We start from the raw sequence: 113381 nt of genomic DNA, 5'->3' as shown, positions 1-113381 counted from the left end.
GCGCGACCGCGATCGTCACCGGCACGGCGTTGCCGTCGGGCACGGCGTCCACGGCGGCCTGCACCGTCGGGTAGGCGGCCGGTACATCGAGGGTCACACCGAGCCGCTGCTGCGGACCGGAGAACTTCTTCACCAAGGCGGGGACGGCGGCGGCCGGATCCAGCCGGTAGTCGTAGAAGTCCCGCGGGTCGAATGCGGCGCCCCACTCGTCGGTCCGCCCGCTCGTCTTCCTCAGGATCGATCCCCGCTCCACCAACTCCGCGGTGGCATCGGCCTGGTAGGGGTGCTGGACCCTGTCGTAGTAGCCGTTCTCGATGACCATCCTGGTGCGGCCCCGGGACCAGTTCCCGTAGGTCCACACCGGGTCGCCGTCGGCCACCTGTGCGGAGACGTAGTTGTTGTAGAGGTGCGCGTAGGCGCAGTTGTCCGCCGAGGGATTGCGCTGCTTCGTGCCGGTGAACCAGTTGTGGTCGATGGTGACCTGGGTCTGGACGTTGGGCGTCCAGCCGATGCCGAAGGCCTTGTTGTGGTTGCTGAACTGGTTGTAGGAGACGGTGAGGTACTGGCTGTCCTTGCGGATGTCGAGCAGGCCGTCGCCCATGTGGGTGAAGCGGTTGTGGTCGATCCAGACGTGGTGGACGGCGTCCATCTGGATGGCGTCGAAGTCGGTGGTCTTGCCGTCCCAGTCGCCCTCGACGTAGGAGTCGCGGATCGTCAGGTTGCGGATGATGACGTTGTGCGTGCCGGGGTTCAGGCGCAGCTCACCGTGGACGATCTCGCCGGTGTCGCCGACACCGATGATCGTCTTGTTCGACGCCACGACGATGTCCGAGCCGAAGGGCTGGACGGCGACCGTCCCCGCCACCCGGATGACGTACGGCTCCTCGGCGGCCGCGTACTTCGCCAGTGAGGCCTGGTCGGTGACCGTGACGACCTTGCCGCCGGCCCCGCCCGTGGTGCCTCCCGCCAGTGAGGCGAAGCCGTGGGCCTGGTCGGCCCAGCGGGCGGCCGCCGGTGTGGTGGTCGCGGCGCGGGGTTCGGCGGCCCTCGCCTCACCGGTCGCGCCCAGTCCCAGGGCGGCGACCAGGCCGGCTACGGCGGCCCAGGCGACACTTGGTCTGGGTAAGCGCTTGCTACGGAGGTGCGTCATTGCGGCTCCCAACAGGCGTGAGGGGCGTACATGCGGTGGGTTACAGGTCGGTGATCCGGAACTGGGTGAACGTGGCGGCGCCCGCGTGCCCCGGCCCGACGGGCGCGAGAGCGAAGAGGCCGAGCAGGGCGCCGACCCAGCGCCAGGGGGTGGCGGCGAAGACCGGGCCCGACGGCCGGAAGCCGAAGCCGTCGCCGACGTCGGCGGAGAAACGGCAGCGTGCCCCCGCGTCGATCTCGATCCGCAGCCGGGCCCGGCCCTCCGGGGCGAGCCGGGGGTGGGCGGCGTCGCGTTCGGCGTCCGCGACGGCCTCGGCGAACCGGTGCACGAGGTGGACGGTGCCGTCCGTGCCGCGCTGGAGTCCGATCCACCCGAACGCGTCCCCCAGCACGGCGAGTCCGGCGCGGGCCCCCGGTTCCTCACTGTGCAGGCGCAGCCCCGCCTCGACGGCGGACGGGGCGCCCGGCAGCCGCTGGGTCAGCACGTGGGGCAGTCTCCGCAGATCCTGGGTGTTCGCCGAGCGGACGCAGGTCAGTCGCAGTCCGTCGCCGGAGTGCTGGGTGGCCCAGCCGTCCCGTGGGTTGGCCGTCCACTGCCACTGGCGTCCGAACCGTCCGCCGGGGAAGTCGTCGTCGGTGGCGGGCGCGGCGGGCGGCTGCGGCGGCAGGGCGGGGCGGCGGTGTTCTGCGACGGGGGCGCCGTCGTCCCCGAGCACCGGCCATCCGTCCGGACCCCAGCGCATCGGCTGGAGGTGCACGACCCGGCCGTGGGCACCGCGCTGCTGGAAGTGCAGGAACCAGTCCTCGCCGGACGGGGTGCGCACCCAGCCGCCCTGGTGGGGGCCGTTGACGTCGGTGCCCCTCTGCTCCAGGACGATCCGCTCCTCGTAGGGCCCGAAGAAGCCGCGTGAGCGGAAGGCGCCCTGCCAGCCGGTCTCGACACCGCCGGCGGGGGCGAAGATCCAGAACCAGCCGTCGTGGCGGTAGACCTTGGGGCCTTCGAGGGTGAACCAGCCGGGTACGCGGTCGCCGTCGACGATCACCTTGCCCTCGTCGAGGAGGCCGGTGCCATCGGGGCGCATGCGGTGGCCGGTGAGGCGGTTCTTCACGCCCGACCGGGACTTGGCCCAGGCGTGGACCAGATAGGCCTCGCCGGTCTCGTCGTCCCACAGGGGGCAGGGGTCGATCAGGCCCTTGCCGGCCTTCAGCAGGTGCGGCCGGGTCCAGGGGCCCCTGATCTGCGGTGCGTTGACCTGGAAGACGCCCTGGTCGGGGTCGCCCCAGAAGATCCAGAAGCGTTCGTCGTGATACCGGAGGGACGGGGCCCAGACGCCGCAGTCGTGCCGGGGCGTGGCGAACTCCCCGGCCGGCTCCAGGTGGTCGAGGGCATGGCCGACCAGGGTCCAGTTGACGAGATCCCGGGAGTGCAGCAGCGGCAGGCCCGGGGCGCGGCCGAAGCTGGAGGCGGTCAGGTAGAAGTCGTCGCCGACCCTGATGACGTCCGGGTCGGACCAGTCGGCGTTCAGGATCGGATTGCGGTAGGTCCCGGAGGTCACGGGCTCACCGCCTTGCGGGCGAGGGCCGCCGCGGCGTCCCGGTCGAGGCGGCCGTCGGCTACGACGGTGACCACCCGGCGCACCACGGTCCCGCCGGGCGGGAGGGGTATCCGCTCGTCGTGGGCCAGGGAGGAGCCGACGCCCGGGTACTCCTCGGTGCGCACGAACCACGGGTCGCGCCGGGTCTGTTCGGTGGCGCCGGCGAAGACCAGCGTCCAGGCGCCGCCCCGCAGGGCGAGCCAGTCGGCGGGCCGGCCGTGGACCTTCTCCTCCCCGTCGGCTCCGGCCGTGAAGACCTCCGGCGCAGAGGACTCCTTGCGGGCTCGCCAGAAGAAGCCGCCGTAGGCCGCGCCCGGGCGTCCGTTGGTCGCGGGGCTGCCGATCGACAGCGGGCCGCCGGTGACGTTGGTGAGGGAGAACGTGAGGTCCAGCGCCCAGGCCCGGTCGGTGAGCGCGGTGGCCGCGACGGTACGGCGTTCGCGCAGGAGTTCGCCGCCCGCGGCCACCCAGCGCAGCTCCTCGACGAAGCCGTCCGGATCGCGCAGCTGGAAGGCGACATGCCGCTGCGAGCCGTGGTTGTCGAGCTCGGTGGGGCCCTGGTCGCGGACGTAGGTGCGCCCGCCCCAGAAGTTGAACCCCTCGACGTCGGGAACGGCGACACCGACGCCGAGGTGGTGTGCGTGGTCGGCCGGGGCCAGTTCGGTCACGGCCGTGCCGGACAGGGTGGTGACGGGGTGCAGGTAGGGGCGCGGGGAGAGCCGGGACGGCAGTTCGGGCCGGGTGACGTACCGGCCGACCGGCCGGCCCGCGACGCGCAGGACCGCCATGCCGTTGCTGGTCATCGGGTGCTCACCTCGTTCGACGGGGGCGCCCAGGGGGCGCCCAGCTCGGAGTAGAGGGAGAGGGTGTCGGCGGCGGCCGCGACGAGTCCGTCGATGCCGGGCACGACACGGCGGTTCTCCCCGGGGACGCGGTGCCAGGCGGTATCCGGCAGGGGCGCCGGGTCGGGTGCGGTGCGGATGGCCTCGACGACCCGCATGAAGGCGCCGGTCTCGTCCGGCGGGACGAGCAGGTCGGCGCCGGTGGTGAGGTGGTCGACGAGGTTCTCCAGCAGGTCGGTGCGGCCGTGCTCGGACTCCTGCGGGCCGTGTCCCACGCGCTGGAGCAGCACGCGGTCCTGCTTGTACCAGAAGGTGATCCGGCCGCTGCTGCCGTGCACGAGCACATACGGCTCGTCCGCCTCCTCGGCGCACAGGGTCGCGGCGACCGTGACCGGGTGGCCCTGCGCGGTGGTGATCCGGACGCAGGAGGTGTCGTCGGACTCGATGGCGTTGGCGCGCAGCAGTTCGGTCTCGATGCCGGTGACGTCCTCGGCGCGGGTGCTGCCGCCCAGGGCGAGGGCGGTGGCGACGGCGTGGGCGAGGGGGTTGGTCAGCGCCCCGTCGATCACGTCGACGCCGTTCAGCCGCCGCTTGCCCGCCCAGGGCGCCCGGCGGAAGTAGTCCTCGTCGCGTACCCAGGCACCGGCCCCGCCGAGGCCGACCAGCTCTCCGATCGCGCCCTCGGCGACCATCTCGCGGACGGCGGGCAGGGCGTGCGAGCCCAGCGACTGGAAACCGATCTGGCAGGCGACCCCTGCCGCGGCGACCCCGTCGGCCATCCGGCGGAACTCGGCGTAGGAGGGGGCGGGCGGCTTCTCCAGGAGGAGGTGCACACCGCGTTCGCCCGCCGTGAGGGCGAGGTCGGTGTGGGTCGGGATGGGGGTGCAGATCACGGCGATCCGCGCACCGGTGGAGTCCAGCAGGGCGCCGAAGTCGGCGGACTGCTCGGGCGTACCGAGGCCGCCGAGCTCCTCCTCGGTCAGCGGCGTCAGCTCGCAGACGCCGACGAGCCGCACAAGGCCCCGCTTCTGGAGCCGGCGGATGTTCTCTACGTGCCAGCGGCCGTGCCCCCTGGCACCGGCGAGGACGACGGGCAGTGGTGTGTTCATGGTGTCGATCATGCGGCCGGTCACCGGACCCTCCCCGCACCCGCGCCGCGGGCCACCGCCCTGTCGGCTGCGGCGGCGCTGTCGATCCGCCCGTGCAGGGCGGGCGTCCAGCCGACGTCGGCCGTCAGATCGCGCTCACTGCCCGAGTTGTAGGCGTTGTGGATGGCGAGCAGGTCGACCGGGAAGCCGTTGAAGAGCGTGCCGCTCTGGTGCAGCGCGCTGCCGTTCCAGCTCTTGACCAGGTCGGCGACCTCCACGTGCCCGGGGGCGTGGAAGGCGTTGTTCTCGGCGTAGATCTTCGACTCGGTGGAGACGCCGAGGGAGTAGCGCTGGCCGTCCTCGGTGATCTCGTAGCGGTTGTTGTAGACGTGCACCTGGCCGAAGCGGACCCGCGGGGCGCGCTGGACGACGGACTCGAACGCGTTGTGGTGCAGGGTGACGCGGAGTTTGCCGCGGTCGCCGGTGGCGGTGTCGCCGTTGCCGATGAGCATCGCCTTGTCATGGCCGGTAAAGCGGCTCCAGGAGACGGTGACCAGGTCGGAGCCTCCTGTGATGTCCAGCAGGCCGTCGTGGCGCAGGTAGTTGCGGGCGAAGTACGTGGGTTCCTTCGCGTCGGGGTGGCCCTTGTCGCTGAGGGTCACGTGGTCCACCCACACATGGCCGGCTCCCGCGAGCCAGATGTTGTCGTAGGCCGTCTTCCAGTCGCCGAGGCCGCCGGTGTTCGGCTGCCAGACGGGGAAGCAGTCGTAGGCGTCGCGCACATCGAGGTTGCGGATGATCACGTTGTCCGCGTTCCGCACCTGGAGGCTCGCGCCCTTCAGGACGGCGGAGTCGCCGAGCCCGACGATCGTGGTGTTGGAGCCGACGGGCAGCACGATCCGCTCGGCCTGCCGGGCGGCCGAGGCCTGGCGGGCCTCCTCCTGGGGGCCGCTGGGCTTGGCGGATCCCCAGGTGCGGGGGTCGTAGGCGGCGAGGTACTTCCTCAGGGCGTAGCCGCCGGTGGCGTAGTCGTCGCAGTCCAGCCGGCCGCCGTCGTCGTCGGTGTTGGCGTCGACGGTCCCGGCGACCTTGATGATCTTCGGGGTGTCGCTGCCGCCGTCGAGGGCCCGGACCAGTCCGGCCCGGTCGGTGACCGTGAAGACGTGGGCGGGGTCGGCCGCCGCGCCTCCGGTGGTGCCCGCCCCCTCGGCGGCCCAGCCGTCGTTCGCCGGAAGGGTGTCGCGGCCGATGTCCCGGGCCTCGGCGTGCGCGGGCACGCAGAGCACCCCCAGCAGCCCGGCCGCGACGACCAGATGTCTGCCCCTCATCCCTTCACCGCCCCCGCGCTGAACCCGGTGATCAGCCACTTCTGGATGAAGGCGAACACGATCACGACCGGCACGGCCGCGATGATGCCGCCCGCGGCGAGCGCGCCCAGGTCGACGCTGTCGGCACTCATCAGGCTGTTCAGGCCGACGGGGATCGTCTGCTTGTCCTGGTTGTTCAGGAACATCAGGGCGAACAGGAAGTGGTTCCAGGAGTGGACGAAGGCGAAGGAGCCGACGGCGATCAGGCCGGGCCGCAGCAACGGCAGCACCACGATCCGGAAGGCCGTCATACGGTTGCAGCCGTCGACCCAGGCCGCCTCCTCCAGGGAGTACGGCACGTTCTTGATGAAGTTGCTGATCAGGATCATCGACAGCGGCAGCTGGAAGACCGTCTCGGCGAGGATGACGCTGCCCAGGGAGTTGATCATCTGCAGTTCGGCGAAGATCTCGAACAGCGGCACCAGCAGCAGCGCGCCCGGCACGAACTGGGAGCACAGCAGGGCCAGCATGAACGCCCGCTTGACCTTGAAGTCGAACCGGGCGAGGGCGTAGCCGCCGGCCAGCGCGACGAGCGTCGTCATGAGCAGGGTGGCGACACCGACGAGCACGCTGTTGGTGAAGTAGGTGCCGAAGTCGCGGTCCGTCCAGACCTTCTCGAAGTGGTCGAAGGTCATCGGCCAGGGCACGAGCGAGGTCGAGCCGGCCGGGCGCAGCGAGAAGAGCAGGATCCAGTAGAAGGGGATGAGGGTGAAGATCAGGTAGATGCCCAGGGGGAGGTAGATCTGCCAGCGGGGTGCCTCGTCCCAGGCGCGCTTGCCTTTGGCGGGGCGCGGGGGTTCGGGGGTGGCGGGCACGGCGGCGGGCACGGTCTTGGTGGCTTCCTTGACGCTCACTTGCTCTCGCCTCCGAACTTGCTCAGGCGCAGGTAGACCATCGAGCAGAAGAGCAGGATCACGAACGCCACCGTGGTCAGGGCCGACGCGTAGCCGAAGTTGTGGGCGTCGACGGATGTGTTGGCGATGTACAGCGGCAGCGTGGTCGTCTCGCCCGCGGGGCCGCCGCCGGTCAGCGTGTACAGCAGGTCGACGTTGTTGAACTCCCAGACCGCGCGCAGCAGCGTGGACAGGATGATGGCGTCCTTCAGGTGCGGCAGCGTGATGTGCCAGAACTGCTTGATGCGGCTGGCGCCGTCGACCTCGGCGGCCTCGTAGAGGTCCTTCGAGACGGACTGGAGGTCGGCGAGGATGAGGATCGCGAAGAACGGCACGCCGCGCCACAGGTCGGCCACGACCGCCGCCGGGAACACGGTCGAGGTGTCCGACAGCCAGCTGGTGCCGTAGGAGCCGATGCCCATGTCCGCGAGGTAACGGGTGATGCCCGTCTGGGAGTTGTAGAGCAGCACCCAGATCGCGGAGGTCAGCACGCCGGAGACGGCCCACGGGGAGAAGACCAGGGCGCGTCCGAGGCCCCGGCCCACGAACGTCTGGTTGACGATCAGGGCCAGCGCGAGGCCGAACAGCAGCTGGAGGCCGACCTCGACGACGACCCACTTGGCGCTGAAGACCAGGGTGTCCCAGAAGACGGGGTCCTCGGTGAAGGCGTGGACGAAGTTGTCGAAGCCCGCGTAGCCGTTCCGCCAGGGTTTGGTGGGGTTGTAGTTCTGCAGGCTGTAGTAGAAGACGCTGATGACCGGGTAGGCGATGAACCCCAGCATGAGCAGGGCGGCCGGCGCGATCAGCAGGTACGGGAGCCTGCGCGGCGTGGCGGAGGCCCGGCGCCGCCGGGGTGGCGCGGGCGGTTTCGCCACGGCTGCGGCTTGGGCCATGACTGGGTCTCCGATCTCGGTACAGTCGTACGGGAAGCGCTTTCTCGCTGCGCGTGCTTGCCACTTGAGGTTGCGTGGCGGGTGCGGGTGCGTTGTGGCTTGTCGCGCAGTTCCCCGCGCCCCTTCAGGTGGGTTCAGTCACCCTGCGTAAGGGTCTGGGACCTTGCCTTGCCTGGCCAGGAACTCGAAGTCGCAGCCTGTGTCCGCCTGGGTGATCTGGTCGTTGTAGAGAGCGCCGTAGCCTCGCTCGTAGCGGGTGGGCCGGGGCGTCCATTCCTTACGGCGGGCCTCCAACTCCTCCTCAGCAACGTTGAGTTGGAGAGTGCGGGCCGTTACGTCCAGGGTGATCGAGTCGCCGGTGCGGACCAGGGCGAGCGGGCCGCCCACGTACGACTCGGGGGCCACGTGCAGCACGCACGCGCCGTAACTCGTGCCGCTCATCCGGGCGTCCGAGATCCGGACCATGTCCCGCACGCCCTGCTTGAGCAGGTGGTCGGGGATGGGGAGCATGCCGTACTCGGGCATCCCCGGGCCGCCCTTGGGGCCGGCGCCGCGCAGCACGAGCACATGGTCGGCGGTGATGCCGAGAGCCGGGTCGTCGATGGTGCGCTGCATGGTCTTGTAGTCGTCGAAGACGACGGCGGGCCCGGTGTGTTTGAGCAGGTGCCGCTCGGCGGCGATGTGCTTGATGACCGCGCCGTCCGGGCAGAGGTTGCCGCGCAGCACGGCGACTCCGCCCTCGGCGGCGACCGGGTTCTCGCGGGTGCGGATGACGTCGTCGTCATGGACGACGGCGCCCTCGATCTGCTCTCCTAGGGTTCCGTTGACGGTGGGCCGGTCCGGGTGCAGCAGGTCGGCGATCCGAGAGAGGAAGGCGGGCAGACCGCCGGCGAAGTAGAAGTCCTCCATGAGGTGGGTCTGTCCGCCGGGCCGGACGTTGGCGAGCACCGGCACGGTGCGGGCGATGCGGTCGAAGTCGTCGAGGGTGAGTTCGACCCCGCAGCGTCCCGCCATCGCGATCAGGTGGATGACGGCGTTGGTGGAGCCGCCGAGCCCGAGCACCGTGGTGACGGCGTCCTCGAAGGCCTCGCGGGTGAGGATCCGGGACGGCTTGAGCGCGGTCCAGGCGAGCTCCACGGCACGGCGCCCGGAGGCGGCGGCCATCCGTTCGTGCCCTGAGTCGACGGCCGGGATCGAGGAGGCGCCCGGCAGCGTCATACCGAGGGCCTCCGCCGCCGCGGTCATGGTCGACGCGGTCCCCATGGTCATGCAGTGACCCGGTGACCGGGCCAGCCCGCCCTGCAGTTCCCGCAGTTCGCAGTCGGTGAGGTTGCCGGCGCGGTGCTCGTCCCAGTACTTCCACATGTCGGTGCCGGACCCGAGGGTCTCCCCGCGCCAGTGGCCGGGCAGCATCGGCCCCGCGGGCACGAAGAGGGACGGCACATCGGCGGAGGCCGCGCCCATGAGCAGCGCCGGCGTCGACTTGTCGCAGCCGCCCAGCAGCACCGCCGCGTCGATCGGGTACGACCGCAGTAACTCCTCCGTCTCCATCGCGAGCAGGTTGCGGTAGAGCATCGGGGTCGGCTTCTGATACGTCTCGGAGAGCGTGGCGACCGGGAACTCCAGCGGGAAACCGCCGGCCTGCCACACCCCCCGCTTGACCGCTTCGGCGCGCTCGCGCAGATGGACATGGCAGGGGTTGATGTCGGACCAGGTGTTCAGGACGGCGATCACCGGGCGGCCCCGGTACTCCTCCGCCTCGTAACCGAGCTGGCGCATCCGGGCGTTGTGCGACCAGGTGCGCAACTGCCCCTCGACGCCGTACCACTGGTGGCTCCGGAGCTCCTCGGGACGCAGTCTGCCGGTCATATCGACCACCCCGCGGCGATCGCGGCGACCTCGGCGCGCTCGCTCTCGGGCAGCGCCCTGCTCGGGGGGCGGACCTCGCGGCGGCAGAGCCCGAGGGAGGCGAGGGCCTCCTTGACGACGGTGACGTTGTCGGCGGAGCCGTTCGCGGCACGCAGCTCCTCGAAGCGGCGGATCTGCTCCCAGACCTTCATGGCGGCCTGGTAGTCGCCGGAGCGCAGCGCCTCGATCATGTTCAGGGAGACGGCCGGGGCGACGTTCACCAGCCCGGAGGTGAAGCCGGTGGCTCCGGCGGAGAAATAGGAGGGGGCGTACGGCTCGGCGAGCCCGGCCACCCACACGAACCGCTCCAGACCCGCGTCCCGGGCGAACGCGGCGAACCTGGCCGCGTCGGGCACGGCGTACTTCACGCCGATGACGTTCGGGCAGGCGTCGGCGAGCTCGGCGAGCCGGACACCGGTGAGCTGCGCGTTGCGGATGTACGGCACGACGCCCAGCTCGGGCACGGCCTCGGCGACGGCGCGGTGGTAGTCGACCCAGCCGGCCTGCGAGACGTAGGGGTGGACGGGCTGGTGGACCATCACCATCTGCGCGCCGAGCTCCCGGGCGTGCCGGGCGGAGGCGACGGCGGTCGGGACGTCGTGTCCCACTCCGGCCAGCACGACGGCCCGCTCACCGGCCTCGTCGATCGTCAGCTCCGTGACGAGACGGCGCTCTTCGGGGGTCAGGGCGTAGAACTCGCCGGTGTTGCCGTTCGGGGTGAGGGTCGTGATGCCGCCGTCGAGCAGGCGGCGCAGCAGGGCCCGGTGGGTGTCCTGGGCGACGGAGCCGTCCTCGGCGAACGGGGTCACCGGGATCGCCACCACGTCGGCCAGGGCCGCCCGCTGGGTCTCGAACGCCACGCTGCTCATTGCTGACCCTCCTGTTCCAGTCCGGCCTCGGGGAAAGCGCGCTGCACGAAGGACGCGATGTGGGCGTGCAGGGCACGCGCCGCGCCGTCGGCGTCGCCGTCGAGGGCGAGCCGCAGGATCTCCCGGTGCTCGCCGGCCTCCCGTTCCCAGGAGGGCGAGGCGGCCCAGGCGACCGCGGAGACCAGGGCGGCCTGGTCGCGGACCTCGTCGAGCATCCGCCCGAGCAGCGGGTTGCCGCACGGCAGGTACAGGGCCCGGTGGAACTCCCGGTTGGCGAGGGAGCGTTCGGCGGTGTCGGTGGCGGCGTCGGCCCTGGTCAGCGCCTCACGGGCGATGTCCAGGGAGGCCCCGCGCTGCACGGCCCGCCGCAGCGCCTCGGGCTCCAGCAGCAGCCGTACGTCGTAGACCTCGCGCGCCATGTCCGCGTCCACCAGGCGCACGGTGACGCCCTTGTACTGGCTCATCACGACCAGCCCGGTGCCGGCGAGGGTCTTGAGCGCCTCGCGCACCGGGGTCTTCGACACCCCGAACTGCGCGGCGAGCTCGGTCTCGACCAGCGCCTGCCCGGGCGTCAGCTGCCCGGTGAGGATGCGGTGTTTGATCCCCTCCAGCACGTACTGCGTGCGGGAGGGGATCGGCGTGGGCACAGAGGTCATGCGCGCCTCTCGGATCTTCGCGTCCCGGTGGGTCGCGTAGCGGATCTCGCGTATCGCGTCTCATATATGACATACGAAGTGCGACGCGATGACGGTAGGAGGGCGCGTGGGGTTCGTCAATGCTTTCGGCAAAGAAACAGCAATCGCTTTCTACGGCTTGCCGGTCCACGCCGGGTCCCGGCCGCTCAGTCCCACCGCGCGGTCCAGCAGGGGCGCGTCCGCGTCGAGGGTGACGATCGGGCCGAAGATGGCGTCGCGCTGGGGGTCGTCGGCGGAAGCGGCGAGGAACGCGTGGCAGGCGCGGAGCGCGGCCGGGTCGGGGTGGTAGGACTGCCCCGTGGCGCGGGCCAGGTCCCAGCCGTGGATCACCAGTTCGTCGACGGCGACCAGGCCCGCGATCTCACCCGGCAGGTCGACGCCCCCGGCCCGGGTCATGCCGGTCCAGGCGGCCGGGTCGCGCCAGGCCCCGGCCAGTTCGTCGAGGACCTCGGGCAGTTCCCCGCGCCAGCCGGGCGCGAGGTCGGGGAGCGCGGAGCCCGGGCTGGTGTCGGTCGTGGTGCCGAGGTCCTTGCGTGCGGCGTCACGGAAGGCGGCGGACAGTCCCGCCAGGTGGCCGAGCAGGTGGCGCACGGCGTACTCGGGGCAGGGGGTCGGGTCGGCCAGCTGATCGTCGCCGACGCCGGCCACGAGCTGCGCCAGGGCCTTGGTCTGGGCTCCGAGGTCGAGGGTCGTACCGGTCGTGTCGGTCATGCGCGCTCCTCCGGAGTGTGGTCCTGAGGAGTGGACCGGCGCCGTCCGCGAAACTCATCGCCCACCGGGACCCGCGTCCACCGCCAGGCCCCCTCCCCTGCCCGCCGCGACCGGGTTCTAGGGCACCTGCCCGATCCGCTCTCTGGGTCCTTAGTCGCACGATGACCAGGCATGAAGACCAAGACGACCTGGCCCCTCGTGCGCGTCCTGCGTGACCGCGACGCCGGGCTCTGCCTCTCCGGCGTGCTGGTCTCCGGCTTCGGCACCTCGGCCCTGTGGCTGGCGTCCGGCGTGTGGGTCAAGGACCTGACCGGCTCGGACGGCCTGGCCGCGCTGTGCATGCTCGCCATGTGGCTGCCGACCCTGGCCGGACCGCTGCTGGGCACCCTCGCCGACCGTGGCCGCCGCAAACCGCTGCTGACGGGCGTGAACCTGCTGCTCGCCGCCCTGCTGCTCACCCTCCTGAGCGTCGACGGCCCGGGCAGCCTGTGGCTGCTGTACGCGGTGCTGTTCGTGTACGGCGCGGCGGGCGTCGTCCACGACGCGGCCGAGTCGGCGCTGGTGGCGACCGCGATCGGGCCGTCGCTGCTCGGTGACTTCAACGGTCTGCGCATGACCGCCGACGAGGGCATGAAGCTCCTGGCCCCGCTGGCGGGGGCGGGCCTCTGCGCGGCGTACGGCGGCGCGAGCGTCGCCCTCCTGGACGCGGCGACGTTCGTGCTGGCCGCGGGGCTGTACGCGCTGCTGCGGGTGCGGGAGGTCAGGCCCGCGCCGCCCGCCGGCACCGGTCGGCAGCGGACCGCAGAGGGCGTCCGGCACCTGTGGGCGCACCCGGTGCTGCGCCCCCTGGTCCTGGCGGGCGGCGCCACGATGCTGTGCGCCGGCCTGAACGGGGCGATGCTGTACGCCGTGGTCGACGGCCTCGGGCACTCCCCCGCGTACACCGGCGTGCTGTACGCCGCGCAGGGCGCCGGTTCGGTCGCGGCCGGTCTGCTCTGCGGCCCCGCCCTGCGCCGGCTGGGGGCGCGGCGCTTCGCGGCGTCCGGCATCGCCCTGCTGGCTGTCGCGGTGGCGCTTCGGGTGGTGCCGTCCGACCCGGTGGCACTGGTGTGCAGCGCGGCGATCGGCATGGGGCTGCCCGCGGTGCTGATCGCCGCACTGACGTCCGTGCAGCGTGAGACGCCCGGTGCGCTGCTGGGCCGGGTCACGGCCACGGCCCGCACCGCGGTGTACGCGCCGAACGTGGTCGGGCTGGCCGCCGGAGCGGCCCTGGTCGAACTGGTGAGCCACCGGCTGGTGCTGGTGGCCCTGGGCTTGGCGCTGCTGGTGACGGCCGTCGCGCTGGGTCAGAGCCCGGCGAGGGCGGAGCGGACGGCCGCCAGATCGTCGTCGGACGCCAGCCCGGCGTGATACAGCCGCAGTTCGGTGGCGCCCAGCCGGCGTGCCTCGGCGGCGTCGGCGGCGATGGTGGCGGGGCTGCCGCCCATCCCCGAGACGACGGGGAAGTTGGCGGCGACGACGGCGCCCTCGCGGCCCTGGCGCGCGAACGGCGTCAGGGTGCCGGTGCCACCGGCGCACGGCACGACCACACCGTCCGCCACGGACAGGATGTGCGCCGGGTCGACCCCGGGGTTGGCGCCGACGTGGTACGAAACGGGATCCGCGTGCAGCAGCACCTGGAAGCCGTCGGGAGCGGCCGCCCGGACCGCCGCGACGGCCTGCTCCTGGAGGGTGCGGGCGGTTTCGTCGCGGTACGCGCGCGTGGTGGTGGCGAGCGTCTCGCCGAGGAGCTTCTCGATGCCCGCCCAGCCGCCGTCCGAGGGCGCCCCCTGCCAGACCGGCTCCAGCGCGGTCCGTACGGCGGCCGCCAGCTCGTCGGCGTCCAGGCCGTGCCGGCCGTAGCCCTCGCGGCAGGACGGGCAGAAGCACAGCGCCATCAGGTACTGTCCGGCCTCCCCGAGGCCGACGCCGCCGGTCTTGTCGTGGGCGTGCAGATGCTCCAGGCCGTACCAGCCGAGGGACTCCAGCTCCGTGCCGCTCGCCCCGGGCCGCACGGCCGCCTCGGCCGCCAGATCGATGAGGTACGCGCGCGTGGGGGGCTGCGCGATGCACGGCGCCCAGGGATAGCGGTCGCCGTAGGCGTTGACGACCGAGGTGCCGGGGTGTTCGGCGCCGAGGCGGGAGTTGTGCGCGAGGACGACCCAGGTGTGCACCTCGAGACCCGCCCCGGCGAGGGCGGTGGCGGCCTCGCCGAAGGCGTCCCCGGGGGCCCAGGCTCCGGCCGCGTAGGGGCGCAGCTCGCGCCCGGCCCAGCGGTCGTCCGCCGGGTACAGCACGGCGGCGTGCTCGGCGGTGACGATGCGGTGGCGCGGGTGGCGGGGCGTCAGGGCGCGGGTGGAGTGGTAGGCGGCGGCGAGCGTCACCTGCTCCACACCGAGCGCGGCGATCCGCGCGGGTGCCTCCAAGTCCCCGTTGACGTCCCAGGGGTAGACGAATGTCGACGCCTTCACTTGGTCTCCTCCAGCAGCGCGTAGCCGCGCTCGATCACGTCGGCGAGCTGCTTCACATGATCCTCGCTCGGCTCGTGCAGCGGTGGCCGCACCTCCCCGACGTCCAGGCCGCGCAGCCGTACACCGGCCTTGACCAGCGCGACCGCGTAGCCGCGGCCCTGGGCGCGCAGTTCGACGAACGGGCGGTAGAAGCCGTCCAGCAGCTTCTCCACCACGGCGTCGTCGCCGGTCCTGAGGGCCTGGTGGAAGGCGAGGGCGATCTCCGGCGCGAAGCAGAACACGGCGGAGGAGTAGAGCGTGACGCCGAGGGCGCGGTAGGCGAGCTGGGTCTGCTCGGCGGTCGGCAGGCCGTTGAAGTAGAGGAACTCGCCCGGTGCCTCCGAGCGGACGGCGCTGACGACGCGCTGCATGAGGTCGAGGTCGCCGAGCCCGTCCTTGAGGCCGATGATCCCGTCCGTGCGGGCGAGCCGGACGACCGTCCCGGGGGTGAAGACGGCGTTGTCGCGCTGGTAGACGATGACCGGCAGGGCGGTCGCGGCGGCCACCTCGCGGTAGTGCCGCAGCAGCCCCTCCTGCCCGGCGACGACGAGGTACGGCGGCATGGCGAGCAGCCCGTCCGCCCCGGCGGCCTCGGCGAGGCGGGCGTAGCGCACGGCGAGCGCGGTGCCGTACCCGGCGCCGGCGACGACCGGCACCCGCCCGTCGGCGGCTTCGACGGCGGCCCGTACGCAGGCTTCGAACTCCTCGGGCGTCAGGGCGTGGAACTCGCCGGTGCCGCAGCAGGCGAACACGGCGGCGGCTCCGGCCTCCACCCCGCGCCGGACGTGGGTGCGGAAGGTGTCGAGGTCCACGGAGCCGTCGGGGCCGTAGGCGGTGACCGGGAAGAACAGCGGCCCGCTGGGGACGTCGAGTCGAGCGGCGAGAGGGGCTGGCGTCACAAGCTCTCCCGGTTCCATATTCATGATTGGCGTCTATATTTCTGAACGAGTCCACGCTAAGGCGCCCCCTTGGCGCCGGTCAAGCGCGCGCACCCGCGACGCACCTGCGGATTCATCCCCTCCGCGGCATACTTGACGGGCTCCGCCCCGGATCCCTAGCGTGTCCACACATATGAATGCCGTGCGCTCATGTGCATGCTTGGCGATCAGCACGGTTGGCGATCAAGGAGATCCGAGGATGCCCGCTCCCCGCACCGTCCTGCTCACCGGCGCCGCCGGCGGCCTCGGCACCCTGATGCGGGACCTGCTCCCGGCCTACGGCTACGACCTGCGCCTGCTCGACCTGCGCCCGATCGAGGGCGAGCCGGACGCGATCACCGCCGACCTCGCCGACCGGGACGCGGTGCGCGAGGCGGTCCGGGGCGTCGACGCGATCCTCCACCTCGCGGGCATCTCCCTGGAAGCCCCCTTCGAGAAGATCCTCAGGGCGAACATCGAGGGCACCTACCACCTGTACGAGGCCGCCCGCGAGGAGGGCGTCGGCCGGATCGTCTTCGCCTCCTCCAACCACGCCGTCGGCTACACACCCCGCCCGCAGGGCGACGACCCCCTGATCCCGATCGACACCCCCCGCCGCCCGGACACCTTCTACGGCCTGTCCAAGTGCTTCGGCGAGGACCTCGCACAGCTCTACTGGGACAAGCACGGCCTGGAGACCGTCTCGGTACGGATCGGCTCCTGCTTCCCCGAGCCGACCAGCGTCCGCATGCTCTCGGTGTGGATGAGCCCCGCCGACGGCGCCCGCCTCTTCCACGCGGCCCTGACGGCCGACCAAGTCGGCCACACCGTCGTCCACGGCTCCTCCGCCAACACCCGGCTGTGGTGGGACCTCGGCACCGCCCGCGCGCTCGGCTACGAGCCGCAGGACGACTCCGAGCCGTACGCAGAGAAGCTCATCGCCGAGCAGGGCGAGCTGCGGGACGGCAACGAGGCCCACGCCTACCTGGGCGGCCAGTTCGTGACGGACCCGCCGATCTGGCCGTACTGACCGGAAACAGTCGCCACCAAGGCGGGCGGGCAGAGAACGGGCCCGCCCGCAGGCATGTCCGGGCACGTACCGTGCCCTGGTCGTAGGCGCGGCAGCGCCACGCCCAGGGGCGCGGGGAACTGCGCGACCAGCCACGACGAACCCGCGGCCGCCACGTCACCGCACCACCCGAGCTCATGGGCCCGTCCCGCCCGAACGGGCATACGCGGGCAGCATCGGGCCCGGATCAGGCCTGGTCACCGCACCCCACCCCCTGTAGAACTTCCCCATGGCCCGACCGAGGGCCCGAACGGGCAGCGCGGCAGGAAGGCGGGTGACGGCCATGAACAGGACCGCGGAAGAACGGCAGCGCGAGATCGTGCTGGCCGCACGCCGGGACGGGGCCGTCGACGTCACCGCCCTCGCCACCGAACTGGGCGTGGCCAAGGAGACCGTACGGCGGGATCTGCGCGTCCTGGAGGACCACGGCCTGCTCCGCCGCACCCATGGCGGCGCCTACCCCGTGGAGAGCGCCGGCTTCGAGACCACGCTCGCCTTCCGCGCCACCAGCCACGTCCCGGAGAAGCGCCGGGTCGCGGCGGCCGCGGCCGACCTGCTCGGCGACGCCGAGACCGTCTTCGTCGACGAGGGCTACACCCCGCAGCTCATCGCCGAGGCGCTCCCCCGGAACCGGCCGCTGACCGTGGTCACCGCGTCCCTGCCGGTCGCCGGCGCCCTCGCCGAGGCCGAGCACGTCTCCGTCCTGCTGCTCGGCGGCCGGGTGCGGCGCGGCACCCTCGCCACCGTCGACCACTGGACGACGAAGATGCTCTCCGGCTTCGTCCTCGACCTGGCGTTCATCGGCGCCAACGGCATCTCCCGCGAGCACGGCCTCACCACCCCCGACCCGGCCGTCAGCGAGGTCAAGGCACAGGCGATCCGGGCCGCCCGGCGCGTGGTCTTCGCAGGCGTGCACACCAAGTTCGGAGCGGTCAGCTTCTGCCGGTTCGCCGAGGTCGGCGCGCTGGAGACGATCGTGACGAGCACCCTGCTCCCGGCCGCCGAGGCCCACCGCCACTCGCTGCTCGGTCCGCAGGTCCTCCGCGTCTGACCCACCCCCCTCGCCTCCCACCAGGCGCGACCGCGCCCTGGCATGCCCCTTATCTCCCCATACCTCCCAGGAGCGATCCATGCGAACCCAGAGCCGACGACGGCCACCGCGAGCCCCGCTCGCCCTGGCCGCCGCAGGGACGCTGCTCGCCCCGCTGCTGTCCGGCTGCTGGGTCGGCGCGGGCGGGGCCGGCTCCGGCGGCGACGCCATCAACGTCCTGATGGTCAACAACCCCCAGATGGTCGAGCTGCAGAAACTGACCCGCGCCCACTTCACCGAGGAGACGGGCATCGAGGTCAACTTCACGGTCCTGCCCGAGAACGACGTCCGCGACAAGATCAGCCAGGACTTCGCCAACCAGGCCGGCCAGTACGACGTCGCCACGCTGTCCAACTACGAGATACCGATCTACGCCCGCAACGGCTGGCTGCACGAGATGAACGGCTACGTGGCGAAGGACCCGGCCTACGACGAGCAGGACGTGCTCAAGCCGATGCGCCAGTCCCTCACCGCGGACGACGGCAAGCTCTACGGCCAGCCCTTCTACGGCGAGTCGTCGTTCCTGATGTACCGCAAGGACGTGTTCGAGAAGAAGGGCCTGACGATGCCCGCGCACCCCACCTGGCGGCAGGTGGCGGACCTCGCGGCCAAGGCCGACGGCGCCGAGCCCGGCATGAAGGGCATCTGCCTGCGCGGCCTGCCCGGCTGGGGCGAGGTGATGGCCCCCCTCACCACGGTCGTCAACACCTTCGGCGGCACCTGGTTCGACAAGGACTGGAAGGCACGGCTCGACTCCCCCGCCTTCGAGAAGGCGACGAAGTTCTACGTCGATCTGGTGCGCACGCACGGCGAGTCCGGCGCCGCCCAGTCCGGCTTCGCCGAGTGCCTCAACAACATGACCCAGGGCAAGGTCGCCATGTGGTACGACGCCACCTCCGCGGCCGGCTCCCTGGAGGCGGCCAAGTCCCCGGTCAAGGGCAGGATCGGCTACGCCCCCGCCCCCGTCGAGAAGACCGAGTCCTCCGGCTGGCTCTACACCTGGGCCTGGGGCATCCAGAAGGCCTCCCGCAACCCGGACGACGCCTGGAAGTTCGTCTCCTGGGCGTCCGGCAAGGGCTACGAGCAGCTGGTCGGCGACCGGGTCGGCTGGTCCGACGTCCCCGCCGGCAAGCGGGCATCGACGTACGCCAACGCCGCCTACCGCAAGGAGGCCGGTGCCTTCCAGGAGATGACCAAGGAGGCCATCGAGAAGGCGCGGCCGAACGATCCCGGCGTCCAGCCGCGGCCCGCGCCCGGCATCCAGTTCGTCGGCATCCCCGAGTTCACCGACCTCGGCACCAAGGTCTCCCAGGAGATCAGCGCGGCCATCGCCGGACGCCAGTCCGTCGAGTCGGCCCTGAAGAAGTCACAGGCGCTCGCCGAGAAGATCTCCGAGGAGTACGAGGGACGATGACCGCCACGACCACGGCCCCCGTGGCCTCTCCCGGGATACCCGCCCCGGCCCGCCGCCCCTCCGCCCGGCTGCGCGACTGGGCCACCCGGGCCCCGCTGCTCCCCGCCCTGATCTTCATGGTCGTCGTCACCCAACTGCCCTTCGTGGCGACGCTGGTGATCTCCTTCTTCGACTGGAACTCGCTCTATCCGGACGCCCGGCACTTCACCGGCCTCGACAACTACCGGGAGGTCCTCACCGACGCGGACCTGCGCCACTCGGTGTGGACGACCGTCCTGCTGACGGTGGCGGTGGTGCTGGCCAGTCTGGTGCTGGGACTAGCCCTCGCCCTGCTGCTGGACCGGAGGTTCCGCGGCCGGGGCATCGTACGGACGCTGCTGATCGCTCCGTTCCTGGTGGTACCGGTGGCAGCGGCCCTGCTCTGGAAGCATGTGCTCTACAACCCTGAATACGGCCTGCTCAATGGGTTGTTGCACTACGTGGGTGGCCCCCAGCCCGACTGGATCTCCACCACCCCGCTGCTCGCCGTCGAGGCGGCCCTCGTCTGGCAGTGGACACCGTTCATGATGCTGATCCTGCTCGCGGGCCTGCAGAGCCGCGACCACGAGCAGGTCGAGGCGGCCCGGGTCGACGGCGCGAGCGACTGGCAGATCTTCGTCCACCTGACCCTTCCGCATCTGCGCCGCTACCTCGAACTGGGCGCCCTGCTGGGCTCGATCTACATCGTCCAGAACTTCGACGCGGTCTTCACGATCACGTCCGGCGGCCTCGGCACCGCCAACCTCCCCTACACCGTCTACCAGAGCTTCTACCAGGCCCACGAGAACGGCCTCGCCTCGGCCGCGGGCGTCCTGGTGGTCATCGGCTCGATCGTCATCGCCACCTTCGCCCTGCGCGTGGTGTCGTCCCTGTTCCGCGAGGAGGTGTCCCGCGCATGAGCGTCGTACGCCGTAACGGCCTGGGCCTGCTGGCCTGGCTGGCCGGGATCGTGTTCTTCCTGCCCATCGCGTGGATGGCGCTGACGTCGTTCCACTCGGAGTCCGACGCCGCGACCAACCCGCCGTCCTTCGCCGCCGCCCTGACACTGGACGGCTACCGCGAGTTCTTCGGCACGGGCGGCGGCGCGAGCCCCTGGCCGGCCCTGATCAACTCCACGGTCGCGTCCGTGGCCTCGACGCTGCTGGTCCTGCTGCTGGCCTTCCCCGCGGCGTACGCGCTCTCGATCAACCGCGTCCGCAAGTGGACGGACGTCCTGTTCTTCTTCCTCTCCACCAAGATGCTGCCGGCCGTGGCGGGTCTCCTCCCGGTCTACCTCTTCGCCAGGAACGCCGGGATGCTCGACAACATCTGGCTGCTGGTCGTCCTCTACACGTCCATGAACCTGCCGATCGCGGTGTGGATGATGCAGTCCTTCCTCGCCGAGATCCCGGTGGCGGTGATCGAGGCGGCGAAGGTGGACGGGGCCCGCTTGCCCACGATCCTCGCGCGCGTGGTCGCCCCGATCTCCCTCCCGGGTATCGCCGCGACGGCGCTGATCTGCTTCATCTTCAGCTGGAACGAGCTGCTGTTCGCCCGGGTGCTCACGGGTGTGGTCGCCGAGACCGCCCCCGTCTTCCTGACCGGCTTCATCACCAGCCAGGGCCTGTTCCTGGCGAAGGTGTGCGCCGCGTCGCTCGTCATCTCCCTGCCGGTGCTCGCCGCGGGGTTCGCCGCCCAGGACAAGCTGGTCCAGGGCCTGTCGTTGGGAGCCGTGAAATGAAGGCCGCCGTCATCGAGTCCGTGGGCAAGGCCGTCGTCGCCGAGATCCCGGACCCGACGCCAGGGCCGCGCGAGGTCGTCGTCGAGGTCGCCGCCTGCGGGCTGTGCGGAACCGACCTGCACATCCTGCAGGGCGAGTTCGCCCCGAAGCTCCCGATCGTGCCCGGGCACGAGTTCGCCGGCGAGGTCGTCGGGGTCGGCACACAGGTCACGGAGGTGGCGGTGGGCGACCGGGTCGCCGTCGACCCGTCCCTTTACTGCTACGAATGCCGCTACTGCCGCACCGGCCACAACAACCTCTGCGAGCGCTGGGCGGCGATCGGCGTGACGACGGCCGGCGGGGCGGCGCAGTACGCGCTCGCCCCGGTGGCGAACTGCGTGAAGCTGCCCGAACACGTCCGCACCGAGGACGCGGCGCTCGTGGAGCCGTTGTCCTGCGCGGTGCGCGGCTACGACGTGCTCCGCTCCCGCCTCGGCGCGCACGTGCTGGTCTACGGCTCCGGCACCATGGGCCTGATGATGCTGGAGCTGGCCAAGCGCACGGGCGCGGCGAGCGTGGACGTCGTCGACGTGAACCCGGCCCGGCTGGAGACGGCCCGCCGCCTCGGTGTCTCGGCGTCGGCGGCGACCCCCGACGAACTGGACCGCCCGCAGGGCTGGGACCTGGTCGTCGACGCCACGGGCAACGCGGCGGCGATCCAGGACGGGCTGGACCGGGTGGCGAAGGCGGGCACGTTCCTGCAGTTCGGCGTGGCCGACTACGCCACCCGCGTGACGATCGACCCGTACCGTATCTACAACCAGGAGATCACCATCACGGGTTCCATGGCGGTGCTGCACAGCTTCGAGCGGGCGGCGGAACTCTTCGCGGGCGGTGTTCTCGACCCGGAGGTCTTCATCAGCGACCGCATCCCGCTGGAGCGGTACCCGCAGGCGCTGGAACAGTTCGCGGCGGGGGTCGGCCGGAAGATCGTGGTCGTGCCGTAGGCCCCCGGGGCGGGGCGGGGGGCGGACGAAATTCGGTGGGGCGTCCGCCCCCGCCCCCCTACGCTCACGGCATGCCACGACCTCACGGATTCACCTACGAGCAGCACGCGGGCGGAAGCGTCCGCATCAGCCACCACGGCCACCCCGCCACCACCCTGAACGGCCCCCGGGCCGCGCGGTTCCTCGCCGAGGTCGAGGCCTCCGACCCCCAGCTGGTCATGGCCCGCTGGACCGGCAACTACAAGCGCGGCAACGAACGCACCGCCCGGGCCCACCCCCGCAATCGCCGGTGACCCGATTGGCCTGAGGTAAGGGAACGGCAAAACCGCCTCGCTCGTTCACCCGGCATGACAGCTATGACCCCCGGCTCGAACATCCCCCTGTCCGCCGCCCGCGTGACGGTGGACGTCGCCGCCCCGGTGCGGCTCGACGTATCGGGCCTGCTGCTCACCGCCGACGGCAAGGTGCGCTCCGACGACGACTTCATCTTCTACAACCAGCCGTCGGGCCAGGGTGTGACATACCGCTCGGGCGGCGGCAGCGCGCCCGACGCGATCGTGGTCGACACGACGGCCCTCCCGCCCGGCATCGAGAAGATCGTCGTCACGGCCAGCCCGGACGCCGCGGGCCAGACGTTCCAGGGCATCGAGCCGACGGCCACGATCCGCAACGCGGACGACGGCTCCGTCCTGGCCTCGTTCACGCCGCCGCAGCTCGGCAGCGAAACAGCCCTGGTGATCGTGGAGGTGTACCAGCGCAACGGCCAGTGGAAGGCCCGCGCCGTCGGCCAGGGATACGCCAACGGCCTCGCCGGCATCGCCACGGACTTCGGGGTCACGGTGGAGGAGCCGGCCGCCGCCGCCCCGCCCCAGCCGGTGACGCCGCCGCCGCCGGCCCCGGTGCAGCCGCCCGTGGCCCCGCCGGTCGCCGCCCCCACCACTCCCCCGGCCCCGGCCACGCCTCCCCCGCCCGCGCCCGGCGCCGGGAAGATCAACCTCGACAAGGGCCGTGTCAGCCTCCAGAAGAACCAGACGGTCTCCCTGATCAAGGGCGGCCGCCCTCTGCTCTCCCAGGTCAGGATGGGCCTCGGCTGGGAGCCGGCGTACCGCGGCAAGGACATCGACCTCGACGCCTCGGTCATCGCCTACGGGCCGCAGCGCAACCACATCGACAGCTGCTACTTCGGCAAGCTCCAGATCGTGGGCGGCGCCATCCGGCACTCCGGCGACAACCTCACGGGCGAGGGCGGCGGTGACGACGAGACGATCATGGTCGACCTCGGCCGCCTGCCGCAGGAGGTCACCGGCCTCGTCTTCACGGTGAACTCCTTCTCCGGCCAGAAGTTCACGGAGGTCGCCAAGGCCTACTGCCGTCTCCTGGACGGCACGACCGGTGAGGAACTGGTCCGCTTCGACCTCACCAGCGCCGAACCGCAGACGGGCGTGCTGATGGCCAAGCTGATCCGCCAGTTCTCCGGCGAGTGGGAGATGACGGCCCTGGGTGACTTCGTGAAGTCCCGCACGGTCAGGGGCATGGTGAAGCCGGCGGCACAGGCCCTGTAACCCACCGCACCGGCCTCCGTGGACGCCCCCCTCACCAGGGGGCGTCCGGCTCACCGCATCAGCGGCGCCTTGCCTCCAGCCCCTCCAGCAGCAGCGTCAGGTAACGCCGGAGGTGCCGGCCCTCCCCGTCCGCCAGTTCCGACGCCGTCGCCATCCCGTGCGCCAGCCGCAGCACATCGACCGGCTCGACGTCCGCCCGGAGTGTGCCCGCTTCCTGCGCCGCCCGGACCAGCCGCCCGGCCGCGACCTTGACCGCGTCGCCGCACGCCGTGGTCACACGGGAGCCCGAGTCCGTGACGGCCGGTCCCAGCAGCGCCTTCAGCCCCCGCATCCGGATCATCCCGGCGCCCAGCTCGTACAGCCACTCCGTCAGCGCCTCGCCCGGCGGCAGTTCGGCCGCGAGCACGCCGGCCCGGGCCGCGATCGCCTCGATCCGGTCCAGATAGGCGGCCTCCAGCAGCGCCTGCCGGGTCGGGAAGTGCCGGTACAGCGTGCCCGAACCGACCCCGGCCCGCTTGGCGATGTCGTCGAGGGACGCACCCTCCCCGTGCTCGGCGAACGCCTCCACGGCGACCGTCAGCAACCGCTCGTAGTTGCGCCGGGCATCCGCCCGCATGGGCCTGACCTGCGCCACGCGACCACTCCTCATCACCGGGGCTCTCTGCGCACCTTACCGAGAACGGCCCGGTCCCCCTGCCGGCCGGAGGCCCCGCGAGACGGGCACCGCGTCCGCCCCGGACGCGCCACCGCGACACCGGAACGTACCGGAGAAGGGGCGCCACCACACGCCCACGCCCGTCCGGCGGGGCCGCTCCACCCGGCGGCGGGACGACCGGGACGTCAGGCGGATTCGCGCACCACGAGTTCGGGTGTCACCCACGCGTCCGCACCGCGCAGCGGCTCCTCGCCCGCGCGCAGCCGGGCCACCTGTTCCACGGCGAGCCGCCCGAGTCGCCGCTTGTCGATGTGCAGGGTGGTCAGGGCGGGGTCCACCAGCTCGCCCAGGGAAAGACCGTCGAAGCCCAGCACGGCCAGGTCGGCCGGAACGCTCCGGCCACGGCGGCTGGCGGTGCGCATCGCCCCGATCGCGATCAGGTCGTTGAAGCCGAACACGGCGGTGATCTCGGGCCGCGCGGTCAGCAACCGCTCCATGCCCGACTCGCCGCCCGCCACGCTGTGTTCGGGACACACCACGACCCACCCCTCGTCGACGGGCAGTCCGAGCCGCCGCGCCTGCTCCAGGAAGGCCTGTCTGCGGGGGCTCGGGCCGTGCACGCCGTCCAGCATGCCGATCCTGCGGTGTCCCGCGTGGAACAGATGGCCCATGCCCTGCTCGACACCGGTGGCGGCGTCGATGCCCACGGCCGCGAACCGGGTCTGCTGCGGGCCGCGCTCCAGCAGCACCAGCGGTACGCCCCCGAGGTGCCGGGCGAGGACGTCGTCCGGGTCCCTGAAGTACCCCACGACCGCGTCCGCCTGGTGGGAGAGCACGTCCAGCGCCTCCCGCTCCCGGGCCTCGTCGATCCGGGAGTCCCACACGACGACCTGCCAGCCGCGCCGCTCGGCCGCCTCCAGCACCCCGGCGGCCACTTCGGGGAAGAAGGGGTTGCGCAGGTCGGGGATGACCAGGCCGGCCGTCACCGCGCCCTTCTGGACGAGTCCGCGCGCGAACCGGCTCGGCCGGTAGTCCAGGAGCCGCGCCGCCTCCAGGACCCGCTCCTTGGTGCCGGGGTCGATCTCACCCTTGTCGTTGACCGCCCGGGAGACCGTCTGGCGTGACACCCCGGCCAGGCGGGCGACGTCGTGGATCGTGGCCCGGCGCCGGGCACCGTCGGGCCGCTCCGCACTCGGCTCCGCACGCTGATTGTCCGTCCGCACGCTCAGCACTGTATCCGGCACCGCGGCCGACCCGGCAGGGGCAGCCGGACGCGTGCCGGCCCTCATGGACGACGCACGGCCCGGCCCGAGAGGGACGACGCAGGGGCAGCCGGACGGGTGCCCGCCCCATGGGCGACGCTCCCACCGGCCGGCACCCGCGTACGGCGAGAAGGGGCCGTGTCGGGGGGTGTCGGCCCGCAGCGGTTGGCGCGTCAACGCACAGTCAGTCGGTAAGGGGGTCCATCGCGCCGTTCCGAGGACGGACACCCCCCGGCGCGGCCCCGACCCACCACCCGGCGACAGCGCCGCGACCCACCGCCCGCAGCCGGCCGATCACCCCGGCCCGACACCCACCACCCCCGGCAACCCCCGTCAGTCACCCAGCTCGGTGAACAGCGTCAGCTGAAGAGCACCCGGCGCTTCGAGCCGGGAGTTCAGGGAGTTCCACGGGGTGCGCGTCGGCTCGGCGACGACCTCCGCTCCGGCGGCGGCCAGCTTCGCCGTCGTGGCGGCGGAGTCGTCCACCTCGAAGGCGACCCGGATGTGCCCCGCGACCCTCCGCCCCACCTCGACGTCGTCGATGAACGCCGCGTGGTTCGGGTCGGTCAGCTCCAGGGTGGCCCGCCCCGCCTCCAGGATCGTGACCCGCCCGTCCTCCGAGGCGAAGGCCCCCCGCTCGGGCAGACCCAGCACGTCCCGGTAGAAGTGCAGCGCGGCGTCGTAGTCCTCCGCGGTGACCACGAGGCGGAGTTCGCGAACGGCTGGCTCGTCGGACATGACTGCTCCTCAACGGGTGTCGTTTGAGCACGACAACCCGACACCAGCCCGGATGATTCCGGGGCCGGCCGGACGGAGGTCAGAACAGCGCGCTGTACGCGTTCAGCGCCGGCTGCCCGCCCAGGTGGGCGTAGAGCACCACGCTGTCGCGGCCGATCTCGCCGCTCGACACGAGGTCGACCATCCCGGCCATCGACTTGCCCTCGTAGACGGGGTCGGTGACCATCCCCTCCGTACGGGCCGCGAGCCGCATCGCCGCCAGGGTGGGTTCGTCGGGGATGCCGTAGACGCCCGCGTGGTACCGCTCGTCGAGTTCGACGTCCGCCTCGGTCAACTCCCGCCGGACGCCGATCAGCCGCCCGGTGCCGTGCGCGATCCGGGCGATCTGGCTGCGGGTCGCGGCCGGTTTCGCCGAGGCGTCGATGCCGAGCACGCGCCGGGGCCGCCCGCCCGCCTCCTCCAGTGCGGCGAACCCGGCGACCATGCCGGCCTGGGTCGACCCGGTCACCGAGCACACCACGACGGTGTCGAAGAAGACGCCCAGCTGCCGCTCCTGCTCGGCGACCTCGTACGCCCACCCGGCGAATCCGAGCCCGCCCAGCGGGTGGTCGGAGGCGCCGGCCGGGATGGCGTACGGCTTCCCTCCGGCCTCCTCGACCTCCCTGAGCGCCTGCTCCCAGCTCTCCTTGAAGCCGATGCCGAAGCCGGCCCGCACCAGCCGCACATCGGCCCCGGCGAGCCGGCTGATCAGGATGTTGCCGACCTTGTCGTACACCGCGTCGGGCCAGTCCACCCAACTCTCCTGGACCAGGACACACTTAAGCCCGGCCCGGGCGGCGACGGCCGCGACCTGGCGGGTGTGGTTGGACTGCACGCCACCGATCGACACGAGGGTGTCGCAACCCTGGGCGAGGGCGTCGGCGACCAGGTACTCCAGTTTGCGGGTCTTGTTGCCGCCGTAGGCGACACCGGAGTTGCAGTCCTCGCGCTTGGCCCACAGGGACGCGCCGCCGAGGTGCGCGGTGAGCCGCTCCAGACGGTGGACGGGCGAGGGCCCGAAGAGCAGGGGGTAACGCTCGTACGACGAAAGGGACATGGGTCGTCCTCCCTGGTGGGGGTCGGTCTCAGTCGGCGAGCTCCTCGAGCCCCCGCCAGATCTCCGCCGTGACGAGGAGTGCCGCGGCCGTGTCACCGGCCGCGCAGGCCTCGATCAACCGCTCGTGCAGACCGGCGGAGCGGCAGCTGCCGCCTTCTCCGAAGCGGCGCCGCTCCAGGCGGCGGATGAGCGGCGTGTAGCGGGCGACGGTCGCGGCGGCGGCACGGTTGCCGCTCACCCGGACGAGGACGTCGTGCAGTTCGTCGTCGGCCCGCAGGGCCCCGTCCACGTCCCCGGAACCCACGGCGGCGGCGAACCGTTCGTTGGCGGCCCGCATCGCCGTGATGTCCGCGACGCCCAGCCGGGGCACGGCCACCCGTGTCACCAGCTCGTGCAGGGCGCCGACCACGGCGGCGGCGTCCCGCACGTCGGCGGTCACCAGCGGGGTCACCCGGGTGTAGCTCTGCGGCTTGCTCTCCAGCAGCCCGTCGTCCACCAGCCGGGAGAACGCCTCCCGCACCGGCGCCCGGGACAGCCCCAGCCGCTCCGCGAGGTCGGCGTCCCGCACCACCGCGCCGGGCTCGATCTCCCCGGCCACGATGGCGTCCCGGATCGCCGCGTACGCCCGGTCCCTGAGCAGGGTCCGGGGCACGGGCCGGATGGCTTCCATAAACTGAAATGTTAGATGTCAGCACCGGGTGCCACAAGGGTGCGCACAGGACCGTGGCCCGCACTCCCCACGCGGTGCGGGCCACAGCCCCCTCAGGCCACCGAGCCGCCTCGGGCCACCCAGGGCCAGTCGGCGTCCCGGGAGGCCTCGATCAGCGGAACCATCCGGAAAGCGGCGTCCGAGAGCCCTCCGAACGTGTGCCGGTTACCCCTGCCCGACGGACCGTGGCCCGCCCGGTATCCCGCGAGGTTCCAGGTGTAGACCGGCACGGCGGCCGGGATCTGCTCGGTCGGGCCGCCCCGGTGGTGGTGCGTGTACTGCTCGTCGGTGACGATCAGCACCCGGTCGTGCTTCGTGTAGTGCCGGCGCACCGCCTCCGTGGTGTCGGTGCCGCCCAGGTCGCCGAAGCGGTCGAGGACCTTCAGCACCGACTCGCCCGGGCGGAACGGCACACGGTTGCTCGTCGAGCCGAACTCGACCAGGTCCGCGCTCTCGGCCCGCAGGGCCAGCGCCGTACCGAAGATCGCCGCCGCGTCGGCCCGGTTGAGCTCAGAGCGGTCGGACAGCGCCGACCAGAACATCGAGCCCGAGCGGTCGACGAGCACCAGCGTCCGGCCGGGTAGCGCCGGCACGTTGGCCAGCGAGTGGCCGAGTGCCCGCTCCAGCGCGTACGACCAGCGCAGCGACGGCGCGTGCCGGTACGCGGCGAGGTAGCGGAAGGGGAACTGCCGCGAGCGCGCGACCTCCGCCGGGTCGCTGATCCGCGCGGCGACCCGCTCGGCCACCTCGTCCGAGACGCCGGCCTCGTCGAAGTTCCGCAGGTTCCGCACGAGCGCCATGGTGCCCATGGACGGGATCACGGCCTCCCAGGCCGCCTTGTCCATCGGCCCCTGCAGCCAGCCCGCCAGCGCCTCCCAGGTCATCCCGGCCCCGGTGAGCCGCTCGGCGCCGCCCTCGGCGGTCACGACCGCACGCCGTTCCCCGACGGGCAGCGCCATGAGCTCGCGGTGCGCGGTGAGGACGCGGTCCGACGCGGGCGGCACGGCGGTGTCCGGGTGGTGCCGGCGGTCCAGGGCGTAGCGGAACAGCTCGCCCTGCCACGGCTTGTCCGGGTCCGGGACCGCGTGCACGAGGTTGAGGATGTCGCCGAAACGGTAGCCCTGGGAGGCGGTGTCGTACTTCAGCAGCGCCTTGCCGTGATAGAGGCGACGCACGGCGTCGGCGATGCCGCGCTTGACCGGCTTCGGCACGTTGCGGCCGTACATCGCGGTCCAGTACGCGAGCAGTTCGCCGGGCTCGTCGGGCCGCTGCAGGACGGAGGCGACGACCTGCCGGTTGGACGGGCCGTCGGTGGCGCCCGCGTCCAGGCGAGCCTTGACGTACTCGGCGGCGCCGACGACCGAGGCGGTGCGCAGGTTGCCCGCGCCGCGCAGCCAGCCGAGCAGGCCGGCCGTCCACTCCGGGTCGGTGACGGCGAGTTCGCGTACGAGCCGCTGGAACCGGTCGTCGCGGTCGTCGCCGGTCTCGTAGAAGGTCTGCTGGGAGACGAAGTGGGAGAGGGCGAGCAACAAGAGCTCGGAGCGGGCGTCCCGCTCATGGCCCAGGCCACCCTCGTACGTCCGCAGTACACGCCCCGTGGACGTCACGCGCGAGACGGGACGCGCACGTGCTGCCTTGGCATTGAATCGCGCCATGGTGAATTCCCCCGAATTCATTCGCATTCGGAGGAGACGCTGCATGCGGGAAAAGAGGTGGGTGCCCGAGGACAGAAGTCGGCGACGGACTAATTCAGATGCTCTACCCATTGAGCTACAGCGACCCGAAGTCGCTGACGGGACTCGAACCCGCAACCGTCCGATCCAGGAAGTAACCGTTGCCTTCGCACCGGGCACCCACCACATGCCGCGCCTCCCGAGATCAAGTCGGCGGCGGCGTCGGATTCTTTGGAAGAGAAGTAGCCGCTGCCATCGCACCGGGAGGTGCGTGACGTTGTGATCTCACTGTAGGAGGCGCAACTCGGGAATGGCGACCGAATTTATGACCGCTTCTGGCGCTTCCAGGGACCGGTGATGGCGAGCATGATGCCCGGTGTCTGGATGTTGGCGTAGAGGGTCCGGCCGTCGGGCGAGAAGGTGACGCCGGTGAACTCACTGTATTCCGGCTCCTCTTCGGTGCCGATGTTCAGCTCGTTGCGGGCGATCGGGTAGGTGCGTCCGCTGTCGGTGGCGCCGAACAGGTGCTGCACGCCTTCGCCGTCCTCGGCGATGACGAGGCCGCCGTACGGGGAGACGGTGATGTTGTCGGGGCCGTCGAACGCGCCGTCCTTCGAGGGGTCGGGGTTCACGCCGAGCAGGACCTTCAGCGTCAGGGTGCGGCGCTTGGGGTCGTAGAACCAGACCTGGCCGTCGTGCTGGACGGGGCTCTCCTCACGGGCGTAGGAGGAGACGATGTAGGCGCCGCCGTCGCCCCACCACATGCCCTCCAGCTTGCGGGCGCGGGTGACCTGGCCGTCCGTGAACTGCTTGCGCACCGGGGTGGTGCGGGCGTCGCGGTCGGGGACGTCGACCCAGTCGACGCCGTAGACCGTGCCGGTCCTCGTGGCGCGGGACAGGTCGTCGACGAACGTGCCGCCGGAGTCGAAGCACCTGGGCGCCTGGAGGACACCGGCGTCGTCGGCGAGCCCGCGGAACTTCCCGTGGCCGTACTCGAAGCCCTTGGGCGGGGTCCAGCGGAAGAGGAGGCCGTTGGGTCCTGAGGCGTCCTCGGTGAGGTAGGCGTGGCCGCGCCTGGGGTCGATGACGACGGCCTCGTGGTCGTAGCGGCCGAAGAACTTCAGCGGCTTGGGGGCGCGGTTGGCGCGCCGGTCGCAGGGGTCGACCTCGAAGACGTAGCCGTGGTCCTTGGTCATGCCGTTGACGCCGGCCTTGTCGGAGTTCTCCTCGCAGGTGAGCCAGGTGTCCCAGGGGGTGCGGCCGCCGGCGCAGTTGGTGGAGGTGCCGGCGATGCCCACCCACTCGGCGACGCGTCCGTCGGGGCGCACCTCGACGACCGTGCAGCCGCCGGAAGCGGCCGGGTCGTAGACGAGGCCCTCGGTGAGCGGCACCGGGTGCTCCCAGTTGGCGCGCGGGCCCTTCAGCTCGTGGTTGTTGACGAGCAGGGTGGTGCCGCGGGGGCCGTCGAAGGTGGCGGTGCCGTCGTGGTTGGACGGGGTGAACTCGCCGGACTCCAGCCGGGTCCTGCCGCTGTAAGTGATGATCTTGTACGTGAATCCGGCGGGCAGGGCCAGGATGCCCTCGGGGTCCGGGACGAGCGGCCCGTAGCCGACGCCGTGCCGGGCGTCCGCCGCCCCGTCCCCCGCGCTGACGCTGTCGTCGGACGCGAGGGCGTTGGGCGCGGTGGCGAGGGCGCCGACACTGCCCGCCAGCGCGACACCGGCACCGGTGATCGCGGAGTTCCTGGCGAAGTCCCTACGGGTGAGCGACATGGTGTCTCCTGTGACGGTGAGAATGCCGTGGGAGGTGGCGGACCTCGTTCGGCGAAACCGTCCCGCTCATCCATGAACGCCGGTTGAACACACCCTGGGGGCGCGGGGAACTGCGCGACAAGCCGAGACGGCGCCGCACTCACAAAAGCGGATCAGCCACCCTGCTGCGACCGAGCCTTGAACGCGGCCTTCCGCGCTTCCTTCGCCACCTTCTTGTCGGGATGCAACCGCCCCATCGCCTCCAGCACATCGGCGGTCGCCGGATGATCGACCCGCCACACGGCCTCGAAGAACCCGCCGTGCTGCCGCGCGAGCCCTTCCACCAGCGCCCGCAGCTCCTCGGAGTTCCCCTCCGCGGCCAGCTGCGCGGCCACCGTGTCGATGGTCAGCCAGTACACCATCGCCTCGGACGGCGCGGGCACGTCCACCGCTCCGTGCTCGGTCAGCCACACCCGGGCGAGCCCGCCCAGCTCGGCGTCGTCGAGCACCTCCCGCAAGGCGGGCTCGGCCGAGGCGCCGACGAGTGAGAGGGCCTGCTGACACCGCAACCGCCGCAGCGGCGCCCCGACGTCGGAGCCCCGGGCCGCCGCCAGCAACTCCCGTGCCGCGGCCGGCACTTCCCGCCGCTGAAGCCACTGCTCGGTCTCGGCCTGCGCGGCACCGGGCGGGAACCCGGCCGTGCCGTCGAGCAGCGCGTCGGCCCCCTTGTCGGCGAGGTCCCCGACGGCCGGCGCCTCGAACCCGGCCTCCAGCAGCCGCGCACGCATGCCGTACAGCCCGAGCGGGGTGAGCCGGACCATGCCGTACCGGGAGACATCGGTGTCGTCGACGGGCGCCGCGGGCTCCTCGTCGGCGTCGGCCATGAGCGCCTCGTCCACGGGCTGGTAGGCGACGAATCCCACCGGCTCCAGCATCCGGAACTGGTCGTCCAGCCGCATCATCGCGTCGGACACCTGCTCCAGGACGTCGTTGGTGGGCTCTCCCATGTCGCTGGGCACGATCACCGAGGCGGCCAGCGCCGGCAGCGGCACCGGGGCACCTTGGGGCGCGTCCTCGCCGGCGGTCAGCAGATAGAGGTTGCCGAGTACGCCGTCGAGGAACTCTGCCTCGCCCTCGGGGTCCCAGTCGAGGGCGGAGAGGTCGACCTCGCCGTCCTCGTCCACGAGCCCGTCCAGGTCGGGCACGCTCGCGTCGGCGAGCACGGTCTCCAGGGCGGCGAGCCACACGGCGAGCACGTCCTGCGGTGAGCCGCCGGTGAGCCGGGCCAGGTCCGCACCGGCGGTCACGGTGCCCTGCTCCTCGTCGACGACCTCGACGAGCCCGGCGTCGACGGCGACCCGCCACGCCTCGCCGGCGTCGGCCGCGGCGTCCTCCCCGCTCAGCCCGAGCGCCTCCGCGGCCGCGGGCAGCTGCTCGTCGACGAGCCCTCCCCCGGCCTCGACGCGGGTGTCCGGCCCGGCCCAGCGGGCGAGCCGGGCGGCCCGGGACAGCAACGGCGTGGACAGCGCGTCGCGCGCCAGCTCCGCCTCGGGGTGCAGCCGCACCGGCGGCAGGGGGGAGCGGTCTGACATCGGCTGTTTCTCCTAGCGCGCCTCAGGTGACTCAACCGCTCAGCCTAGACGGATTTCCACCCATGCCGCCCACTTCATCTCCCCGTCAGCCGCCGTACATGGCCGAAACCTTGACAAGTGCCGTGGCCAGGCTGGAGATTGACGCGCGTAGAAGTCGGCGGACACTTGTTCACCGGGCCGGCCCCACCGGGCCCACCCGTCCGCCCGCGGTCTACGCGCGTCACCGCATCCGCCCCACCGGTAGCGGCAGTCCAGCCTTTCCACCCGTCTCCGCCCTCGTCCCGGCGCCCTGTCACGTCCCCGGAGGGAATCCCGTTGCCGAGCAAGTCGTCCGCGCGTCTCGCCGCGCTCACCGTCGCCGCCGCGTGTTCCGCGGCATCCACGATCGTCCTCACCAGCCCCGCGTACGCGGAGTCGGTCCGCATTCACGACATCCAGGGCAGCACCCGGATGTCCCCGTACGCCGGGAAGCAGGTCACGGACGTGGCCGGAATCGTCACCGGCATCCGGACCTACGGCTCGTCGCGCGGCTTCTGGATCCAGGACCCGGCCCCGGACGCCGACCCGGCGACCAGCGAGGGCGTCTTCGTCTTCACCAGCTCCGTCCCGAAGGGGGTCGCCGTCGGTGACTCCGTCACGGTCGGCGGCACGGTCACGGAGTACGTCCCCGGCGGAGCGACCTCCGGCAACCAGTCGGTCACGGAGATCACCAAGCCGACGACCACGGTCGTCTCCAGCGGCAACGCGCTGCCCGCCGCCACGGCGATCACCGCACGCTCGGTCCCCGGCGCCTACGCGCCCGCCGGCGACACCGCCGCGGGCGGTTCGGTCAACGCGCTCCCCCTCCAGCCGGCGAAGTACGCCCTCGACTACTACGAGGCGCTGGAGGGCATGTCCGTCCGGGTCGCCGACACCCGCGTCGTCGGTGCCACCGACCCGTACACCGAGCTCTGGGTGACGGTGAAGCCTCACGAGAACCGCAACCGCCACGGTGGGACGGTCTACGGCTCCTACGACGACCAGAACACCGGCCGCCTCCAGATCCAGTCCCTCGGCGCGACGGCGGACTTCCCGAAGGCCAACGTGGGCGACACGCTGACCGGCACCACCGCGGGCCCCCTGGACTACAACCAGTTCGGCGGCTACACGCTGGTCGCGAGCGAGCTGGGCACACCGAAGAGCGCGGGCCTGGAACGCGAGACGACCCGCAAGCAGCGCTCCTCCGAGCTCGCGGTCGCCACGTACAACGTCGAGAACCTCGACCCGGCCGACGACACCTTCGCCGCCCACGCCGCCGCGATCGTGAGCAACCTGAAGTCGCCCGACATCGTGTCCTTGGAGGAGATTCAGGACAACAACGGCGCGAAGAACGACGGCACGGTCGCCGCCGACCAGACGCTGACCAAGCTGATCGACGCGATCGTCGCGGCCGGCGGCCCGAAGTACGACTGGCGCGCGATCGACCCGGCCGACGGTGCCGACGGCGGTGAGCCGGGCGGCAACATCCGCCAGGCGTTCCTGTTCAACCCCGAGCGCGTCTCCTTCGCGGACCGCGCGGGCGGCGACGCCACGACCGCCACCGGCGTGACGAAGATCCGCGGCAAGGCGCACCTGACGCTCAGCCCGGGCCGTATCGCCCCCGCCGACGAGGCCTGGAAGAGCAGCCGCAAGCCGCTGGCCGGCGAGTTCGTCTTCCGGGGCCGCTCGGTCTTCGTGATCGCCAATCACTTCAACTCCAAGGGCGGCGACCAGGGTCTGACCTCCCAGTACCAGCCGCCGTCGCGCAGCTCCGAGACGCAGCGCCACCGGCAGGCGACCCTGGTGAACGCCTTCGTCAAGGACATCCTCGACACGCAGAAGAACGCGGACGTCATCGCGCTGGGCGACATCAACGACTTCGAGTTCTCCCAGACCGCGAAGCTCCTGGAGGGCCGCGGCGAACTCTGGTCGGCGATCAAGTCGCTGCCGCGCAGCGAGCGTTACTCGTACGTCTACCAGGGCAACAGCCAGGTCCTCGACCAGATCCTGATCAGTCCGTCGATCCGCCGGGACTGCGACTTCGAGTACGACAGCGTGCACGTCAACGCGGAGTTCAACGACCAGATCAGCGACCACGACCCGCAGGTTCTGCGTTTCCGCCCGTGACACCACGCGAACAGGGGCCGGCCGGGCGAAACGCCCGGCCGGCCCCACTGCGCTCCCGGTCCACGGGGCTACATTCGCGCGACCTCACGGATGTCCTGAACCTGCGGTTGCGAGGGCGTGTCGGCCGCTGAACGCGGCTCGGCGGCACGGCGGCCCCAGGTGGTGCCGGCCAGCACGAGGACGGCCCCGAGGTACCCGAGGGCGCCCGGGCGGTCACCGCCGAGCGCGACGCCGATGACGGCGGCCCAGAGGGGCTCGGTGCCCTGGAGGAGGCTGACGCGCGAGGGGGAGCTTCGCCGCACCGCCCAGAGCTGGACGAAGAAGGCGAACAGGGTGCACATGAGGGACAGGTAGAGCAGGTTGGCCCACTCGGCCCCGGTGAAGGACGCGGCCAGCTCCCAGGGCGGGGTCCCACCGAGCGGGGACAGGACCGCGAAGGCCACGACGGCGGTGCCGAGCTGGACGAAGGTGAGCGTGGCGTCGTCGGTGTCGCGCACGGCCGGGAGGCGGTGGGTGACCAGCACGTTGGCCGTGCGGGCGAGGGCGGCCAGCAGGATGAGCAGGTCGCCGAGGGACGGCGTGGTGAAGCCGGTGCCCTGGGTGAGCAGGGCGACACCGAGCACGGACAGCGCCGCCGCGGCCAGGAAGGAACGGCTGGGCGGGGTGCGGGTGAGGGCGGCCTCGGCCAGCGGGGTGAAGATCATGGTGAGGCTGATGATCAGCCCGGCGTTGGTGGCCGAGGTGTGGACGACGCCGTAGGTCTCCAGCAGGAAGACGGCGGTGAGGATCAGCCCGAGGATGCCGCCGCCGCGCAGTTCACGTGCCGTCAGCCGCCGTAGCCCGCGCCGGGCCACCAGGCCGAGGAGCGGGATGGCGATGAGGAAGCGCAGCAGGAGCAGCGGGATGACGGAGTCCGCGTGGGTGATGTCCTTGGTGGCCAGGTAACTGGAGCCCCACACGATGGCGACGAGCAGGACGGGGCCGTCGCTCAGCCAGGCCCTGCGGGGGCCGGTTCGGGTGACGGGGGGCGCGGTAGGCATGGGAACCCTCCGGGGTGAACCTGCCCCGGCCGCCGGTAGGGGCGGCGGGGGCTGGTGGTGATGCGGGTCAGCGGGTGGTGTAGGCCATCACCAGGACGTCGCGGTGGGCGGGTTCCGTGGCATCGACGGGGCGGACCGGGGTGACCGAGTGCAGGGTGCGGCGGTCGTCTCCGAGCAGCAGGTCGCCGGGCTCGGAGAGGGTGGTCGTCAGCAGGTGGGTTCCGTCGTCGGAGTGGACGGAGCTCTCACCGCCCGTGACGTTGTGCCGGTCGATGAGCAGGGAGGTGATGAAGGTGACGCCGTCGCGGTGGCGGCCCTCGGGGGCGGGCCGGCCGGCCTCGGCCCCGGCCGTGATGCGGTACGGGTGGAGCTTGATGTTCCAGTGCCGGGTGCCGTCGACGGCGCTGAAGACCCTGCCCAGGGCGACCAGGAGGGTGCGCAGGAGCGGGTCCCCGGTGAACGCCGCGGTCAACGGTTCGAAGAGCCGGTCCACCCCGCCGTTGAGCGGATTGACCTCGCTCTCCTGCCGGTACGGCTCGTGCGGGAGCAGGGTGAGTTCGCCGGTACCGGGGTCCAGGTCGTACTGGCCGTAGCGGCGGTAGCGGTAGGTGCCGCCGTCCGCCATGTGAGTGTCGAGGGCGAGGTCGTCCCAGTTGCGGGCCAAGCGTGTCCAGTCGGCCTTGACGGCACCGAGCAGGCGGGTGAGTTCGGCTGCGGGGAGCAGGTGTCCGCCGGGGCCGGACAGTGCCGTGATGGCGGCTTCCGCTTCGGGGGAGAGCGTGATGTTGCCGGTCATGGGTGTCCTTCCGAGGGTCAGGCCAGGGCGGGCTGGGGCGCGACGTGTGCGGCGGCCTCCAGGGCGATGGAGTGCTCCTCCCACCGCTCGCGGTCACGCAGGTAACGCGGTCGCGGGGCGGTGATCGCACGTGTCTCGGCACCGCCGACGCGGAGCTCCCACGTGACCCGACCGGTCGTCCGCCGGGCACAGATGCCGATGAACTGCTGGGCAGCGGTGCGCAGTTCACCGAACCAGCGGCCCTCCAGCGCCTCGCGCACCCAGACCTGCTCCAGGTGCTGCTTCTCCCGGATGAGCTCGGCGTCCAGGCAGGCCGACTCGACGTGCCGGTAGGAACGCAGCAGCAGCCACGCGGCCGGCATCTCGCGGATCTCCAGGACCTTCTCGCCGTGGTCGAGGTGCTCCAGTCCGGAGTAGCGACCGAGTCCGTATGCCCCGACGCGCCGGTTCAGTTCGGCTGTCAGGTCGACCAGGGGCAGGCGTTCGCCGTCGACGGTGACGGGGAGGCCTGCTTCGAAGCCCACCGAGACGGTACCGGGGGCCGCGTGGGGGTCCAGTGCGCTCCAGCGGTACATGCCCTCGGGCACGGCGTGGTTCTCGGGGTCGTCGAGGATGCCGGACTCGAACTCCCGGCACCACAGGTTCGAGTCCCCGCTGACCGCCCGTCCGGAGAGCAGGTCGACCCCGGCACTTCGCAGGGCCGCGTGCTTGGCGTCGCGGTCGACGGGTTCGAGGTCGTACGGACTGCCGTACAGACCCGGGTAGTCGAGCAGGCGCAGTGCGCCATTGAGGCGGCGCAGGGTGTTCTGCGATCGGTTCGCGGTGTGGATGACCGCCTGGGCGCCCAGATCACCGGCGAGTTCGACGGCGGCCTGCGCGATCAGAGGGCGGCTCAGGGTCGAGCTGACCGGGTGGATGCCCAGGTAGACGGCCTGCGCGGCGATCGCCGGAGCGACGAAGGACGCTGCGAACTCCTGCTTGCGGTCCAGAATGTGCAGCGTTACGTCGAGGGCGTCGGCGATCTGCTGTTTGTAGGCACTGGACTCGTCCTCGCCGAGGTCGACACTGACCGCGTGAATGTCCGTCAGGCCGAGCTGACGCAGCCTCAGCAGCAGGTAGGAGATGTCCAGTCCGCCGCTGAACAGCGTCACCACCGGACGGGAGGGGTCGAGGAGGCCTTCGATCTGCCGGAAGGAGCGGATGGGAGGCGTATGCATGAGGTCCTCCAGTGACATCGGAGGGGAACGGGACCTGTCGCACACCGCAGCCACCCCGTTGTGACTGAAGCACCCGGAGATCGCCTCCGGGTAGGTGGACACTACAAGCAGTAAGCCGTCCACACCCCGGTGACGGAGATCATCAAGGACCTCACAAGGCGTTAAGACCATGTAAACGAGCAGGTCAGACCGGTCTTGACTCGGGTGGCCGGCAAACTTTTGCCGCACTCTCCGGTCTCATCATGCGAGAGAATCACGCACCTCGAAGCGACGACGAGCGAGGCAATCCCCGCCTGTCTCACGACAGTTGACACGCCGCTGCCGACACACCCGCGGGCCCTTCCTCCCGCCCACCCGCACCGCACGGGCCACCGCAGACGAAAGCCCGGTCCCGACCGCCGGAGGCAGGTCGGGACCGGGCAGGCGGGGCAGGCCGCTCAGCGATGCCCGTGTGTATGCCTCCACCGCAACACCCCGACCGCCACCACGGCCCCCGCCGCACCGGCCACCAGCACCGGCTTCGGATGCCGCATCCCCGCCTGCACGACGGTCCGCACCGGACGAGGCCCCGCATGCGTCGCCCGATCGTGCACGGTGTGCCCCGCCTGCGCGGCACTGCTGCGCAACTGCACCGTCATCGCCCCGGCCTTGTCCCGCAGATCAGCGGCGCGCGCCAGCGCACGCCCCTTCACATCCGCCTTCCCGGCCAACTCCTCCACCGTGTTGCCGAGTTCGGTACGGGTCCGCTCGATCTGCCGCCGCAGCTCATCGGGGCCCTTCGCCCCGCCCGTCGCGTCCGTCATCGATGCGCCCTCTCCTTGATCTCCTCCACGTCCGCCCTGACGCTGCCGAGCGCCTGCTCGGGCGTGGGCGGCGTGGCCTTCCGCAGCTGCGCCCGCCCCGTCGCCGCCAGCACGGCCGCGATCACGAACAACACCCCGGTCACGATCAGCGCCGCGGCCCACACGGGCAGCACCAGCGACAGCGCGGCGACCCCCGCACCGGACAGTACGAGCAGCCCGGCGTACGCGACCGCGCCCGCCGCCCCGAGCAGCCCGCCGCCGCGCCCCGCACGTCGCCCCTTCTCCGCGAGCTCCTCCTTGGCGAGCGCCACTTCCTGCCGCATGAGCGTGGAGAGCTGCTCCGTGGCCTGCCCGACGAGCTCACCCACGGAACGGCGCTCGTCGTGCACGGCCCGGTGATCCATGGTCCCGGTCACGGTGCCTCCTCTCGACGTCAGGAACACCCGGGTACCCGGACCACCCCGCCGCTACCCAGCCGACTCCTGGCCCGTCGGCCAGGCGACACCTTCACCACCGGCCCCATTTTGAAGCAATACTTAGAAATATCTGGTAGTAAAATTAAGTGGAGCTACACGAATGCCCAGCCGAGACTACCCTCATGACCACACCGCCACCCCTGGGCCGCACGCTCTGCGCCATGATCACCCCCTTCACCCCGTCCGGCGCCCTGGACCTCGACGGCGCCCAGCGCCTCGCCACCCACCTGGTGGCGAACGGCTGCGACGGCCTGGTCCTCTCGGGCACGACGGGCGAGTCCCCCACCACCACGGACGCCGAGAAGTCCGACCTCGTCCGAGCCGTCCGCGAGGCGGTCGGCGACCGCGCGAAGGTCATCACGGGCATCGGCACCCCCGACACCCGGCACACCACCGAACTGGCCCGGGAGGCCGAGAAGGCGGGCGCGGACGGCCTGCTGGTGGTGTCGCCGTACTACAGCAGACCCCCGCAGGACGCGATCGAGGCCCACTTCCGGGAGATCGCGGACGCCTGCGCACTCCCGCTCATGGTCTACGACATCCCCGTCCGCACCGGCACCCGCATCGAACCGGAGACCATCCTCCGCCTGGCCGAGCACCCCCGGATCGTCGCGGTGAAGGACTGCTCCCAGGACTTCCTGGGCGCCCAGAAGGTGCTGGCCCGCACCGACCTGGCGTACTACGCGGGCTGCGACGAACACAACCTCGCGCTGTACGCCGTGGGCGGCACGGGATACGTCAGCACGGTCGCGAACGTGATCCCGAACCATCTGCGGGCCGTCCTGGACGCGTTCGACGCGGGTGACACGGCCCGGGCGGCCCGCCTCCAGCAGCTGGCCACTGGCCTCATCGAGGCGATCATGTGGGCTGGCCTGCCGGGCACCGTCACGGCGAAGGCGCTCCTGAACGCCCTGGCCCTCCCGGCAGGTCCGGTCCGCGGCCCCCTTCAGCCGGCCGACCGCAGGACGGCCGACGCACTGCTCTCACTCCACGACGACCTGATCAGCATCAGCGCATGATCACCGCTCCGCGAACACCGGCTCCCAACGCCCCTTGGTGTTGTCCTTGGGCGACCGGAAGTCGCTGAGCGGGGTGGTCTTCCCGCCGCCGATGGTCACCAGGACCAGCCGCTGGTGGTACTCGTTCCCGTCCTGCCCGATGTCCCAGGCGACGAGCGAGTTCCCGTCCGCCCAGGCCAGCAACTGCTGCCCGCGCACCTCACGCTGCCTGCCGGTGCGGGCGTCGAGGACATAGGATGACGTCTTCCACTTCCTCCCCGCGAACTGACCGGCCACGAGCCGCCCGTCGGGCGACACCCCCGCCTCGACGAACCAGTCCCGGTACCGTTCCCCGGCCGGCGCGGGAGCCTCCTTGCCGGTGAAGTCATAGAACTTCTTGCCGGGTTCCGTGGGCATCCCGGACCAGACGAGACGGCCGTCGCGGGTGAACGCGAAATCCTGCCGGGAGTTGAGGAACTCATCGGGGTTGTGCGCGCCCCCGCCGAGCTCAACCCCGGCCCAGGAGCTGCTCCCGGAGGCCACGTCGATGACATGGAAACCGGTCCGGTCCGACTCCATGAACGGGGCGTCCCAGCCCTCCGACCCCTCGGTCTTCACCCGGCGGTCGGGATTCTCGCGGTACGCCGTCGCGACGAGTTTCCTGCCGTCGGCGGAGAACTCCACCCCCGCCACCGGCCGGTCCACCGGGATCCACCGCTTGATCTGCCCGCTCGCCAGATCGAGCAGCCCGATCCGCGGCACGGGCAGCTTCCGCTCCAGAACCGCGGCGGTCCGCAGCCCGGGGGCGACCGCGACGTACGACCACCGGTCGTCCTTCGCGTACTTCTTCGTGCCGGGGTTCAGCAGCCAGTACGTACGCTCCGAGACGGCCCGGTCGGCGGACTGCTCGACGTTCCTGGTCGTGTAGTACGCGGCGAGCGCGACCCGCCCGGCCGCGATCAGGTCACGCGGCGGCGACTGGTCCGGGTGGGCGGTGATGCCGGTCTGCGTCACCCCGCCCGAGGGGCGTACGTCCCGCTTGCCGGAGTCCAGCACCGGTACGGCCACGGCGACGGCCACCACCGCGGCGGCCGCGGCCGCCGCGGTCGCGAGCCGGCGGCCGCGGCGGCGCCGGCGGACGCCGAGCACCCGGTCGGCGAAGCCGGGGGCGGCGGGCGGCTGCCCGTCGGCCTGGTCACGCAGTGCGTCACGCACGAGTTCGTCGACATTCACTGACGCACCTCCACGGGCGAGTAGTCAGGGGCGGGCCGCTGTTCGGCGGCGGCCGGCCCGAGCGCGGCCAGCTCGGGTGCGAGGGCACGCAGCCGGGCGAGGGAACGGTGGGTGGCGGACCGTACGGTGCCGACGGAGCAGCCCAGGATGCGGGCCACCTCGCTCTCGGGCAGGTCCTCGAAGTAGCGGAGCACGAGCACGGTGCGCTGCCGCGCGGTCAGCCGGGCGAGCGCCCCGCGCATCACCAGGCGCAGTTCGGCGGCGCCGGAGGCGTCCGGGGCGGTGCCGGTCTCCGGGGGTTCGGCGACGGTCAGTTCGCGCCTCGGCCACTTCAGCCGCCAGCGGCTGACCTGCTGCCGGTAGAGGACCTGCCGTACGTAGGCCTCGGGTTCGTCGATGCGGTGCCAGCGGCCAGCCGCCTTGATCAGCGCGTTCTGGAGCAGGTCCTCGCCCGCGTGCCGGTCGCCGCCGCTCAGCAGGACGGCGGTCTTCAGCAGCGCGGACGACCGGTTCGCCACGAATTCCCGGAAACTCTCCTGCGCTTCGGCATCCATCGTCACCTTCGCTCTCCCCCGGGGCGGACCCGGTGTCCGCCCCCCGTACTCCCTGTGACGCGTGCGGGCGTGCCCCGCTATGCCACCCGCGGGGCACGAAAACGGGACGGCCCGTACCGCGGTGTCACCTGCGGTACGGGCCGTCCCGTCTGCTCTGCCCGGTCAGTTCCAGGCGTACCCGTCACCGAACAGCAGCGTGTGCTCCAGCACGTCCTCCGCCGGGTCGTCGATCTGACCGGTGTTGACGTTGATCAGACCGACCCGGTGGCCGTTGTGCGAGCCGTTGTTGGTCTCGTCGGCGTGCGCGGCCCCCGCCGGCAGCCAGCACACCGCCAGCACCGCGACCACCCCGGTCAGCCCGCGCACCACGGCCCGCCCCCGCTCGTTCCTCATGCCCCGGTCCTCGTTTCGTCGTTTCGGCGTCTGATCGGACACTGCGTCCACCCGTTCATCTGCCGAAACCACCGCGAGGTCACGCAGGGTCATCCGTACGGGATCGTACTGGGGCCGTCAGTTGTGGCTGTTCTGAATCATGGCAGGTCAGACGATCAACCCGCCTCAAGGGCCGTTTCGGGGCCGTCATCGGCGCTCTCTTGGTCCCGGAAGACGCGCGGAACCGGTGCAGCCATTGGCGCCGGGCATTGACGAACAGCGGCGAGGCCGTGACGGGCGGACCGTCCGGGCTCTTCCACGGCAGGGTGACCTCCACCGGCTGGTGCTTGGTGATGTGGGCCGCCAGCGCGAAGGAGCGTGCATGCGCGCGAAGGTAGGAAAACCCTCCGTGGCTAAGGCCGGTCGGCTCCACGACTTTAGGCAGCCAATTTGGCGCGAACCTCGAAGATCATGGCCCAAGATCGGGCACTAACGGGCAGGCTCACAAACCTGCCCGATCCGCTGGCTAGCATAATGGGCCATGATCACTCGCGCCAAATCAGCTCCAGCTCAAAGCCGCTACACCCGACCTCCTGTGATCGCAAAAGATACTCTAAGCCTCCGTCAGGAGGCGCTGCGGCCCCGACATCGGAAGTAGTGCCGCAAAGGGATCAATGATCTCCTTTACTTCCTCAGGATATTCCTGAGCCCAGAGGGAAATGAAAGCGCTTCGAACGATCGTCTCAGCAATAAGACCCAGCTTGGCACCGATCTGCGCAAACAAAAGATGCGCATCCCGATTCGTGTTGGCCACTTCTTTCACTGCGCGAACCACGTCGGATTGACGCTCCACGGGAAGATGAATGGCGTTGGCGATTTTCGCCGCCAGTTCCTCCAGGCGATCATATACGCGATTGAACACGTAAAGTTCCGGGGTCGTTCCCGGCAACTTGAAGATCATGGATTGTTCATCCGCCGACTGCTCTGCGTCTCCATCGATATAGCAAACGCTCGCCGTATCGATCGTTGGATCCGCTTTCCGATTATTGTGAATTTTAGTTGCCGTACCAGAGCCAGATAGCGGCTCAACCGTCACGGCTTCAAGCTCGACATTTCCGTAATATCGGAGGCAGGTCTCAACCCAGTCCTTAGCGAATTCGTCTTCCACGAAAACGATGAGACTTGATTCGACATGCCCAGTAATGGCACGCAGCGAAGAAATTCTCAGCTTGCCCTGCTCCACGTAACCGTCCAGGGCGGCCCAGATCGCAATATCTGGGAGTGGCTCCAGCGCATAGTCGGAGTGTGTCGTAAAGATCGCCTGAGCGCGCTTTCTCTCCGCCACGTCAATCAGATACTCGACCATACGCTTCGTTGCGAGAGGGTGAAGACCGTTCTCGATTTCTTCAACGAGGATCAGGCAGCCATTTGGAGCAGCTTCGATCTCAGAAATCATTCGAATAACACTCGACTCCCCAGCACCGAAGTGGAATTCTGAGAAAGTTTCACCACCTTCGGTCGACCCAGCCAGAAGTGAAATGCGACCGCGGGCGTCAACCGTCATCTCGTTGAATTTTCGAACATCCTTGCCGAGAACCTTTCGCACGGCTTCAGCTACATCCGCGGAGAGCGGAGAAACCTGATCGGAGTCAACCTGGAAATTATTCGCGATGCAGCGCCGCAGCTCGGATCGCTCGTTCGCCGGGACTGTCCTACTGACACCAAAGATCAGGCATTCGCGATCAAAGAATTCGTCGCGCTTCCACCTCTCCGACCGAAAGGATGCCGTCCTCTGCACCTCGCCGACCGGGCGGATCTTTTTGTCGATGATCTCATATTCGATCATCCAGTTAGCCATAGAATCATACTTACCGCTTTTCGCGAAGAAGCGGCGTGGCTTCACGTTGCGATACGCGCATGCAGCTGCACCGAGGACTGTAGTTTTGCCACCACCGTTTGGTCCCACAATTGCCGTTACCGGAAAATCAAAGGAAACCACCGCGTCGAATATACCCCGAACACGTCGCAGCGTGATTCGCGGCAGATATTTATCGTAGTTCCTTCTTGAGACTTTATCCGTAAGCGATCGGATGACACTTTCACGAATCTCAGACTTCCCAGACTGCTGCCCCATTGTTACCTGCATCCCGTTTGACCTAGATACAGCTGCTTTCGAGCTGCGATTTAACGGTATCAGCCTCTTTGCATACGCCGCAGGCATCTTTGGAAGGTCGTCTCTCCCGCCAACATACGAGCGCCCTCCCCGGCCGTCCTCGGGCCGTGGAAGGGCGCTCAGTGATGACGAACGTCGACAGCTACCGACAGCTCAACAGCAGGTCAGGACGTTGATCGATGAGACGGCCGCAGGTCACGGCCGCTCGTGATCAGTTGTGGCTGTGCAGGATCTCGTTCAGACCGCCCCACACCGCGTTGTTCGGCCGGGCCTCGACCGTGCCGGTGACCGAGTTGCGGCGGAAGAGGATGTTGGAGGCGCCGGACAGCTCGCGGGCCTTGACGATCTGGCCGTCGGGCATGGTGATGCGGGTGCCGGCGGTGACGTAGAGGCCGGCCTCGACCACGCACTCGTCGCCGAGGGCGATGCCCACGCCCGCCTCGGCGCCGATCAGGCAACGCTCGCCGATGGAGATGATGACGTTGCCGCCGCCGGAGAGGGTGCCCATGGTGGAGGCGCCGCCGCCGATGTCCGAGCCGTCGCCGATCACGACACCGGCGGAAATGCGGCCTTCGACCATCGACGTGCCGAGCGTGCCGGCGTTGAAGTTGACGAAGCCCTCGTGCATGACCGTGGTGCCCTCGGCGAGGTGCGCGCCGAGGCGGACCCGGTCGGCGTCGGCGATCCGGACGCCCTTGGGGGCCACGTAGTCCGTCATACGCGGGAACTTGTCGACGGAGGTCACCTGCAGGTGCAGGCCCTCGGCGCGGGCGTTCAGCCGGACCTTCTCGAGTTCGTCGACGGCGACCGGGCCGAGCGAGGTCCACGCGACGTTGGCGAGGAAGCCGAAGATGCCGTCCAGGCTCTGGCCGTGCGGCTTGACCAGACGGTGGGAGAGCAGGTGCAGGCGCAGGTAGGCGTCGTGCGCGTCGATCGGCTTCTCGTCGAGCGAGGCGATGACCGTGCGGACCGCGACCACCTCGACGCCCCGGCGGGCGTCCGGGCCGATCGCCGCGGTCGCGCCGCCGCCGAGCAGCTCCGCGGCGCGGTCGGCGGACAGCCGCTCGGTGCCGGACGGGCCGGGCTGGTCGGCCAGCTCGGGGGCGGGGAACCAGGTGTCGAGAACGGTGCCGTCGGCGGCGATCGTGGCGAGGCCGGCGGCCACGGCGCCGGTGGTGCGAGGAGCAGTCGTGTCGGTCATGAGGGCAACCTAACCGGCGGACGCCGATCGATGCGAACCGGTGCGAGGGCGTCTCACGGGACGGGCGGTATCCGCGCGGCGAAGACGTCCCTCAGCAGCACCGACGGCCCCCGTGGACGCCCTCCCCGCCGGCCTCACCCGGGGCTCGGCAGCGCCCGAGCAAGCACCACGACGCGACCTCCCCACGGACGACCTCCGCCACCCCTCCCGCCGACCCCTACCCCGGGCCCGGCAGCACCCCCGCAAGCACCCGTCCACGACGCGACCTCCCCACGGACGACCTCCGCCACCCCTCCCGCCGACCCCTACCCCGGGCCCGGCAGCACCCGCGCAAGCACCCGTCCTCCGACGCGACCTCCCCACGGGCGACCCGCCCGCCCCTACCCGCCGCCTCGCCCCCGGGCTCCGGCCAGCACCCGCGCCAGCACCTCCTGGGCGTACTCCTCGTCGTAGGGCACCCCCGTCAGCAGGACCTGGAGACAGATGCCGTCGACGACCGCCACCAGGGCCCGGGCCGTCGCCGGGTCGGTGCGGCGGGACAGCACCTCGGCTACGCCCGCCGCCCACTCGGCGGCGACGGGCCGCAGGGCGGGCCGGCGCAGGGCGGCCAGGTACAGCTCGTACTCCAGCTCCACGCCGGTCCGGTCGCCCGCGAGCCACTCCCCCATCCAGGCGGCGAGCTCGGCGGCCAGATCGGTGCGGGGGTCCTCCAGGCCGCCGCGCGAGGCGATCACCTTGGCGAAGCCCTCGTTGGCCTGCCGCAACGCGGCGACCAGCAGCTCGTCGAGGGTCGTGAAGTGGTACGTCGTCGAGCCGAGCGGCACATCGGCCTCGGCGGCCGCACTGCGGTGGCTCAGCCCGGCGATCCCCTTCGCCCCGACGACCCGGATCGCCGCGTCGATGATCCGCTGCCGCCGCTCGGGGTCGTGGCGCCGGGCCATCAGTGGGCCCCGCCCAGGTTCAGCACCACGACCCCGGCGATGATCAGCGCGATCCCGGCGGCCTTGGCGACGGTCATCCCCTCTCCCAGGAACGCGAACCCGATCGTGGCGATGGCGGCGGTGCCGACCCCCGCCCAGATCGCGTAGGCCGTGCCGACCGAGACGGTCTTGAGGGTCTGCGCGAGCAACGCGAAGGAGACCACGTATCCGGCGACCGTGAGCAGCGAGGGCCCGAGCCTGCTGAAGCCGTCGCTGTACTTCATGGCGGTGGTCGCACCGACTTCGGCGGCTATGGCCCCGGCCAGCAGCAGATATCCCATATGTACGAGCGTACACAACCATCTGTACACCCGTACACAACGGAGCTTTGATCACGGGGAGAATCCACTCTCGCAACAGAGGGAAACCGCTCTCACGAAACGAGTCACAGGCGCCCCAGGCGTCCACTACGGTGTCACCGATCACACACAGGGCCACCACAACTGCGCCGCCGTCAAGGGTGCCCCGCCGGAGGAACAGCGCATGGCAGAAGACAAGTCCCGGCCGCCACAGGACCGCCCCTGGGAGAGCGGCTGGGCCCCGGACACCACCCGGGCACCGGGGACGCGACGGCTCTGGCTGGCGGGTGCCCTGGCCCTCGCGACGATCACGGCGTGCGCCACGGCCATCACCGTGCTGAACAGCGAGGCCGAGGAGGCCGAATCCCGCGCGGCGGAGCCGACCACGCTCAGCAGCTCGGCTCCGGGCGGCCTGATCTCCTTCGCGACCCCCTCCGGGTCCGGCACACCCGAGCCCGGCGCGGACCGCCGTCAGCCGTCCCCCTCTCCCACCCCCACCACCAGCGCTCCCACGGCCACCCCGAGCCCGAAGCCCGAGAAGAAGGCCCCGAAGCCGCCGAAGGCGTCGCCCACCCCTTCGAAGCACCCGAAGCCCCCGGCCTCCACCGGCATATCCATACGCTCGGTCAACTTCCGCGACCGTTACTGGCGGGTCAGCGACGGCTATGTGCGGCTGGACCAGATCGGGTCAGGCTCCGGGCAGCGCGAGGACGCCACCTTCCAGCGGGTCGCCGGCCTCTCCGACTCCTCTTGCTACTCCTTCACCACCGCGGACGGCCGCTACCTGCGCCACCGCAGCTTCGTCCTGGTCGCGAACAGCAACGACGGCTCGTCCCTCTTCCGCCAGGACGCCACGTTCTGCCCCCGCGTCTGGTCCCGCTCGGGAACGCTCTCGCTGGAGTCGGTCAACTACCCGGGCCGCTTCCTGCGCCACCGCAACTTCCAGCTCCGCCTGGACCCCTTCGAGAACAGTCACCAGTTCTATTCGGACGCGTCGTTCCAGGTCGTGTCCGGACTGGACTGAGAACGCGACGGAGGGCGGCACCCGAACAGGGTGCCGCCCTCCGTCGCGTCGATGGACCTCAGACGTTGAAGCCGAGAGCCCGAAGCTGCTCGCGCCCGTCGTCCGTGATCTTGTCGGGGCCCCACGGGGGCATCCAGACCCAGTTGATGCGCAGCTCGCTCACGAGGCCGTCCGTGGCGGACTTCGCCTGGTCCTCGATGACGTCCGTCAGCGGACAGGCCGCCGACGTCAGGGTCATGTCGAGCGTCGCGATGTTCGCGTCGTCGATGTGGATGCCGTAGATCAGGCCGAGGTTGACGACATCGATGCCCAGTTCGGGGTCGACGACGTCGTACAGCGCCTCACGGACCTCTTCCTCCGAGGCCGGCTTCATCTCAACGGTCTCGCTCATGCCGTCGTCTCCTTCTCGGCGTCGGCTCCGCCCAGCACCTGGGCCGTCGCGTCCTTCCAGGCCATCCAGCTCAGCAGGGCGCACTTCACCCGGGCCGGGTACTTGGACACCCCGGCGAACGCGACCGCGTCCTCCAGGATGTCCTCCATCGCGTCGTCGGGTTCGAGCTTCCCCTTGGACTGCATCAGCTCCAGGAAGGTCTCCTGGATCTTCCGCGCGTCGGAGAGGTCCTTGCCGACGAGGAGGTCGTTCAGTACGGACGCACTCGCCTGGCTGATCGAACAGCCCTGGCCTTCGTACGAGACGTCCTCGATCGTGGTGCCGTCGTACTTCACGCGCAGCGTGATCTCGTCACCGCACGTCGGGTTGACGTGGTGCACCTCGGCGTCGCCATCCCGCAAGCCCCGCCCGTGCGGGTTCTTGTAGTGGTCCAGGATGACTTCCTGGTACATGGAGTCCAGTTTCATGCGAGCGCTCGCCAACCCCTCAGCCGAAGAAGTTCCGTACGTGCTCCAGGCCGTCGACCAGTGCGTCGATCTCGGCCGGCGTGGAGTACAGATAGAACGACGCTCGCGTGGTCGCAGGAATTCCGTAGCGCAGGCACACCGGCCGCGCGCAGTGGTGGCCGACCCTCACCGCTATGCCCTGCTCGTCGAGCACCTGACCCACGTCGTGCGGGTGGATGTCCCCGAGGGTGAAGGAGATCGCCGCGCCGCGTTCCTCGGCCGTGGTCGGGCCGATGATGCGCAGGTCGGGCACCTCGAGCAGCCGCTTCACGGCGTACTCGGTGAGGGCGTGCTCGTGGGCGAGGATCTTGTCCATGCCGATCGAGTTGAGGTAGTCGATCGCCGCGCCGAGGCCGACCGCCTGGGCGATCGGGGGCGTGCCCGCCTCGAACTTGTGGGGCGCCGGGGCGTAGGTCGAGGAGTGCATCGACACCGTCTCGATCATCTCGCCGCCGCCGAGGAACGGAGGCAGGTCCTCCAGCAGCTCCTGGCGGCCCCAGAGGACGCCGATGCCGGTCGGGCCGCACATCTTGTGGCCGGTGAAGGCGACGAAGTCGGCCTGCAGGGCCTGTACGTCCAGCGGCATGTGCGGGGCTGCCTGGGAGGCGTCGACGCAGACCAGGGCACCGACCTCCTGGGCGCGGCGCACGATCGCCTCGACGGGGTTCTGGGTGCCGAGGATGTTGGAGACCAGCACGAAGGAGACGATCTTCGTCTTCTCGGTGATGACCTCGTCGATGTTCGACAGGTCCAGGCGGCCGTCGTCGGTCAGGCCGAACCACTTCAGCTTCGCGCCCGTGCGCTGCGCGAGCAGCTGCCACGGCACGATGTTGGAGTGGTGCTCCATCTCCGTGATGACGATCTCGGTCTCGGAGTCCACGCGGTAGGGCTCGTCGGCCCAGCCCAGCATGTTCGCCACGAGGTTGAGGGACTCGGAGGCGTTCTTGGTGAAGATCACCTCGTCGCGGCTCGGCGCGTTGACGAACTCCGCGACCTTGTCGCGCGCGCCTTCGTACAGCGCCGTGGCCTCCTCGGCGAGCACATGCACACCGCGGTGGACGTTGGCGTTGTAGCGCTCGTAGTACTCGCTCAGGGCGTCCAGCACCTGGCGCGGCTTCTGGCTCGTCGCCGCGTTGTCCAGGTACACGAGCTTCCGGCCGTCGTGGACCTGACGGTCCAGGATGGGGAAGTCCTTGCGGATCGCCTCGGTGTCGAGGAGGCCCGGCAGCTGTGTCACGCGGATGCGCCACCCTTCGTGTATGCCTCGTACCCCTCGTTCTCCAGCTTGTCGGCGAGCTCGGCGCCGCCGGACTCGACGATCCGGCCGCCGGAGAAGACGTGCACGTGGTCGGGCTTGATGTAGCGCAGGATGCGCGTGTAGTGCGTGATCAGCAGGGTGCCGACCTCGCCCGTCTCGCGGACGCGGTTCACGCCCTCGGACACGACGCGCAGGGCGTCGACGTCGAGGCCGGAGTCGGTCTCGTCGAGGATCGCCATCTTCGGCTTGAGGAGCTCCAGCTGGAGGATCTCGTGGCGCTTCTTCTCACCGCCGGAGAAGCCCTCGTTGACGTTGCGCTCGGCGAAGGACGGGTCCATGTTGAGGCGCTCCATGGCCTCCTTGACCTCCTTCACCCAGGTGCGCAGCTTGGGGGCCTCGCCGCGGATGGCGGTGGCGGACGTGCGCAGGAAGTTCGACACGGAGACACCCGGCACCTCGACCGGGTACTGCATCGCGAGGAACAGGCCGGCGCGGGCGCGCTCGTCGACGGACATCTCCAGGACGTCCTCGCCGTCGAGGGTGACGGTGCCGCCGGTGATCGTGTACTTCGGGTGACCCGCGAGGGAGTAGGCGAGGGTCGACTTGCCGGAGCCGTTGGGGCCCATGATGGCGTGCGTCTCGCCCTGCTTCACGGTGAGGTCGACGCCCTTGAGGATCTCCTTCGTGGCGTTGTCGGCCTCGACGGTGACGTGCAGGTCTCGGATTTCAAGCGTTGCCATGGGTGCCTCAGGACTCCTGGGTGAGGGAGACGAGCACGTCGTCCCCTTCGATCTTTACGGGGTATACGGGGACGGGGCGCGTCGCCGGTAGGGCGTCGGGCTTGCCGGAACGGAGGTCGAAACGCGAGCCGTGCAGCCAGCACTCGATGTGGCAGTCGTCGACCTCGCCCTCGGCCAGGGAGACGTTCGCGTGCGAGCAGATGTCGTGGATCGCGAACACCTCGCCCTCGGTCTGCACGATGGACAGGGGCGTGCCGTCGAGTTCCACCCGTTTCGGGGTGTCCTCCTCCAGCTCGCCCAGTCCGCAGGCGCGTACGAAGGTCATGCGACCGCCGCCTCCAGCTCCTCCTCGATCTTGGCGATCAGGCGCTCCTCGATGTCGGGGAGGCCGATCTGCTGGACCAGCTCGGCGAAGAAGCCGCGGACCACGAGGCGCCGGGCCTCGTGCTCCGGGATGCCGCGGGCCATGAGGTAGAAGAGCTGCTCGTCGTCGAAGCGGCCGGTCGCCGAGGCGTGGCCGGCGCCGACGATCTCGCCGGTCTCGATCTCGAGGTTCGGTACGGAGTCCACGCGCGCCCCGTCCGTGAGGACCAGGTTGCGGTTCATCTCGTACGTATCCGTGCCCTCGGCCTTGGCCTCGATGAGCACGTCACCGATCCACACCGCGTGCGCGTTCTCGCCCTGGAGCGCGCCCTTGTAGACGACGTTGGACTTGCAGTGCGGGACGTTGTGGTCGACCAGGAGGCGGTGCTCCTGGTGCTGGCCCTGGTCGGTGAAGTACAGGCCGAACAGCTCGGCCTCGCCGCCGGGGCCGGCGTACTGCACGCGCGGGTGCAGGCGGACGACGTCGCCGCCGAAGGTGACGACGACCGACTTGAAGGAGGCGTCGCGGCCGATGAGCGCGTTGTGCTGGGCGACGTGGACGGCCTTCTCGTCCCAGTCCTGGACGGAGACGACGGTGAGCTTGGCGCCGTCGCCCAGGAGGTAGTCGACGTTGGCGGCGAGCACCGCGTCACCGGTGTGGTCGATGACCACGACGGCCTCGGCGAAGGCGCCCAGCTCGATCACCTGGTGGCCGAAGGCGGTGCCACCCTCGCCGTGCACCGCGATGCGGATGGGCTCGGTGAGGACGGTCTCCTTGGGGACGGTCACGACCGAGGCCTTCTCGAACGCCGAGTAGGCCTGGGCGGCGACGCGGTCCACCGGGGTGCCGGCCTTGCCGAGCCGGGCGTCGTCGCGGCCGACGGCCTCGACGGTGACGCCCTCGGGGGCCTGGACGTCGACCTTCACGCCGTTTCCGTTGGCGACGGCGGTGCCGTCGTGCAGGCCGCGCAGGCGCTCCAGCGGGGTGAACCGCCACTCCTCCTCACGGCCGTGCGGGACGGGGAAGTCCGCCACGTCGAAGGAGGGGGGCGCGCTCATGCGGGTGGCGACGGTCGACTCCGCGGCGACCGCGATCGAGCCGGCGGTGGTGGAGCCCACCGGGATGTTCTGGGCCTCAGCCATGGCTGTCGTAGTGCTCGCTTTCTTACGGGAGGGGCTTGATGGGACGGCGGTCGGGGCGTCAGCCGACCGCGCCCTCCATCTGCAGCTCGATCAGCCGGTTGAGCTCCAGCGCGTACTCCATGGGGAGCTCCTTGGCGATGGGCTCGACGAAGCCGCGCACGATCATCGCCATGGCCTCGTCCTCGCTCAGGCCGCGGCTCATGAGGTAGAAGAGCTGGTCCTCGGAGACCTTGGAGACGGTCGCCTCGTGGCCCATGGACACGTCGTCCTCGCGGACGTCCACGTAGGGGTAGGTGTCCGAGCGGGAGATGGTGTCCACCAGCAGCGCGTCGCACAGGACGTTCGACTTGGAGCCCGGGGCACCCTCGCCGATCTCGATGAGACCGCGGTAGGAGGTGCGGCCGCCGCCTCGCGCCACCGACTTGGAGACGATGTTGGAGGAGGTGTTCGGGGCCATGTGGACCATCTTGGCGCCGGCGTCCTGGTGCTGGCCCTCGCCCGCGAAGGCGATGGACAGGGTCTCGCCCTTGGCGTGCTCGCCCATCAGGTAGACGGCCGGGTACTTCATCGTCACCTTGGAGCCGATGTTGCCGTCGACCCACTCCATGGTCGCGCCCTCGTAGGCGACGGCACGCTTGGTGACCAGGTTGTAGACGTTGTTCGACCAGTTCTGGATGGTCGTGTAGCGGCAGCGGGCGTTCTTCTTGACGATGATCTCGACGACCGCGGAGTGCAGCGAGTCCGACTTGTAGATCGGGGCGGTGCAGCCCTCGACGTAGTGCACGTAGGCACCCTCGTCGACGATGATCAGGGTCCGCTCGAACTGGCCCATGTTCTCCGTGTTGATGCGGAAGTAGGCCTGGAGCGGGATCTCCACGTGGACGCCCGGCGGCACGTAGATGAACGAGCCGCCCGACCACACGGCGGAGTTCAGCGACGCGAACTTGTTGTCACCGACGGGGATGACGGTCCCGAAGTACTCCTTGAAGAGCTCCGGGTGCTCCTTCAGCGCGGTGTCGGTGTCGAGGAAGATGACGCCCTGCTCCTCCAGGTCCTCGCGGATCTGGTGGTAGACGACCTCGGACTCGTACTGCGCGGCGACACCGGCGACGAGGCGCTGCTTCTCCGCCTCGGGGATGCCGAGCTTGTCGTACGTGGCCTTGATGTCCTCGGGCAAATCCTCCCAGGACTCCGCCTGCTTCTCCGTGGAGCGCACGAAGTACTTGATGTTGTCGAAGTCGATGCCGGAGAGGTCCGAGCCCCAGTTCGGCATGGGCTTCTTCTCGAACAGGCGCAGGCCCTTGAGGCGGAGCTTGGTCATCCACTCCGGCTCACTCTTCTTGGAGGAGATGTCCCGGACGACGTCCTCGTTGATGCCGCGCTTGGCAGAGGCGCCGGCCGTGTCGGAGTCGGCCCAGCCGTACTCGTACTTGCCCAGGCCCTCCAGCTCGGGGTGGGCAGTCTCCGTGGGGAGAGTCATGCGGGGTTCCTCCCGGCCGTGCTTGCAGATGCGTTGTGGGAAATCTTGGGGATGTACGTCGTGCAGACGCCGTCGCCGTGCGCGATGGTGGCGAGCCGCTGTACATGCGTACCGAGCAGCTCGGCGAAAAATTCCGTCTCCGCCTCGCACAGTTGCGGAAACTGCTCGGCGACGTGCGCGACCGGGCAGTGGTGCTGGCAGAGCTGCTCACCCTGCTGCGGGTGGGGCGCGCTGCGCGCCGTAGCAGCGTACCCGTCGGCACTCAGGGCCTTGGCCAGCGCTTCGGCCCGCTTCTCGGGCGGCACACCCTCGACGGCGCGGCGGTAGGCACCCGCCTGCGCGGCGATCCTGGCGCGGGCGAAGGCGGCGATCGCCTCGTTGCCGCCCTCGCGGTCGGCGATCCAGCGCAGGGCGTCCGCGGCGAGCGTGTCGTACGACTGGTCGAAGGCGTCCCGGCCGCAGTCCGTCAGGGCGAACACCTTGGCGGGCCGGCCGCGGGTCCGCGCGCCGTACACCCGCTGCTCGCGCGCTTCCACGACACCGTCGCCCGTGAGGGCGTCGAGGTGCCGGCGCACGGCCGCCTGGGTGAGGCGCAGCCGGTCGGCGAGCTCGGCGACGGTCGAGGGGCCGTGGTCCAGGATGGACCGCGCGACACGGTTGCGGGTGGACCGCTCCCCGGTCGCCAGCTCCTCGTGGGGTGCCTCGCCGACGTTTTTCACAACGCCATTGTTGCGTAATTCTTCCGGACCCGGCAAGCCGCGCATGCGGCACCCGACGGTGCCCTGCGTCACTTAGGTAAACCTAATCCGACCTGCGGAAACGATCTCTGATCGATCAAACCGGTGGCATGCGGCAGCCGTATCGGGGACACTCCACAACCATGCCCACACCCCCTCCGACCGGCCCTCTTGTCACCCGCGAGACGCTTCGGACCCAGCTCGGCGAACTCGGCGTGCGGCCCGGCGAGACCCTCCTCGCGCACTCCTCGCTCCGGGCCCTCGGCTGGGTCAACGGCGGCGCCGTCGCGGTGGTGGAAGGACTGCTCGACGCGCTCGGCCCGCAGGGCACGCTCGTGGTCCCCACCCAGACCGGCGACCTGTCCGACCCGGCCCTGTGGAGCAACCCGCCCGTACCCCCGGAATGGTGGGCGGCCATTCGCGCCACCATGCCCGCCTACGATCCGCGGATCACACCCAGCCGCGGGGTCGGCGTCGTCCCGGAGACCGTGCGCACCTGGCCCGGCGCGCGGCGCAGCGCGCATCCGCAGACCTCGTTCGCGGCGCTCGGCCCCCGCGCGGCGGAGGTGCTCGACGGGCACGCTCCCGACTGCCGGCTCGGTGAGCGCAGCCCGCTGGCGAAGCTGGAGGCGATGGGCGCCCGGGTGCTGCTGCTCGGCGCCGGCTACGCCTCCTGCACGAGCTTCCACCTCGCCGAGTACCGGATACCGTCCCCGCGTGTCGCCGTGGGCCGGCCGGGGCCGGAGGGCTGGGAGACCGTCACCGAGGTGTCGATCAGCTCGGACCGTTTCGACGAGCTGGGCTACGACTTCGAACGGGACCGTCCCGTGGTGCGCGGAAAGGTCGGCGCGGCCGAGGCGCGGCTGTTCCCGGTGGCGGACGCGGTGGCCTACGCCGAGCAGTGGCTGGCGGTCCACCGGCCCCGTGATGAGGAATTCCTCCACCCGCCGGTCTGAGCTCCGGTCCGCCTCCCTAGACTTTGGACCCATGCGAAGTGAGCCCGTGATCCAGGTCCAGGCCCTGGTGAAGCGGTACGGCACGAAGACCGCGGTGGACGGGCTCGACCTGGTGGCCCGGACGGGCGTGACCGCCGTGCTCGGTCCCAACGGGGCGGGCAAGACGACCACGGTCGAGACCTGCGAGGGGTACCGGAAGCCGGATTCCGGCACGGTGCGCGTCCTGGGCCTCGACCCGGTGAGACAGTCCGGGGACCTGCGGCCCCGCATCGGCGTGATGCTCCAGTCCGGCGGCGTCTACTCGGGCTCCCGGGCCGACGAGATGCTCCGCCACGTCGCCAGGCTGCACGCGCACCCCCTGGACGTGGACGCGCTGATCGAGCGTCTTGGCCTCGGCTCCTGCGGCCGTACGACGTACCGCCGGCTGTCCGGCGGACAGCAGCAGCGGCTCGCGCTGGCCATGGCCGTGGTCGGGCGACCGGAACTGGTCTTCCTCGACGAGCCGACCGCCGGACTCGACCCGCAGGCCCGCCGCGCCACCTGGGACCTCGTGCGGGACCTGCGCGCGGACGGCGTGTCGGTGATCCTCACCACCCACTACATGGACGAGGCCGAGCAGCTCGCGGACGACGTGGCGATCATCGACGCCGGCCGGGTCATCGCCCAGGGCTCCCCCGAGGAGCTGTGCCGGGGCGGCGCCGAGAACACGCTCCGCTTCACGGGCCGGCCCGGCCTCGACGTCGGCTCGCTGCTGAAGGCCCTGCCCGCCGACTGCTCGGCCGCCGAGCTGACACCGGGCTCCTACCGGGTCGTCGGCAAGATCGACCCCCAGCTGCTCGCGACGGTCACCTCCTGGTGCGCCCAGCACGGCGTGATGCCGGAGAAGATCTCCGTCGAGCGGCACACCCTGGAGGACGTCTTCTTGGAGCTCACCGGCAAGGAGCTGCGCTCGTGACCGCCACCGGCACGGGGACGTACACGCCGAAGCCCGGCGCGGCGCCCCTCCCCCGCATGATCGCGGCCCAGGCCGCCCTCGAAACGAAGATGCTGCTGCGCAACGGTGAGCAGCTGCTGCTGACCGTCGTCATCCCGACGCTGCTCCTGGTGCTCTTCAGCACCGTGGACATCGTCGACACCGGCGCCGGCGAGGCGGTCGACTTCCTCGCGCCCGGCATCCTCGCGCTCGCGGTGATGTCGACCGCGTTCACGGGCCAGGCCATCGCCACCGGCTTCGAGCGCCGCTACGGCGTGCTGAAGCGGCTCGCCTCCTCGCCCCTGCCCCGCTGGGGCCTGATGGCGGCGAAGACGCTGTCCGTCCTGGTCACCGAGGTGCTCCAGGTGATCCTGCTGACGGTGATCGCCTTCGCCCTCGGCTGGTCGCCGCAGGGCAATCCGGTCGCCGTCCTGCTGCTGCTGGTCCTCGGCACGGCGGCCTTCTCGGGCCTGGGACTGCTGATGGCCGGGACGCTGAAGGCCGAGGCGACGCTGGCCGCGGCCAACCTGGTGTTCCTGCTGCTGCTCGTCGGCGGCGGAGTCGTCGTGCCGCTCGACAAGTTCCCCTCCGGCGCGCAGGACGTCCTCGGTCTGCTGCCCATCGCGGCACTGTCCGACGGGCTGCGGGACGTGCTCCAGCACGGCGCCGGGATGCCCTGGGGCGACCTCGGGATCCTGGCCGTGTGGGCGGTCGTGGGCCTGGCAGCGGCCGGGAAGTTCTTCCGCTGGGAGTAGGGAGGTGCCCTGTGACGGACCCTCGTGAACGCATGCACAAGCGGCGGCCTACGATGGTTCGCGTGCCACACGTGACCCGCGCCGACGCCCAGGCCGCCCTGCGCAACCCGCTCGCCTTCATCGCCGAGCGCTGGACCCCGGAACCCCGGACGGTCCGGCGCGCGGCTCTCTCCGCACTGCTGATGTCGGTGATCATCGTCGTCACCGGCGGCGCCGTCCGGCTGACCGGCTCGGGCCTGGGCTGCCCGACCTGGCCCAAGTGCACCGACGACTCGCTCACCGCCACCAGCGCGATGGGCTTCCACGGTGCCATCGAGTTCGGCAACCGCATGCTGACGTACGTGCTGTGCGCGGCCGTCGGCTGGGCGATCATCGCCGCGCGCTCGCAGAAGCCGTACCGGCGGGGCCTGGTGCGGCTGGGCTGGGCGCAGTTCTGGATCGTGATGAGCAACGCGATCCTCGGTGGCATCGTGGTGCTGGTCGGTCTCAACCCGTACACGGTCGCGGCCCACTTCGTGGCGACATCGGCACTGATCGCGGTGGCCACGGTGATGTGGCAGCGCACCCGTGAGGGTGACGCGGCGCCGCGCCCGCTGGTCGGCAAGGCCGTGCAGCAGTTGGTGTGGTTCCTGGTCGCGGCGGCCGTCCTGCTCATCCTGGTCGGGACGGTCGTCACCGGCGCGGGCCCGCACGCGGGCGACTCCAGCGAGGTCGAGCGGATGCCCGTCGACTGGGAGACCGTGAGCAAGCTGCACGCCGTGCTGGCGTGGATCGTGGTGACGCTGACGTTCGCCCTGTGGTTCGTCCTCAAGGCGGTCGACGCGCCGAAGAACCCGCTGGACCGCACCCGCGAGCTGTTCCTGATCCTGCTCGCGCAGGGCGTCATCGGCTACGTCCAGTACTTCACGGACCTGCCCGAGGTCCTGGTCGGCATGCACATGCTGGGCTCGGCCGCGATGTGGATCTGGGTGCTGCGGGTGGTGCTGTCGCTGCGCGAGCGGCCCGAGGCCGCCGTGGACCTGCCCGGCCCCACCGCCGAGGCCACCCTCACCAAGGCCTAGTCCAGCCCGTACACCCGGCGCGCGTTCCCCGACGCCAGCATGCCCGCGACCCGCTGGGCGTCGGCCGGTGACCAGGCGCCCTCGGCGACCCAGGTGCCGAGCACCCGCCCGAGGGCCTCGCGGAACAGGCGGGCGCCCACCACGTGCAGTTCGGGCAGCCCCTGCGCGCCGGTGGAGAAGAGGATTTTTCCGAAGGGCGCCAGTTCGAGGATCTCCGCGAGGACGGTCGCGGCCCGGGCGCCCGTGCGGACCAGGGCGGCGCCGCAGTCGACGTGGACGTGCGGGAAGACACCGGCGAGATGGGCGGCCTGCCGGTGGTACGGGTAGCCGTGCAGCAGGACCAGGTCCGTGCCGAGGCCGGCGGTGGCCCGTACGAAGTCCGTCAGCAGCACCGGGTCCGTCCGGTCGGTCCGCAGCCCCGGTGCGCCCAGCCCCGCGTGAAGCTGGAGCGGCAGCCCCGAGGCGACCGCGCTCCACAGCAGATGCCGTAGCAGGACCGGGTCGCTCAGCTCCCCGCCGACGCCGCGCCCGGCGAGCCAGCGGCCGGCCGCGCCCCGCACCTCCCCCGGCCCGGGCGGCTCCGGCGCGAGCGCGAGGCCGTGCCGTACGCCGGCGACCGAGGTGAAGGCGACGGCGGTCGCGGCGGCCGCGTGCACCGACTCGGCGAGATTGGCGAGGAAGGACTCGACGGTTCCGGAGGTGTCGGCGACCTGCTCGGCGAGGAGTTCCAGACGCACGATCTCGCGGGCCCGGGCGGCTCCCGCGCTGGCCAGCTCGCCGGGTTCCGTCAGGTCGCCGGGGAGGCCGGTGTCGACCAGGTAGGTCGTGATGCCGCTGCCGCGCAGGAGGCGGCGGCCGGACTCCAGGACGCCCAGTTCGCGGCGCCGTGCCAGGTAGCGGGCGGGCGCGCAGTGGGGTTCGAGGCCGAGCAGGGGCGGGCACCAGCGCCGCACGGCGAAGCCGGTCTGGGTGTCGAAGAGGGTGGTGCCTGGGGCGGGTGGGCCCTCGGTGCGGCTGAGCTGGGCCTCGAAGGTGCCGAGGCCCAGCTCCGTACGGAGTACTCCGTGGCAGTACTGGTCCACCAGTGACGGCGTTTCGATCATCCGGGCCTCCCGGTGTGGACCCTGTTGTTCCTAAGGGTCCTAACGGGTGAACCGGGTTTGAGGTCGCGGGTCCCGGAGTGGTCGGCCGGGGCGTGCGGCGGGTACGGACCGGATATGGCTGGTCGCGCCCACGCGGCTGAGCCGCACATCGATACAGCCCCGCGCCCCTTGAGGTCAGTCGTTCTTGGGGCCGCCTACCTGGATCCCGGCCATACGGCTCCACTCGTAGCGACCGGTCTTGACCTTGGCGGCGAATTCGCCGTCGAAGGACTCGTGGCGGGTGATGCCGGACTTCTCCACGGCCTTCTCGGCGATCTCGTAGGAGGGGGCGACCAGGTCGCCCCAGTTGCCGTCCTCGCCGACCAGGACGATGCGGGCGCCGCGCTCGCCGAGGTAGGCGACCTGGCCCTCGGCACCGCCGTGGGCCTTGGAGAAGGAGGAGATCTGCTGGGCCAGCCGGGCCGCCTTGCGCTCGGCCTTCGGGTCAACCTGCTGCGTGTCTGCCATGGCCAGGATGCTACTCACCGGTAGATCGACTGGCGAGGGCAGGGGCCTGTGACCTGTGTCAGGGCGTCAGCGCAGGAAGGGATCGACCGCGACCGCCACGAAGAGCAGCGACACGTAGGTGATCGACCAGTGGAACAGGCGCATCTCCTTCAGCTTCGCGCCCGTCACCTCCGCCTTCGCGCGGTTCTGCAGGCCGTGCGCCTCCCAGAGCCAGAAACCGCCCGCCAGCAGGGCCACCGAGGTGTAGAACCAGCCGGTGTAGCCGAGGGGGGTGAGGAGGAGCGAGACGCCGACCATGACCCAGCTGTAGATCACGATCTGCTTGGCGACCACCTTGTTGGAGGCGACCACCGGCAGCATGGGCACGCCCACGCGCGCGTAGTCCTCCCTGACCTTCATGGACAGCGGCCAGTAGTGCGGCGGCGTCCAGAAGAACATGACCATGAAGAGGATGACCGGCGCCCAGGACATCGAGTTCGTGACCGAGGACCAGCCGATCAGCACCGGCAGGCAGCCGGCGATGCCGCCCCACACGATGTTCTGCGAGGTACGGCGCTTGAGGATCATCGTGTAGACGACCACGTAGAAGAGGAGCGCGCCGAGCGCGAGCCAGGCGCTCAGCCAGTTCACCGTGAGGCCGAAGAGCAGCGTGGACGTGATCGCCAGGGTGATGCCGAAGGCCAGGCACTCGCGCGGGCTGACCATGCCGGTGACCAGCGGGCGCTGCGAGGTGCGGTCCATGAGCGCGTCGATGTCGCGGTCGATGTACATGTTGAGGGCGTTGGCGCCGCCCGCGGACATGTAGCCGCCGAGGCACGTCAGCAGCACCAGTGTCAGGTCGGGCACGCCCTGCTGTGCCAGGAACATCACCGGCACCGTCGTGATCAGCAGCAGCTCGATGATCCGCGGCTTGGTGAGAGCCACGAATGCCATGACACGGGCCCCGAGCGGCCGGTGGGCCGGGCTCTGGTCCGCCCCGGTCATCCCCGCTGGACGGGATTCAACGGCCGTCACGCACACCCCTACAGAGACATCCCAGCAAGCCTCACCGCTGTGAAGTCCCGGTAAAGGCTCGCGCGTACCACGCCACTTTAGACGTTGCCCAGACTCGGACATTCGCGGGGGTCGGGTCGTGTTGGCGGGCAGCTTCCGAAGGGCGCGCCGAAGCTCGATTGAGCACCCGGATGAGCGGCTCCGTATTCACCTGTCGAATGCGGTACGGCCCAGTCAGGAAGCGGATCGGGATCCGTCCCGGCACTCTGGAGTGACTCGAAAAAACGCACGTCCCACGGGGGTAGGCTCGACTGCGGCCGGTGGGCGCCCCGATACACCGGCATCCGACATGTGGAGAGGAGCCCTGACCCAGGGTGAGCACCAAGCCGACCACCACAGACCTCGAGTGGACCGAGTTGGACCAGCGGTCCGTCGACACCGCGCGTGTCCTGGCCGCCGATGCCGTACAGAAGGTCGGTAACGGCCATCCGGGTACGGCGATGAGCCTGGCGCCTGCCGCCTACACCCTCTTCCAGAAGGTGATGCGGCACGACCCGGCGGACGCCGACTGGGTCGGACGGGACCGCTTCGTGCTGTCCGCCGGCCACTCGTCCCTGACCCTCTACACCCAGCTGTACCTGGCCGGCTTCGGCCTGGAGCTGGACGATCTGAAGTCCTTCCGGACCTGGGGCTCGAAGACCCCCGGCCACCCCGAGTACGGGCACACGACCGGTGTGGAGACGACCACCGGCCCGCTCGGCCAGGGCGTCGCCAACGCGGTGGGCATGGCGATGGCCGCCCGCTACGAGCGCGGTCTGTTCGACCCGGAGGCCCGCGAGGGCGAGTCGCCGTTCGACCACTTCATCTACTGCATCGCCGGTGACGGCTGCCTCCAGGAGGGCATCTCCGCCGAGGCGTCCTCGCTGGCGGGCCACCAGAAGCTGGGCAACCTGATCCTGCTGTGGGACGACAACCACATCTCGATCGAGGGCGACACCGAGACGGCCGTCTCCGAGGACACCGCCAAGCGGTACGAGGCCTACGGCTGGCACGTGCAGCGCGTGGAGCCGCAGGAGAACGGCGACCTGGACCCGGCCGCGATCTTCGAGGCGATCCAGAAGGCCAAGGCCGTCACGGACCGGCCGTCGTTCATCGCGATGCGCTCGATCATCGCCTGGCCGGCCCCGAACGCGCAGAACACCGAGGCCGCGCACGGCTCGGCGCTGGGCGACGACGAGGTCGCGGCGACCAAGCGGGTCCTCGGCTTCGACCCGGAGCAGTCCTTCGAGGTCTCCGACGAGGTCATCTCGCACACCCGCAAGGCGCTGGAGCGGGGCCAGGCGGCCCGTGCGGTGTGGGAGAAGGCGTACCAGCAGTGGCGGGACAACAACCCCGAGCGGGCCGCGGAGTACGACCGCGTCGCCAAGGGTGAGCTGCCCAAGGGCTGGGAGGAGAAGATCCCGGTCTTCGAGGTCGGCAAGGGCGTGGCCACGCGTGCCGCCTCCGGCAAGATCCTCCAGGCGCTCGGCGGGGTCGTCCCCGAGCTGTGGGGCGGCTCGGCCGACCTGGCCGGCTCCAACAACACCACGATCGACAAGACCAGCTCCTTCCTCCCGGCGGACAACCCGCTGCCGGAGGCGGACCCGTACGGCCGCACGATCCACTTCGGTATCCGCGAGCACGCGATGGCCGCGGAGATGAACGGCATCGCGCTGCACGGCAACACCCGGATCTACGGCGGCACGTTCCTGGTCTTCTCCGACTACATGCGCAACGCGGTGCGGCTGTCGGCGCTGATGCACCTGCCGGTGACGTACGTGTGGACGCACGACTCCATCGGTCTCGGCGAGGACGGCCCGACCCACCAGCCGGTCGAGCACCTCGCCTCGCTGCGCGCGATCCCGGGCCTGAACGTCGTGCGCCCGGCCGACGCCAACGAGACCGCCATCGCCTGGCGCGAGATCCTCAAGCGCTGGACGAAGGAGTTCGGCAAGGGGCAGCCGCACGGTCTGGCGCTGACGCGTCAGGGCGTGCCGACGTACGAGCCCAACGAGGACGCGGCCAAGGGCGGTTACGTCCTGTTCGAGGCCGAGGGCGGCGACGCCGAGGTGATCCTCATCGCCACCGGTTCGGAGGTGCACGTCGCCGTCGAGGCGCGCGAGCAGCTCCAGGGCGCCGGCGTGCCCACGCGCGTCGTGTCCATGCCGTCGGTGGAGTGGTTCGAGCAGCAGGACCAGGGGTACCGGGACAGCGTCCTGCCGCCGTCCGTCCGGGCCCGTGTCGCGGTGGAGGCCGGTATCGGTCTCACGTGGCACAAGTACGTGGGGGACGCCGGCCGCATCGTTTCCCTGGAGCACTTCGGTGCTTCGGCCGACGGCAAGGTCCTCTTCCGCGAGTTCGGCTTCACTCCCGAGAACGTGGCCGCCGCCGCGCGGGAATCGATCGCCGCAGCTCAGCGCTGACGCTTATACACGACACGTAGGAGATGGAATTTCCATGACAGACGCACTGAAGCGCCTCTCCGAGGAAGGCGTGGCGATCTGGCTGGACGACCTGTCGCGCAAGCGGATCACGTCCGGCAACCTCGCCGAGCTGATCGACCAGCAGCACGTCGTGGGCGTCACCACCAACCCGTCGATCTTCCAGAAGGCGATCTCGCAGGGCGACGGCTACGACACGCAGCTGACCGACCTCGCCGCCCGCAAGGTCACCGTCGAAGAGGCCATCCGCATGATCACGACGGCGGACGTCCGTGACGCCGCCGACATCCTGCGCCCGGTCTTCGACGCCACCGGTGGCCAGGACGGCCGGGTCTCGATCGAGGTCGACCCGCGCCTGGCGCACAACACGCGGGCGACGGTCGCCGAGGCCAAGCAGCTCGCCTGGCTGGTGGACCGGCCCAACACCCTCATCAAGATCCCGGCGACCGAGGCGGGCATCCCGGCCATCGCCGAGACCATCGGCCTGGGCATCAGCGTCAACGTCACGCTGATCTTCTCGCTGGAGCGCTACCGCCTGGTCATGGACGCGTTCCTCGAGGGCCTGGAGAAGGCCAAGGAGCGCGGCCTGGACCTGTCGCAGATCCACTCCGTGGCGTCGTTCTTCGTGTCCCGCGTGGACACCGAGATCGACAAGCGGATCGACGCGCTGGGCACCGACGAGGCCAAGGCCGCGCGCGGCAAGGCCGGCGTCGCCAACGCCCGGCTGGCCTACCAGGCGTACGAGGAGGTCTTCTCCTCGGACCGCTGGAGCGCCCTGGAGAAGGCGGGCGCCAACAAGCAGCGTCCGCTGTGGGCGTCCACCGGTGTGAAGGACAAGGCCTACAAGGCCACCCTCTACGTCGACGAGCTGGTCGCGCCCAACACGGTGAACACCATGCCGGAGGCGACCCTGTTCGCCACCGAGGAGCAGGGCGAGATCCGCGGCAACGCCGTCGCCGGCACGTACGAACAGGCCCGCGCCGACCTCGACGCGGTCGAGAAGCTCGGGATCAAGTACGACGACGTGGTCCGGCTGCTGGAGGAAGAGGGCGTGGAGAAGTTCGAGGCGTCCTGGACCGACCTGCTGAAGTCGACCGAGGCCGAGCTCAAGCGCCTCGCCCCCTCGGAGGGCTGAACAGGTGTCGAGCAGCAACCCGCTGCGTGACCCCGCGGACCGACGGCTCCCGCGTATCGCGGGGCCGTCGGGCCTGGTCATCTTCGGCGTCACGGGCGACCTGTCCCGCAAGAAGCTCATGCCCGCCGTGTACGACCTCGCCAACCGGGGTCTGCTGCCGCCGGGCTTCTCGCTGGTGGGCTTCGCCCGCCGCGAGTGGGCGCACGAGGACTTCGCGCAGGAGGTGCACGACGCGGTCAAGGAGCACGCCCGCACGCCCTTCCGCGAGGAGGTCTGGCAGCAGCTCATCCAGGGCATGCGCTTCGTGCAGGGCACGTTCGACGACGACGACGCGTTCGAGCGGCTGCGCTCCACGATCGAGGAGCTCGACAAGGCACAGGGCACGGGCGGCAACTTCGCCTTCTACCTGTCGGTGCCGCCGTCGGCCTTCCCGGTGGTCATCAAGCAGCTGAAGAAGCACCAGCTGGCCGACCAGACGGGCGGTTCCTGGCGGCGCGCGATCATCGAGAAGCCGTTCGGCCACAACCTGGAGTCGGCCGAGGATCTCAACAAGGTCGTCCACGAGGTCTTCGCCCCGGACCAGGTCTTCCGCATCGACCACTACCTGGGCAAGGAGACCGTCCAGAACATCCTGGCGCTGCGCTTCGCCAACACCATGTTCGAGCCGATCTGGAACCGGTCCCTCGTGGACCACGTGCAGATCACCATGGCCGAGGACATCGGCATCGGCGGCCGGGCCGGCTACTACGACGGCATCGGCGCCGCCCGCGACGTCATCCAGAACCACCTGCTTCAGCTCCTGGCCCTGACGGCCATGGAGGAGCCTGCCTCCTTCGACGCGGACGCGCTGGCCGCCGAGAAGACGAAGGTGCTCGGCGCCGTGCGCCTGCCGAAGGACATGGGCCGCGACACCGTGCGCGGCCAGTACTCGGCCGGCTGGCAGGGCGGCGAGAAAGTGATCGGCTATCTCGACGAGGACGGTATCGACGCCTCCTCGAAGACCGACACGTACGCCGCGATCAAGCTGGAGATCGACAACCGCCGCTGGGCGGGTGTCCCCTTCTACCTGCGCACCGGCAAGCGCCTCGGCCGCCGCGTGACGGAGATCGCCGTCGTCTTCCAGCGGGCCCCGCACTCCCCCTTCGACTCCACGGCCACCGAGGAGCTCGGCTCCAACGCGATCGTCATCCGCGTCCAGCCGGACGAGGGCGTCACGGTCCGCTTCGGCTCGAAGGTGCCGGGCACGTCGATGGAGATCCGGGACGTGTCGATGGACTTCGCCTACGGCGAGTCCTTCACGGAGTCCAGCCCGGAGGCGTACGAGCGTCTGATCCTGGACGTTCTGCTCGGGGACTCGAACCTCTTCCCGCGTACCGAGGAGGTCGAGCTGTCCTGGAAGATCCTCGACCCGATCGAGGAGTACTGGGACAAGAACGGCAAGCCCGCCCAGTACCAGGCCGGTACCTGGGGGCCCGTCGAGGCGGACGAAATGCTCGAGCGACACGGACGGAGCTGGCGCCGGCCATGAAGACAGACCTCACGGACACTACGGCCAGCAAGGTCAACAAGGCGCTGGTGCAGGGCCGCCGGGCGATCGGCACTCCGGCCGTCGGCATGGTGCTCACGCTGGTCATCGTGACGGACGAGGAGAACGCCTACGACGCGCTCAGGGCCGCGAGCGACGCCGCGCACGAGCATCCCTCGCGCACGCTCGTGGTCATCAAGCGCGTCTCCCGCTCGCCCCGCGACCGCACGCAGTCCCGCCTGGACGCGGAGGTCCGGGTCGGCGCGGACGCGGGCACCGGCGAGACGGTCGTGCTCCGGCTGTACGGCGAGGTCGCGGAGCACGCCCAGTCGGTGGTGCTGCCGCTGCTGCTGCCGGACGCCCCGGTGGTGGTGTGGTGGCCGGTGAACGCGCCGCTCGACCCGGCGAAGGACCCCCTGGGTGCCCTCGCGCAGCGCCGCGTGACCGACACGTACGCCTCAGAGCAGCCGGTACGGGACCTGGCGACCCGGTCCCGGGCCTACACCCCCGGTGACACGGACCTGTCCTGGACCCGCATCACGCCCTGGCGTTCCATGCTGGCGGCGGCCCTCGACCAGGTCGCCTGCGAGGTGCGGGCCGTCGAGGTGGAGGGCGAGGAGTTCAACCCGAGCTGTGAGCTGCTGGCGATGTGGCTCGCGGACCGGCTGGACGTCCCCGTGAAGCGCTCGCTGTCCAGCGGCCCCGGTCTGACGGCCGTCCGTATGGACACCAACTGCGGCCCGATCAAGCTGGACCGTGCCGACGGTTCGCTGGCGACGCTCTCCATCGAGGGCCAGCCGGACCGGGCCGTCGCGCTCAAGCGCAGGGAGACCGCCGAGCTCATGGCGGAGGAGCTGCGGCGACTGGACCCGGACGACACCTACGCGTCGGCCCTGCGGTTCGGGGTGGACCGGCTGAAGTCGTCCTGGTCGGCTCCGGCGCCGCGGGCCTCCGGGGAGTCGGTGGCCAAAGGAGAACGCGGAGAGCCCAAAAGTGACGGGCGAGCACGACTCGCCCTCCCCGCTCCCGTTGAAGCGGCTGCGAAAGCACCCGCTTCACAAGCGACGGCGGAGGAACCGGTGAGGCAGGAACCGCCCGCGCTGGAACCGGTACGGAAGGCGACGACGAAGTGAGTACGGCACCGCAGCTGGTCGTGCACCGCGACAAGGAGCTGATGGCGCAGGCCGCGGCGGCCCGGCTGATCACCAGGATCGTGGACGCGCAGGCCTCCCGGGGTTCGGCGTCCGTGGTCCTGACGGGCGGCCGCAACGGCAACGGCCTGCTGGCCGCGCTGGCCGCGGCGCCCGCCCGGGACGCGATCGACTGGAGCCGGCTCGACCTCTGGTGGGGCGACGAGCGGTTCCTGCCCGAGGGCGACCCCGAGCGCAACGTCACCCAGGCGAGGGAGGCTCTCCTCGACTCGGTGCCGCTCGATCCGAAGCGGGTGCACGCGATGCCCGCGTCGGACGGGCCGCACGGCACCGACGTGGACGCGGCGGCGGCCGCGTACGCGGAGGAGCTGGCAGCGGCGTCGGGCCCGGAGAACCACGGCCCCGTGCCCACGTTCGACGTGCTGACGCTGGGCGTCGGGCCGGACACGCATGTGGCGTCGCTGTTCCCGGAGCTGCCGGCGGTGCGCGAGACGGAGCGTACGGTCGTGGGCGTCCACGGCGCGCCCAAGCCGCCGCCGACCCGGGTGACGCTGACGCTGCCGGCGATTCGCGCCGCCCGTGAGGTGTGGCTTCTCGCGGCCGGGGAGGACAAGGCCCAGGCGGCCGCGATCGCCCTCTCGGGCGCGGGCGAGATCCAAGCGCCGGCGGCGGGGGCGTACGGCAGGAGCAGGACGCTGTGGCTGTTGGACGGGCCGGCGGCTTCGCAACTGCCCCGTTCCTTGTACCCGCCGGCTTCGGCCTAGGCATGCCAGGGGGCTCCGCCCCCTGGACCCCCGTGCCTTCGCCCGCCACCCGAAGCAGTCAGCCAGGAGGCTGGACTCGCGAGTTGCCCCCATCAAGGGCAGTTTCGGGTGGTGGGTGGGCATAGGCGGGGGTCCAGGGGGCTGAGCCCCCTGGTACAGCGGCTACTTGACCGAGCCGGCCATCACGCCCTGCACGAAGTGCCTCTGGAACGCGAAGAACACGACGACGGGGACGACCAGCGACACGAACGCCCCCGGCGCCAGGACATCGATGTTGCTTCCGAACTGGCGTATCTGCGACTGGAGTTCCACGGTCAGCGGCTGTGACGTGCTGTCCGCGAACAGCAACGCCACCAGCATGTCGTTCCAGACCCACAGGAACTGGAAGATGGCCAGGGAGGCGATCGCCGGCCGCCCCACGGGCAGAACCAGCCGCGTGAAGATGCGCCACTCGCTGCCCCCGTCCATGCGGGCCGCCTCCAGCATCTCCTTCGGCATCTCGGCGAAGTAGTTCCGCAGCAGGAACACCGCGAACGGCAGGCCGTACGCCACGTGGAAGAGGACGACACCGGGGATCGTGCCGAACAGTCCCAGCTGCCCGAAGAGTTTGGCGACGGGCAGCAGTCCGATCTGCACGGGCACCACCAGCAGCGCGACCACGACCAGGAAGACCGTCTCCCGGCCGGGGAAGTCCAGCCACGCGAAGGCGTACCCCGCGAGTGCCGCGAGCACCACGACCAGCACCGTCGTGGGCACCGATATCAGCACCGTGTTCCAGAACGCCTGGGTGATCCCGGCGTTCCCCAGCAGCGACGAGTAGTTGTCGAAGGACAGCTGTCCGGGGCTGGAGAACACCGTCCACCAGCCGCCCTTGGCCGTGTCCTCGGCGGACCGCAGCGAGGACAGGAACAGTCCGGCCAGCGGCGTCATCCATACCAGGCCGACCAGGACGAGGAAGGCCTGGACGACCCCGTTGCCCAGTCCGCGCCGAACCGCGTTCATCGCTGACTCCTTCGGAAGCGGCGGACGTTGAACACCATGGCCGGGACGACCAGCAGCAGGAGCAGTACGCCCAGCGCGCTGCCGAGTCCCTGATTGTTGCCGCCGCCGAACGACACCAGCCACATCTGCGTCGCGAGGACGGTCGCGTCCTCCTGCACGGGGCCGGGCGCGATGATGTAGACGAGGTCGAAGACCTTCATCACGTTGATGACGAGGGTGATGAAGACGACCGACAACACCGGTGCCAGCAGCGGCACCGTGATCCGCCGGAAGATCTGCCACTCGTTCGCGCCGTCCATCCGCGCCGCCTCCAGGGCGTCCCGCGGCAGCGTCGACAGGCCCGCCCCGATCAGCACCATGGCGAAGCCGGTCCAGATCCACAGGTACGCGCCGATGATCGCCGGGGTGACCAGCGCCGGGCCGAGCCAGGAGACGCCGTCGTAGGGCTGGGCGAAGTTCGACGACGGCAGCTTCACTTCGTAGGAGCCCGGTTCCAGGCCCTCGAAGCGGAAGGAACCGTCGGCGGCCGTGGTGGTCGTGGCGATCGTCCCGCCGTCGCGGACCGCCTCGACCTTCATCTCCGGCAGCCCGCTCTCCCGCCGGTCGACCTTGCCCTGCTCCCCTCCGCCGCCGGGCGTGAAGTCGAGGTAGACGACTCCGCGCAGTTCGTCGGCGGCGGCCTTGCGTCCCGCCGCCGCGTACGCCGGCTCGGCTCCGCCCGGCAGATCGTCGGGCTGTACGCCCACCAGGCCCAGCGCCACCGCGTCCCCGGGCGCCACACTCGTGCTCGTGCGGTACGAGCCGTCCCTGTCCTTCGTCAGGCCCTGGGCGTCGCGCGCCCGGGCCGTCGGGTAGAAGGACTCCCCCGCGAAGGCGTCGTGGACGGAGACGACCGCGGCGTTGAGCACGCCCTTGTCGGGGTCCTCGTCGTAGGCGAGCCGGAAGATGATGCCGGCGGCGAGGAAGGAGACGGCCATCGGCATGAAGAGGAGCAGTTTGAAGGCCGTGGCCCAGCGGACCTTCTCCACCAGCACGGCGAGGATCAGTCCGAGGCCGGTGAGCAGGGCCGGGGCGATGACGACCCAGATCGCCGTGTTGCGCACGGCCTTGAGGGTCGCCGGGTCGCGGAACATCTCGGCGTAGTTGTCGCCGCCGACGAAGCTGGTCCCCGAGGCGTCGAAGAAGCTGCGGCCGATGCTGAACAGCACGGGGTAGACGACGAGCGCTCCGAGCAGCAGCAGCGCGGGCAGCACGAACAGCAGGGCGATGACCTTCCCGCGCCGGCGCAGCCGCCGGGTGCGGTCGGCGACGGGGCCGGGCGGTGATGAACTCGTCTCTTTCACGAGGGTCGCTGTCATGGCGTATCAGTCCTGGTACGCCTTGGCCGCCGCGGCCTCCAGCTTCGCCGCGGTGCCCTTCGGGTCGGACGGGTCGCGCAGGAAGTCCTGCAGCAGCTTCCACTCGCCGGTGCCCTTGGTGCCACCGAAGGCGGCCGGGGCCTGGTCGGACATGTCGAAGCGGACCGAGTCGCCGGCCTGGACGAGGGACTTGGCGGTGGCGCGGGTGACGTCGTCGCCGTAGGAGGCGAGGTCGACCTTCTTGTTCGGGGACAGGAAGCCGCCCGCCTCCGCCCACACGGCCGAAGCCTCGGGCGTCGCGAGGTACTCCAGGAGGGCCTGGGCGGCCTTCTGGTTCTTGCCGTCCTTGAGGACGACGGCGGCGTCACCGCCGCTGACGACCGGCGCCTCGCCGCCGCCGACGGCCGGGAACGGGAAGAAGTTCGCGTCCTGGCCGACCTTCTTGCCGAACTGGTCCTTGGCGACACCGGCGACGAAGTCGCCCTCGTAGACCATGCCGGCCTCGGGCTCGGGGCCGAACACCTTCTCCACCGAGCCGGGGAAGTCGGTGTTCAGGGCACCCTTCTGGCCGCCCGCGATGAGCTGCTTGTCCTTGAAGAGCTTGCCGAGCGTGGTGAGGGCGTCGACGACGGACGCGTCGGTCCACTTCAGCTTGTGGGCGGCGAGGGCGTCGTACTTCTCGGGGCCGGCCTGGGAGAGGTAGACGTTCTCGAACCAGTCGGTGAGGGTCCAGCCGTCCTGTCCGGCGACGGAGAACGCTGCGAGGCCGGAGTCGGACACGGTCTGCCCGGCCTTCAGCATGTCGTCGTAGGACTTCGGGGGCTTCACGCCGGCCTGTTCCAGGGCGTCGGGGCTGTACCAGACGGTCGACTTGTGGGCGGCCTTGAAGTAGAGGCCGTAGAGGGTGCCGTCGACGCTGCCGTACGTCTTCCACACGGGGGCGTATCCCGCGTCCACGGCCTGCTCGGTCTTCTTCGACAGCGGCTTGAGCCAGCCCTTCTGCGCGAACTGCTTGAGCACGCCGACCTGCGGGACCATCACGACGTCGGGGGCGTTGCCGCCCTCGATCTTGCTGCCGACGACGGTGGAGACGTTGTCGCCGGTGGAGACGAACTGGGTCTTGGCGCCGGTCTTCTCGGTGAAGGCGTCGAGCACCTTCTGGAAGTTCTTCTGCTCGGTGCCGGACCAGACGCCGGCCACGGTGACCGACTGGCCGCCGAGCGCCTTGTCGCCGCCGCCGGCCGAGACGGGCCCGCCGCCGCAGGCGGTCGCGCCGAGCGCCAGGGCGAGGGCGGTGCAGCTGGTGAGCAGGGTGGTACGTCGTCGCATCATCGTTGATGTCCCTTCGGGGAGTTGACTTGCGGGGCGTGCTCTTGTGGGGCGTTCAGGAACGGATCCACCAGGCGGCCGTCGAGCCGGAGAGCACTCCGGACGGGCAGGGGCCGCTGGCGAGCAGAGGGGTGCCGGGGACCGGCGCCGGGGTGGGGGCGGTGCCGAAGTTGACGGCGCACACCAGGTCGCCGCGTTCGAAGGCCAGGACGCCGGGCGGGGCGTCCAGCCAGCGCAGCGTGCCCTCGCCCAACTGGGGCAGGGCGGCGCGCAGTTGCAGGCCGTCGCGGTACAGGTGCCAGAAGGAGCGGGTGTCGGCGAGGGCCCGGTCGGTGGCGTACTCGGCGAAGTACTCCGGCTGCGGCAGCCAGGGCTTGGCGCTCTCCACACCGGGCGTGAAGCCGAACGGTGAGGCCTGGCCCGACCAGGGCAGGGGCACGCGGCAGCCGTCACGGATGCGGGCGCGACTGCCGGTGCGGCGGAAGATCGGGTCGGTGAGCACGTCGTCGGGCAGGTCGACGACCTCCGGCAGGCCGAGCTCCTCGCCCTGGTAGATGTAGGCGGCCCCGGGCAGGGCCAGCATGAGCAGCGCTGCGGCGCGGGCGCGGGCGGCGCCGAGGCCGCTGCCCTCGGTGGCGGGTTCGCCGTAGCGGGTGACGGTGCGGACCTGGTCGTGGTTGTTGAGGACCCAGGTGACGGTCGAACCGGTCCCGGCGATGTCCTGCATGGCCTCCGAGATGACCTTCCGGAAGGCGTCGGCGTCCCATGAGGCGCTGAGCAGGTCGAAGAAGAAGGCCTGATGCAGCTCGTCGGAGCGGACGTACTGGGCGTGCTCGCGGGCGGTGGGAACGGACACCTCGCCGACGAGGAGGCGTTCGCAGTCGTCGCGCTCGGTGTACTCCTCGCATATGGAGCGCCAGCGGCGCCACACCTCGTGCACCTCGGGCTGGTTCCAGGCGAGCGGGTTGACCGAGTCGCGGGTGCGGGCGTCGGCCTCCGGGTCGTCGGAGTCGGGCAGCTCGGGGTGCTTGTAGAGGCCGGCGGCGACGTCGATGCGGAAGCCGTCGACACCCCGGTCGAGCCAGAAACGCAGCACCCGGTCGAACTCGGCGGCGACCTGCGGGTCGCGCCAGTTCCAGTCGGGCTGCTCGGGCGTGAACATGTGCAGGTACCACTGGCCGGGCGTCCCGTCCGGCTCGGTCACCCGGCTCCAGGCCGGGCCGCCGAACATGGCGTGCCAGTTGTTGGGCGGCTCGGCGCCGTCGGGGCCGCGGCCGTCGGCGAAGTGGAAACGGGCCCGGGCCGGGCTGCCGGCGGGGGCGGCGAGCGCCTCGCGGAACCAGGGGTGCTCGCTGGAGCAGTGGTTCGGGACGATGTCGAGCAGCACCTTGACGCCCAGCCGCCGCGCGGCCCCCACCAGCCGGTCGAACTCGTCGAGGTCGCCGAAGAGCGGGTCGACGTCGCAGTAGTCGGCCACGTCGTAGCCGTGGTCGTGCTGCGGCGAGGGATAGAAGGGGCTCAGCCAGATCCCGTCGACGCCGAGCTTCTTGAGGTACGGCAGTCCGGCCCGGACGCCGGCGAGGTCGCCGATGCCGTCGCCGGTGCTGTCGAGGAAGCTGCGGACGTACACCTGATAGATCACTGCGTCACGCCACCAGTGGTGCCTGTTCAACCCATCGACCTGTCTCTGAGGAGGGCAGCGGTTATGCATGCATGTTAAGTAGGCGTGTCGAGAGGGTGTCAATGAAAAGGCAGCAGGTATCGAATGGCCGAGGTGCCCAAATACGGGCATACCAGGGCGAGAATCAGCGAGATGAGATGCCCGCGTTACCTAACAAGTAAGTAGGGCGGGTTCGCAGAAAGCGCTAGCCGCGCGAGATGACGGCGAGCTCGCGCGCCAGCCGTCGCACCGCCGCGGCGGGCGTCTGGTGTCCCGCCATCGCGTCGTGCACGACGGCCTGCACCACCAGGCTCACCTGGCCGTAACGAGGGCTCTTGGGGCGCGGCTCGGCCGCGAGCACGCTCGTCCGCAGGGTCGGCAGGTAGGGGAACCTGCGGACGAGCGCGGGATCCCGGTAGAGATCCGCGCGCACGGGCGGCAGCGCGCCGCGCGTGAGGACCTGCCGCTGGACGCCTTCACTGGTGAGGTACGCGATCAGGCGCGCCGCCGAGTCGGGGTGGCGCGCCTGCGCGCTGACGGCGAGATTGGAGCCGCCCAGGACGCTGGTCCCCGGCCCGCCGGGTCCGGGCAGGGGTACGGCACCGACCTTCCCGGCGACCTTCGAACCGGGGGAGGAGGCACCGACGTAGGCATACGGCCAGTTCCGCAGGAAGAGCAGCCGGCCGTCCTGGAAGGCCTGCTTGGACTCCTCCTCCTTGTACGTCAGCGCTTCCTTCGGGATCCAGCCCTCGCGCACCCCGCGCGCCAGGAACCCGATGCCCTCGCGGGCCGCCGCCGAGTCGACGGTGACCCGCTCGCCCTCGTCTCCGAGGATCGAGCCCCCCGCCGAGTAGACGGCCTCGGCCGCGTTCACGGTGAGGCCCTCGTAGGGCAGGAACTGACCGGCGTAGCCGTCGAGGCCGTACTCCGGGGCGATGGTCTTCGCGTACCGCTCCAGCTCCGCCCAGGTGCGTGGCGGCGGGACGCCCTCCTTCGCGAGGACGTCCTTGCGGTAGAGGAGGAGGCCGGCGTTGGTGACGTACGGGACGGCGTAGAGCTGCCCGTCGTAGGTCGCCGTGTCCACGACCGGCTGGAGGAAGGTCTTCAGGGGGAAGCGGTCCCGGGGCAATGGCCTGATCCAGCCCGCCGCGGCGAACTCGGGGGTCCAGTTGACGTCGATGTTGAGCACGTCGAACCGGCTGCGGTCACCGTCGCGCAGGTCGGTGATCATCTGGGCCTGGGTCTCGTCGGCCGAGTCCGGCAGCTCGACGAGGGTCACCTTCTCGCCGGGGTGGGTACGGTTCCAGCCCTCCAGCAGAGGGCCGAGATAGCCGGTGAGATCCCCCGCGGTGGCCAGGGTGAGCGGCCCGCGGCCGCCCCCTGAGGGTTCGCCCGCCTGTGCTCCGGCGGCGACGTAGCCGGTCAGGACCACGACGAGAACGAGGAGGCCCCTACCCGCGGCATGGATCCACCGCATAGGTTCCTCCCTGTACACCGGCGCTGGGCACCCTTGCCCGGAATCAGAGGCCATGTATACCTGTTAGGTATGGGCGATACTAGGGCCTGGAGCACATTGGACCGGACAGGAGGACTGCACGCGTGCGCCTGCACCTCCTGGCACTCCTCGCCCGCGGACCCGCCCACGGCTACGAGCTCAAGCAGGACCTTGAGCAACTGCTGGGCTCCGCGTACCCTCAGCCGAATGTCGGCCAGATCTATGTGACCCTCGGCCGCCTCGAGAAGTCGGGACTGATCGAGGGCGAGGACGTGGCGCAGTCCAGCCGGCCCAATAAAAAGGTCTACCACCTCACCGACGCCGGGCGGGAGGCGCTGCGCGCCTGGTTCGAGGAGCCCGAGGACGAGCCACGGGTGCGGGACGACTTCTTCATGAAGCTGGCGCTCGCTCCGCAGACCGGCCTCGCCGAGCAGATCACCCTGATCAACCAGCAGCGGCGCCAATACCTGAACACCATGCGGCAGCTGTCGAAGCTGGCCGCCGCCGAAGACCGCGACAACCGCATCGCCCAGCTGCTGATCGAGGGCGCGATGCTGCACCTGCAGGCCGACCTCGACTGGCTGGAGCGGTGCCAGGAAGAGCTGGAGGAGCTGGAGTGAGCGACGACCGTCCCGCTCCTGTGCTGCGCGCCGAGGGGCTGGTGAAGACCCACCACGGTGAGGGCGCCCCGGCCCACGCCGTGCGCGGGGTCGACCTGTGCGTACGGCAGGGCGAGTTCGTGGCGATCACCGGCCCGTCCGGTGCAGGCAAGTCGACGCTGCTGCATCTGCTCGGCGGACTCCAGCGGCCGGACGCGGGCCGCATCTGGCTCGACGGCGAGTCCACCGACACCTACGGCGAGGCCCGCTGGGCGGTGGAGCGCAGGAAGCGCATCGGCATCGTCTTCCAGTTCTTCAACCTCGTCTCGAACCTGTCCGTCGCCGACAACGTGGAGCTGCCCGCCCTGCTCGCCGGGACCCCGCCGAAGCAGGCGCGCACCGAGCGCGAGGCGTTGCTGGCCGAGCTGGGCCTGACGGGCAAGGAGCGCAGCATGCCGGGCGAGCTGTCCGGCGGTGAGCAGCAGCGCGTCGCCCTGGCCCGGGCCCTGGTGAACCACCCGCCGCTACTGCTGGCCGACGAGCCCGCGGGCAGCCTCGACAGCAAGGGCACCCGCGAGGTGATGCGGCTGCTGTCCCGCTTCCACCAGCGCGGCCAAACGATCGTGCTGGTCACTCATGACGCCCGGCTGGCGAGCGCCGCGGACCGGGTCATCAGCTTCTTCGACGGCAGGATCGCCGACGACGCGGCACTCGACGGCGGCACCACCCCGCCGCGCCGCTCCGGTATATCGGGTGTGCTGGAGCTGAAGGACTGACATGCGGGTGCACGACGATCCCCGGAAGGGCTGACCCGTATGCGAGCCACCCTGCGCTGGGCCCACTCCGATCTGCGCACGCACCGCGGCGAGGCGCTGTTCCTCGTCCTCGCCACCGCGGGCATCGTCGCCTCCCTGCTGCTGGCCACGGCCCTGTTCGGCTACGCGACCAACCCCTGGCAGCGCGTCTTCACGCAGTCGCACGGCGCGCATGTGTGGCTGCACACCGACACGGCGGCCGACACCGGGAAGCTGGCCGGTCTGGACGGCGTGGAATCCGTCGTCGGCCCCTATCCCAGCGCCGCCACCACCGTCTCCACGCGCGGCAGCCGTGCCGCCGTCGAACTGCGGGGTATGCCGGAACGGTCCTCCGACGGCCGCCCGCCGCTGGTCTCCGGGCACTGGCTGGACCCGTCGCATCCCAGCGGCGTGGTCCTGGAGAGCCGCCTCGCCCGTGCCCTGCTGGCCGGGCCCGGCGACACCCTCGACGTGCCCGGCACCGCCCGCGAGCTGACCGTCGTGGGCCTCGCCGACAGCGCCGAACCGCGCTACCGGCCCGGTGAGCAGCCGGGCCTGGTGTGGGCACTGCCGTCGGCCGTGCCGGACCCCGGCGGCCAGGTGATCGGGCTGCGGCTGACGGACCCGGGTGACACCTCCTACATCGTCCAGCGCGCCGTGACGGTACTGGGGTCCGGGACGATCGGGGAGGTCTCCACCTGGCAGCAGGCGCGGGCCGAGGCGCAGGGCGACAACAGGCTGCTCGGTCAGGTGCTGGGCCTGTTCGGGCTGGGTGCGCTGGTCGCGGCCGGACTCGCCGTGCACGGGGCGATCGGCACCCGCATCCGCGGGCACCTGCGCGACCTCTCCGTCCTGAAGGCCATCGGCTTCACCCCCGGCCAGGTGGTCCGCATCTTCCTGCTCCAGCACCTCGCCTACGCCCTGCTGGGTGCCCTGGCCGCCGCCGCGCTGGCCGAGGCCCTGGGCAGCCGGATCCCCGGGCGGCTCGGGGACGCGGTCGGCGTGTGGCAGGGGCTGCCCGGCCACACGGCGGCGCTGCTCGTGGTGCCGGTGGGCGCGGTGCTGTTCATCGGCGCGACCACCGGGCTGGCCGCCTGGCGGGCCGGGCGCGTGCCGCCGGTACCGGTGCCGAGATCCGCCGCGACCCCGGGCGGACGGCTGTCCGGCGTGGCACGCCGGGCCCTCGGCGTGCGGGTTCCGCCCGCGCTGGTGCTGGGGTGGCACAGGGCGTTCACGCGCCGCCCCCGGTCCCTGGCCACCGTCGCCCGGCTCACGCTTCCCCTGCTGCTGATCGTCGTGGCGGTGAGCGCCTGGACCACCCTCGACCGCTTCCACAGCGAGCCCGAACGGATCGGCCTGCCCACCACGCTCAGCGTCCGCGCCGACGCCGGGATGGGCGAACAGCAGGCCCGCTCCCTCCTGGAGAGCGACCCGCAGGTGGCCGCCGCCTACCCGGGCGTCGAGACGGCCGCCCTGGGCCCGAGCCAGACCGCGACCATCGCCCTGCGCGGCCTCGGCACCCGGCAGGATCCCTACCCCTACACCCTCGCCGAGGGCCGTCCGGCCCGCGGCACCGACGAGGCCGTGGCCGGACAGGGGCTGCTCGACCTGCTGGACGTGCGCGTGGGCGACTGGGTCCGGATGACCGTCGGCGACCAGCCGCAGATCCTGCACATCGTGGGCCGCAGCATCGAGCCGGAGAACGCCGGCCGGGTCATCTCCACGTCCCTCGACACCCTCCGCGAGAACAACCCGGGGCTCCGCCCGACCCTCTACGAGCTGCGCCTGGACCCCGGCGCCGACCCGCGGGAGGTCGCCGACCGGCTCGCCGCAGCGGGGCGCGGCCACCTGGACGTGCACCCGGTGGCCAATCCGGCCGACGGCTTGTCCCCGCTGCGCGCGGTCGTCGCCTGGCTGATCGCCGTGCTCGCCCTCATCGGGCTCATCGAACTGCTCACCGCGATCGGCGGCACCGTCCGGGAGAGTGAACGGGATCTGCTGGCCCTGAAGGCCATCGGTCTGTCGCCCCGGCAGATCACGGCGATCACGGTCATGGCCACCGGTCTCACGGCCCTGGCGGCCGTCCTCGCCGCCATCGCCCTCGGCCTGCCCCTCGCCCGGTGGCTGATCGACGTCCAGGGCCGGTCCAGCGGCATCGGCTCCGGGATCGCCCAGGGGCCCTCGGCGATCCTGATGGTGCTGCTCGGGGCGGCGGCGGTGCTCTGCGCCGCCGCGCTGGCCGCCCTCCCCGCGGCCCGGGCTGCCCGGCGGCGCCTCGCGGACACGCTGAGCGCGGTGGCCTGACGCCGGTACCGCCCCCGCGGGGGGTCAGCCCCGGTACGGGTGCTGTGGGTGGTACGGGGGCTGGGGGTGCGGGGCGTACGGGGCCTGGGGGTGCGGGGCGTACGGGTGCTGCCCGTTCGGCGCGTAGGGGTGCCCGTACGGGTTCCCCTGCGGCGGCACGTGGGGCGAGCCCGCCGGGGGCATCGGCGGGACCGGCCCGGGCACGGGAGGGTGTGTCGCCGGATGGGTGTTCAGCCGGATTCCGTACCTCCGCTTGAGCCGCCGCATCTCCAGCAGCGCGATGGCGGTGACCGTCAGCGGCGCGCCCAGGATGAAGACGATGCCCAGGGTGAGGCTGAGCCCGTGCAGATCACCGGTCACGAGGTCCGGGACGGCCACCAGCCAGCTGGTCACCATGGCGAGCAGCGGCGGCAGGCAGCGGTGGACCGCGGCCGTACCGAAGAAGTTGCCCGAGACCCGCACGGCTCCGGAGGCCGTGAAGGCGAGCAGCCACAGCATCGTCATGCCGAACCCGATGATCGCGGCGATGCTCGCGGACGCGTTCACCGTCCGCACCAGCAGCAGCACGGCGGCCACACAGCCGACGAACAGCACGAGCAGCGCGAGGGACCTGAGCAGCGGCGTCCGCAACTGCCGTACGGTGCCGCCGCGCCGCCAAACCCACAGCATCGCCCCGACGGTGAGCGGGGTGAGGAAGAGCAGGACGACCGAGGCCGTCATCGCGTTCTCCAGCAGCTCCGTGAGGTCGAAGCCGCCCTCGACGAAGGTGTAGACACCGAGCGAGGCGACCGCCCCGGCGATGACACGGAACCTCTTCAGACGCTCCACGGACGGGTCGAGCGGCTGCGGGATCCAGGCGGGGTGGAACACCGCCCGGGCCACGTCCTGGGGTTTCAGGACGGACCCCGCCGTCAGGGTGCCGCCGGTCCAACTGCCGCGTGTGCGTGCCACTTCGCGCTCCCCCGAGCACTCGCCGTGATGATCGTCCGGGAGTCTACGGGAGGCGGGCGGCGCGCCGCCGCTCGACTTCCCGTCCGGCGCGCTGCCGCCCGCCTCCCCCTCCCGGCCATCCTCACCGCCGGCCGCGCAGCTCCCGGTACGTGGCGACCAGCGCCTGTGTGGAGGCGTCCAGGCCCTCGACGTCGGCGTCCCCGGTCAGCGCGGGCTCGACGCGCTTGGCGAGGACCTTGCCCAGCTCCACGCCCCACTGGTCGAAGGAGTCGATGTTCCAGACGGCGCCCTGCACGAACACCTTGTGCTCGTAGAGGGCGACCAACTGGCCGAGCACGGACGGCGTCAGCTCGGGCGCGAGGATCGTGGTCGTCGGGTGGTCGCCCCGGAACGTCTTGTGCGGCACCAGTTCCTCCGGCACTCCCTCGGCCCGCACCTCCTCGGGGGTCTTGCCGAAGGCGAGCGCCTGCGTCTGGGCGAAGAAGTTGGCCATCAGCAGGTCGTGCTGTGCCTTCAGCTGCTCGCTCAGCTCGGCTACCGGCCGGGCGAAGCCGATGAAGTCCGCGGGGATCAGCTTCGTGCCCTGGTGGATGAGCTGGTAGTAGGCGTGCTGCCCGTTGGTGCCGGGTGTGCCCCAGACGACCGGGCCCGTCTGCCACTCGACCTTGCGCCCGTCGCGGCCGACGTACTTGCCGTTGGACTCCATGTCGAGCTGCTGGAGGTAGGCGGTGAATCTGGACAGGTAGTGGCTGTAGGGCAGCACCGCGTGCGACTGGGCGTCGTGGAAGTTGCCGTACCAGATGCCCAGCAGGCCCAGCAGCAGCGGCACGTTGGACTCGGCGGGCGCCGTCCGGAAGTGCTCGTCGACGATGCGGAACCCGTCGAGCATCTCCCGGAAGCGGTCCGGGCCGATGGCGATCATGAGGGCCAGGCCGATCGCCGAGTCGTAGGAGTAGCGGCCGCCGACCCAGTCCCAGAACTCGAACATGTTGGCCGTGTCGATGCCGAACTCGGCGACCTTCTCGGCGTTCGTCGACAGTGCCACGAAGTGCTTGGCGACGGCGGCGTCGTCAGCGAGCGCGTCCAGCAGCCAGGAGCGCGCGGACGTGGCGTTGGTGACCGTCTCGATGGTGGTGAAGGTCTTGGAGGCGATGACGAACAGGGTCTCCGCCGGGTCCAGGTCCCGGACCGCCTCGTGCAGGTCGGCGCCGTCCACGTTGGACACGAAACGCACCGTCAGGGAGCGGTCGGTGAAGGCGCGCAGCACCTCGTACGCCATGGCGGGGCCGAGGTCGGAGCCGCCGATGCCGATGTTGACGACGTTGCGGATCCGCTTGCCGGTGTGGCCGGTCCACTCGCCCGACCGCACCCGTTCGGCGAAGTCCGCCATCTTGTCGAGCACCGCGTGCACAGCGGGCACCACGTTCTCACCGTCGACCTCGATCACGGCGTCCCGCGGGGCGCGCAGCGCGGTGTGCAGCACGGCCCGGTCCTCGGTGGTGTTGATCTTCTCGCCGCGGAACATGGCGTCGCGCAGCCCGAACACGTCGGTGGCGACGGCCAGTTCGCGCAGCAGTCGCAGGGTGTCGTCGGTGACGAGGTGCTTGGAGTAGTCGACGTACAGGTCGCCGACCCGGAGGGTGTACCCGGTGCCGCGGCCGGCGTCGGCGGCGAACAGCTCGCGCAACCGGACGTCGCCGAGCTCCTCACGGTGCTTGGCCAGTGCCGTCCACTCAGGCATCTGGTTGAGTCTGGTACGGCCGTCTGCGTTCATCTCGGACTTCAGCCTTCTTTCCTGTCCTGCCTGCGTACCTTGCCCCGCTGCCGGTCCCAACCTAGTTGATCAGCGTGTGACGTCGGCTGGCGTGGCGCCGTCCTCCGGCTCGACAACAGATACGTTCACCGTGCGCACGGGTATCAGCGCGATGACGGCGAGGACGAAGAAGGCGGCCGTGAGCAGGGGCGGGGTGCTGGGCCCCCAGGCGGCGGCGACGGCTCCGCCCAGCAGGGCGCCGACGGGGACTCCGGCGAAGGCCAGGGTCCGGAAGGCCGAGCTGACCCGGCCCAGGAGCCCGGCGGGGCTGCGCTCCTGCATGAGCGTCGTCGTGTTGACGTTCCACACCATGCCCAGGAGCCCGAACAGGGCCAGCGCGCCCACCAGTACGGCCAGGCTGCGCACGGTGCCCATGACGACGAGGAGCGCGGTCTGCACCGAGCCGGCGAGCAGCACCGACCGCAGCCGGCCGAGCCGCGCCACCAGCCGGCTGTTCACCACTCCCCCGGCCAGACTGCCCAGGGTGAAGGCGGTGCCCGCCGCCGCGTATCCCGCGGGGCCCGCCCGGAGCCAGTCGGTGACGAGGACTACCAGCATGGCGAGCTGGGTGCCCATGCCGATGTTGCACAGGGCCGTGGCGGTGCACAGGGCGCGCAGCGCGCGATCGCGCCACAGGGTGCGCAGACCCTCGGCGATCTCCCGCCGCAGTGTGCTGCCGGCGGGTCTCGGCTCGCGGTCGGGCTCGGCCGCCGGCAGGGAGGCGATCAGTGCGGCGGCCACGAGGAAGGTCACGGCGTCGGCCGCGAACGGTACGGCCGTCCCGGCTGCCAGCAGCAGGGGCACGACGGGGCCGCCGAGCAGTCCGCCGGCGATGCGCTGACCGGTCATCAGCCGGGCGTTGGCGCCGCCGAGCGCGCCTCGGTCGACCAGGGTGGGCAGCAGCGCCGTGGCGGCGTTGTCGAAGAGGGTCTGCAGGGTGGTGAGCGCGACGGCCAGCGCGATGAGCAGGCCGATCGAGGCGTGGCCGAGTGCGACGGCGACCGCGAAGGCGGCGACCAGCAGCCCGCGTAACGCGTCGACCATCCACATGGCCCGCCGCTGGTCCACGCGGTCGGCGACGGCCCCGCCGAGCAGGCCGAAGACGATCCAGGGCAGATAGCCGCACGCCGTGACGGACGCGATGAGCAGCGGATCGTCGGTCAGGGTGACGGCCAGCAGGGGCAGTGCGGCCGTGCGCAGCGCGTCGCCGAAGCTGGACAGCACAGCGGCACCCCACAACCGCCCGAAGCCACCTCGCCACGCGGGCGCGCGCACGCTCCCCACCTCGACCGTCGCCACCGCTCCCCCTCATGGTTCGTCCGATGCACAAACCGTAGAGGGCGCCACTGACAATCGGCCGGCGGTGGCGGCGAGGAGGCGGTGTCTGCCGGGTATCTGCTGGTGCCGAGGCAGGGTCGGCCGGGCACCGAGCTGTGCCGGGGCAGTAGGGGCCCCGCCGAGGCAGTTCCGGCCGGGCACCCGCTGGTGCCCGGCCGGTCTCGACTTCTAGATCTCGCCCCGCAGTTTGGCGAGCGCCTCGGCGAGGATCGCCTCGCCGTCCGCGTCGCTGCGCCGCTCCCGCACATACGCCAGGTGGGTCTTGTAGGGCTCGGTACGCGGCGGGTCCGGCGGGTTGTCCCGGTCCTGGCCCGCCGGGAAGCCGCAGCGGGGACAGTCCCAGGTGTCCGGCACCTGCGCGTCGCTGGCGAAGCTCGGCTGGGTCTCGTGTCCGTTGGAGCACCAGAAGGAGATGCGCAGCCGCGGCGCGGACTCGCCGCGCTCGGCCTCGCCCATCGGCCCCGCCCCGACCCGGCTTCCCCGGATCGCGTTGCCACTTGCCACGGTCGTAACTCCCTGCGTGATGGTGCCGCGAAGCGAGTCGGCGTTCCGCTTCGCCGCGAGCGCCTCAGTCTACGTAAGGCCCAACGCGCGTCCAGTGATTGGAGTTACAACCCTCACACCTAGACGCAAGCCCCATGATAGGCCGCGCTCAGCTGCGCGTACCGAACATGGGGCCCTACGTACGAGTCCGTGCGGATTGCGGCTCGGTCAGTTGTTCACCTTCATCAGGATGCCGAGCACGACGATGCACGCGAACCACAGCAGACCGATCACGACGGTGATCCGGTCGAGGTTGCGCTCGGCGACCGAGGAGCCGCCGACGGAGGACTGCATGCCGCCACCGAACATGTCGGAGAGGCCGCCGCCCTTCCCCTTGTGCATCAGCACCAGCAGCATCAGCAGCAGGCTGAAGACGATCAGGGCGATCGAGAACCCCAAAACCACGGCTGGACCAACTTCCTCGGATTCGGATGGACGACGCGGGGCCCAGCACGGTGCTGGACCCCGCAAGGGTACGACGGATCGCCGCTACCGCATACTCACTGGTCGCGGAAGCGCACGATCTTGACGAACTCGTCGGCGTCCAGCGAGGCGCCGCCGACCAGGGCGCCGTCGATGTCGGCCTGGGCCATGATCTCCGCGACGTTGCCGGCCTTGACCGAGCCGCCGTACTGGATGCGGACCTTGTCGGCCAGGTCCTGCGAGTACAGCTCGGCGATCTTGCCGCGGATCGCCGCGCAGACCTCCTGGGCGTCCTCGGCGCCGCAGACCTTGCCGGTACCGATGGCCCACACGGGCTCGTAGGCGATCACGACGGTCTCGGCCTGCTCGGCGGGGAGGTCCTTCAGACCGCCCTCGACCTGGGCGAGGGTGTGGGAGACGTGGTTGCCCGCCTCGCGGACCTCCAGCTCCTCGCCGACGCACAGGATCGGGGTCAGGCCGTGCTTGTACGCGGCCTTGACCTTGGCGTTCACCAGCTCGTCGGTCTCGGCGTGGTACTGGCGGCGCTCGCTGTGGCCGATGGCCACGTACGTGCACTTCAGCTTGGCCAGCATGGGTCCGGAGATCTCGCCGGTGAAGGCACCGCTGTCGTGCGCCGAGATGTCCTGGGCACCGTACTTGATCTTGAGCTTGTCGCCGTCGACCAGGGTCTGCACGGAGCGCAGGTCGGTGAAGGGCGGCAGGACGGCGACCTCGACGGCCTCGTAGTCCTTGTCGGCCAGGGCGAAGGCGAGCTTCTGGACGTGTGCGATGGCCTCGAGGTGGTTGAGGTTCATCTTCCAGTTGCCCGCCATCAGCGGCGTGCGCGTGCTCATATGGGGTCAGTCCTCCAGTGCGGCGAGGCCGGGGAGCGTCTTGCCCTCGAGGTATTCGAGGGAGGCGCCACCACCGGTCGAGATGTGGCCGAATGCGTTCTCGTCGAAGCCCAGGATGCGGACCGCGGCGGCGGAGTCGCCACCGCCGACCACCGTGAAGGCCTTCGAGTCGAGGAGAGCCTGGGCGACGGCCTTGGTGCCCTCGGCGAAATCGGGGTGCTCGAAGACGCCCATGGGGCCGTTCCAGAAGACGGTGGCGGCGTCGGCGATCTTCGAGGCGTAGAGCTTGCGGGACTCGGGGCCGATGTCCAGGCCCATCTGACCGGCCGGCATGGCGTCCGCGGCGACCGTGCTGGGCTTGGCCGGGGCCTTGGTCTTGAGGTCCGGGAACTCCGGCGCGACCACGACGTCCACGGGCAGGACCAGCTCGACGCCGCTCTTCTCGGCGCGCTCGATGTACTCCTGGACGACCGGGAGCTGGTCCTCCTGGACCAGGGACGAGCCGATCTCGTGGCCCTTGGCCTTGAGGAAGGTGAAGACCATGCCACCGCCGATGAGCAGGCGGTCGGCCTTGCCGAGCAGCTGGTCGATGACGGCGAGCTTGTCGGACACCTTGGCGCCGCCCAGGACGACGGCATAGGGCCGCTTGACGTCGTCGGTGAGCTTCTTCAGGACGCCGACCTCGGTGGCGATGAGGTAACCGGCGTAGTGCGGCAGGCGGGCCGGAAGGTCGAAGACCGAGGCGTGCTTACGGTGCACCGCGCCGAAGCCGTCACCGACGTAGAGGTCCGCGAGGGCGGCGAGCTGGTCGGCGAAGGCGCCGCGCTCGGCGTCGTCCTTGCTCGTCTCACCGGCGTTGAAGCGCAGGTTCTCGACGAGGGCGACCTGGCCGTCGGCGAGGCCGGCGACGGTGGCCCGGGCGGACTCGCCGACCGTGTCGGTCGCGAAGGCCACGTCCGACCCGAGGAGCTCACCGAGGCGCGCGGCGGCCGGGGCGAGGGAGAAGGCGGGGTCCGGGGTGCCCTTGGGGCGGCCCAGGTGGGAGGCGACGACGACCCGGGCGCCCGCGTCGGCGAGGGCCTTGACCGTGGGCAGCACGGCGCGGATACGGCCGTCGTCGGTGATGCGCGTGCCGTCCAGCGGCACGTTCAGGTCGGCGCGGACGAAGACCCGCTTGCCCGCCACTCCCTCGGAGAGGAGTTCGTCGATCGTCTTCATGAAGGGGACTCCTGAAAGAGCTCGTGATCGCTCGTAAGCGCTCGTGATCGAACAGCTCTGATCTGTACGTGAGTCAGGGCTCGGGCAGCGCTACCGCGCGCTGCCCGAGCCCTGCTCTCACACCGTGGTGCCTGACTATTCGATCAGAGCTGGTTACCGACGAAGACCGTGAGGTCGACGAGACGGTTGGAGTAGCCCCACTCGTTGTCGTACCAGCCGATGACCTTCACGCTCTTGCCCTCCTGGACCATGGTCAGGGAGGAGTCGAAGGTGCAGGACGCCGGAGCGTTCACGATGTCGGAGGAGACGATCGGGTCCTCGGTGTACTCGAGGATGCCCTTGAGCTCACCCTCCGCGGCCTTCTGGAAGGCGGCGTTGACCTCTTCCTTGGTGACCTCGCGCCCGAGCTCCAGGACCAGGTCGGTGACCGAGCCGGTCGGGACCGGGACGCGCATCGCGATGCCGTCCAGCTTGCCCTTGAGCTGCGGCAGGACCAGCGCGGTGGCCTTGGCGGCACCCGTGGTGGTCGGGATGATGTTCTCGGCGGCGGCACGCGCGCGACGCAGGTCCTTGTGCGGGAAGTCCAGGATGCGCTGGTCGTTGGTGTACGCGTGCACCGTCGTCATCAGGCCCTTGACGATGCCGAAGTTCTCGTCGAGGACCTTCGCCATCGGCGCCACACAGTTGGTGGTGCAGGAGGCGTTGGAGATGACGTGGTGGTTCGCCGGGTCGTACTTGTCCTGGTTGACGCCCATCACGATGGTGACGTCCTCGTCCTTGGCCGGAGCCGAGATGAGGACCTTCTTCGCGCCACCGGCGATGTGCTTCTCGGCGTCGGCCTTCTTGGTGAAGATGCCGGTCGACTCGATGACGATGTCGACGCCCAGCTCGCCCCACGGGATGTCGGCGGGGTTGCGCTCGGCCAGGACCTTGATGGTCTTGCCGTCGACCGTGATCGTGTCGGCGGTGTGGGTGACCTCCTGCTTGAGGCGGCCCAGGATCGTGTCGTACTTCAGCAGGTGAGCGGTGGTCGCGGTGTCACCCAGGTCGTTGACAGCCACGATCTCGATGTCTGCACCCTGCTCCAGGAGCGCGCGGAAGTAGTTACGCCCGATGCGGCCGAAGCCGTTGATGCCTACGCGGATCGTCACGAACCGATCTCCTCGTTGGTACGCCGGCCATGAAGTGCCGGCGAGCTCTGTTTGGGATGTCCCCGACCGCCTACGACCCTACCTCCCTGGAGGGCCGGTGGTGACATCCAGATGCCTCATACACGGCAGGGCGGTCCGTACCCGCCAGTAGGGGTACGGACCGCCCACCGCCGCGAGCAAGATCACTCGATTTCGCTACCGCACGGGTTCCCTGTTGACCAGGGAACTCACCCGTCGAGGGAAGCGAGTGCCTTCCTCATCAGCGCCGCCCGCTCGGCCGCGGCGGTGACATGCTCCAGGCCGAAGCCCAGCAGCACGGTGTCGTCCGTGGTGACCGCGCCGTACGTCTGGAACAGGGCGCCGGTGCGGGCCCAGTCCTTGAGGACGGCCGGGCTGCCCGCGGGCGGTCCGGCCACCTTCCAGGCACCGAGCGAGGTCTCGAAGCCCTCGGTCTCCGTCGCCGTCCCGCCGACGACGAGCGAGGCGTCGTCGGCGAGGACGCCTCGCCCGCCGCTGCCCGGGTCGGTGATGTAGCTGATGGAGAGCTCGACCGTCTTGCCGGCGTAGGGGCTCAGGTCGAAGTTCACCTGCTGCCAGCCGTTGGAGGCGCCGGTGAGGCTGTTCCACGTGCCGGTGGTGCCGGTCGCGGTGCAGCCGTCGGCCGCCACGGTCAGGTAGTGCTTCAGCCAGGGGTGCTCGTTGACGTAGAACCCGCCCTCGCACTCGGTCGGCACGGCGGTCCTGGTGGCGCCGCCCGCCTCGGGAAGGGTCGTCCAGTCGTCGGCGCCCGCGGTGCGGGCCTCGACGACGGCGTGGTCGTAGCCGGGCTCGGTGTCCCACAGCAGCTGGGTACGCAGGGTGGGCTTGTCGCCCCCGGTGACACCGGTGAGGTCCACGGTGCGGGTGAGGCGCTTGTAGGCGTCGTCGGTGTGGACGGCGGCGGCCATCGAGGAGCCCGCGTACGGGCCGTACGGGCTGGCCGTGCCGGCGAACCGCCCGGCGCCCTTGCTCGCGAACTGCGGGAACGTGTCGGTGCGCAGCTCGTCGGAGGTGACGCTGTAGGTCCCGGCCTTGTCCAGCGGGTTGCCGGGGGCGGCGCCCAGCGGGCTGGTGACGCCGCTCAGGTCGCCGGAGCCGGTGAAGCCGGTGGCTCCGGGGGTGGCGGTGCGGGTGTAGGCGCCCAGGTAGTACTGGCTGAAGTCGTTCGACAGCGCGCCGCCGCCGAGGTCGACGTTGCCGCCTGCCTGCTCGCCGGCCTCGATCAGCCGGCCGCCCTCGTTGAGGTAGGCCCGCAGTCGGAGCTGGGTGGCGTTGCCCGGGACGCTCGCGCCCGTGTAGTGGACGACGGTGTCGAAGTGGCTCAGCACGCCCAGAGCGTCCGGTGCCCCCTGCTCGGCCACGTCCCAGACGACCGCCTTGCGGCCGCTCGCCTTGAGCGCGTCCACGTACGTCTGCGCCTGGGTGGCGGCGACGCCCTCCTCGGCGACGACGAGGGTGTTCGCCCGGGGCCGCTCGGCGACGGTGTAGGTGAAGCGCTCACTGGAGAGCTTCTTGCCGTTCTTCGCCTCGCCGGTGAACCACACCTCGACCTTGTCGCCCGGCTCGCCGTCCTTGACCTTCGCCCGGTACTCGTCGAAGTAGAGGTTGTCCTCACCGCCGTAGGTCTCGCCGCCCTTCCAGGGCTTGAGCGCCATGTCCCAGGTGCGGCCGCCGTTGACGCGGTACCTGAGCTCCTTGTCGCGCACCGACTTCCGTACGACGACGGAGACCTCCTGGTCGGCGCCGCGGGAGTACGACGTGGTGAACGCGGCCGGGGTGAAGTCGGCGGCGCTCAGGCCGACCGGCGAGGACGGCCGGTCGGGGTGTCCGGCGGACTCGGCGACGGAGAGCGCGAACGGGACGTTCTTCGCGAACTCCTGCTGGATCAGCTTCTCGTCGTCCGGGAAGGTGAAGACCGACTGGCAGTCGGAGGCCTTCCACTCGTCGTTCGGGTTGAGGTCCGAGGCCGTCTGGCAGGTCGACATCTCGGGGGTGAACATCGCCAGGCCGTTGACGTTGGCCGCGTGGCCGTCCGCTTCACCGTTGGTGGTGTACAGCTCGGAGGAGAGCTGCGGGTGGTAGCCCGGGATCGCGGAGTTCTCGGGGGTGCCGGCGAGCGCCTCGTACACGACGTCGTCCGGCGTGTGCGTGGCCACCTGCCAGCCGACCCCGTAGAGGAGAAGTTCGGCGGCGGAGTGGTAGTTGATGCCGTATGTGAAGCCGATCCGCTTCTGGAAGGCGTCCAGGGCCTTGGTCTCCGGCTCGGAGTTCGGGCCCGCGCCGCGGTAGGTCTGGCTGGTGGGGTTGGGGGACGAGCCCTCGTCGTCGTAGCCCCACCTGTAGGCGAAGTTGCGGTTGAGGTCGACGCCGTCGCCGGTGGTGATGGCACCGTCGCCGTTGACGTCCCGAAGGTTCTTGCGCCACTGGCGGTTGGCGGGGTCCGCGAAGGTGTAGTCGTAGCCGTCGGGGTTGGCCGAAAGCAGGAACCACAGTTCGGTGGAGTCGACGATCTTCTTGACGCGCCGGTCCTTCTTGTAGTTGTCCAGGTAATGGTGCATCAGACGCCGGGTCATCTCCGGCGTGATCCACTCGCGCGCGTGCTGGTTGGACATGTAGAGGACCGAGGGCTTGGAGCCGTCCTTCGTCTTCTTCGCGCCCTTGGTGAGCTTCAGCGCGAGGATGTCCTGGCCCTTGATCGTCTTGCCGATGGAGACGACCTTGGTGAGGTCCGGGTTCTCCTGGGCGGTGCGCAGGAGTTCCTCCCGCAGGCCGCCCTTGCCGCTGTACGGGCGGAACACGCCCTCGGCGGCGTCCTCGACCCGGGCCACGGCCCGGGTGGAGAGTTGGTGCTCGGTGAGGTCGACGCCCTGCTTCTCCAGCTTCTTCGCCTGCTGGTCCGTCAGATAGACCTCGACCGTGGCGGTGCCCTTCTCGGGCACCCGCTCGCTCAGTTCGTGACCGTCCTGACCGGCCGCCAGCAGCAGGGGTACCTGCTTCTGGTCGACGTCGGCCCGGAAGACCTTGACTTCCTCCGGGTCGGACGGGTTGGAGCTCCCCGGTTGTGCCTGGGCGATGGGCGCGAAGCTCGCTCCGCCGATCAGGAGCGCGCCGACAGCGAGGATCGATCTCGCTCTTCGTCTCATGAACCCCCCTAGCGTGGGTCCGCCACAGCAGCGAACAGATGCCAGGCTCATGACAGAGCATGATCGAGTCAAGGGTGCCTCAGCGACACGCGAAAACCGGTGCCGGTCACCCGAATGGGCGCCGGCACCGGCTTTTTGACGTGGTGTGGGATCAGCCCACCAGGTTGTCGGCCAGCTCCTCGCTGAGGTTGGCCTCCGTACCCGGGATACCGAGGTCGGACGCGCGCTTGTCGGCCATGGCCAGCAGGCGGCGGATCCGGCCGGCGACGGCGTCCTTGGTCAGCGGCGGGTCGGCGAGCGCGCCCAGCTCCTCCAGGGATGCCTGCTTGTGCTCCATGCGCAGCCGCCCGGCGGCGGCGAGGTGCTCGGGCACGTCGTCGGCGAGGATCTCCAGGGCGCGCTGCACCCTCGCCCCGGCGGCGACGGCCGCGCGGGCCGAGCGGCGCAGGTTGGCGTCGTCGAAGTTGGCGAGCCGGTTCGCCGTGGCGCGCACCTCGCGGCGCATCCGGCGCTCCTCCCAGGCCAGCACCGACTCGTGTGCGCCGAGGCGCGTCAGCAGCGCGCCGATCGCGTCACCGTCGCGGACGACGACCCGGTCCACGCCGCGCACCTCGCGGGCCTTGGCGGCGATCGACAGCCGGCGGGCGGCGCCGACCAGGGCGAGTGCGGCCTCGGGGCCCGGGCAGGTCACCTCCAGGGAGGACGAGCGGCCCGGCTCGGTGAGCGAGCCGTGCGCCAGGAACGCGCCACGCCAGGCGGCCTCGGCGTCGCAGGTGGCCCCCGAGACCACCTGCGGGGGCAGGCCGCGGATCGGGCGGCCCCGCCCGTCGACGAGGCCGGTCTGGCGGGCGAGCTGGTCGCCGCCCGCCACCACCCGCACCACGTAGCGCGAGCCTCTTCGCAGCCCGCCCGGAGCCATCACGATCAGCTCGGAGCCATGGCCGAAGATCTCCAGGATGTCCCGCTTGAGACGGCGGGCCGCCATGGCCGTGTCCAGCTCCGCCTCGATCACGATCCGACCGCTCACCAGGTGGAGGCCGCCGGCGAACCGCAGGATGGCGGAGACCTCCGCCTTTCTGCAGCAGGTCCGGGTGACGGGGAGCCGGGAGATCTCGTCCTTCACCGCTGCCGTCATCGCCATGGGCCGATCCTTCCATGCATCCGAAAAATACGGTCGTACGCGGCGGCCAACAGCTCCGGGTCGTGCCTCGGGGTCCCGTCGGGTCTGGCCACCGGCGCCAGCTCGACCGCGGCCCCGAACCGCTTGGCGGCATCGGTCAGGGAGTCGCGGTCGGGCACGGCGGCCTCGTCGGCCAGCACCACGTCCAGGGCGAGTTTAGGGGCGTGTCGTCCCAAAACCTCCAAATGACGCTGCGGGGAGAAGCCCTCGGTTTCTCCGGGTTGCGGCGCGAGGTTCAGGGAGAGTACCCGGCGGGCCTTCGTCTGCGTGAGCGCGTCCAGCAGCTCGGGCACGAGCAGATGCGGAATGACCGAGGAGAACCAGGAGCCGGGGCCGAGCACCACCCAGTCGGCGTCCAGGACGGCCTCGACCGCCTCGGGCACGGCCGGCGGGTCGTTCGGCACGAGGTGCACGGACTGCACCTCGCCGGGGGTGAGGGCGACGGTGGCCTGGCCGCGGACCGTGTCGACCTCCTCCGGACGCTCCGGGTCATGGCCCTTGACCAGAGCCTGGAGCTCCAGCGGGACGGCGGACATCGGCAGCACCCGGCCCTGGGCGCCCAGCAGTCGTCCGACCAGGTCGAGGGCCTGGACATGGTCGCCGAGCTGCTCCCACAGGGCGACGATCAGCAGGTTTCCGACCGCGTGCTCGTGCAGGTCGCCCTGGGACTGGAAGCGGTGCTGGATGACCCGGGCCCAGGTCTGGCCCCAGTCGTCGTCGCCGCACAGCGCGGCCAGCGCCTTGCGCAGGTCCCCGGGCGGCAGCACGCCCAGTTCGTCGCGCAGCCGGCCGCTGGAGCCGCCGTCGTCGGCCACGGTGACCACGGCGGTGAGATCACCGGTGATCCGGCGCAGCGCGGCGAGCGAGGCGGACAGGCCCATGCCGCCGCCGAGGGCGACGACCTTGGGCTGGGTGCCCCGGCGGCGCGGTCTGCCGCCCCGGGCCTCGGCGGGCCGGCCGCTCTTGCCGCCGGGGCTGCCCTTGCCCTCGGGCACCACTCGGCGCAGCCGGCTCAGCCGCGGTGTACGTGGTGTCATTCGCGTCCCATGTCCCGGTGTACGACCACCGTCTCCACGCTCTCGGCGGCGAGCCGGGCGGCGAGCTTCTCCGACATGGCGACCGAGCGGTGCTTGCCGCCCGTGCAACCCACGGCGATGGTCACGTAGCGCTTGCCCTCGCGGCGGTAGCCGGTGGCGACGAGCTGGAGGAGCTCCGTGTAGCGGTCCAGGAACTCCTTGGCACCGGGCTGGTTGAAGACGTACCCCGAGACCTCGTCGTTGAGGCCGGTGTACGGGCGCAGCTCCGGGACCCAGTGCGGGTTCGGCAGGAAGCGGCAGTCGACGACGAGGTCGGCGTCGACGGGGAGGCCGTACTTGTAGCCGAACGACATGACCGTGGCCCGCAGCTCCGGCTCTTCCTCGCCCGCGAACTGGGCGTCCATCTTGGCGCGCAGCTCGTGCACGTTCAGGCTGGAGGTGTCGATCACCAGGTCGGCGTCGCCGCGCAGCTCGCGCAGCAGCTCGCGTTCGGCGGCGATGCCGTCGACGATGCGGCCGTCACCCTGCAGGGGGTGCGGGCGGCGCACCGACTCGAAGCGGCGGACCAGTGCCTCGTCGGAGGACTCCAGGAAGACGATCCGTCGTGTGACGTTCTTCGCCTCCAGGTCGGCGAGGGACTCGCGGAGGTTGTCGAAGAAGCGGCGGCCGCGGACGTCGACGACGACGGCGATCCTCGCCACGTTGCCCTGGGAGCGGGCGCCGAGCTCCACCATGGTGGGGATCAGCGCGGGCGGCAGGTTGTCGACGACGAACCAGCCGAGGTCCTCCAGGCATTTCGCGGCCGTGGAGCGCCCCGCTCCGGACATGCCGGAGATGATCACCAGTTCGGGGATGGCCGCGTCCGGGACCTGGGCCTTGTCGTTGGGCGTGCCCGTACTCACCTGTGCTCCGTCTCCGGCTTGCTCGTGTTGCTCGTCGTGCTCGTTCACATTCATGTCTCCTGCCCCCGTCGTTCGTCCGGGGCGCCCGCTGCCACGGGTTCCCCACTGGAACCCATGGTGCCCGGTTCCTCTTCCATGATCTCTCCGGTCGCCGTGTTGACGGCGGGTGCGGCCGGGGCCGAGCGGGCGAGGGCCACGGCGATCGTCTCGGCCGTCTTGCGGCCTATGCCGGGGACCTCGCAGATCTGGTCGATCGTGGCGGATCGCAGTTTCTTCAACGAACCGAAGTGCTTCAGAAGTGCCTGCTTTCGCGTGTCCCCGAGGCCGGGGACGTCGTCCAGGGGGCTGGAGCGGAAGCGCTTGGACCGCTTGGTGCGCTGGTAGGTGATCGCGAACCGGTGGGCCTCGTCACGGACGCGCTGGAGCAGATACAGGCCCTCGCTGGTGCGGGGCAGGACCACCGGGTCGTCGTCGCCGGGCAGCCAGACCTCCTCCAGGCGCTTGGCGAGGCCGCACACGGCGATGTCGTCGATACCGAGCTCGTCCAGGGCACGGCGGGCGGCCGCGACCTGCGGGGCGCCGCCGTCGACGACCACGAGCTGGGGCGGGTAGGCGAATTTCTTCGGGCGGCCGTCGTCCTCGGTGGGGCCGGCCCCGACGATCTCGCCTTTGCCGTCGATCTCGGGGGTCTCGGGGGCCCCGGCGTTCTCGCCGTCCGTCCACTCCCCCGTCTTCTCCTTCTCGGCGAGGTAGCGCCGGAAGCGGCGGGTGATCACCTCGTGCATGGAGCGGACGTCGTCCTGCCCGGCGAAGCCCTTGATCTGGAAGCGGCGGTACTCGCTCTTGCGGGCCAGCCCGTCCTCGAAGACGACCATGGAGGCCACGACGTCATCTCCCTGGAGGTGGGAGATGTCGTAGCACTCGACCCTGAGCGGCGCGCTGTCCAGGTCGAGGGCGTCGGCGATCTCCTCCAGAGCGCGTGAGCGCGTGGTCAGGTCGGAGGCGCGCTTGGTCTTGTGCAGCACGAGCGCCTGCTGGGCGTTGCGCTGCACGGTCTCCATCAGCGCCTTCTTGTCGCCGCGCTGCGGGATGCGCAGGGAGACGCCGGAGCCGCGCCGGCCGGTGAGCCACTCCTGGACCGGCTCCAGGGGGTCGGGCAGAGCGGGGACGAGGACCTCCTTGGGGACGGCGTCGCCCGTCTCCTCGCCGTACAGCTGCTGCAGGGCGTGCTCGACGAGGGCGCCGGTGGTGATCTCCTCCACCTTGTCGGTGACCCAGCCGCGCTGGCCGCGGACGCGTCCGCCGCGGACGTGGAAGATCTGGACGGCCGCCTCCAGCTCGTCCTCGGCGACCGCGATCAGGTCGGCGTCGGTCGCGTCGGCGAGCACGACCGCGTTCTTCTCCATGGCCTTCTTCAGGGCCCCGATGTCGTCGCGCAGCCGGGCGGCCCGCTCGTACTCCATCTCGTCGGCCGCTTCCGCCATCTGCTTCTCCAGCCGGCGGATGTACGTGTTGGTCCGGCCGGTCATGAAGTCGCAGAACTCGTCGGCCAGTTCGCGGTGCTCCTCGGCGGAGACCCGGTCCACGCAAGGCGCTGAGCACTTGCCGATGTAGCCGAGGAGGCAGGGGCGGCCGGTGCGGGCTGCGTTCTTGAACACGCCCGCGGAGCAGGTGCGCACGGGGAAGACGCGCAGCAGCAGGTCGACGGTGTCGCGGATCGCCCACGCGTGCGCGTAGGGCCCGAAGTAGCGGACACCCTTCTTCTTGTGACCGCGCATCACCTGCACGCGCGGGTACTCCTCGTTCATCGTCACCGCGAGGTAGGGGTAGCTCTTGTCATCGCGGTACTTGACGTTGAACCGGGGGTCGTACTCCTTGATCCACGAGTACTCCAGCTGGAGCGCCTCGACCTCCGTCGACACCACCGTCCACTCCACGGACGCGGCCGTGGTGACCATGGAGCGGGTGCGCGGGTGCAGGCCCGCCAGGTCCTGGAAGTAGTTCGCCAGGCGCTGGCGCAGGCTCTTCGCCTTTCCGACGTAGATCACCCGGCGGTGCTCGTCACGGAACCTGTAGACCCCCGGCGAGTCGGGGATCTCACCCGGTTTGGGGCGGTAGCTGGAGGGGTCGGCCATGTCTCACACCCTACTGGCGAGCACCGACAGTCAGACGCGGCGGACGGACATGATCAGGGGACCGGCGGCAGGCAGTTTCCAACGGCATGGGCGCGCGGGGGTTACGGCCCTCCGGGAGCGGGAATGTGGCTCACCCACGGCACTCGGCGACGCCCGGCGGGCGGAGTCCGTGCCGGTGCAGGCACAGGTTGTCGGTGCGGACCGGCCGTTTCCGGTGGGGAGCGGGCGGGCCACGGGTCGGAGGGCTGCGCAGATGAAGCGGATGCGGATCGAGAAAACCCGGCGGACGGTCCGTGCCCGCCGGTACGCGGACGACCCGTTCGCGCTGCCCGACGCCCTGGACCCGCGCGACCCCGACATCGTGCGGGCCAAGCGCCTGGCCCTGCGGGAACAGGGCGGGAGCGACCACTCCTAGCAGCACACGTCCACCGCGAACGCCCGGGGCGCACGCCCCGGGCGTTCGCATGTCCGGACCGAGCCGGCCGGCAGGACAAGGGTCACCGTCCGGCATCAGGTGTTGTCGGGACCGGGTCAACACGCTTCAATGCGGGGGAACTCGGGCCCTGAACGACGGCGTACGGATGTGAAGACCTGCCCCGCGCCGGTGGAGGGCCCCGCGCAAGCGGTCTGACCAGCCGTTGCCGACTCGGAGAAGAGGCCCCTGCATGCCGCACGCCCCACAGCACGCGGACGTCGCCACCGCGGAACTGGACTCGGCCCTGCGGGGCGGCCCCTTCCACGTCGCCCTGCGGGCCGCGATCGCCGCCCGCGGCCTGCCCCTGCAGCGCGTGCAGCACCATCTGTCCCGCCACGGCGTGAAGGTCGGCGTCACGAGCCTGAGTTACTGGCAGCAGGGGGCCCGGCGTCCGCAGCGTCCCGAGTCGCTGCGGGCCGTGCGCGCGCTGGAGGAGATCCTGGAGCTCCCCGAGGAGTCGCTGATCCGGCTGCTCGCCGAGTCCGGGGAGAGCCCGTCGGGGCTGCGGTCCGCCGCCCGTTCCTACCGCTCCCTCGTGGAGGCGTCCGGTGTCCTGGACCAGTTGCTGGCGGAGCTGGACTGCCCGCCGGACGGAGGCCTGCACTCCCTCGGCCACCACGAGCGGCTCCGGATCGGGGCGCGGCGCGAGCTGGCCGAGCGCGAGTCGCACCACATCGTGCGCGCCCACCGGGACGGCATCGACCGTTTCGTGGCCGTGCACCACGGCGACCGGGGGGCCGCACCGGAGCGCATGCGGGTGCACGCCCTGGAGAACTGCCGTACGGGACGGGTCCGTTGGCACCGTGACACCGGAGTTCTCGCGGCCGAGCTGCTCTTCGACACCCGGCTGCGGGCCGGCGACACCTTCCTGTTCCGCTACGGAGTCGAGGACGGCACGGCGGGTCCGTCACGCGAGTACGTGCGCGGCTTCGACTGCCCCGGCGGCCAGTACGCCCTCCAGGTGCGCTTCGACACGGCAGCCCTGCCGGTGCGGTGCCACCGCTTCGCCCAGCACTCGGCGGCGGCGCCGCGCAGCGGATGCCATGACCTGGCGCTGAGCGGCCGGCACCGGTCGGTGCACCTGGTCGAGCCCCGGGTACGGGCGGGGTTCCTGGGGATCGGCTGGGACTGGGAGTAGCCGGCCGCACGGGCCCGGACGTGTCCCGTGACAGCCCGGGTCGCGAACCGACGTAAACGATTGCGCAAACGTTTACGTGCGTCGCCGAATGCGGTACGTTCCCCGCCGGAGGCGGAGGAAGCGCAGGAGGGAACGTTCATGGCGACCATGACCGACGTCGCACGCAGCGCCGGTGTCTCCGTGGCCACGGTCTCGCACGTCCTGAACGGCACCCGGCCGGTGCTGCCGCACACCCGCCAGGCGGTGCTGGACGCCGTGGAGGAACTCGGCTACACCACGAACACCCTGGCCCGTTCCCTGGTGACGGCCCGCACCCGGTCCATCGGGCTGGCGGTGTCGGCGATCAGCAACCCGTACTTCACGGAGATCCTCCAGGGCGTCGAGGCCGCGGCGCTGGACGCCGGATACAGCCTGCTGATCGCCGATCCGCACGACGACCCGGAACACGAGTGCAAGGTCGTCCGGCTGCTGCACGAGCGCCGGGTCGACGGCATGATCGTCGCGCCCTCCGCCGAGCCGCGCGGGCTGCTCGCCTATCTGGGGCGGCACGACGTACCGGCGGTGTTCCTGGACCGGCTGGTGGACGCGCCCGGCGAGGACGGCGGTCCGCTCTTCGACCAGGTGTGCGCCGACAACGCCGAGCCGACGTCCCGCCTGGTCGCCCATCTCGCCGGGCTCGGTCACCGGCGGATCGGGCTGGTGGCGGGGCGGCCGGGGCTCAGCACCACGAGCGAGCGGATCACCGGTTACCGCAGCGGCCTGGCCTTCGCGGGGCTGGCCTACGACGAGCGGCTCCTGGTGCACGGCGACTCGGACTCGGCGGGTGCCGAGCAGGCGACCGGGGCCCTGCTGTCGCTGGGTGTGCCGCCGACCGCCCTGGTCACCGGCAACAACGCCATGACCATCGGGGTGCTGCGTGCCCTGAGCGCGCGCGGAATGTCCGTCCCCGACGACATCGCCCTGTGCTGCTTCGACGACTTCGCCTGGGCGGATCTGTTCTCGCCCCGGCTCACCGCGATCGCCCAGCCCGCCAGGGACATCGGCGCCCGGGCCGTCCGCGTGCTCCTGGACCGTTTCGCCGAGCCGGACCGGCCCGTCCGGACCGTGCGTCTGCCCTGCGCCTTCGTCCACCGCACGTCGTGCGGCTGTCCCAGCCCGTCCGAGGGAGGAACCCCGTCGTGATCGTCGTCGCCGGTGAGGCACTGATCGACCTGGTACCGCAGGGCACGGGTGCCCTGGCGGCGCTGCGGCCCGCACTCGGCGGCGGCCCGTACAACACGGCCGTGGCGCTGGGCCGCCTCGGCTCCCCCGCCGCCTTCTGCTCCCGGGTGTCGTCCGACGCCTTCGGGCAGGCTCTGCTGGACCGGCTGAGCACGACGGGGGTCGACGTGTCCGCGGTGCAACGGGGCACCGAGCCGACGACGCTCGCCGTCGCCACGGTCGACGCGGGCGGCTCGGCGGCGTACTCCTTCTACGTCGACGGGACGGCGGACCGGCTCTTCGAGGCACCCCCCAGGCTGCCGGCGGGCACCCGGGCGGTGTCCTTCGGCACCTGCTCGCTGGTGCTGGAGCCGGGCGCGAGCGCGTACGAGGAGATGATGCGCCGGGCGGCCGCGCAGGGCGTGTTCACCGCGCTGGACCCGAACATCAGGGCCGGGCTGATCCCGGACGCGGACGCCTACCGGGCGCGGTTCAAGAGCTGGCTTCCCTCGGTGTCGCTGCTCAAGCTGTCCGAGGAGGACGCGGAGTGGCTCGGGGGTTCGCCCCGCGAATGGCTGGCGTCCGGCCCGGCGGCGGTCGTGATCACCCGGGGCGGCGACGGGCTGACCGCCTTCACCGCCGACGGCAAGTACACGGTGCCGGGCGAACGCGTCGAGGTCGTGGACACGATCGGCGCGGGCGACACGGTCAACGCGGCCCTGCTGCACGGGCTCGCGGTGCGCGACGCCCTCAGTGCACGGCGCCTTGCCGAACTGGGCCCGGACGGATGGACCGAACTGCTGGGCTTCGCGGCCCGCGCGGCGGCGATCACCTGCTCACGGGCCGGGGCGGAACCGCCGTACGCCCACGAAATGGAGTGCTGACACGGGCGGAACGCCCCGGGTGCCCGGCGCTTCAGCCGGTCTCCCCCACCGCCCGCAGTGCTCCGGGGCGGCGGCCGTTGAGGCGGTCCAGGGCGGTGGCCGTGGCATCGTCCGCGGGCAGGTGGATGACGAGCTGCTGTCCCTCGTCGGGAAGCGAGAGCGTCTCGTTCAGCAGCCGCAGGGAACCGGCCTCCGGGTGCTCGATGTGCTGGGACCCCGTCCGCCTCGGTGTCGCGGCCAGGTCGGCGAACCGGTCGGTGAAGTCCGCACCGGCCGTGACCGCCAGCTCGTCGGCCAGCTCGGCGAGGTAGGGGTCCCGCAGGGGGACGCCGTGCCGGAGCCGGGCGACGAGGTCGTCGGCCACGCGGTCCCAGTCGGGGTAGGCGCTGCGTGCCCGCTCGTCGGTGAACAGGTACCGGAGCAGGTTGGGCCGCTCGTCGTCGAGCAGACCCAGCGGCCCGGCCAGGCGCTCGTATCCGGCCGTGTGGGCGAGGATGTCGCCGATCCAGTTGACCACCAGCGCGGGAGTCGGCTCCAGGCGGTCCAGCACGGCCCGTACCGTGGGGCGCGCCGCGCGGCTGAGCGGCGGGGCCGCCGCACAGACCAGCGGGTCGCCGCCGTCCGCCTCCTTGGTCAGGCGGCGCAGCAGCATCCGGTCGGCGAGGGAGAGGTTCAGAGCGTCGGCCAGGGCGCCGAGCACCTGGGCCGAGGGGTTGCGGTCACGGCCCTGTTCCAGCCGGGTGAGGTACTCGACGCTGACGCCCGCGAGCGTGGCCAGCTCGGCGCGGCGCAGGCCCGGGGTACGGCGTCGGGGGCCTGCGGGCAGACCCGCCTCGGCCGGGGTGACGGCTTCGCGCCAGGTGCGCAGGAACGTGCCCAACTCGTTGTCGCTCACCCGCCGAAACGTACAGGGCGCGCGGGCGCCGAGGGTGGCCCCGTCACTACCAGGCTCCGGCCGGTCTCCCTCGCGGACGGCTCGGCCCACAAGGTGGAGGGCATGACGAATGACACCGCTTCCGCCGCCCTGCCTCTGGCCCCTGGTCAGTGGGCCCTCGACCCGTTCCACTCCTCCGTGAACTTCACCATCCGGCACCTGGGCATCGCCAAGGTGCGGGGCCGCTTCGAGCGGCTGGAGGCCGAACTGTCCGTCGGTGAGCGGATCGAGGACGTGCGGATCTCCGCGACCGTCGATCTGGCCTCGATCAACACCGGCAACGCCGACCGGGACGCGCACGTCCGCGCCTCCGACCTGCTGGACGTGGCGAAGCGCCCGACCATGACGTACCGCTCGACGCGGGTGTCGGGCGAGGGTGAGGACTGGACCATGGAGGGTGAGCTGACGATCGGTGACGTGACCCGGCCGGTGACGCTCGCGGTGGAGTTCGGCGGGCTGGTCGAGGTGCCCATGGACGGCAGCCGGCACGCCGGGTTCGAGGCGACGGGCGAGATCCGGCGCGGGGACTTCGGGCTGGACTTCGCCCCCGGCCTGCTCGGCGACGTGGTCAAGATCCAGCTCGACATGCAGTTCGTGGAGCCGAAGGAGAACGCCTGAGGGCGCATCGGACGCGCCAGGCCCCACAGGACGTTGCCTGTGGGGCCCGGCGCTTTCGGCGTATTCGGTGCGCGTTCGGCGGGAGACCTCAGCCCTTGCTGGACCGGGTCGTCTTCTTGGCGGCCGCCTTGGTGGTCTTGGCGGCAGTCTTCTTGGCGGCCGTCTTCTTGGCGGCGGCAGTGCCGGTGACCGTCTTGGTGGCGGTCTTGCGGGTCGAGGCGGTCTTGGCCGCGACCGTCTTGCGGGCCGTCGTCCCACGCGGCGCCTTCACCGAGGACGCGTCGCTGACGCGGTCGGCGCCGAGGACCTCCCGCAGGAACTTGCCGGTGTGGCTGGCCGGGACCCCGGCCACCTGCTCGGGCGTACCCTCGGCGACGACCAGACCGCCGCCGGCGCCGCCTTCGGGGCCCATGTCGACGATCCAGTCGGCGGTCTTGATCACGTCGAGGTTGTGCTCGATGACGATGACCGTGTTGCCCTTGTCCACCAGTCCGGACAGGACGGTCAGCAGCTTGCTGATGTCCTCGAAGTGCAGACCGGTGGTCGGCTCGTCCAGGACGTAGACCGTGCGGCCGGTGGAGCGCTTCTGCAGTTCGCTGGCGAGCTTGACGCGCTGCGCCTCACCGCCGGACAGGGTGGTCGCGGCCTGGCCGAGGCGGACGTAGCCGAGGCCGACGTCCTTCAGCGTGTTGAGGTGCCGGGCGATCGCGGGGACCGCCTCGAAGAAGGAGGTGGCCTCCTCGATCGGCATGTTCAGCACCTCGGCGATGGACTTGCCCTTGTAGTGGACCTCCAGGGTCTCCCGGTTGTACCGGGCACCGTGGCAGACCTCGCACGGGACGTAGACGTCCGGCAGGAAGTTCATCTCGATCTTGATGGTGCCGTCGCCCGCGCAGTTTTCGCAGCGGCCGCCCTTGACGTTGAAGGAGAAGCGGCCGGGCAGGTAGCCGCGGACCTTCGCCTCGGTGGTCTCGGCGAACAGCTTGCGGATGTGGTCGAAGACGCCGGTGTACGTGGCCGGGTTGGAGCGGGGGGTGCGGCCGATGGGCGACTGGTCCACGTGCACGACCTTGTCGACGAGGTCGTCGCCGTCCACGCGGGTGTGCCGCCCGGGTACGCTCCGGGCGCCGTTCAGCTCGCGGGCCAGGTGCGTGTAGAGGATGTCGTTGACCAGCGTCGACTTGCCGGAGCCGGAGACTCCGGTGACGGCGGTGAACACGCCCAGGGGGAACGAGACGTCGATGTCCTGGAGGTTGTTCTCCCGGGCGCCGTGCACCGTGAGCTGCCGGGAGGGGTCCAGGGGGCGGCGGATGTCGGGCAGCGGGATGGCCTTCTTGCCGGACAGGTACTGACCGGTCTGCGACTCGGTGTTGGCGAGCAGCTCCTTCAGGGAGCCGCTGTGCACGACCTTGCCGCCGTGCTCGCCGGCGCCGGGGCCGATGTCGACGATCCAGTCGGCCATCTTGATCGTGTCCTCGTCGTGCTCGACGACGATGAGGGTGTTGCCCATGTCGCGCAGCCGGACCAGGGTCTCGATCAGCCGGTGGTTGTCGCGCTGGTGCAGGCCGATGGACGGCTCGTCGAGGACATAGAGGACGCCGACGAGACCGGAGCCGATCTGGGTGGCCAGGCGGATGCGCTGGGCCTCGCCGCCGGACAGGGTGCCGGCCGCGCGGTTCAGCGAGAGGTAGTCCAGGCCGACGTCGACCAGGAACCGCAGCCGCTCGTTGACCTCCTTCAGCACGCGCTCGGCGATCTTCTTGTCGCGGGCGGTGAGCTTCAGCTCGCCCAGGAAGTCCGCGCAGTCGCTGATCGACATCGCGGAGACCTCGGCGATGGACTTGTCCATGATCGTGACCGCGAGGACGATCGGCTTCAGTCGCGTGCCCGAACAGGTCGGGCAGGGCACCTCGCGCATGTAGCCCTCGAAGCGCTCGCGGCTGGAGTCGCTCTCGGCCTCGCTGTGCCGTCGCTTGACGAAGGGGACGGCGCCCTCGAACGCCGTGGTGTACCGGCGCTCGCGGCCGTAGCGGTTGCGGTAGCGGACCTCGACCTGGGTCTTGTGGCCGTGGAGGAGGGCCTTCCTGGCGCGCTGCGGCAGACCCGCGAAGGGGATGTCCGTGCGGAAGCCCAGCGCGTCGGCCAGGGCGCCGATCAGTCGGCCGAAGTAGTCCTTGGTGTGGCCGTGGGACCAGGGGTGGATGGCGCCTTCGTCGAGGCTCTTGTCCGGGTCGGGGACGATCAGCTCGGGGTCGACCTCCATGCGCGTGCCGATGCCGGTGCAGTCGGGGCAGGCGCCGAAGGGCGAGTTGAAGGAGAAGGAGCGGGGCTCGAGCTCCTCGAAGGACAGGTCGTCGTACGGGCAGTACAGGTGCTCCGAGAACATGCGCTCGCGCTCGGGGTCGTCCTCGGGGAGGTCGACGAAGTCGAGCACGACCATGCCGCCGGACAGACCGAGGGCGGTCTCGACGGAGTCGGTGAGGCGGCGCTTGGCGCCGTCCTTGACCGTGAGGCGGTCGACGACCACCTCGATGGTGTGCTTCTCCTGCTTCTTCAGCGTGGGCGGGCTCGACAGCTGGATCGTCTCGCCGTCCACCCGGGCGCGGGAGTAGCCCTTGGTCTGGAGGTCGGCGAAGAGGTCGACGAACTCGCCCTTGCGCTCACGCACCAGCGGCGACAGCACCTGGAAGCGGCTGCCCTCCGGGAGCTCCAGGACCCTGTCGACGATGGCCTGGGGCGACTGGCGCGAGATCGGGCGGCGGCACTCCGGGCAGTGCGGCTTGCCGATGCGCGCGAAGAGCAGGCGCAGGTAGTCGTAGACCTCGGTGATCGTGCCGACCGTGGAGCGCGGGTTGCGCGAGGTCGACTTCTGGTCGATGGAGACCGCCGGGGACAGGCCCTCGATGAAGTCGACGTCCGGCTTGTCCATCTGTCCGAGGAACTGCCGGGCGTACGAGGAGAGGGACTCCACGTAGCGCCGCTGCCCCTCCGCGAAGATGGTGTCGAAGGCCAGCGAGGACTTGCCCGACCCCGACAGGCCCGTGAAGACGATGAGCGAGTCGCGCGGGAGATCGAGCGAGACGTTCTTGAGGTTGTGCTCGCGCGCTCCACGAACGATGAGACGGTCGGCCACGCCGGTCCGCACCTTTCTTGAGAGAAGTGACAGGGGCGGGGCCCCCGTCTTTCCCAGACTAGGGGGAGCCACTGACAACGCCGGTCGGGTTCACGGGTTGCCAACAAACCCCGGCTCTCCAGCATGCCCGACGCCACGTCCGACCATATAGCACGTGCTTTCGATTTACGGCACTGCTTCACCACCTTCACCCGAAGGAGTGGCGCAGCTAAGGTCAGCACCATGATTGATCACGCTCATGACCTGGCGTCTGTACGTGACGCGACGGAGCGGCTGCTGACCGCAGTCGGCACGTTGGACAACGCGTCTGTGACGGAGCCGTCACGGCTGCCCGGCTGGAGCCGCGGCCATGTCCTTGCCCACCTCGCCCGGAACGCGGACGCCCTCGTGAACGTGCTCGAGGGACGCCCCATGTACGCGTCCGGCGAAGCGCGGGACGCCGACATCGAGCGGGACGCCCCGCGCGCCCTCGACGTCCAGCTCGCCGACCTGCGCGAGAGCGCCGCCCGCTTCCGGGAGGCCGGTGACGCTCCGGGGGACTGGTCGCGCACGGTGGAGCTGCGCAACGGGGTGACGGACTCCGCGTCCCGGGTGCCGTTCCGGCGGTGGGTGGAGGTGGAGCTGCACCACGTGGACCTGGGGATCGGGTACGAGCTGGAGGACCTCCCCGAGGACTTCACAGAGCGGGAGATCGACTTCCTGGCCGACCGGTTCGCCGGGCACCCCGACGTCCCGGCCACCCGCGTCACGGACGGCACGCGCGCGTGGAGCACCGGACGGAAGCCGGGCGGGCAGGGGCCCGAGGTGACCGTCACGGGTTCCCCGGCCGACCTGCTGGGCTGGCTCGCGGGCCGCCGCGACGGATCCGCGCTGACCCTGGCCGGCGGCCCGCTTCCGGCGCTGCCGCCGCTATAGGCTGGCGGGCATGACGTACAGCGGAGAGGTGACGGTCGGCGGACCGGCCGATGTGCACGAGCTCAAGGACCTGATGATCACCAAGATCGCGGTGGGTCCGATGAACAACAACGCCTATCTGCTGCGCTGCCGGGCCACGGACGAGCAGTTGCTGATCGACGCCGCGAACGAGGCGGACACGCTGCTCGGCATGATCGGGGGCGACGGCATCGCGTCCGTCGTCACCACCCACCGGCACGGCGACCACTGGCAGGCGCTCGCCGAGGTCGTGGCGGCCACCGGCGCCCGCACCTACGCGGGCCGGGAGGACGCCGACGGCATCCCGGTACGGACCGACGTGCCGGTCGACGACGGCGACACCATCCGGGTCGGGCGCGTGGAACTGACCGCGCGCCACCTGGTGGGGCACACGCCCGGCTCGATCGCCCTCGTCTACGACGATCCGCACGGACACCCCCATGTGTTCACCGGCGACTGCCTGTTCCCCGGCGGTGTGGGCAACACCCACCAGGACCCCAAGGCGTTCGCCAGCCTCATCCACGACGTCGAGACCAAGATCTTCGACGTCCTCCCGGACGAGACGTGGGTCTACCCGGGCCACGGCAACGACACGTCGCTGGGCACGGAGCGCCCGCATCTGCCGGAGTGGCACGCGCGCGGGTGGTGAGGCGCGCGGGGGATGACCGACTGGCCGCGCGGGGCGCCTTCGCAGAGAGCGGGGCGCCTCGGCGTTCCGGGTCGGGCGCCTTCGCGGTGAGGCGGGAGCCTTCGAGTTGAGTGGTGCGCCGCGCACGCGCCCCGTGTGAATCGTTCGCACGCGCCGGTGTCGCACGCGCGCTCCCCCCGGTGCATAGTTGCGCAGTCAACTGGTCTCAGCCCCGCGCAGGATGACGGCTCCTGGGCGGTTGGGCCGCCGGCCTGTCGATCCCCGCCCTCGGCCGGCGGCCCCGGCGCAGGCCGGCGCGACGTCGGTCGGCGCCCGTTCACACCACCGCAACACCCGTTCCCACTATCCGGACATGTGTTGCCGTGACCTCGACAAACGGGACCGCCGACTGCCAATCTCCCGGCATGCACCCCGCACCGCGTGCCCTGCGCCGCGCAGCCGTCGCCGTCGTCCTCCTCACCGCCGCCGTGGGCTGCGCTCCGCAGCCGGAGGAAGCGGGCAAGCCGTCCTCGACCGCCGGGAGCGCGTGCGAGAAGGGCGAGTTGGCCACCCGGACCTCGGGCAAGCTGACGATCGCCACCGACGAGCCCGCCTACGAGCCCTGGTTCAAGGACGACAAGCCCGCCAACGGCAAGGGCTACGAGTCGGCGGTCGCCTACGCCGTCGCCGAACGGCTCGGCTACGGCAAGGACAAGGTCGCCTGGCAGACCGTCCCCTTCAACAAGGCATTCGCGCCCGGCGAGAAGACCTTCGACTTCGACATCAACCAGGTGTCCGTCAGCCAGGAGCGCAAGAAGGCCGTGGACTTCTCCTCCGGCTACTACGACGTACGCCAGGCCGTCGTCGCGCTGAAGGGTTCCAAGGCCGCGAAGGCGAAGAGCATCGCGGACCTGAGGGGCTTGAAGCTGGGCGCGCAGGTCGGCACCACCAGCCTCGACTACATCGACGACGTGGTGAAGCCCGAGCAGGCCGCGGCCGTCTACGGCAAGAACGACCAGGCCAAGTCCGCCCTGAAGAACGGCCAGGTCGACGCCATCGTCGTCGACCTGCCCACCGCCTTCTACATCACCGGCGCCGAGATCCCCGACGCGACCGTCGTCGGCCAGTTCGAGAACCAGGGCGGCACGCCGGAGCAGTTCGGTCTCGTGCTCGACAAGGGCAGCGCGCTCACCCCCTGCGTCTCAAGGGCGGTGGACGCCCTGCGCGAGGACGGCACACTCGCGAAGATCGAGCAGCAGTGGCTGTCGGACGCCGTCGACGCGCCGGTGCTCAAGTGACGGTGCACAAGGAGGAACTGGGCTCCGACAAGCACGAGGCGGCAGACGGCTACGTCCCGTCGCAGCGGCGCCTGGACCGGGAGCGCCACAAGCGCGCCCGCGCCCGGCGCGCGACGGCGATCGGCGCGCTCTCGACCCTCATCACCGCGGTCCTCCTCTACATCGTCGTCGTCAACGCACCGGGCTGGCCCCGCACCAAGGAGACGTTCTTCGACGCCGGTTACGCGCGCGAGGCGTTCCCGAAGGTCCTCGAAGGGCTGTGGCTGAACGTCCGGCTGCTGCTGATCTGCGGGGTCGCGGTGCTCGTCCTCGGCATGCTGATCGCCGTGGCCCGCACGCTGCGCGGGCCGGTGTTCTTCCCGCTGCGCTTCCTGGCCGCCGCCTACACGGACTTCTTCCGGGGGCTGCCGCTCATCATCAACCTGATGATCGTGGTCCTCGGTGTCCCGGCGCTGCGGCTCCAGGGGGTGACCGTCGATCCGGTGCTGCTCGGCGGCACCGCGCTCACCCTGACGTACTCGGCGTACGTCGCCGAGGTGTTCCGCGCCGGCATCGAGTCCGTACACCCCTCGCAGCGCGCCGCGGCCCGCTCGCTGGGGCTGAGCAACCGCCAGGCGCTGCGGTACGTGGTACTGCCCCAGGCGGTGCGCCGCCAGGTGCCGCCGCTGCTGAACGACCTGGTGTCGCTGCAGAAGGACACCGGGCTCGTCTCGATCGGCGGTGCGGTGGACGCCGTACGGGCCGCCGACATCATCGTGGGCCGCAGCCTCAACTACACGCCGTACATCGTCGCCGGGCTGGTCTTCGTCGCGCTGACCATCCCCATGACCCGCTTCACGGACTGGGTGACGGCACGGATGGACCGCCGGCAGGCCCAGGGAGGAACCGCATGACCGAGACGCCCGTGCTGCGCATGGAGTCCGTCCGCAAGACCTTCGGCGGCTCGGTCGTCCTGCGGGACGTGGACCTTGAGGTCGCCCCGCACACGGTCACCGCGTTGATCGGCGCCTCCGGCTCCGGCAAGTCGACCCTGCTGCGGTGCGCGAACCTGCTGGAGGAGATCGACGACGGGGCGATCTGGCTCGACGACGAGGAGATCACCGATCCGCGCGCCGACCAGGACGCCGTGCGCCGCCGGATCGGCGTGGTCTTCCAGGCGTACAACCTGTTTCCGCACATGACGGTCCTGGACAACATCACGCTCGCCCCGCGCCGTGTGCACGGTGTGCCCCGGGCCGAGGCCGAGGCACGCGCGCGTGAGCTGCTGGAGCGGCTGGGGCTCGGCGGGAAGGCCGGCGAGTACCCGGACCGGCTGAGCGGCGGCCAGCAGCAGCGCGTCGCGATCGTGCGCGCCCTGGCCGTGCGTCCGCGGTTGCTGCTGCTCGACGAGATCACCGCGGCCCTCGACCCCGAGCTGGTCGGCGAGGTCCTCACCGTGGTCCGCGGGCTGAAGGACGAGGGCATGACCATGGTGCTGGCCACGCACGAGATGGGCTTCGCCCGGGAGGTCGCCGACCAGGTGTGCTTCCTGGAGGGCGGCGTGGTGCTGGAACGCGGCACCCCTGAGCAGGTCTTCGGCGATCCGCGGCAGGAGCGCACACGGCGCTTCCTGCGGCGGATCGTGGAGGCGGGGCGACTGTAGGCAGCCGGGCGGTGAGGGGCGCCCGCCATGGTCGGCGGCTCTTACCGGCGACGGCTCACGCGTCCGCCGTGCCCGCCCCGGCCAGCGCCGCGACGCGCTCCACGCCGAACACGTACCCCTGCACGCCGCAGCCCGCGATGACCCCGTCGGCACGCAGCGAGACGTAGGAGTGGTGCCGGAACGACTCGCGCTGGTGGATGTTGGAGATGTGGACCTCCAGCACCGGCAGGCCGTCACAGGTGTTGAGGGCGTCCAGGATGGCGACGGAGGTGTGCGAGTAGGCACCGGGGTTGATCACGATGCCGCAGTGGTTCAGCCGCGCCTCGTGGATCCAGTCGACCAGCTCGCCCTCGTGGTTGGACTGGCGGAAGTCGACGGTGCCGCCGTGCGCGGCCGCCGCCTTGGCGCACAGGGCTTCGACGTCGGCGAGGGTGTCGGAGCCGTAGATGTCCGGCTGGCGCTGGCCGAGCAGGTTCAGATTCGGGCCGTTGAGGATCATGATCGGGGCGTGGGCCAGGGTGCGGGGCACGGTTCCTCCGGTCCGTTCGGGATCGTGCGGTCTGTGACGGACCGCTGCTCACAGCCGGTTTATCACGGTGTGGAGCCCCTGCGGGTGGCCCTGCCCCGCGCGGCATGGGCGAGCACGGGGTCCTGGGGCGCCTTTCCGCCCTGTTGATGGGCCGGCCCAAGACCTGGCCCTTTCGAGCGGCCCAACACCCCGGAGGAAGCGGCAGGTTACGCGGCCGACCAGCGCGAGGCCGTCCTTGCGCCATGGGACCCACGCCCCCGACACCACCGTCTTCTTCGACGTCGGCTTCGGGCACTCCGATCCGCGACCGGTGATCCCGTACGGCGGCACGGTGCGCGTGGACGGACCCGCCCCGGCGCATCACGGTCACGTACGGAGAACCCCCGGACCCTCCACGCGCCCCCGTAACCGGCGGTCACGGTGGGTAGTTGACGCGGCATGCACGACGTACGCACCGTAAGGGCACCCTCCATGCCGCGCCTCGCGGCCGCCTCGCTCGCCGGCACGGCCATCGAGTTCTACGACTTCTTCGTCTACGGCACCGCGGCGGCCCTGATCCTGGGGCCGCTGTTCTTCCCGACCTTCTCTCCGATGGCCGGGACGCTGGCCGCTTTCGCCACCTTCGGTGTCGGCTTCGTGGCCCGGCCGCTCGGATCGATCCTGTTCGGGCACATCGGGGACCGGCGCGGGCGGCGGCCGGTGCTCGTCGCCTCGCTGCTGCTGACCGGGGCCTCCACGGTCGCCGTCGGCTGCGTGCCGACGTACGACTCGATCGGCGTGATCGCTCCCCTGCTGCTCCTGGTCCTGCGCTTCCTCCAGGGGCTGGGGCTCGGCGGGGAGTGGGGCGGGGCGGTGCTGCTGGCCGTGGAGCACGCCCCGGCCCGGCGGCGGGTGCTGTGGTCGAGCTTCCCGCAGGTCGGGCCCGCGGTGGGGTTCCTGCTCGCCAACGGTGTGGTGCTGGGGCTGTCCTCGACGCTGACCGAGGCGCAGTTCGCCTCCTGGGGGTGGCGGGTACCGTTCTGGGCCGCGGGAGTGCTGGCCGTCGCCGGGCTGTGGCTGCGGTCGTCCCTCACCGAGAGCCCGAGCTTCCTCGAGATCGACGACCACGCGCGCGTGCCGCTCGCCGAGGTCGTCCGCAACCACTGGCGCCTCCTCCTGCTGACCGGCGGCGGCCTCGCGATCGGCTACGCGATCTTCTACGCCGTGACGACCTGGTCCCTCGCCTACGGCACGGAGCGGCTCGGAGTGAGCCGCTCCGTCATGCTGACCTGCATCATGGGCGCGGTGCTCGTGAAGGGTGCTCTCACACCGGTGGTGGCGCTGCTCGGTGACCGCTACGGCAGGCGCCCGCTGTGCCTGGCCGGGTGTGCGGCCGCGGCCCTGTGGATGTTCCCGATGGTCGCGCTCCTCGCCACGGGGGCGCCGCTGCCGATGTTCCTCGGTTTCCTCGGGGCGATGCTCGCGTTCATCACGATGTTCGCCGTGATCGCCGCCTATCTGCCGGAGCTGTACGAGCCGCGGGTGCGCTGCACCGGCGCCGCCGTCGGCTACAACCTCGGCGGGGTCGTCGGAGGCGCGCTCACACCGATCGTGGCGACGGCGCTCGCCGAGCAGGGCGGGCGGGTGCCGTGGGGTGTGGCCGCGTATCTGACGGCGATCGCGCTGCTCAGCCTGGGGTGCTTCGCCCTGCTGCCGGAGACGCGCCCGGTGCGGGTGGGCGCTGTGGCGGAGGCCGCTGCCGGGTGAGCCGGTGGTGCCGTCGCGCCCGGCGGACCCACGCGCTGACGCGCGCCTACGGGTTGATCGCCAGCTCCAGGTACGCCGCGAACAGCACCAGATGGACTCCGCCCTGGAGCGGCGTGGCCCGGCCCGGCACCACCGTCAGGGAGGCCACCACCACGGTCAGGGCGAGCAGCACCATGTGCGTGGCACCGAGGCCGAGGACGAGCGGGCCGGACAGCCACAACGACGCGAGGGCCACGGCGGGGATGGTCAGGCCGATGCTGGCCATCGCCGAGCCGAGGGCGAGGTTCAGGCTGGTCTGCACACGGTCGCGGCGGGCGGAGCGCAGTGCGGCGATGGTCTCCGGCAGCAGCACCAGCACGGCGATGATCACTCCGACGACCGCCTGGTGGAGTCCGGCGGCCTCGACCCCCGACTCGATGGTGGGCGAGACGCCCTTGGCCAGGCCGACCACGCCCACCAGGGCCAGGCCGAGCAGGCCCAGGCTGATCCGGGCGGTGAGGGCGGTCGGCGCCTCGGCGTGCTCCTCGGCGGTGATGACCTCGCCGTGCCGGGTGATCGGCAGGAAGTAGTCCCGGTGCCGCACGGTCTGCGTGGTGACGAACAGGCCGTACAGGATGAGCGAGGACACCGCGGCGAAGGTCAGCTGGACCGTGGAGAACTCGGGTCCCGGCTTGCTCGTGGTGAACGTGGGCAGGACCAGGCTGAGCGTGGCCAGGGTCGCGACGGTGGCGAGTGCGGCGCCGGTGCCCTCCGGGTTGAAGACGGCCGTGCCGTGCCGCAGTGACGCTACGAGGAGGCACAGGCCGACGATGCCGTTGCAGGTGATCATCACGGCCGCGAAGACCGTGTCCCTGGCCAGGGTCGAGCTCTTGTCCCCGCCGTCGGCCATGAGGGTGACGATGAGGGCGACCTCGATGATCGTGACGGCGACGGCGAGCACGAGGGAGCCGAACGGTTCACCGACCCGATGAGCCACCACTTCGGCGTGGTGCACAGCCGCCAGGACGGCTCCCGCGAGGACCAGGGTCACCAGCGCGACGACCGCGACCGGCAGATCCCGCCCCCAGGTGAAGACCAGCAGCACGACCGCGAGCAGGGGCACCAGGGTCGTCCACTGTGCCGCGAACCGCCTGAGCCGAGCGATCATGACGCGATCGTCGCAGACGGGAAGGGGCCCCGCACTCCGGTCGTGCCGGGCCCCCGGAAGCGTCCTGAGAAGCTACTTGAGATCACGTGCGTCCAGGAGGTCGCAGTTGGTGAACACCCGCTCGCCGGTGCTGAGCGCGTCCAGCCGCTCCGCCATCGCGCTGGTCTCCGGGTCGTCATTGTTGCGCATGGCCTCCTCGTACGAATCGAACTCGATCAGCGCCAGATAGCGGCCGGCCTTGTCCCGGTCCTTCAGCAGCATGCTGTGGGTCGGGCCGTTGGTGCGGTCGGCGTTGCGCCGGCCCGCCTCCTCGAGCACCTGCTGCATCTCTTCCAGACGCTCGGTCTCGAACTCGATGATCTGCACGAACCTCATGGCACCTCCAGCCGGCCACCGCGCCCCGAACCCGGGAACGCGCTCAGGAAACAAGCAAGCACCGGGACCGGCGGTCGGCAATTCGCCGAGCACCGGTCCCCGTGATGGTTGTTCCTACGCCCGACGCGGTCAGACGTCGATGCGGTCCTTCGGAGCGCCTCCGCTCTTGCCCTGCGCCTCCTCGGCCGCCGCCTGCTTCTTGGAAGCGCGCAGGCTGGTGATCGTGGTGACGATCAGGACGGTGCAGATCACGCCGAGCGAGACCGGAATGCTGATCTCGGGGACGTGTACCCCGGACTCGTGCAGCGCGTGCAGCACCAGCTTCACGCCGATGAAGCCCAGGATGATCGACAGCCCGTAGCTGAGGTGGACCAGCTTCTTGAGCAGGCCGCCGATCAGGAAGTACAGCTGGCGCAGACCCATCAGGGCGAACGCGTTGGCCGTGAAGACGATGTACGGGTCCTGCGTCAGGCCGAAGATCGCGGGGATGGAGTCCAGGGCGAAGAGGACATCGGTGGTGCCGATGGCCAGCATCACGACCAGCATCGGGGTCATGACCCGCTTGCCGTTCTCCTCGATCCACAGCTTGGTGCCGTGGTACCGGTCCGCCACGCCGAAGCGGCGCTCGGCGGCCTTGAGGAGCTTGTTCTCCTCGAACTCCTCGTCCTCCTCGTCGGCACGGGCCTCCTGGATGAGCTTCCAGGCGGTGTAGATGAGGAACGCGCCGAAGATGTAGAACACCCAGGCGAAGCTGGCGAGGATCGCCGCACCGGCCGCGATGAAGATCGCTCGCAGGACGAGGGCGATGAGAACACCGATCAGCAGCACACGCTGCTGGTACTGCGAGGGCACTGCGAACTTCGCCATGATCAGGACGAAGACGAAGAGGTTGTCGACGCTGAGCGACTTCTCGGTGATGAAACCGGCGAAGAACTCACCGGCGGGCTGACCCCCCGCGAACAGGAGCAGGCCGAACCCGAAGAGCGCGGCCAGCACGATCCAGACGACCGTCCAGATCCCGGCTTCCTTGATCGACACGTCGTGCGGTTTGCGGCCGATGAAGAAGTCGACCGCGATGAGGGCGGCGAGGCCCACGATCGTCAGGACCCATAGGGTCACGGAAACATCCACTGCGCCTCCGGCAGTCGTAACGGCAAATGTCAGCGTCGTCGCTGCCGGAGGTCTCTTCCACCCAAGATGGGCCGACGCCCCGGGATCTGGCCTGATCCGTATTGACGGGTACGCCGCAGCAGACAGGGAGTACTCCCC

At 70.8% G+C, this 113381-nt stretch carries 103 protein-coding genes and 1 pseudogene (1 of these 104 cut by a window edge); 36 read left to right on the top strand and 68 right to left on the bottom strand.

Annotated features, from left to right (window positions below; translation table 11 throughout):
* The 11 genes from ABTX60_RS03475 to ABTX60_RS03425 form a co-directional block, all read right to left on the bottom strand.
* Window positions 1-1150, bottom strand: partial view of a pectinesterase family protein gene (locus ABTX60_RS03475; RefSeq protein ID WP_352095401.1) — the 5' portion only. 833 nt of this gene lie to the left of the window's left edge; the window shows 1150 of its 1983 coding nt (coding positions 1-1150); its start codon is at window positions 1148-1150; the stop codon falls past the left edge of the window.
* Window positions 1151-1190: 40 nt separating this feature from the next.
* On the bottom strand, window positions 1191-2705 hold the full coding sequence (locus ABTX60_RS03470) for a glycoside hydrolase family 43 protein (RefSeq protein WP_352095400.1): 1515 nt from the start codon (window positions 2703-2705) through the stop codon (window positions 1191-1193).
* Entirely contained in the window at window positions 2702-3547 is an 846-nt protein-coding gene (locus tag ABTX60_RS03465) for a DUF6807 domain-containing protein (protein ID WP_352095399.1), read from the bottom strand. The genes ABTX60_RS03470 and ABTX60_RS03465 overlap by 4 nt, the downstream gene beginning before the upstream one ends.
* Entirely contained in the window at window positions 3544-4707 is a 1164-nt protein-coding gene (locus tag ABTX60_RS03460; protein WP_502992268.1) for a Gfo/Idh/MocA family protein, read from the bottom strand. Before ABTX60_RS03460 ends, ABTX60_RS03465 begins: the two co-directional genes overlap by 4 nt.
* A gap of 8 nt (window positions 4708-4715) precedes the next feature.
* A complete protein-coding gene (locus tag ABTX60_RS03455) occupies window positions 4716-6002 on the bottom strand; it encodes a pectate lyase family protein (protein ID WP_352095398.1) in 1287 nt (428 codons plus the stop codon).
* Entirely contained in the window at window positions 5999-6895 is an 897-nt protein-coding gene (locus tag ABTX60_RS03450; RefSeq protein WP_502992266.1) for a carbohydrate ABC transporter permease, read from the bottom strand. Before ABTX60_RS03450 ends, ABTX60_RS03455 begins: the two co-directional genes overlap by 4 nt.
* On the bottom strand, window positions 6892-7827 hold the full coding sequence (locus ABTX60_RS03445; RefSeq protein ID WP_107458689.1) for a carbohydrate ABC transporter permease: 936 nt from the start codon (window positions 7825-7827) through the stop codon (window positions 6892-6894). Before ABTX60_RS03445 ends, ABTX60_RS03450 begins: the two co-directional genes overlap by 4 nt.
* A gap of 138 nt (window positions 7828-7965) precedes the next feature.
* The gene (araD, locus tag ABTX60_RS03440) at window positions 7966-9696 is read right to left on the bottom strand and encodes an L-arabinonate dehydratase (RefSeq protein ID WP_352095397.1); all 1731 of its coding nucleotides are present in this window, start codon (window positions 9694-9696) and stop codon (window positions 7966-7968) included.
* Window positions 9693-10604: a dihydrodipicolinate synthase family protein gene (locus ABTX60_RS03435; RefSeq protein WP_352095396.1), complete on the bottom strand. Its 912-nt coding sequence runs from the start codon at window positions 10602-10604 to the stop codon at window positions 9693-9695. The genes araD and ABTX60_RS03435 overlap by 4 nt, the downstream gene beginning before the upstream one ends.
* The gene (locus ABTX60_RS03430; RefSeq protein ID WP_352095395.1) at window positions 10601-11260 is read right to left on the bottom strand and encodes a GntR family transcriptional regulator; all 660 of its coding nucleotides are present in this window, start codon (window positions 11258-11260) and stop codon (window positions 10601-10603) included. The genes ABTX60_RS03435 and ABTX60_RS03430 overlap by 4 nt, the downstream gene beginning before the upstream one ends.
* A gap of 150 nt (window positions 11261-11410) precedes the next feature.
* The gene (locus tag ABTX60_RS03425) at window positions 11411-12010 is read right to left on the bottom strand and encodes a TIGR03086 family metal-binding protein (protein WP_352095394.1); all 600 of its coding nucleotides are present in this window, start codon (window positions 12008-12010) and stop codon (window positions 11411-11413) included.
* A gap of 171 nt (window positions 12011-12181) precedes the next feature.
* On the opposite strand from ABTX60_RS03425, the gene ABTX60_RS03420 reads away from it, so the two are divergent.
* Window positions 12182-13420: an MFS transporter gene (locus ABTX60_RS03420; protein WP_352095393.1), complete on the top strand. Its 1239-nt coding sequence runs from the start codon at window positions 12182-12184 to the stop codon at window positions 13418-13420.
* Here ABTX60_RS03420 and ABTX60_RS03415 read toward each other — a convergent pair.
* Entirely contained in the window at window positions 13357-14520 is a 1164-nt protein-coding gene (locus ABTX60_RS03415; RefSeq protein ID WP_352095392.1) for a hypothetical protein, read from the bottom strand. The genes ABTX60_RS03420 and ABTX60_RS03415 overlap by 64 nt on opposite strands.
* Complete coding sequence (locus ABTX60_RS03410; protein ID WP_352095391.1) at window positions 14517-15458, bottom strand: 5-dehydro-4-deoxyglucarate dehydratase; 942 nt, start codon at window positions 15456-15458, stop codon at window positions 14517-14519. Before ABTX60_RS03410 ends, ABTX60_RS03415 begins: the two co-directional genes overlap by 4 nt.
* Window positions 15459-15696: 238 nt before the next feature.
* On the opposite strand from ABTX60_RS03410, the gene ABTX60_RS03405 reads away from it, so the two are divergent.
* From ABTX60_RS03405 to ABTX60_RS03370, 8 genes are all read left to right on the top strand, one after another.
* Entirely contained in the window at window positions 15697-16506 is an 810-nt protein-coding gene (locus ABTX60_RS03405; RefSeq protein WP_352095390.1) for an NAD-dependent epimerase/dehydratase family protein, read from the top strand.
* Window positions 16507-16828: 322 nt separating this feature from the next.
* The gene (locus ABTX60_RS03400) at window positions 16829-17596 is read left to right on the top strand and encodes a DeoR/GlpR family DNA-binding transcription regulator (RefSeq protein ID WP_352095389.1); all 768 of its coding nucleotides are present in this window, start codon (window positions 16829-16831) and stop codon (window positions 17594-17596) included.
* 79 nt (window positions 17597-17675) lie between these two features.
* A complete protein-coding gene (locus ABTX60_RS03395; RefSeq protein ID WP_352095388.1) occupies window positions 17676-19049 on the top strand; it encodes an ABC transporter substrate-binding protein in 1374 nt (457 codons plus the stop codon).
* Entirely contained in the window at window positions 19046-19987 is a 942-nt protein-coding gene (locus tag ABTX60_RS03390) for a carbohydrate ABC transporter permease (protein ID WP_352095387.1), read from the top strand. The genes ABTX60_RS03395 and ABTX60_RS03390 overlap by 4 nt, the downstream gene beginning before the upstream one ends.
* A complete protein-coding gene (locus ABTX60_RS03385; RefSeq protein ID WP_352095386.1) occupies window positions 19984-20808 on the top strand; it encodes a carbohydrate ABC transporter permease in 825 nt (274 codons plus the stop codon). Before ABTX60_RS03390 ends, ABTX60_RS03385 begins: the two co-directional genes overlap by 4 nt.
* Complete coding sequence (locus ABTX60_RS03380; RefSeq protein WP_352095385.1) at window positions 20805-21794, top strand: zinc-dependent alcohol dehydrogenase family protein; 990 nt, start codon at window positions 20805-20807, stop codon at window positions 21792-21794. Before ABTX60_RS03385 ends, ABTX60_RS03380 begins: the two co-directional genes overlap by 4 nt.
* A gap of 71 nt (window positions 21795-21865) precedes the next feature.
* Window positions 21866-22087: a hypothetical protein gene (locus ABTX60_RS03375; RefSeq protein WP_352095384.1), complete on the top strand. Its 222-nt coding sequence runs from the start codon at window positions 21866-21868 to the stop codon at window positions 22085-22087.
* A 63-nt stretch (window positions 22088-22150) separates the two neighbouring features.
* Window positions 22151-23356 carry a TerD family protein gene (locus tag ABTX60_RS03370; RefSeq protein WP_352095490.1) on the top strand — a complete coding sequence of 402 codons (1206 nt, stop codon included), beginning with the start codon at window positions 22151-22153 and terminating at the stop codon, window positions 23354-23356.
* Window positions 23357-23414: 58 nt separating this feature from the next.
* Here the strand turns inward: ABTX60_RS03370 and ABTX60_RS03365 are convergent, their stop codons facing one another.
* The 8 genes from ABTX60_RS03365 to ABTX60_RS03330 form a co-directional block, all read right to left on the bottom strand.
* Window positions 23415-23990, bottom strand: coding sequence for a TetR/AcrR family transcriptional regulator (locus ABTX60_RS03365; RefSeq protein WP_352095383.1), 576 nt, complete (start codon window positions 23988-23990; stop codon window positions 23415-23417).
* Between the two features lie 206 nt (window positions 23991-24196).
* Window positions 24197-25234: a LacI family DNA-binding transcriptional regulator gene (locus tag ABTX60_RS03360; RefSeq protein ID WP_352095382.1), complete on the bottom strand. Its 1038-nt coding sequence runs from the start codon at window positions 25232-25234 to the stop codon at window positions 24197-24199.
* Window positions 25235-25606: 372 nt separating this feature from the next.
* Window positions 25607-26011 (bottom strand): VOC family protein, encoded by a 405-nt coding sequence (locus tag ABTX60_RS03355; RefSeq protein WP_053670698.1) that lies wholly within the window; start codon window positions 26009-26011, stop codon window positions 25607-25609.
* 79 nt (window positions 26012-26090) lie between these two features.
* Window positions 26091-27107, bottom strand: coding sequence for a 1-aminocyclopropane-1-carboxylate deaminase (locus ABTX60_RS03350; protein WP_352095381.1), 1017 nt, complete (start codon window positions 27105-27107; stop codon window positions 26091-26093).
* A 28-nt stretch (window positions 27108-27135) separates the two neighbouring features.
* Window positions 27136-27777, bottom strand: a complete 642-nt coding sequence (locus ABTX60_RS03345) for a GntR family transcriptional regulator (RefSeq protein ID WP_352095380.1) — start codon at window positions 27775-27777, stop codon at window positions 27136-27138.
* Window positions 27778-27869: 92 nt separating this feature from the next.
* Complete coding sequence (locus ABTX60_RS03340) at window positions 27870-29471, bottom strand: TROVE domain-containing protein (RefSeq protein ID WP_352095379.1); 1602 nt, start codon at window positions 29469-29471, stop codon at window positions 27870-27872.
* Between the two features lie 341 nt (window positions 29472-29812).
* Complete coding sequence (locus ABTX60_RS03335; protein ID WP_352095378.1) at window positions 29813-31261, bottom strand: alkaline phosphatase PhoX; 1449 nt, start codon at window positions 31259-31261, stop codon at window positions 29813-29815.
* Window positions 31262-31413: 152 nt separating this feature from the next.
* The gene (locus ABTX60_RS03330) at window positions 31414-32832 is read right to left on the bottom strand and encodes a hypothetical protein (protein WP_352095377.1); all 1419 of its coding nucleotides are present in this window, start codon (window positions 32830-32832) and stop codon (window positions 31414-31416) included.
* A gap of 315 nt (window positions 32833-33147) precedes the next feature.
* Between ABTX60_RS03330 and ABTX60_RS03325 the strand changes: the two genes are divergently transcribed.
* Window positions 33148-34977, top strand: coding sequence for a DUF8508 domain-containing protein (locus ABTX60_RS03325; protein ID WP_352095376.1), 1830 nt, complete (start codon window positions 33148-33150; stop codon window positions 34975-34977).
* A gap of 68 nt (window positions 34978-35045) precedes the next feature.
* Here the strand turns inward: ABTX60_RS03325 and ABTX60_RS03320 are convergent, their stop codons facing one another.
* The 5 genes from ABTX60_RS03320 to ABTX60_RS03300 form a co-directional block, all read right to left on the bottom strand.
* Complete coding sequence (locus ABTX60_RS03320) at window positions 35046-36017, bottom strand: DMT family transporter (RefSeq protein WP_352095375.1); 972 nt, start codon at window positions 36015-36017, stop codon at window positions 35046-35048.
* A 67-nt stretch (window positions 36018-36084) separates the two neighbouring features.
* Window positions 36085-36813, bottom strand: a complete 729-nt coding sequence (locus ABTX60_RS03315) for a 2OG-Fe dioxygenase family protein (RefSeq protein WP_352095374.1) — start codon at window positions 36811-36813, stop codon at window positions 36085-36087.
* Between the two features lie 17 nt (window positions 36814-36830).
* Window positions 36831-38030 (bottom strand): argininosuccinate synthase-related protein, encoded by a 1200-nt coding sequence (locus ABTX60_RS03310; protein WP_352095373.1) that lies wholly within the window; start codon window positions 38028-38030, stop codon window positions 36831-36833.
* Between the two features lie 437 nt (window positions 38031-38467).
* On the bottom strand, window positions 38468-38833 hold the full coding sequence (locus ABTX60_RS03305; RefSeq protein WP_352095372.1) for a DUF3618 domain-containing protein: 366 nt from the start codon (window positions 38831-38833) through the stop codon (window positions 38468-38470).
* Window positions 38830-39249: a phage holin family protein gene (locus ABTX60_RS03300; RefSeq protein WP_053670690.1), complete on the bottom strand. Its 420-nt coding sequence runs from the start codon at window positions 39247-39249 to the stop codon at window positions 38830-38832. The genes ABTX60_RS03305 and ABTX60_RS03300 overlap by 4 nt, the downstream gene beginning before the upstream one ends.
* Before the next feature lie 182 nt (window positions 39250-39431).
* On the opposite strand from ABTX60_RS03300, the gene dapA reads away from it, so the two are divergent.
* Window positions 39432-40328 carry a 4-hydroxy-tetrahydrodipicolinate synthase gene (gene dapA / locus ABTX60_RS03295; protein ID WP_352095371.1) on the top strand — a complete coding sequence of 299 codons (897 nt, stop codon included), beginning with the start codon at window positions 39432-39434 and terminating at the stop codon, window positions 40326-40328.
* Here the strand turns inward: dapA and ABTX60_RS03290 are convergent, their stop codons facing one another.
* The 7 genes from ABTX60_RS03290 to ABTX60_RS03260 form a co-directional block, all read right to left on the bottom strand.
* Window positions 40329-41540 carry a WD40 repeat domain-containing protein gene (locus ABTX60_RS03290; protein ID WP_352095370.1) on the bottom strand — a complete coding sequence of 404 codons (1212 nt, stop codon included), beginning with the start codon at window positions 41538-41540 and terminating at the stop codon, window positions 40329-40331.
* Window positions 41537-42094: a SigE family RNA polymerase sigma factor gene (locus tag ABTX60_RS03285; protein WP_352095369.1), complete on the bottom strand. Its 558-nt coding sequence runs from the start codon at window positions 42092-42094 to the stop codon at window positions 41537-41539. Before ABTX60_RS03285 ends, ABTX60_RS03290 begins: the two co-directional genes overlap by 4 nt.
* 162 nt (window positions 42095-42256) lie before the next feature.
* On the bottom strand, window positions 42257-42487 hold the full coding sequence (locus ABTX60_RS03280; RefSeq protein WP_352095368.1) for a hypothetical protein: 231 nt from the start codon (window positions 42485-42487) through the stop codon (window positions 42257-42259).
* Window positions 42488-43079: 592 nt separating this feature from the next.
* On the bottom strand, window positions 43080-44600 hold the full coding sequence (locus tag ABTX60_RS03275) for an ATP-dependent nuclease (protein ID WP_352095367.1): 1521 nt from the start codon (window positions 44598-44600) through the stop codon (window positions 43080-43082).
* A gap of 250 nt (window positions 44601-44850) precedes the next feature.
* Window positions 44851-45840, bottom strand: coding sequence for a 2,3,4,5-tetrahydropyridine-2,6-dicarboxylate N-succinyltransferase (dapD, locus tag ABTX60_RS03270; protein ID WP_352095366.1), 990 nt, complete (start codon window positions 45838-45840; stop codon window positions 44851-44853).
* A gap of 380 nt (window positions 45841-46220) precedes the next feature.
* On the bottom strand, window positions 46221-46781 hold the full coding sequence (locus tag ABTX60_RS03265; protein WP_352095365.1) for a TetR/AcrR family transcriptional regulator: 561 nt from the start codon (window positions 46779-46781) through the stop codon (window positions 46221-46223).
* Window positions 46781-47101, bottom strand: coding sequence for a DMT family transporter (locus ABTX60_RS03260; RefSeq protein ID WP_352095364.1), 321 nt, complete (start codon window positions 47099-47101; stop codon window positions 46781-46783). The genes ABTX60_RS03265 and ABTX60_RS03260 overlap by 1 nt, the downstream gene beginning before the upstream one ends.
* A 202-nt stretch (window positions 47102-47303) precedes the next feature.
* On the opposite strand from ABTX60_RS03260, the gene ABTX60_RS03255 reads away from it, so the two are divergent.
* Window positions 47304-48143, top strand: coding sequence for an AbfB domain-containing protein (locus tag ABTX60_RS03255; RefSeq protein WP_352095363.1), 840 nt, complete (start codon window positions 47304-47306; stop codon window positions 48141-48143).
* 58 nt (window positions 48144-48201) lie between these two features.
* Here ABTX60_RS03255 and ABTX60_RS03250 read toward each other — a convergent pair whose 3' ends face one another.
* From ABTX60_RS03250 to ABTX60_RS03215, 8 genes are read right to left on the bottom strand one after another with little or no spacing between them, the layout of a single operon-like run.
* Complete coding sequence (locus ABTX60_RS03250) at window positions 48202-48534, bottom strand: metal-sulfur cluster assembly factor (RefSeq protein WP_028809645.1); 333 nt, start codon at window positions 48532-48534, stop codon at window positions 48202-48204.
* Entirely contained in the window at window positions 48531-49001 is a 471-nt protein-coding gene (gene sufU / locus ABTX60_RS03245; RefSeq protein WP_033310795.1) for a Fe-S cluster assembly sulfur transfer protein SufU, read from the bottom strand. Before sufU ends, ABTX60_RS03250 begins: the two co-directional genes overlap by 4 nt.
* A gap of 19 nt (window positions 49002-49020) precedes the next feature.
* Window positions 49021-50277, bottom strand: coding sequence for a cysteine desulfurase (locus ABTX60_RS03240; protein ID WP_352095362.1), 1257 nt, complete (start codon window positions 50275-50277; stop codon window positions 49021-49023).
* Complete coding sequence (gene sufC, locus ABTX60_RS03235) at window positions 50274-51038, bottom strand: Fe-S cluster assembly ATPase SufC (RefSeq protein ID WP_033310792.1); 765 nt, start codon at window positions 51036-51038, stop codon at window positions 50274-50276. Before sufC ends, ABTX60_RS03240 begins: the two co-directional genes overlap by 4 nt.
* 7 nt (window positions 51039-51045) lie before the next feature.
* The gene (locus ABTX60_RS03230; protein ID WP_053670666.1) at window positions 51046-51363 is read right to left on the bottom strand and encodes a non-heme iron oxygenase ferredoxin subunit; all 318 of its coding nucleotides are present in this window, start codon (window positions 51361-51363) and stop codon (window positions 51046-51048) included.
* Window positions 51360-52544 carry a Fe-S cluster assembly protein SufD gene (gene sufD, locus ABTX60_RS03225; protein ID WP_352095361.1) on the bottom strand — a complete coding sequence of 395 codons (1185 nt, stop codon included), beginning with the start codon at window positions 52542-52544 and terminating at the stop codon, window positions 51360-51362. The genes ABTX60_RS03230 and sufD overlap by 4 nt, the downstream gene beginning before the upstream one ends.
* 58 nt (window positions 52545-52602) lie before the next feature.
* Window positions 52603-54024, bottom strand: coding sequence for a Fe-S cluster assembly protein SufB (sufB, locus tag ABTX60_RS03220; protein WP_033310787.1), 1422 nt, complete (start codon window positions 54022-54024; stop codon window positions 52603-52605).
* Window positions 54021-54743: a helix-turn-helix transcriptional regulator gene (locus tag ABTX60_RS03215; protein ID WP_352095360.1), complete on the bottom strand. Its 723-nt coding sequence runs from the start codon at window positions 54741-54743 to the stop codon at window positions 54021-54023. The genes sufB and ABTX60_RS03215 overlap by 4 nt, the downstream gene beginning before the upstream one ends.
* A gap of 161 nt (window positions 54744-54904) precedes the next feature.
* Between ABTX60_RS03215 and ABTX60_RS03210 the strand changes: the two genes are divergently transcribed.
* Genes ABTX60_RS03210 through ABTX60_RS03195 form a run of 4 tightly spaced genes read left to right on the top strand, consistent with a single transcriptional unit; the run spans window position 54905 to window position 58506 of the window.
* On the top strand, window positions 54905-55717 hold the full coding sequence (locus ABTX60_RS03210; RefSeq protein ID WP_352095359.1) for an AAC(3) family N-acetyltransferase: 813 nt from the start codon (window positions 54905-54907) through the stop codon (window positions 55715-55717).
* Between the two features lie 31 nt (window positions 55718-55748).
* Window positions 55749-56672, top strand: coding sequence for an ABC transporter ATP-binding protein (locus tag ABTX60_RS03205; RefSeq protein WP_352095358.1), 924 nt, complete (start codon window positions 55749-55751; stop codon window positions 56670-56672).
* Window positions 56673-56728: 56 nt separating this feature from the next.
* Complete coding sequence (locus ABTX60_RS03200) at window positions 56729-57445, top strand: ABC transporter permease (RefSeq protein ID WP_352095489.1); 717 nt, start codon at window positions 56729-56731, stop codon at window positions 57443-57445.
* A 53-nt stretch (window positions 57446-57498) separates the two neighbouring features.
* Window positions 57499-58506: a COX15/CtaA family protein gene (locus ABTX60_RS03195; protein WP_352095357.1), complete on the top strand. Its 1008-nt coding sequence runs from the start codon at window positions 57499-57501 to the stop codon at window positions 58504-58506.
* Here ABTX60_RS03195 and ABTX60_RS03190 read toward each other — a convergent pair.
* The 3 genes from ABTX60_RS03190 to ABTX60_RS03180 form a co-directional block, all read right to left on the bottom strand.
* A complete protein-coding gene (locus ABTX60_RS03190) occupies window positions 58503-59609 on the bottom strand; it encodes an amidohydrolase family protein (protein WP_352095356.1) in 1107 nt (368 codons plus the stop codon). The two genes, ABTX60_RS03195 and ABTX60_RS03190, sit on opposite strands and share 4 nt — an antisense overlap.
* Before the next feature lie 174 nt (window positions 59610-59783).
* Window positions 59784-60116: a hypothetical protein gene (locus ABTX60_RS03185; RefSeq protein WP_352095355.1), complete on the bottom strand. Its 333-nt coding sequence runs from the start codon at window positions 60114-60116 to the stop codon at window positions 59784-59786.
* A 66-nt stretch (window positions 60117-60182) separates the two neighbouring features.
* Window positions 60183-61100: a heme o synthase gene (locus ABTX60_RS03180; RefSeq protein WP_352095488.1), complete on the bottom strand. Its 918-nt coding sequence runs from the start codon at window positions 61098-61100 to the stop codon at window positions 60183-60185.
* A gap of 383 nt (window positions 61101-61483) precedes the next feature.
* Here ABTX60_RS03180 and tkt point away from each other — a divergent pair, with 383 nt between their 5' ends.
* Genes tkt through pgl form a run of 5 tightly spaced genes read left to right on the top strand, consistent with a single transcriptional unit; the run spans window position 61484 to window position 68164 of the window.
* Entirely contained in the window at window positions 61484-63571 is a 2088-nt protein-coding gene (gene tkt, locus ABTX60_RS03175; RefSeq protein ID WP_352095354.1) for a transketolase, read from the top strand.
* A gap of 34 nt (window positions 63572-63605) precedes the next feature.
* Entirely contained in the window at window positions 63606-64724 is a 1119-nt protein-coding gene (gene tal, locus ABTX60_RS03170) for a transaldolase (protein WP_352095353.1), read from the top strand.
* 4 nt (window positions 64725-64728) lie between these two features.
* Complete coding sequence (gene zwf / locus ABTX60_RS03165) at window positions 64729-66252, top strand: glucose-6-phosphate dehydrogenase (RefSeq protein WP_352095352.1); 1524 nt, start codon at window positions 64729-64731, stop codon at window positions 66250-66252.
* Complete coding sequence (opcA, locus tag ABTX60_RS03160; RefSeq protein ID WP_352095351.1) at window positions 66249-67382, top strand: glucose-6-phosphate dehydrogenase assembly protein OpcA; 1134 nt, start codon at window positions 66249-66251, stop codon at window positions 67380-67382. Before zwf ends, opcA begins: the two co-directional genes overlap by 4 nt.
* Window positions 67379-68164, top strand: coding sequence for a 6-phosphogluconolactonase (gene pgl / locus ABTX60_RS03155; protein WP_352095350.1), 786 nt, complete (start codon window positions 67379-67381; stop codon window positions 68162-68164). The genes opcA and pgl overlap by 4 nt, the downstream gene beginning before the upstream one ends.
* Before the next feature lie 162 nt (window positions 68165-68326).
* Here pgl and ABTX60_RS03150 read toward each other — a convergent pair whose 3' ends face one another.
* From ABTX60_RS03150 to ABTX60_RS03130, 5 genes are all read right to left on the bottom strand, one after another.
* Window positions 68327-69166, bottom strand: a complete 840-nt coding sequence (locus ABTX60_RS03150) for a carbohydrate ABC transporter permease (protein WP_352095349.1) — start codon at window positions 69164-69166, stop codon at window positions 68327-68329.
* The gene (locus ABTX60_RS03145) at window positions 69163-70524 is read right to left on the bottom strand and encodes a carbohydrate ABC transporter permease (RefSeq protein ID WP_352095348.1); all 1362 of its coding nucleotides are present in this window, start codon (window positions 70522-70524) and stop codon (window positions 69163-69165) included. Before ABTX60_RS03145 ends, ABTX60_RS03150 begins: the two co-directional genes overlap by 4 nt.
* A 6-nt stretch (window positions 70525-70530) precedes the next feature.
* Window positions 70531-71856, bottom strand: a complete 1326-nt coding sequence (locus ABTX60_RS03140; protein ID WP_352095347.1) for an ABC transporter substrate-binding protein — start codon at window positions 71854-71856, stop codon at window positions 70531-70533.
* A gap of 52 nt (window positions 71857-71908) precedes the next feature.
* Window positions 71909-73564 carry a glycoside hydrolase family 13 protein gene (locus ABTX60_RS03135; RefSeq protein WP_352095346.1) on the bottom strand — a complete coding sequence of 552 codons (1656 nt, stop codon included), beginning with the start codon at window positions 73562-73564 and terminating at the stop codon, window positions 71909-71911.
* A 154-nt stretch (window positions 73565-73718) separates the two neighbouring features.
* A complete protein-coding gene (locus ABTX60_RS03130) occupies window positions 73719-74990 on the bottom strand; it encodes an ABC transporter substrate-binding protein (RefSeq protein WP_352095345.1) in 1272 nt (423 codons plus the stop codon).
* A 122-nt stretch (window positions 74991-75112) separates the two neighbouring features.
* Between ABTX60_RS03130 and ABTX60_RS03125 the strand changes: the two genes are divergently transcribed.
* The 3 genes from ABTX60_RS03125 to ABTX60_RS03115 are packed head-to-tail and all read left to right on the top strand — an operon-like array spanning window position 75113 to window position 78705.
* Window positions 75113-75628 carry a PadR family transcriptional regulator gene (locus ABTX60_RS03125; protein ID WP_352095344.1) on the top strand — a complete coding sequence of 172 codons (516 nt, stop codon included), beginning with the start codon at window positions 75113-75115 and terminating at the stop codon, window positions 75626-75628.
* Window positions 75625-76383, top strand: coding sequence for an ABC transporter ATP-binding protein (locus tag ABTX60_RS03120; RefSeq protein ID WP_352095343.1), 759 nt, complete (start codon window positions 75625-75627; stop codon window positions 76381-76383). The genes ABTX60_RS03125 and ABTX60_RS03120 overlap by 4 nt, the downstream gene beginning before the upstream one ends.
* 39 nt (window positions 76384-76422) lie before the next feature.
* Entirely contained in the window at window positions 76423-78705 is a 2283-nt protein-coding gene (locus tag ABTX60_RS03115) for an ABC transporter permease (protein ID WP_352095342.1), read from the top strand.
* 24 nt (window positions 78706-78729) lie between these two features.
* Here ABTX60_RS03115 and ABTX60_RS03110 read toward each other — a convergent pair whose 3' ends face one another.
* From ABTX60_RS03110 to uvrC, 13 genes are all read right to left on the bottom strand, one after another.
* Window positions 78730-79656, bottom strand: coding sequence for a hypothetical protein (locus ABTX60_RS03110; RefSeq protein WP_352095341.1), 927 nt, complete (start codon window positions 79654-79656; stop codon window positions 78730-78732).
* Window positions 79657-79777: 121 nt separating this feature from the next.
* Complete coding sequence (gene pgi, locus ABTX60_RS03105; RefSeq protein WP_352095340.1) at window positions 79778-81430, bottom strand: glucose-6-phosphate isomerase; 1653 nt, start codon at window positions 81428-81430, stop codon at window positions 79778-79780.
* Window positions 81431-81499: 69 nt separating this feature from the next.
* A complete protein-coding gene (locus tag ABTX60_RS03100) occupies window positions 81500-82768 on the bottom strand; it encodes an MFS transporter (protein WP_352095339.1) in 1269 nt (422 codons plus the stop codon).
* Between the two features lie 207 nt (window positions 82769-82975).
* A complete protein-coding gene (locus ABTX60_RS03095; RefSeq protein WP_003957010.1) occupies window positions 82976-83311 on the bottom strand; it encodes an RNA polymerase-binding protein RbpA in 336 nt (111 codons plus the stop codon).
* A gap of 207 nt (window positions 83312-83518) precedes the next feature.
* On the bottom strand, window positions 83519-83755 hold the full coding sequence (gene secG, locus ABTX60_RS03090) for a preprotein translocase subunit SecG (RefSeq protein ID WP_094052663.1): 237 nt from the start codon (window positions 83753-83755) through the stop codon (window positions 83519-83521).
* 95 nt (window positions 83756-83850) lie between these two features.
* Complete coding sequence (gene tpiA, locus ABTX60_RS03085) at window positions 83851-84627, bottom strand: triose-phosphate isomerase (RefSeq protein WP_033310745.1); 777 nt, start codon at window positions 84625-84627, stop codon at window positions 83851-83853.
* A 6-nt stretch (window positions 84628-84633) separates the two neighbouring features.
* Window positions 84634-85845: a phosphoglycerate kinase gene (locus ABTX60_RS03080; RefSeq protein ID WP_352095338.1), complete on the bottom strand. Its 1212-nt coding sequence runs from the start codon at window positions 85843-85845 to the stop codon at window positions 84634-84636.
* Window positions 85846-85988: 143 nt separating this feature from the next.
* Entirely contained in the window at window positions 85989-86996 is a 1008-nt protein-coding gene (gap, locus tag ABTX60_RS03075; protein WP_344456782.1) for a type I glyceraldehyde-3-phosphate dehydrogenase, read from the bottom strand.
* A 227-nt stretch (window positions 86997-87223) separates the two neighbouring features.
* Window positions 87224-90178 carry a M14 family metallopeptidase gene (locus ABTX60_RS03070; RefSeq protein WP_352095337.1) on the bottom strand — a complete coding sequence of 985 codons (2955 nt, stop codon included), beginning with the start codon at window positions 90176-90178 and terminating at the stop codon, window positions 87224-87226.
* Between the two features lie 151 nt (window positions 90179-90329).
* On the bottom strand, window positions 90330-91319 hold the full coding sequence (gene whiA / locus ABTX60_RS03065) for a DNA-binding protein WhiA (protein WP_033310739.1): 990 nt from the start codon (window positions 91317-91319) through the stop codon (window positions 90330-90332).
* Window positions 91310-92395 (bottom strand): gluconeogenesis factor YvcK family protein, encoded by a 1086-nt coding sequence (locus ABTX60_RS03060; protein ID WP_352095336.1) that lies wholly within the window; start codon window positions 92393-92395, stop codon window positions 91310-91312. Before ABTX60_RS03060 ends, whiA begins: the two co-directional genes overlap by 10 nt.
* Complete coding sequence (rapZ, locus tag ABTX60_RS03055) at window positions 92392-93351, bottom strand: RNase adapter RapZ (protein WP_352095335.1); 960 nt, start codon at window positions 93349-93351, stop codon at window positions 92392-92394. The genes ABTX60_RS03060 and rapZ overlap by 4 nt, the downstream gene beginning before the upstream one ends.
* Window positions 93348-95432 carry an excinuclease ABC subunit UvrC gene (uvrC, locus tag ABTX60_RS03050; RefSeq protein ID WP_352095334.1) on the bottom strand — a complete coding sequence of 695 codons (2085 nt, stop codon included), beginning with the start codon at window positions 95430-95432 and terminating at the stop codon, window positions 93348-93350. Before uvrC ends, rapZ begins: the two co-directional genes overlap by 4 nt.
* A gap of 262 nt (window positions 95433-95694) precedes the next feature.
* On the opposite strand from uvrC, the gene ABTX60_RS03045 reads away from it, so the two are divergent.
* The 4 genes from ABTX60_RS03045 (at window position 95695) to ABTX60_RS03030 (ending at window position 99129) form a co-directional block, all read left to right on the top strand.
* Entirely contained in the window at window positions 95695-95847 is a 153-nt protein-coding gene (locus tag ABTX60_RS03045; protein WP_352095333.1) for a hypothetical protein, read from the top strand.
* 250 nt (window positions 95848-96097) lie between these two features.
* On the top strand, window positions 96098-97045 hold the full coding sequence (locus tag ABTX60_RS03040) for a hypothetical protein (protein ID WP_352095332.1): 948 nt from the start codon (window positions 96098-96100) through the stop codon (window positions 97043-97045).
* Between the two features lie 138 nt (window positions 97046-97183).
* A complete protein-coding gene (locus ABTX60_RS03035; protein ID WP_352095331.1) occupies window positions 97184-98227 on the top strand; it encodes a LacI family DNA-binding transcriptional regulator in 1044 nt (347 codons plus the stop codon).
* Window positions 98224-99129 carry a carbohydrate kinase family protein gene (locus ABTX60_RS03030; RefSeq protein WP_352095330.1) on the top strand — a complete coding sequence of 302 codons (906 nt, stop codon included), beginning with the start codon at window positions 98224-98226 and terminating at the stop codon, window positions 99127-99129. The genes ABTX60_RS03035 and ABTX60_RS03030 overlap by 4 nt, the downstream gene beginning before the upstream one ends.
* A gap of 31 nt (window positions 99130-99160) precedes the next feature.
* Here the strand turns inward: ABTX60_RS03030 and ABTX60_RS03025 are convergent, their stop codons facing one another.
* Entirely contained in the window at window positions 99161-100024 is an 864-nt protein-coding gene (locus ABTX60_RS03025) for a helix-turn-helix domain-containing protein (RefSeq protein ID WP_352095329.1), read from the bottom strand.
* Between the two features lie 102 nt (window positions 100025-100126).
* Here ABTX60_RS03025 and ABTX60_RS03020 point away from each other — a divergent pair, with 102 nt between their 5' ends.
* On the top strand, window positions 100127-100681 hold the full coding sequence (locus ABTX60_RS03020) for a YceI family protein (RefSeq protein WP_352095328.1): 555 nt from the start codon (window positions 100127-100129) through the stop codon (window positions 100679-100681).
* A gap of 88 nt (window positions 100682-100769) precedes the next feature.
* Here ABTX60_RS03020 and uvrA read toward each other — a convergent pair whose 3' ends face one another.
* Entirely contained in the window at window positions 100770-103814 is a 3045-nt protein-coding gene (gene uvrA / locus ABTX60_RS03015) for an excinuclease ABC subunit UvrA (protein ID WP_352095327.1), read from the bottom strand.
* Window positions 103815-104036: 222 nt separating this feature from the next.
* Here uvrA and ABTX60_RS03010 point away from each other — a divergent pair, with 222 nt between their 5' ends.
* The 5 genes from ABTX60_RS03010 (at window position 104037) to ABTX60_RS02990 (ending at window position 108315) form a co-directional block, all read left to right on the top strand.
* A complete protein-coding gene (locus ABTX60_RS03010) occupies window positions 104037-104729 on the top strand; it encodes a maleylpyruvate isomerase family mycothiol-dependent enzyme (protein ID WP_352095326.1) in 693 nt (230 codons plus the stop codon).
* A gap of 10 nt (window positions 104730-104739) precedes the next feature.
* Window positions 104740-105396, top strand: a complete 657-nt coding sequence (locus tag ABTX60_RS03005) for an MBL fold metallo-hydrolase (protein ID WP_352095325.1) — start codon at window positions 104740-104742, stop codon at window positions 105394-105396.
* Window positions 105397-105800: 404 nt separating this feature from the next.
* Complete coding sequence (locus tag ABTX60_RS03000; RefSeq protein ID WP_352095324.1) at window positions 105801-106673, top strand: ABC transporter substrate-binding protein; 873 nt, start codon at window positions 105801-105803, stop codon at window positions 106671-106673.
* Window positions 106670-107566 carry an amino acid ABC transporter permease gene (locus ABTX60_RS02995; protein WP_352095323.1) on the top strand — a complete coding sequence of 299 codons (897 nt, stop codon included), beginning with the start codon at window positions 106670-106672 and terminating at the stop codon, window positions 107564-107566. Before ABTX60_RS03000 ends, ABTX60_RS02995 begins: the two co-directional genes overlap by 4 nt.
* Window positions 107563-108315 carry an amino acid ABC transporter ATP-binding protein gene (locus tag ABTX60_RS02990; protein WP_352095322.1) on the top strand — a complete coding sequence of 251 codons (753 nt, stop codon included), beginning with the start codon at window positions 107563-107565 and terminating at the stop codon, window positions 108313-108315. The genes ABTX60_RS02995 and ABTX60_RS02990 overlap by 4 nt, the downstream gene beginning before the upstream one ends.
* 55 nt (window positions 108316-108370) lie before the next feature.
* Here the strand turns inward: ABTX60_RS02990 and aroQ are convergent, their stop codons facing one another.
* Window positions 108371-108844 carry a type II 3-dehydroquinate dehydratase gene (aroQ, locus tag ABTX60_RS02985; protein ID WP_352095321.1) on the bottom strand — a complete coding sequence of 158 codons (474 nt, stop codon included), beginning with the start codon at window positions 108842-108844 and terminating at the stop codon, window positions 108371-108373.
* A gap of 98 nt (window positions 108845-108942) precedes the next feature.
* Here aroQ and ABTX60_RS02980 point away from each other — a divergent pair.
* Together ABTX60_RS02980 and ABTX60_RS02975 are read left to right on the top strand one after the other, a co-directional pair.
* Window positions 108943-109272 (top strand): annotated as a pseudogene (locus ABTX60_RS02980) (hypothetical protein); the annotation flags it as partial.
* Window positions 109273-109315: 43 nt separating this feature from the next.
* On the top strand, window positions 109316-110590 hold the full coding sequence (locus tag ABTX60_RS02975; RefSeq protein ID WP_352095320.1) for an MFS transporter: 1275 nt from the start codon (window positions 109316-109318) through the stop codon (window positions 110588-110590).
* Window positions 110591-110636: 46 nt separating this feature from the next.
* Here the strand turns inward: ABTX60_RS02975 and ABTX60_RS02970 are convergent, their stop codons facing one another.
* The 3 genes from ABTX60_RS02970 to ABTX60_RS02960 form a co-directional block, all read right to left on the bottom strand.
* A complete protein-coding gene (locus tag ABTX60_RS02970) occupies window positions 110637-111737 on the bottom strand; it encodes a calcium:cation antiporter (RefSeq protein WP_352095319.1) in 1101 nt (366 codons plus the stop codon).
* A gap of 72 nt (window positions 111738-111809) precedes the next feature.
* Window positions 111810-112112 carry a hypothetical protein gene (locus ABTX60_RS02965; protein ID WP_352095318.1) on the bottom strand — a complete coding sequence of 101 codons (303 nt, stop codon included), beginning with the start codon at window positions 112110-112112 and terminating at the stop codon, window positions 111810-111812.
* A gap of 129 nt (window positions 112113-112241) precedes the next feature.
* A complete protein-coding gene (locus ABTX60_RS02960) occupies window positions 112242-113243 on the bottom strand; it encodes a TerC family protein (RefSeq protein WP_352095317.1) in 1002 nt (333 codons plus the stop codon).
* Between the last annotated feature and the right edge of the window lie 138 nt (window positions 113244-113381).

The sequence above is a fragment of the Streptomyces sp. NPDC126510 genome, assembly GCF_040302345.1.
GTDB lineage: Bacteria > Actinomycetota > Actinomycetes > Streptomycetales > Streptomycetaceae > Streptomyces.
Note: the sequence above shows the minus strand (reverse complement) of the source record. Positions and strands in the feature narration are given on the sequence as shown.

Coding starts and splice junctions, on each gene's coding strand:
- dapD (WP_352095366.1), bottom strand. CDS start 45,840: ATGACCGACACGACTGCTCCTCGCACCACCGGCGCCGTGGCCGCCGGC.
- opcA (WP_352095351.1), top strand. CDS start 66,249: ATGAAGACAGACCTCACGGACACTACGGCCAGCAAGGTCAACAAGGCG.
- ABTX60_RS03400 (WP_352095389.1), top strand. CDS start 16,829: ATGAACAGGACCGCGGAAGAACGGCAGCGCGAGATCGTGCTGGCCGCA.
- sufB (WP_033310787.1), bottom strand. CDS start 54,024: ATGACTCTCCCCACGGAGACTGCCCACCCCGAGCTGGAGGGCCTGGGC.
- ABTX60_RS03020 (WP_352095328.1), top strand. CDS start 100,127: ATGACGAATGACACCGCTTCCGCCGCCCTGCCTCTGGCCCCTGGTCAG.
- ABTX60_RS03210 (WP_352095359.1), top strand. CDS start 54,905: ATGCCCACACCCCCTCCGACCGGCCCTCTTGTCACCCGCGAGACGCTT.
- uvrC (WP_352095334.1), bottom strand. CDS start 95,432: ATGGCCGACCCCTCCAGCTACCGCCCCAAACCGGGTGAGATCCCCGAC.
- ABTX60_RS03035 (WP_352095331.1), top strand. CDS start 97,184: ATGGCGACCATGACCGACGTCGCACGCAGCGCCGGTGTCTCCGTGGCC.
- ABTX60_RS03060 (WP_352095336.1), bottom strand. CDS start 92,395: ATGACACCACGTACACCGCGGCTGAGCCGGCTGCGCCGAGTGGTGCCC.
- ABTX60_RS03070 (WP_352095337.1), bottom strand. CDS start 90,178: ATGAGACGAAGAGCGAGATCGATCCTCGCTGTCGGCGCGCTCCTGATC.
- sufU (WP_033310795.1), bottom strand. CDS start 49,001: ATGAAACTGGACTCCATGTACCAGGAAGTCATCCTGGACCACTACAAG.
- ABTX60_RS03045 (WP_352095333.1), top strand. CDS start 95,695: ATGCGGATCGAGAAAACCCGGCGGACGGTCCGTGCCCGCCGGTACGCG.
- ABTX60_RS03330 (WP_352095377.1), bottom strand. CDS start 32,832: ATGTCAGACCGCTCCCCCCTGCCGCCGGTGCGGCTGCACCCCGAGGCG.
- ABTX60_RS03455 (WP_352095398.1), bottom strand. CDS start 6,002: ATGAGGGGCAGACATCTGGTCGTCGCGGCCGGGCTGCTGGGGGTGCTC.
- ABTX60_RS03340 (WP_352095379.1), bottom strand. CDS start 29,471: ATGGCGCGATTCAATGCCAAGGCAGCACGTGCGCGTCCCGTCTCGCGC.
- ABTX60_RS03010 (WP_352095326.1), top strand. CDS start 104,037: ATGATTGATCACGCTCATGACCTGGCGTCTGTACGTGACGCGACGGAG.
- ABTX60_RS03180 (WP_352095488.1), bottom strand. CDS start 61,100: ATGACCGGGGCGGACCAGAGCCCGGCCCACCGGCCGCTCGGGGCCCGT.
- ABTX60_RS03310 (WP_352095373.1), bottom strand. CDS start 38,030: ATGCATACGCCTCCCATCCGCTCCTTCCGGCAGATCGAAGGCCTCCTC.
- ABTX60_RS03385 (WP_352095386.1), top strand. CDS start 19,984: ATGAGCGTCGTACGCCGTAACGGCCTGGGCCTGCTGGCCTGGCTGGCC.
- ABTX60_RS03195 (WP_352095357.1), top strand. CDS start 57,499: ATGGTTCGCGTGCCACACGTGACCCGCGCCGACGCCCAGGCCGCCCTG.
- ABTX60_RS03080 (WP_352095338.1), bottom strand. CDS start 85,845: ATGAAGACGATCGACGAACTCCTCTCCGAGGGAGTGGCGGGCAAGCGG.
- ABTX60_RS03370 (WP_352095490.1), top strand. CDS start 22,151: ATGACCCCCGGCTCGAACATCCCCCTGTCCGCCGCCCGCGTGACGGTG.
- ABTX60_RS03315 (WP_352095374.1), bottom strand. CDS start 36,813: ATGACCGGCAACATCACGCTCTCCCCCGAAGCGGAAGCCGCCATCACG.
- ABTX60_RS02975 (WP_352095320.1), top strand. CDS start 109,316: ATGCCGCGCCTCGCGGCCGCCTCGCTCGCCGGCACGGCCATCGAGTTC.
- ABTX60_RS03425 (WP_352095394.1), bottom strand. CDS start 12,010: ATGACCGACACGACCGGTACGACCCTCGACCTCGGAGCCCAGACCAAG.
- ABTX60_RS03465 (WP_352095399.1), bottom strand. CDS start 3,547: ATGACCAGCAACGGCATGGCGGTCCTGCGCGTCGCGGGCCGGCCGGTC.
- ABTX60_RS03420 (WP_352095393.1), top strand. CDS start 12,182: ATGAAGACCAAGACGACCTGGCCCCTCGTGCGCGTCCTGCGTGACCGC.
- ABTX60_RS03460 (WP_502992268.1), bottom strand. CDS start 4,707: ATGATCGACACCATGAACACACCACTGCCCGTCGTCCTCGCCGGTGCC.
- ABTX60_RS03130 (WP_352095345.1), bottom strand. CDS start 74,990: ATGCGGTGGATCCATGCCGCGGGTAGGGGCCTCCTCGTTCTCGTCGTG.
- ABTX60_RS03405 (WP_352095390.1), top strand. CDS start 15,697: ATGCCCGCTCCCCGCACCGTCCTGCTCACCGGCGCCGCCGGCGGCCTC.
- ABTX60_RS03390 (WP_352095387.1), top strand. CDS start 19,046: ATGACCGCCACGACCACGGCCCCCGTGGCCTCTCCCGGGATACCCGCC.
- ABTX60_RS03445 (WP_107458689.1), bottom strand. CDS start 7,827: ATGGCCCAAGCCGCAGCCGTGGCGAAACCGCCCGCGCCACCCCGGCGG.
- ABTX60_RS03430 (WP_352095395.1), bottom strand. CDS start 11,260: ATGACCTCTGTGCCCACGCCGATCCCCTCCCGCACGCAGTACGTGCTG.
- ABTX60_RS03000 (WP_352095324.1), top strand. CDS start 105,801: ATGCACCCCGCACCGCGTGCCCTGCGCCGCGCAGCCGTCGCCGTCGTC.
- ABTX60_RS03250 (WP_028809645.1), bottom strand. CDS start 48,534: ATGAGCGAGACCGTTGAGATGAAGCCGGCCTCGGAGGAAGAGGTCCGT.
- ABTX60_RS03435 (WP_352095396.1), bottom strand. CDS start 10,604: ATGAGCAGCGTGGCGTTCGAGACCCAGCGGGCGGCCCTGGCCGACGTG.
- ABTX60_RS03275 (WP_352095367.1), bottom strand. CDS start 44,600: ATGGGGCAGCAGTCTGGGAAGTCTGAGATTCGTGAAAGTGTCATCCGA.
- sufC (WP_033310792.1), bottom strand. CDS start 51,038: ATGGCAACGCTTGAAATCCGAGACCTGCACGTCACCGTCGAGGCCGAC.
- ABTX60_RS03190 (WP_352095356.1), bottom strand. CDS start 59,609: ATGATCGAAACGCCGTCACTGGTGGACCAGTACTGCCACGGAGTACTC.
- ABTX60_RS03285 (WP_352095369.1), bottom strand. CDS start 42,094: ATGGATGCCGAAGCGCAGGAGAGTTTCCGGGAATTCGTGGCGAACCGG.
- ABTX60_RS03380 (WP_352095385.1), top strand. CDS start 20,805: ATGAAGGCCGCCGTCATCGAGTCCGTGGGCAAGGCCGTCGTCGCCGAG.
- ABTX60_RS03345 (WP_352095380.1), bottom strand. CDS start 27,777: ATGGAAGCCATCCGGCCCGTGCCCCGGACCCTGCTCAGGGACCGGGCG.
- ABTX60_RS03205 (WP_352095358.1), top strand. CDS start 55,749: ATGCGAAGTGAGCCCGTGATCCAGGTCCAGGCCCTGGTGAAGCGGTAC.
- ABTX60_RS03150 (WP_352095349.1), bottom strand. CDS start 69,166: ATGAACGCGGTTCGGCGCGGACTGGGCAACGGGGTCGTCCAGGCCTTC.
- ABTX60_RS03005 (WP_352095325.1), top strand. CDS start 104,740: ATGACGTACAGCGGAGAGGTGACGGTCGGCGGACCGGCCGATGTGCAC.
- ABTX60_RS03350 (WP_352095381.1), bottom strand. CDS start 27,107: ATGTCCCTTTCGTCGTACGAGCGTTACCCCCTGCTCTTCGGGCCCTCG.
- ABTX60_RS03135 (WP_352095346.1), bottom strand. CDS start 73,564: ATGCATAACCGCTGCCCTCCTCAGAGACAGGTCGATGGGTTGAACAGG.
- tpiA (WP_033310745.1), bottom strand. CDS start 84,627: ATGAGCACGCGCACGCCGCTGATGGCGGGCAACTGGAAGATGAACCTC.
- ABTX60_RS03305 (WP_352095372.1), bottom strand. CDS start 38,833: ATGACGGACGCGACGGGCGGGGCGAAGGGCCCCGATGAGCTGCGGCGG.
- tal (WP_352095353.1), top strand. CDS start 63,606: ATGACAGACGCACTGAAGCGCCTCTCCGAGGAAGGCGTGGCGATCTGG.
- ABTX60_RS03280 (WP_352095368.1), bottom strand. CDS start 42,487: ATGAGGAACGAGCGGGGGCGGGCCGTGGTGCGCGGGCTGACCGGGGTG.
- ABTX60_RS03140 (WP_352095347.1), bottom strand. CDS start 71,856: ATGATGCGACGACGTACCACCCTGCTCACCAGCTGCACCGCCCTCGCC.
- ABTX60_RS03335 (WP_352095378.1), bottom strand. CDS start 31,261: ATGTCGCTCACCCGTAGGGACTTCGCCAGGAACTCCGCGATCACCGGT.
- ABTX60_RS02990 (WP_352095322.1), top strand. CDS start 107,563: ATGACCGAGACGCCCGTGCTGCGCATGGAGTCCGTCCGCAAGACCTTC.
- ABTX60_RS03185 (WP_352095355.1), bottom strand. CDS start 60,116: ATGGCAGACACGCAGCAGGTTGACCCGAAGGCCGAGCGCAAGGCGGCC.
- pgi (WP_352095340.1), bottom strand. CDS start 81,430: ATGAACGCAGACGGCCGTACCAGACTCAACCAGATGCCTGAGTGGACG.
- ABTX60_RS03260 (WP_352095364.1), bottom strand. CDS start 47,101: ATGGGATATCTGCTGCTGGCCGGGGCCATAGCCGCCGAAGTCGGTGCG.
- ABTX60_RS03375 (WP_352095384.1), top strand. CDS start 21,866: ATGCCACGACCTCACGGATTCACCTACGAGCAGCACGCGGGCGGAAGC.
- ABTX60_RS02965 (WP_352095318.1), bottom strand. CDS start 112,112: ATGAGGTTCGTGCAGATCATCGAGTTCGAGACCGAGCGTCTGGAAGAG.
- ABTX60_RS03355 (WP_053670698.1), bottom strand. CDS start 26,011: ATGTCCGACGAGCCAGCCGTTCGCGAACTCCGCCTCGTGGTCACCGCG.
- whiA (WP_033310739.1), bottom strand. CDS start 91,319: ATGGCGATGACGGCAGCGGTGAAGGACGAGATCTCCCGGCTCCCCGTC.
- rapZ (WP_352095335.1), bottom strand. CDS start 93,351: ATGAATGTGAACGAGCACGACGAGCAACACGAGCAAGCCGGAGACGGA.
- sufD (WP_352095361.1), bottom strand. CDS start 52,544: ATGGCTGAGGCCCAGAACATCCCGGTGGGCTCCACCACCGCCGGCTCG.
- ABTX60_RS02970 (WP_352095319.1), bottom strand. CDS start 111,737: ATGATCGCTCGGCTCAGGCGGTTCGCGGCACAGTGGACGACCCTGGTG.
- ABTX60_RS03230 (WP_053670666.1), bottom strand. CDS start 51,363: ATGACCTTCGTACGCGCCTGCGGACTGGGCGAGCTGGAGGAGGACACC.
- araD (WP_352095397.1), bottom strand. CDS start 9,696: ATGACCGGCAGACTGCGTCCCGAGGAGCTCCGGAGCCACCAGTGGTAC.
- ABTX60_RS03145 (WP_352095348.1), bottom strand. CDS start 70,524: ATGACAGCGACCCTCGTGAAAGAGACGAGTTCATCACCGCCCGGCCCC.
- ABTX60_RS03115 (WP_352095342.1), top strand. CDS start 76,423: ATGCGAGCCACCCTGCGCTGGGCCCACTCCGATCTGCGCACGCACCGC.
- dapA (WP_352095371.1), top strand. CDS start 39,432: ATGACCACACCGCCACCCCTGGGCCGCACGCTCTGCGCCATGATCACC.
- ABTX60_RS03265 (WP_352095365.1), bottom strand. CDS start 46,781: ATGGCCCGGCGCCACGACCCCGAGCGGCGGCAGCGGATCATCGACGCG.
- ABTX60_RS03255 (WP_352095363.1), top strand. CDS start 47,304: ATGGCAGAAGACAAGTCCCGGCCGCCACAGGACCGCCCCTGGGAGAGC.
- ABTX60_RS03320 (WP_352095375.1), bottom strand. CDS start 36,017: ATGCCTACCGCGCCCCCCGTCACCCGAACCGGCCCCCGCAGGGCCTGG.
- ABTX60_RS03395 (WP_352095388.1), top strand. CDS start 17,676: ATGCGAACCCAGAGCCGACGACGGCCACCGCGAGCCCCGCTCGCCCTG.
- ABTX60_RS03200 (WP_352095489.1), top strand. CDS start 56,729: ATGATCGCGGCCCAGGCCGCCCTCGAAACGAAGATGCTGCTGCGCAAC.
- ABTX60_RS03040 (WP_352095332.1), top strand. CDS start 96,098: ATGCCGCACGCCCCACAGCACGCGGACGTCGCCACCGCGGAACTGGAC.